83 protein-coding genes, 2 tRNA genes and 3 riboswitches (1 of these 88 running past the window's edge) are annotated in these 99,459 nt (G+C 52.4%); of the genes, 11 read left to right on the top strand and 74 right to left on the bottom strand.

The features are described 5' to 3' along the window. Window positions 1-323: 323 nt before the first annotated feature. From ACTQ3K_RS05670 to ACTQ3K_RS05580, 19 genes are all read right to left on the bottom strand, one after another. Complete coding sequence (locus ACTQ3K_RS05670) at window positions 324-956, bottom strand: PrsW family glutamic-type intramembrane protease (RefSeq protein ID WP_441566268.1); 633 nt, start codon at window positions 954-956, stop codon at window positions 324-326. Continuing rightward, on the bottom strand, window positions 953-1,585 hold the full coding sequence (locus ACTQ3K_RS05665; protein WP_441566267.1) for a histidine kinase: 633 nt from the start codon (window positions 1,583-1,585) through the stop codon (window positions 953-955). Before ACTQ3K_RS05665 ends, ACTQ3K_RS05670 begins: the two co-directional genes overlap by 4 nt. Further along, entirely contained in the window at window positions 1,563-1,931 is a 369-nt protein-coding gene (locus ACTQ3K_RS05660) for a DUF4179 domain-containing protein (protein WP_441566266.1), read from the bottom strand. The genes ACTQ3K_RS05665 and ACTQ3K_RS05660 overlap by 23 nt, the downstream gene beginning before the upstream one ends. After that, window positions 1,918-2,466, bottom strand: coding sequence for an RNA polymerase sigma factor (locus tag ACTQ3K_RS05655; protein WP_441566265.1), 549 nt, complete (start codon window positions 2,464-2,466; stop codon window positions 1,918-1,920). The genes ACTQ3K_RS05660 and ACTQ3K_RS05655 overlap by 14 nt, the downstream gene beginning before the upstream one ends. A gap of 56 nt (window positions 2,467-2,522) precedes the next feature. Beyond that, window positions 2,523-3,368, bottom strand: a complete 846-nt coding sequence (locus tag ACTQ3K_RS05650) for a riboflavin kinase (RefSeq protein ID WP_441566264.1) — start codon at window positions 3,366-3,368, stop codon at window positions 2,523-2,525. A gap of 79 nt (window positions 3,369-3,447) precedes the next feature. After that, complete coding sequence (locus tag ACTQ3K_RS05645) at window positions 3,448-4,797, bottom strand: D-alanyl-D-alanine carboxypeptidase family protein (protein WP_441566263.1); 1,350 nt, start codon at window positions 4,795-4,797, stop codon at window positions 3,448-3,450. Between the two features lie 53 nt (window positions 4,798-4,850). Further along, entirely contained in the window at window positions 4,851-5,870 is a 1,020-nt protein-coding gene (galE, locus tag ACTQ3K_RS05640; protein ID WP_441566262.1) for a UDP-glucose 4-epimerase GalE, read from the bottom strand. A 270-nt stretch (window positions 5,871-6,140) separates the two neighbouring features. Next, a riboswitch (cobalamin riboswitch) is annotated at window positions 6,141-6,325 on the bottom strand. 138 nt (window positions 6,326-6,463) lie between these two features. Further along, window positions 6,464-6,535: transfer RNA gene (locus tag ACTQ3K_RS05635), tRNA-Glu, on the bottom strand. A 32-nt stretch (window positions 6,536-6,567) separates the two neighbouring features. After that, a tRNA-Pro gene (locus ACTQ3K_RS05630) sits at window positions 6,568-6,641 on the bottom strand. Between the two features lie 127 nt (window positions 6,642-6,768). Continuing rightward, window positions 6,769-7,077, bottom strand: coding sequence for a metal-sensing transcriptional repressor (locus ACTQ3K_RS05625; protein ID WP_441566261.1), 309 nt, complete (start codon window positions 7,075-7,077; stop codon window positions 6,769-6,771). 17 nt (window positions 7,078-7,094) lie between these two features. Further along, window positions 7,095-11,507, bottom strand: a complete 4,413-nt coding sequence (locus tag ACTQ3K_RS05620) for a PolC-type DNA polymerase III (RefSeq protein WP_441566260.1) — start codon at window positions 11,505-11,507, stop codon at window positions 7,095-7,097. A 22-nt stretch (window positions 11,508-11,529) separates the two neighbouring features. Continuing rightward, entirely contained in the window at window positions 11,530-12,591 is a 1,062-nt protein-coding gene (gene ispG, locus ACTQ3K_RS05615; protein WP_441566259.1) for a flavodoxin-dependent (E)-4-hydroxy-3-methylbut-2-enyl-diphosphate synthase, read from the bottom strand. Between the two features lie 12 nt (window positions 12,592-12,603). Then, on the bottom strand, window positions 12,604-13,902 hold the full coding sequence (rseP, locus tag ACTQ3K_RS05610) for an RIP metalloprotease RseP (protein ID WP_441566258.1): 1,299 nt from the start codon (window positions 13,900-13,902) through the stop codon (window positions 12,604-12,606). A 5-nt stretch (window positions 13,903-13,907) separates the two neighbouring features. Then, a complete protein-coding gene (locus ACTQ3K_RS05605) occupies window positions 13,908-15,050 on the bottom strand; it encodes a 1-deoxy-D-xylulose-5-phosphate reductoisomerase (RefSeq protein WP_441566257.1) in 1,143 nt (380 codons plus the stop codon). A 26-nt stretch (window positions 15,051-15,076) separates the two neighbouring features. Further along, a complete protein-coding gene (locus ACTQ3K_RS05600) occupies window positions 15,077-15,925 on the bottom strand; it encodes a phosphatidate cytidylyltransferase (protein ID WP_441566256.1) in 849 nt (282 codons plus the stop codon). Next, window positions 15,918-16,640, bottom strand: a complete 723-nt coding sequence (locus ACTQ3K_RS05595; RefSeq protein ID WP_441566255.1) for an isoprenyl transferase — start codon at window positions 16,638-16,640, stop codon at window positions 15,918-15,920. Before ACTQ3K_RS05595 ends, ACTQ3K_RS05600 begins: the two co-directional genes overlap by 8 nt. 98 nt (window positions 16,641-16,738) lie before the next feature. Beyond that, window positions 16,739-17,293 carry a ribosome recycling factor gene (gene frr / locus ACTQ3K_RS05590; protein WP_441566254.1) on the bottom strand — a complete coding sequence of 185 codons (555 nt, stop codon included), beginning with the start codon at window positions 17,291-17,293 and terminating at the stop codon, window positions 16,739-16,741. Between the two features lie 16 nt (window positions 17,294-17,309). Further along, entirely contained in the window at window positions 17,310-18,017 is a 708-nt protein-coding gene (gene pyrH, locus ACTQ3K_RS05585; RefSeq protein WP_441566253.1) for a UMP kinase, read from the bottom strand. A 381-nt stretch (window positions 18,018-18,398) separates the two neighbouring features. Beyond that, window positions 18,399-19,835 (bottom strand): L-fucose/L-arabinose isomerase family protein, encoded by a 1,437-nt coding sequence (locus tag ACTQ3K_RS05580; protein WP_441566252.1) that lies wholly within the window; start codon window positions 19,833-19,835, stop codon window positions 18,399-18,401. 360 nt (window positions 19,836-20,195) lie between these two features. Between ACTQ3K_RS05580 and ACTQ3K_RS05575 the strand changes: the two genes are divergently transcribed. Continuing rightward, a complete protein-coding gene (locus ACTQ3K_RS05575) occupies window positions 20,196-20,756 on the top strand; it encodes a biotin transporter BioY (RefSeq protein ID WP_441566251.1) in 561 nt (186 codons plus the stop codon). Between the two features lie 132 nt (window positions 20,757-20,888). On the opposite strand, the gene ACTQ3K_RS05570 is transcribed toward ACTQ3K_RS05575, so the two are convergent. The 20 genes from ACTQ3K_RS05570 to ACTQ3K_RS05475 form a co-directional block, all read right to left on the bottom strand. Beyond that, window positions 20,889-21,896, bottom strand: coding sequence for an aldo/keto reductase (locus tag ACTQ3K_RS05570; RefSeq protein ID WP_441566250.1), 1,008 nt, complete (start codon window positions 21,894-21,896; stop codon window positions 20,889-20,891). 77 nt (window positions 21,897-21,973) lie between these two features. After that, window positions 21,974-22,762 (bottom strand): HAD family hydrolase, encoded by a 789-nt coding sequence (locus ACTQ3K_RS05565; RefSeq protein WP_441566249.1) that lies wholly within the window; start codon window positions 22,760-22,762, stop codon window positions 21,974-21,976. A 66-nt stretch (window positions 22,763-22,828) separates the two neighbouring features. Then, the gene (locus ACTQ3K_RS05560) at window positions 22,829-23,425 is read right to left on the bottom strand and encodes a Maf family protein (RefSeq protein WP_441566248.1); all 597 of its coding nucleotides are present in this window, start codon (window positions 23,423-23,425) and stop codon (window positions 22,829-22,831) included. 1 nt (window position 23,426) lies between these two features. Further along, a complete protein-coding gene (locus ACTQ3K_RS05555; RefSeq protein WP_441566247.1) occupies window positions 23,427-24,035 on the bottom strand; it encodes a TIGR04100 family radical SAM protein in 609 nt (202 codons plus the stop codon). A gap of 100 nt (window positions 24,036-24,135) precedes the next feature. Continuing rightward, complete coding sequence (locus ACTQ3K_RS05550) at window positions 24,136-24,972, bottom strand: pyridoxamine kinase (RefSeq protein ID WP_441566246.1); 837 nt, start codon at window positions 24,970-24,972, stop codon at window positions 24,136-24,138. 6 nt (window positions 24,973-24,978) lie between these two features. Beyond that, on the bottom strand, window positions 24,979-25,524 hold the full coding sequence (locus ACTQ3K_RS05545) for an ECF transporter S component (RefSeq protein ID WP_441566245.1): 546 nt from the start codon (window positions 25,522-25,524) through the stop codon (window positions 24,979-24,981). Between the two features lie 113 nt (window positions 25,525-25,637). Next, window positions 25,638-26,285, bottom strand: a complete 648-nt coding sequence (locus ACTQ3K_RS05540; protein WP_441566244.1) for a thiamine diphosphokinase — start codon at window positions 26,283-26,285, stop codon at window positions 25,638-25,640. Between the two features lie 60 nt (window positions 26,286-26,345). After that, a complete protein-coding gene (rpe, locus tag ACTQ3K_RS05535; protein WP_441566243.1) occupies window positions 26,346-27,008 on the bottom strand; it encodes a ribulose-phosphate 3-epimerase in 663 nt (220 codons plus the stop codon). Between the two features lie 13 nt (window positions 27,009-27,021). Then, window positions 27,022-27,903: a ribosome small subunit-dependent GTPase A gene (gene rsgA / locus ACTQ3K_RS05530; RefSeq protein ID WP_441566242.1), complete on the bottom strand. Its 882-nt coding sequence runs from the start codon at window positions 27,901-27,903 to the stop codon at window positions 27,022-27,024. Window position 27,904: 1 nt separating this feature from the next. After that, entirely contained in the window at window positions 27,905-30,094 is a 2,190-nt protein-coding gene (pknB, locus tag ACTQ3K_RS05525) for a Stk1 family PASTA domain-containing Ser/Thr kinase (RefSeq protein ID WP_441566241.1), read from the bottom strand. Continuing rightward, a complete protein-coding gene (locus ACTQ3K_RS05520; RefSeq protein WP_441566240.1) occupies window positions 30,088-30,834 on the bottom strand; it encodes a Stp1/IreP family PP2C-type Ser/Thr phosphatase in 747 nt (248 codons plus the stop codon). The genes pknB and ACTQ3K_RS05520 overlap by 7 nt, the downstream gene beginning before the upstream one ends. Window positions 30,835-30,851: 17 nt before the next feature. Continuing rightward, the gene (gene rlmN / locus ACTQ3K_RS05515; RefSeq protein WP_441566239.1) at window positions 30,852-31,952 is read right to left on the bottom strand and encodes a 23S rRNA (adenine(2503)-C(2))-methyltransferase RlmN; all 1,101 of its coding nucleotides are present in this window, start codon (window positions 31,950-31,952) and stop codon (window positions 30,852-30,854) included. Then, window positions 31,949-33,379 (bottom strand): 16S rRNA (cytosine(967)-C(5))-methyltransferase RsmB, encoded by a 1,431-nt coding sequence (gene rsmB, locus ACTQ3K_RS05510; RefSeq protein WP_441566238.1) that lies wholly within the window; start codon window positions 33,377-33,379, stop codon window positions 31,949-31,951. The genes rlmN and rsmB overlap by 4 nt, the downstream gene beginning before the upstream one ends. Then, window positions 33,372-34,091, bottom strand: a complete 720-nt coding sequence (locus ACTQ3K_RS05505; RefSeq protein ID WP_441566237.1) for a zinc metallopeptidase — start codon at window positions 34,089-34,091, stop codon at window positions 33,372-33,374. Before ACTQ3K_RS05505 ends, rsmB begins: the two co-directional genes overlap by 8 nt. Window positions 34,092-34,105: 14 nt before the next feature. Then, on the bottom strand, window positions 34,106-35,041 hold the full coding sequence (gene fmt, locus ACTQ3K_RS05500; protein WP_441566236.1) for a methionyl-tRNA formyltransferase: 936 nt from the start codon (window positions 35,039-35,041) through the stop codon (window positions 34,106-34,108). A gap of 131 nt (window positions 35,042-35,172) precedes the next feature. Further along, the gene (gene def, locus ACTQ3K_RS05495; protein WP_441566235.1) at window positions 35,173-35,637 is read right to left on the bottom strand and encodes a peptide deformylase; all 465 of its coding nucleotides are present in this window, start codon (window positions 35,635-35,637) and stop codon (window positions 35,173-35,175) included. 44 nt (window positions 35,638-35,681) lie between these two features. After that, a complete protein-coding gene (gene priA / locus ACTQ3K_RS05490) occupies window positions 35,682-37,883 on the bottom strand; it encodes a replication restart helicase PriA (protein ID WP_441566234.1) in 2,202 nt (733 codons plus the stop codon). Between the two features lie 77 nt (window positions 37,884-37,960). After that, window positions 37,961-39,331, bottom strand: a complete 1,371-nt coding sequence (locus ACTQ3K_RS05485) for a UDP-N-acetylmuramoyl-tripeptide--D-alanyl-D-alanine ligase (RefSeq protein WP_441566233.1) — start codon at window positions 39,329-39,331, stop codon at window positions 37,961-37,963. 49 nt (window positions 39,332-39,380) lie between these two features. Then, a complete protein-coding gene (locus tag ACTQ3K_RS05480; RefSeq protein ID WP_441566232.1) occupies window positions 39,381-40,877 on the bottom strand; it encodes a UDP-N-acetylmuramoyl-L-alanyl-D-glutamate--2,6-diaminopimelate ligase in 1,497 nt (498 codons plus the stop codon). 122 nt (window positions 40,878-40,999) lie between these two features. Beyond that, a complete protein-coding gene (locus tag ACTQ3K_RS05475) occupies window positions 41,000-44,170 on the bottom strand; it encodes a DNA translocase FtsK 4TM domain-containing protein (RefSeq protein ID WP_441566231.1) in 3,171 nt (1,056 codons plus the stop codon). A gap of 326 nt (window positions 44,171-44,496) precedes the next feature. Here ACTQ3K_RS05475 and ACTQ3K_RS05470 point away from each other — a divergent pair, with 326 nt between their 5' ends. Further along, complete coding sequence (locus ACTQ3K_RS05470) at window positions 44,497-46,266, top strand: Na/Pi cotransporter family protein (protein ID WP_441566230.1); 1,770 nt, start codon at window positions 44,497-44,499, stop codon at window positions 46,264-46,266. Between the two features lie 95 nt (window positions 46,267-46,361). Here the strand turns inward: ACTQ3K_RS05470 and ACTQ3K_RS05465 are convergent, their stop codons facing one another. The 5 genes from ACTQ3K_RS05465 to ACTQ3K_RS05445 all read right to left on the bottom strand — a co-directional run bounded on the left by ACTQ3K_RS05465 (window position 46,362) and on the right by ACTQ3K_RS05445 (window position 56,511). Then, complete coding sequence (locus tag ACTQ3K_RS05465; RefSeq protein ID WP_441566229.1) at window positions 46,362-47,153, bottom strand: ClpP family protease; 792 nt, start codon at window positions 47,151-47,153, stop codon at window positions 46,362-46,364. A gap of 148 nt (window positions 47,154-47,301) precedes the next feature. Then, window positions 47,302-48,288, bottom strand: coding sequence for a C39 family peptidase (locus tag ACTQ3K_RS05460; protein WP_441566228.1), 987 nt, complete (start codon window positions 48,286-48,288; stop codon window positions 47,302-47,304). A 191-nt stretch (window positions 48,289-48,479) separates the two neighbouring features. Beyond that, on the bottom strand, window positions 48,480-52,307 hold the full coding sequence (addA, locus tag ACTQ3K_RS05455; protein ID WP_441566227.1) for a helicase-exonuclease AddAB subunit AddA: 3,828 nt from the start codon (window positions 52,305-52,307) through the stop codon (window positions 48,480-48,482). Continuing rightward, window positions 52,267-55,695, bottom strand: a complete 3,429-nt coding sequence (locus tag ACTQ3K_RS05450) for a PD-(D/E)XK nuclease family protein (RefSeq protein WP_441566226.1) — start codon at window positions 55,693-55,695, stop codon at window positions 52,267-52,269. Before ACTQ3K_RS05450 ends, addA begins: the two co-directional genes overlap by 41 nt. A gap of 186 nt (window positions 55,696-55,881) precedes the next feature. Next, window positions 55,882-56,511 carry a GTP pyrophosphokinase gene (locus ACTQ3K_RS05445; RefSeq protein ID WP_441566275.1) on the bottom strand — a complete coding sequence of 210 codons (630 nt, stop codon included), beginning with the start codon at window positions 56,509-56,511 and terminating at the stop codon, window positions 55,882-55,884. A 212-nt stretch (window positions 56,512-56,723) separates the two neighbouring features. Between ACTQ3K_RS05445 and ACTQ3K_RS05440 the strand changes: the two genes are divergently transcribed. After that, on the top strand, window positions 56,724-57,161 hold the full coding sequence (locus ACTQ3K_RS05440) for a hypothetical protein (protein WP_441566225.1): 438 nt from the start codon (window positions 56,724-56,726) through the stop codon (window positions 57,159-57,161). A gap of 173 nt (window positions 57,162-57,334) precedes the next feature. Here ACTQ3K_RS05440 and ACTQ3K_RS05435 read toward each other — a convergent pair whose 3' ends face one another. Both ACTQ3K_RS05435 and ACTQ3K_RS05430 read right to left on the bottom strand, forming a co-directional pair. Beyond that, window positions 57,335-57,760, bottom strand: coding sequence for a GNAT family N-acetyltransferase (locus tag ACTQ3K_RS05435; RefSeq protein WP_441566224.1), 426 nt, complete (start codon window positions 57,758-57,760; stop codon window positions 57,335-57,337). Window positions 57,761-57,762: 2 nt separating this feature from the next. Beyond that, entirely contained in the window at window positions 57,763-58,650 is an 888-nt protein-coding gene (locus ACTQ3K_RS05430) for a fumarylacetoacetate hydrolase family protein (RefSeq protein WP_441566223.1), read from the bottom strand. 168 nt (window positions 58,651-58,818) lie between these two features. On the opposite strand from ACTQ3K_RS05430, the gene ACTQ3K_RS05425 reads away from it, so the two are divergent. Continuing rightward, window positions 58,819-59,298, top strand: a complete 480-nt coding sequence (locus ACTQ3K_RS05425; protein WP_441566222.1) for an S-ribosylhomocysteine lyase — start codon at window positions 58,819-58,821, stop codon at window positions 59,296-59,298. A 53-nt stretch (window positions 59,299-59,351) separates the two neighbouring features. On the opposite strand, the gene ACTQ3K_RS05420 is transcribed toward ACTQ3K_RS05425, so the two are convergent. The 5 genes from ACTQ3K_RS05420 to ACTQ3K_RS05400 form a co-directional block, all read right to left on the bottom strand. Next, entirely contained in the window at window positions 59,352-60,491 is a 1,140-nt protein-coding gene (locus ACTQ3K_RS05420) for a carbohydrate kinase family protein (RefSeq protein WP_441566221.1), read from the bottom strand. Between the two features lie 172 nt (window positions 60,492-60,663). Further along, complete coding sequence (locus ACTQ3K_RS05415; RefSeq protein ID WP_441566220.1) at window positions 60,664-61,365, bottom strand: TraX family protein; 702 nt, start codon at window positions 61,363-61,365, stop codon at window positions 60,664-60,666. Then, the gene (locus ACTQ3K_RS05410) at window positions 61,355-63,160 is read right to left on the bottom strand and encodes an alpha-amylase (protein ID WP_441566219.1); all 1,806 of its coding nucleotides are present in this window, start codon (window positions 63,158-63,160) and stop codon (window positions 61,355-61,357) included. The genes ACTQ3K_RS05415 and ACTQ3K_RS05410 overlap by 11 nt, the downstream gene beginning before the upstream one ends. Further along, window positions 63,141-65,033, bottom strand: a complete 1,893-nt coding sequence (locus tag ACTQ3K_RS05405) for an ABC-F family ATP-binding cassette domain-containing protein (protein WP_441566218.1) — start codon at window positions 65,031-65,033, stop codon at window positions 63,141-63,143. The genes ACTQ3K_RS05410 and ACTQ3K_RS05405 overlap by 20 nt, the downstream gene beginning before the upstream one ends. Next, window positions 65,030-65,788, bottom strand: coding sequence for an exodeoxyribonuclease III (locus ACTQ3K_RS05400; RefSeq protein WP_441566217.1), 759 nt, complete (start codon window positions 65,786-65,788; stop codon window positions 65,030-65,032). Before ACTQ3K_RS05400 ends, ACTQ3K_RS05405 begins: the two co-directional genes overlap by 4 nt. Before the next feature lie 258 nt (window positions 65,789-66,046). On the opposite strand from ACTQ3K_RS05400, the gene ACTQ3K_RS05395 reads away from it, so the two are divergent. Both ACTQ3K_RS05395 and ACTQ3K_RS05390 read left to right on the top strand, forming a co-directional pair. Next, complete coding sequence (locus ACTQ3K_RS05395; RefSeq protein ID WP_441566216.1) at window positions 66,047-67,180, top strand: CobW family GTP-binding protein; 1,134 nt, start codon at window positions 66,047-66,049, stop codon at window positions 67,178-67,180. After that, window positions 67,173-68,138: a TIGR03943 family putative permease subunit gene (locus tag ACTQ3K_RS05390; protein WP_441566215.1), complete on the top strand. Its 966-nt coding sequence runs from the start codon at window positions 67,173-67,175 to the stop codon at window positions 68,136-68,138. The genes ACTQ3K_RS05395 and ACTQ3K_RS05390 overlap by 8 nt, the downstream gene beginning before the upstream one ends. Before the next feature lie 94 nt (window positions 68,139-68,232). Here the strand turns inward: ACTQ3K_RS05390 and ACTQ3K_RS05385 are convergent, their stop codons facing one another. From ACTQ3K_RS05385 to ACTQ3K_RS05365, 5 genes are all read right to left on the bottom strand, one after another. Continuing rightward, window positions 68,233-69,000 carry an SDR family oxidoreductase gene (locus ACTQ3K_RS05385; RefSeq protein ID WP_441566214.1) on the bottom strand — a complete coding sequence of 256 codons (768 nt, stop codon included), beginning with the start codon at window positions 68,998-69,000 and terminating at the stop codon, window positions 68,233-68,235. A 71-nt stretch (window positions 69,001-69,071) separates the two neighbouring features. Next, on the bottom strand, window positions 69,072-70,130 hold the full coding sequence (locus tag ACTQ3K_RS05380; protein ID WP_441566213.1) for an NAD(P)-dependent alcohol dehydrogenase: 1,059 nt from the start codon (window positions 70,128-70,130) through the stop codon (window positions 69,072-69,074). A 123-nt stretch (window positions 70,131-70,253) separates the two neighbouring features. Further along, window positions 70,254-71,375, bottom strand: a complete 1,122-nt coding sequence (locus ACTQ3K_RS05375) for an ROK family transcriptional regulator (protein ID WP_441566212.1) — start codon at window positions 71,373-71,375, stop codon at window positions 70,254-70,256. Window positions 71,376-71,388: 13 nt separating this feature from the next. Further along, on the bottom strand, window positions 71,389-72,171 hold the full coding sequence (hisA, locus tag ACTQ3K_RS05370; RefSeq protein WP_441566211.1) for a phosphoribosylformimino-5-aminoimidazole carboxamide ribotide isomerase: 783 nt from the start codon (window positions 72,169-72,171) through the stop codon (window positions 71,389-71,391). Between the two features lie 136 nt (window positions 72,172-72,307). After that, window positions 72,308-73,138, bottom strand: coding sequence for an ECF transporter S component (locus ACTQ3K_RS05365; protein ID WP_441566210.1), 831 nt, complete (start codon window positions 73,136-73,138; stop codon window positions 72,308-72,310). Between the two features lie 178 nt (window positions 73,139-73,316). Next, window positions 73,317-73,435: riboswitch (FMN riboswitch) on the bottom strand. Between the two features lie 123 nt (window positions 73,436-73,558). On the opposite strand from ACTQ3K_RS05365, the gene ACTQ3K_RS05360 reads away from it, so the two are divergent. Further along, window positions 73,559-74,413 carry a hypothetical protein gene (locus ACTQ3K_RS05360; protein ID WP_441566209.1) on the top strand — a complete coding sequence of 285 codons (855 nt, stop codon included), beginning with the start codon at window positions 73,559-73,561 and terminating at the stop codon, window positions 74,411-74,413. Window positions 74,414-74,475: 62 nt separating this feature from the next. Here ACTQ3K_RS05360 and buk read toward each other — a convergent pair whose 3' ends face one another. The 3 genes from buk to gpr form a co-directional block, all read right to left on the bottom strand. Beyond that, entirely contained in the window at window positions 74,476-75,570 is a 1,095-nt protein-coding gene (buk, locus tag ACTQ3K_RS05355; protein WP_441566208.1) for a butyrate kinase, read from the bottom strand. Window positions 75,571-75,624: 54 nt separating this feature from the next. After that, entirely contained in the window at window positions 75,625-77,028 is a 1,404-nt protein-coding gene (locus tag ACTQ3K_RS05350; RefSeq protein ID WP_441566207.1) for an alanine/glycine:cation symporter family protein, read from the bottom strand. 366 nt (window positions 77,029-77,394) lie between these two features. Continuing rightward, window positions 77,395-78,414: a GPR endopeptidase gene (gene gpr, locus ACTQ3K_RS05345; RefSeq protein ID WP_441566205.1), complete on the bottom strand. Its 1,020-nt coding sequence runs from the start codon at window positions 78,412-78,414 to the stop codon at window positions 77,395-77,397. Window positions 78,415-78,598: 184 nt separating this feature from the next. Between gpr and rpsT the strand changes: the two genes are divergently transcribed. The 4 genes from rpsT to nhaC all read left to right on the top strand — a co-directional run bounded on the left by rpsT (window position 78,599) and on the right by nhaC (window position 84,552). Continuing rightward, window positions 78,599-78,862, top strand: a complete 264-nt coding sequence (gene rpsT, locus ACTQ3K_RS05340) for a 30S ribosomal protein S20 (protein WP_441566204.1) — start codon at window positions 78,599-78,601, stop codon at window positions 78,860-78,862. A gap of 186 nt (window positions 78,863-79,048) precedes the next feature. After that, window positions 79,049-79,201, top strand: a riboswitch (Lysine riboswitch). Window positions 79,202-79,353: 152 nt separating this feature from the next. After that, window positions 79,354-81,408: a hydantoinase/oxoprolinase family protein gene (locus ACTQ3K_RS05335; RefSeq protein ID WP_441566203.1), complete on the top strand. Its 2,055-nt coding sequence runs from the start codon at window positions 79,354-79,356 to the stop codon at window positions 81,406-81,408. Further along, on the top strand, window positions 81,401-83,083 hold the full coding sequence (locus ACTQ3K_RS05330) for a hydantoinase B/oxoprolinase family protein (RefSeq protein WP_441566202.1): 1,683 nt from the start codon (window positions 81,401-81,403) through the stop codon (window positions 83,081-83,083). The genes ACTQ3K_RS05335 and ACTQ3K_RS05330 overlap by 8 nt, the downstream gene beginning before the upstream one ends. Then, window positions 83,080-84,552 (top strand): Na+/H+ antiporter NhaC, encoded by a 1,473-nt coding sequence (nhaC, locus tag ACTQ3K_RS05325; protein ID WP_441566201.1) that lies wholly within the window; start codon window positions 83,080-83,082, stop codon window positions 84,550-84,552. The genes ACTQ3K_RS05330 and nhaC overlap by 4 nt, the downstream gene beginning before the upstream one ends. Window positions 84,553-84,722: 170 nt before the next feature. Here the strand turns inward: nhaC and holA are convergent, their stop codons facing one another. From holA to hxlA, 15 genes are all read right to left on the bottom strand, one after another. After that, window positions 84,723-85,703, bottom strand: a complete 981-nt coding sequence (gene holA, locus ACTQ3K_RS05320) for a DNA polymerase III subunit delta (RefSeq protein ID WP_441566200.1) — start codon at window positions 85,701-85,703, stop codon at window positions 84,723-84,725. After that, window positions 85,700-86,671, bottom strand: coding sequence for a carbohydrate kinase family protein (locus tag ACTQ3K_RS05315; RefSeq protein ID WP_441566199.1), 972 nt, complete (start codon window positions 86,669-86,671; stop codon window positions 85,700-85,702). The genes holA and ACTQ3K_RS05315 overlap by 4 nt, the downstream gene beginning before the upstream one ends. Before the next feature lie 66 nt (window positions 86,672-86,737). Continuing rightward, window positions 86,738-86,881 (bottom strand): hypothetical protein, encoded by a 144-nt coding sequence (locus ACTQ3K_RS05310; protein WP_441566198.1) that lies wholly within the window; start codon window positions 86,879-86,881, stop codon window positions 86,738-86,740. A gap of 41 nt (window positions 86,882-86,922) precedes the next feature. Further along, window positions 86,923-89,481, bottom strand: coding sequence for a ComEC/Rec2 family competence protein (locus ACTQ3K_RS05305; RefSeq protein ID WP_441566197.1), 2,559 nt, complete (start codon window positions 89,479-89,481; stop codon window positions 86,923-86,925). Between the two features lie 48 nt (window positions 89,482-89,529). Further along, the gene (locus tag ACTQ3K_RS05300; RefSeq protein ID WP_441566196.1) at window positions 89,530-90,498 is read right to left on the bottom strand and encodes a GerMN domain-containing protein; all 969 of its coding nucleotides are present in this window, start codon (window positions 90,496-90,498) and stop codon (window positions 89,530-89,532) included. Between the two features lie 14 nt (window positions 90,499-90,512). Then, window positions 90,513-91,982: an ATP-binding protein gene (locus tag ACTQ3K_RS05295; protein ID WP_441566195.1), complete on the bottom strand. Its 1,470-nt coding sequence runs from the start codon at window positions 91,980-91,982 to the stop codon at window positions 90,513-90,515. Further along, window positions 91,939-92,628 (bottom strand): response regulator, encoded by a 690-nt coding sequence (locus ACTQ3K_RS05290; protein ID WP_441566194.1) that lies wholly within the window; start codon window positions 92,626-92,628, stop codon window positions 91,939-91,941. Before ACTQ3K_RS05290 ends, ACTQ3K_RS05295 begins: the two co-directional genes overlap by 44 nt. A gap of 32 nt (window positions 92,629-92,660) precedes the next feature. Continuing rightward, on the bottom strand, window positions 92,661-93,299 hold the full coding sequence (locus ACTQ3K_RS05285) for a helix-hairpin-helix domain-containing protein (RefSeq protein WP_441566193.1): 639 nt from the start codon (window positions 93,297-93,299) through the stop codon (window positions 92,661-92,663). A 133-nt stretch (window positions 93,300-93,432) separates the two neighbouring features. Beyond that, complete coding sequence (locus tag ACTQ3K_RS05280) at window positions 93,433-93,861, bottom strand: DMT family transporter (protein ID WP_283229491.1); 429 nt, start codon at window positions 93,859-93,861, stop codon at window positions 93,433-93,435. Window positions 93,862-93,926: 65 nt separating this feature from the next. After that, the gene (locus ACTQ3K_RS05275) at window positions 93,927-95,156 is read right to left on the bottom strand and encodes a 6-phosphofructokinase (protein WP_441566192.1); all 1,230 of its coding nucleotides are present in this window, start codon (window positions 95,154-95,156) and stop codon (window positions 93,927-93,929) included. 124 nt (window positions 95,157-95,280) lie between these two features. After that, window positions 95,281-96,585, bottom strand: a complete 1,305-nt coding sequence (locus ACTQ3K_RS05270; RefSeq protein ID WP_441566191.1) for a class II D-tagatose-bisphosphate aldolase non-catalytic subunit — start codon at window positions 96,583-96,585, stop codon at window positions 95,281-95,283. After that, window positions 96,586-97,527 carry a PfkB family carbohydrate kinase gene (locus ACTQ3K_RS05265; protein WP_283229494.1) on the bottom strand — a complete coding sequence of 314 codons (942 nt, stop codon included), beginning with the start codon at window positions 97,525-97,527 and terminating at the stop codon, window positions 96,586-96,588. It abuts the gene before it with no gap. A gap of 10 nt (window positions 97,528-97,537) precedes the next feature. Next, a complete protein-coding gene (locus ACTQ3K_RS05260; protein WP_441566190.1) occupies window positions 97,538-98,404 on the bottom strand; it encodes a D-psicose 3-epimerase in 867 nt (288 codons plus the stop codon). 24 nt (window positions 98,405-98,428) lie between these two features. Then, complete coding sequence (hxlB, locus tag ACTQ3K_RS05255) at window positions 98,429-98,989, bottom strand: 6-phospho-3-hexuloisomerase (RefSeq protein WP_441566189.1); 561 nt, start codon at window positions 98,987-98,989, stop codon at window positions 98,429-98,431. Between the two features lie 16 nt (window positions 98,990-99,005). Beyond that, window positions 99,006-99,459 carry the 3' portion of a 3-hexulose-6-phosphate synthase gene (hxlA, locus tag ACTQ3K_RS05250; protein WP_441566188.1) on the bottom strand. 185 nt of this gene lie beyond the right edge of the window, so 454 of the gene's 639 nt are visible here — the last part of the coding sequence; the start codon falls outside the window, past its right edge; it ends in the stop codon at window positions 99,006-99,008.

Genomic DNA, 99,459 nt, shown 5'->3' with positions numbered 1-99,459 from the left:
AGCCTATAATGTATGCAATCTCTTTAAAGGTACGATGTTCTTTCAGTCCCTTCTGAATTTCATGCCTGTCATCCCAAGTTAAATGTGTCCCCTTTTTCCTTTCTTCTTTCGCCATAGGACCTCCTTCTGCAGGAGGATACCTATTCAGTATACCATTGCATGACTAACTTATGGTTTCTATACCCAAATCAGATTTTTAAAATTCATTCAACGTTTTTTTTCGTTTTTTCATTTTTTTCGTTTTTTGTTTCATAGAATGCACTTTCCCCTATGAAACAAAAAAATTAAGAGCCGCGCAAAAGCAGCTCTCAACGTTCCATCATTCAGTTGTATTCCTGTGTCAGATGGCGGGCAATCAGCTTTCCCGCTGTAAGAATCAGTACGGGCAGAAGATAGGCGATATACTGTGCCGCACCTCCGTAGGCAATCAGAAGATTAAAGGTCGCGTGAAAGGTGATCGCTGCCCCAAGCAGGCCGCAGGTTCCGGCAATCTTCAGCCACGTCCGCCGCCACACATACGCAAGACCTCCGCCGACAATGACTCCGCAGATCACATGCATCGCTCCTGTTCCTATTCCCCGGAAGAAAATAAAAGAAAAATGTCCGGCTCCGTTTTGAATCAGATAGCAGATGTTTTCGAAGGTGGCAAAGGAAAGGGCTGTGATTACGGCAGCGTTCTTGATCTGTTCTGTTTTCGGCTCAAATATCAAAAGGTAAAAGAGCAGCGGCAGAAGCTTCATGATCTCCTCTGCCACCGGGGCGATCTCCACAGTAGCAGCAAAGGTATCCGCTCCATAAAGCGCAGCGAGAAGCGTGTTGATGTAAGCAGAAAGAAGACACACCCCCATCCCTGCAATGCAGGACAAAAAAATCTTTCTCTGACGTGTTCCCATACACAGAGCAGCAATCAGCAGAGGGGATGCCATACAGATAAAAACATTTTCAATATAGGTCATGCCTGCACCGCCTTTCCTGTGACTGGCAGCAGGGCAAACAGACAGCCCGACAGCAGAAGATCAAACCAGCAATAAAAGCTGAAACCAGAGCCACCCGGCCAGAGGCAGCCGGAGGTCCAAAGGGCATATTCCACCGCAGCATAGCACAGCACTCCCATGTGGAAATATCGCATATTCCGCACGGTTCCCGTTTGTGTCCGCGCATAGGAAAGCCCCCGAATGGAATGATAGGAAACAACGATCATCATACTGCACCAGAGCAGATTGGAGAGAATATCTCCAAAGGTACAATAAAACACACACAGCAGAACACCGATCAGGACGGCGATCAGAGCTTTGCGGCACGCATGCCCCCTTTCCTCTGCGGAAGAAAGGGTATATTGCAGAAGATAAAGGAATATGACGCTGGCCAACCAGCCGAACTCCGACACATAAAAGACCTGCGGTGTTTTTGAAAATAAGAACAGATACAGCGTCCAGTACAGGGAGCCGAGGGCAAAACAGCCATAAAAACAGGTCAGCAGGAAATACGCCTGCGTCCGGCTTTTCAGATACCGGATACCGCTCAGGAAAAAACCCAACAGGGTAACCGCAAATTGTAACACGTTACTGATCAGTTCCATCTGCATGGTTTCCCTCCTGCTTATTCCTCTCTTCCTCGTTGTTCAACTGACGGATGCGAAAGCATACAATCGTCACGCATATGCCGAGAACAAAAGCAAGCAGTCCGATCACGATATACCCAATCGCGGCGTTTCCGCCTAAAATCGTTGCTGCCGTCTCAAAGCCGGAGGTAGTCCCAAGCTCGATCCGATCGACAATCCCGGGCATGAAAAGGGAAACTCCCACGATCACTGCAAGACACGCTGCCACGCTGGAAACCGCAGCAATCCGGCCTCTCCGCAGTCTTTTTTGACATTCTTTTTCCACAATACGCTGTTTTACTTCTTCTATCCGTTCCTCATGGCTCCGCATCGCTAATTCCCTCCCGTTCCAGCAGGCTGCGCAGACGCTCTTTCCCCCGGTAGACCATATTGGTGATCTGCTTCAGGCTTTTTCCCATAACCTCGGCAGCCTGCTGGTAGCTCATGCCCTCAAAATAAGTCAGATAAAGTGCCTCCCGATAATCCGGGTTTAACTCGTCCATGCAGAAATGCAAAATCTGATCCCGTTCCTTTGTCTGGACGACCTCATCCACCAGAGCTTGTCCGTCCGGCCCCTCAGTCAGATCGTCAAGACTGAAAAAGCGCTTCCATCTGCTTTTATGGCGCAGGGCCATATGCCTCGCTGCTTTATACAGATAGGGCTTAAATCCACCATCACGAATACGGGGCTTTTTCGTAAACAGATAGGAAAAAACTTCGATCATCAAATCCTCCGCTTCGTGAACGTCATGCAGATAACCGTCGATGTATAAGGTCAGCGGGTCACCGTATTTTTTCATCAATACCTCAAGCCCGGTTTCATCTCCGCACAGATATCGTCTGTAAGCTTCTTCATCGACAGCCATACCGTTCACTTCCCTTCCGTCACATCATCCCGCCACAGAGCGCCATTTTTCAGCGGTCATTCACAAATCCAGGATTCTCTTACCTGCTCCAGGTCTTTTTTTACCTGTTCCTTGACTGCTTTCAGATTTTTAAATTTATACACCGGCCGGATAAATCTCCAGACCTCCAGACAGAACTCCTCGCCGTAAATGTCCCGGTCAAAATCCAGCAGATAGGATTCCACCGTCACCACACCGGAATCATCCACCGACGGCCTCGTTCCGATATTGGTAAGACTCCGATAAGTGCCGCCTGCCACATGACTGATAGTCGCATAAACGCCGCTTTCCGGCTTTCGCTTCTTTAAGATCACACTCTGATTGGCGGTAGGCATTCCCACAGTACGCCCCAGAGCCTTCCCGTGGACTACCTCGCCCATGATAAGATACGGATGGCCGCAAAGCTGTCTGTACTTTTCGAACTCGGCATTTTTAAATGCCTGAAGGAGGCGTTTCGTAGTGATCGTGCCTTTTTCATCTTCTACGGTCTTCACAAGCTCCACCCGGATTCCAGACTCCTCTGCCGCCCGGCAGATTTCCTCCCGATGTTCATGCTCTTCGCCGATGACCAGAATCTCTGCTCCCAGCTTTTCTGACACAACCTCTTTTACAAAAGTCCCCGCCGGACAATCCGGCTCCGGCACCGAGATCATCTGATCAATCCCTTCCTGTGCGAAGAAATATGCTTTTTCCTCTTCTGTGGTCAATACCTTGTTCTCTGTCTCAAAGCTCACCGCCACAGAACAGCCGCCCAGAGCCTTCAGGCGGCGAAGCACCGCCTGATGACCGCGATGAACACCATCAAACCGCCCGAATGCCACACAGGCTCGCTCTATTTTCTCATATCGGTCCGTATGTTTCAATATCTAATCCTCTTTCTGTCTGATTCGAAGCCGACATAAGCGGATCTCCTGTCATTCTTCCGCTTTTTTGCCACTGATCCTACGCTGCTTCTGTATCCATCCTCCGAAGTGTCATTGCCCGGAACAGCCACAGGAGATAATCCCCGATCCCGGCCGCCTCGACAGATTCCGCCGCCTGGATCTCCACACTGCCGATGACGGTTTCTCCCATCCGGTATTCCAGTATTCCGACGGGATCTCCTTCCTTCACCGGTGCTTCAACCTGCTCCGGAAGCGTCAATACCTTTTCGATGTCTCCCGGCTGTTCTCCATTCATGCAAAGATAAGAAAACGGGGCTCCGTAACGGATATCCGCCTTCTGCTTTGTTCCGCCGCTCACCGGGATCCCGGACAGCACTTCCCGGATCTCATCCCGGTCCTGATACAGACTGCACGACGCAAATCCGTAATTCAAAAGCGCCGCTGCCTCCCGAAACCGTACCTTATAATCCGGTGCCGCCATGATCACTGCGATCAGCTCCATGCCATCCTGTCTGGCTGTCCCGGAAAAACAGTATTTCGCCAGGCTGGTGCTGCCGGTCTTCAGTCCGGTCACCGTAAAGGAATTTCCCATTTTCAGCAGCTTATTGGTATTGGACAGGCAGAATTCCTTTCTTCCCTGCTTCGTGTTATGAGTGATATTTTCCATCCAGATGGTACTGTATTTTTCAATCTGCGGATAGCGGACGATCAGTTCCCGGCTCATGAGCGCTACATCCCTTGCGCTGGTCAGATGGGACGCCGAATCCGTCAGCCCGCAGCAGTCCTCAAAGACGGTTTCTGTCATGCCAAGTGCCTTTGCCCGCATATTCATCTGCGTCACAAAGGCCTCCTCACTTCCGGCAATATGCTCTGCCATGGCGACCGCCGCATCGTTTCCGGAGGCGATCACAATGCACTTGATCAGCGTTTCCACCGTCTGAACCTCTCCCTCCTCCAGAAACACCTGGGAGCCGCCCATGGACTTTGCATGGGCACTGGTGGTCACTGGCTCCTCCAGGGTGATCGCTCCCGACTCCAGTGCGTCAAAGATCAGAATCAGCGTCATGATCTTCGTAATGCTGGCCGGCCGAAGGGCTTCTTCTGCATTTTTCTCATACAGGATCGTCCCGGTGGATGCCTCCATCAGAACCGCGGACTGCGCCGTGATCTCCGGTGCTCCCGCTGGACGGGTTCCATTCGATGGCTGTGCTGTTTCTGTCTGTTCCGGATCTGTCTGTTCTGAATCTGTCTGTTCCGGATCCGTCTCTCCAGACATCTGCTCTGCTTCACTTCCTGCCGCATGATTCCATTCTGCATATCGGCTTTGTGCCTTTCCCGGAACCACAGCCGTCATCAGCATGGAAAGAGACAGCAGGATTCCTGCTGTCTTCTTTATCAATCGTTTCATCCTACCAGTCCCCCGGAGGTTCTTGTTCCTATCCTATGCCTCCGGCCCCGGTTCTATCCCTGATAACCGTTTGGATTCTGCTTCTGCCACCGATACGTGTCGCGGCACATATCCTCCAGGCTCTTTTCTGCTTTCCATCCCAGGATCTTTTCTGCCTTGGAGGCATCTGCATAGCACTCTGCGATATCGCCGGCCCGGCGCTCCGTGATCTCATAAGGGATTTCAATCTGATTTACCCGTTCAAAGGTTTTCACAATATCTAACACGCTGTATCCGATTCCGGTCCCCAGATTGAACACCTCAACCCCCTTGTTTTTTCCGGCATAGGAAAGCGCTGACACATGTCCTTTCGCCAGATCGACCACATGGATATAATCGCGGACTCCGGTTCCGTCCGGTGTCGGATAATCATTTCCGAATACCCGAAGCTTTTTCAGCCGTCCCACGGCCACCTGGGAGATATAAGGCATTAAATTGTTGGGGATTCCGTTGGGATTTTCCCCGATTTTTCCGCTTTCATGAGCACCGATGGGATTGAAATACCGAAGAAGAACCACCGAAAGCTCCGGATCGGCATGAGCCGCATCCTTTAAGATCTGTTCAATAAACACCTTTGTCCAGCCATAAGGATTCGTACAGCTTCTTCCTGTGGGCATGTCCTCCGTCAGCGGAACCTGCTCCGGCGTACCATAAACCGTCGCCGAAGAACTGAATACAAACTGATGACAGCCATACTTCTTCATGACCTCCAGAAGCGTCAGGGTACTGTCCAGATTATTCCGATAGTATTCCAGCGGCTTCTCCACCGATTCTCCCACCGCCTTCAGTCCAGCAAAGTGGATCACTGCTTCAATGGAATGCTCCGAAAAAATCTTCTCCAGTGCTTCCCGGTCTGCCACATCCGCCTGATAAAACGACAGCCTCTTTCCGCAGATCTCTTCTGCCCGCTTCACAGCCTCTTTACAGCTGTTTGCCAGGTTATCTGCGATCACCACCTCATATCCGCTGTCTGCCACTTCAATGGCTGTATGCGTGCCGATATAACCGGCACCTCCTGTCAGTAATACTGCCATAGCCTTCCTCCTTATGAAATCCTGATAAAATTTAAATAGGGCGCACCATTGTGGTGCGCCCCAGTCCGTTCTTTGAATGTGCACACAGCCCGGAAGCACAGCGCACAGGCAGTCAGCCCGGCGAGTAGGAACGCTCTGCGCCCGAACTCATTCTCGGTAACGAAGTTGTGCATTCATTTGCATTGAGATCAAAACACATGTCTGCTTAACCCATAAGCTGACACCGAAAGGAAAATTTTTTCCCTGTTGGATGTGATGCTTTACACGGAAGCCCATCTCACGTATCAAGCAGGTTTCCTGACTTACAGTTCTCTGCGGCGCTTCTCCTTCTCGCATGATAGGGTTTGCAATGGAATATGAAGCACGCTCGCTGCTTACAGTGACCGGATCGCTCAGGACTTACACCTGATTCCCTTTTCCCCGCCTGTGCGGGCACTTGACACGGCAATTCGTTTTGCACAAAACAAGTATACCACAGCAGATCGTGATATGCAACACCAAAACGTTTTTTAACCGCTAAAGTTGCTGTCAAGCAAACGTTGGTATGTTCCTGTAAACAAAAAACCAGTAAATACAAGATTTACTGGTTTTCGTAGCCTGTAGGGGAATCGAACCCCTGTTTCCGCCGTGAGAGGGCGGCGTCTTAACCGCTTGACCAACAGGCCATATTCAATTAAACTGATAAAATGTAGTAGAGTCGAGGCGACAAGATTCGAACTTGCGGCCTCCGCGTCCCGAACACGGCGCTCTACCAAACTGAGCCACGCCTCGCTACGTCCATTATAATACCTCAAATTATTTCAATTGTCAATATTTTTTTTGCAATTTATTCAATTTTTTTGAGACGCTTTTTCAGGTAGGTTCGGGCGGCGGTTTTGCCGCCCGCTCAACGCCTGTTTTATTTCATCAGTTTCTGGATCGTGCGGCACAGCTCGTCCACGGACTCTTCCTTTCCGTCCCGGATATCCTCCACCACGCAGGTCTTGATATGACTGGAGAGAAGGGTCTTGCTGAACGCATTCAACGCGGAACTCACTGCCTGAACCTGAGTCAGGATATCCACGCAGTAGCGATCCTCCTCCACCATGGAGCGGATCCCGCGGATCTGCCCCTCCATCCGGTTCAGACGATGGATCAGATCCTTATATTCCTTTTCATCCCGATGCTTCATCTTGCCGCAGCTGCAGCAGTCTTTTTTGCATTCCATAGTGATTCTCCCTTTCTCTATCCGGTAAACTCCAGATCAAACAGCGACAGCTGATTGCTTCTGGGCAGATCCCCGAAGATTCCAAGCTCTGCCATGAGATCGATGGTTGTTTTCGGCACCTTCGTTTTCTGCCAGAAATCCTCCAGTGATAAAAACCGTTCGCCACGCTTCACCGCCTCCACCACGGCCTCCGCCGCTTTTCCGCCCAGTCCGTCAATGGAGCTTAAGGACGGCATGAGCTTTCCGTCAATGATCTGGAAACGGTCTGCCTTTGCCCGATAAATATCAAGGGGAAGAAACTCAAAGCCTCTGGCATACATTTCCTGAACAATCCGCATATCCCGAAGCGTTCCCTGCTCCTTCTGGGACAGGCTGTCTGACCTGTTTTTATAATCCTGAAGATGATACTCCAGCCGCTCTCTCCCCTGGCACATCAGCTCATAGGAAAAGCCGGACGCACGGATACTGAAAAATGCCGCATAATAGGCCAGCGGATAAAATACCTTACAGTAGGCGATCCGCCATGCCATCATCACATAAGCCGCCGCATGGGCCTTGGGGAACATGTACTTGATCTTTTTACAGGATTCAATATACCACTCCGGCACATTGGCCTCCCGCATGGCCTTTTCCCAGTCCGGCTTCAGGCCCTTGCCTTTCCGGACACCCTCCATGATCGTAAAGGAAAGACTCTTGTCCATGCCCATGCCGATGAGGTAGATCATAATGTCGTCTCGGGTACAGATGGCCGTCTGAATGGTCGCCTGCCCGCTTAAGATCAGATCCTGGGCGTTGCCCAGCCACACATCGGTGCCGTGAGCCAGTCCTGCGATCCGGACAAGATCGGAAAAGCAGGTAGGCTTGGCATCCAGAAGCATCTGCATGGCAAAATCTGTTCCAAACTCCGGGATCCCCAATGCTCCCAGCTTGCAGCCTCCGATATCCTCCGGCTCAATCTTCAGCGCCGACGTATTCTGGAACAGGCTCATAACCTCCTTGGAGTCCAGCGGAAACTCTCTTGCATTTAAACCGGTCAGATCCTCCAGCATACGGATCATGGTGGGATCATCGTGTCCGAGAATATCCAGCTTCAGGAGGTTATGGTCGATGGAATGATAATCAAAATGTGTCGTAATGATATCGGAGGTCATGTCGTTGGCCGGATGCTGCACCGGAGTAAAGGAATTGATCTCCTCTCCGTGAGGCATAACAACGATGCCGCCTGGGTGCTGGCCGGTTGTCCTTCGGACACCGACACAGCCCTGAACGATCCGGTTGATCTCCGCATTCCGCTTCCTCTGGCCGCGCTCTTCAAAATAATTCTTCACATAGCCGAACGCCGTCTTATCCGCCAGCGTACCGATGGTACCCGCCTTAAAGGTATGTCCCTTTCCGAAGATGACCTCCGTGTAGGCATGGGCCTTACTCTGATACTCACCGGAGAAATTCAGGTCAATATCGGGCTCCTTGTCACCCTTGAAGCCCAGGAAGGTCTCAAAGGGGATGTCAAAGCCATCCTTCTTTAATTTTTCCCCGCAGACCGGACAGATCTTGTCGGGCATATCACAGCCGGCTCCGCCGGCGAACTTTTTTACATCCTCCGAATCAAAATCGGAATAATGGCATTTTGTGCAGTAATAATGAGGCGGCAGTGGATTTACCTCTGTGATTCCCGACATGGTTGCCACAAAGGAGGATCCAACTGAGCCTCTGGAGCCCACCAGATAGCCATCCTCGTTGGACTTATGCACCAGCTTCTGGGCAATGATATACATTACGGCGAATCCGTTGGTGATGATGGAATGAAGCTCCTTTTCCAGCCGCTCCTCTACCACCCTGGGGATCGGCTCCCCGTAAATCGATTTTGCCCTGTCATAGCACATGGTACGAAGCTCCACATCAGAATTTTCAATAACCGGCGGACATTTGTCGGGCCGCACCGGTGCGATCCGTTCACACTGCTCCGCGATCATGTTGCTGTTGGTGACAACGATCTCATATGCCTTTTCCGGCGGCAGATAATCAAACTCTGCCAGCATCTCCTCCGTGGTCCGCAGATACAGCGGCGGCTGGAAATCGCAGTCGGAAAAGCCCTGGCCTGCCATAATGATCCGACGGTAGATCTCATCCTCCGGATTGAGAAAATGGACATCACAGGTAGCAACCACCGGCTTTCCCCACTGATCACCCAACGCAATAATCTTCCGGTTCAGATTCCGGAGATCCTCTTGATCCTTGATTCCGTGCTTGCCCTCCCGCAGCATGAACTCATTGTTGCCGATGGGCTGCACCTCCAGATAATCATAAAATTTTACCAGTCGCTCCAGCTCCTCATCGGGGGCGCCCTCCAGAACAGCCTGGAATAACTCTCCTGCCTCACAGGCCGAGCCGATGATCAGCCCCTCCCGATGCTTCATAAGCTCACTCTTGGGGATTCTCGGCCGTCTGGAAAAATACGTCAGATGGGACATGGAAATCAGCCGGTACAGATTGATCCGTCCCACCTCACTTTTCGCCAGAATGATCACATGATAGGTTGGCATTTTCCTTACCATATCCACCGACATGGCACCCAGCGCATTGACCTGTCCCAGCGTCATGACCTCCCGCTTTTCCAGCCGTTCGATAAAGGCCGTGAAAATATGAGCCGTTGCCTCCGCATCGTCCACCGCCCGGTGATGATTCTCCAGAGAAACATTCAGTGCCTTCGCCACGGTATCTAACTTAAACCGCTTTAACTCCGGCAGCAGGATTCTGGCCAGTGCCACCGTATCCACAATGGTGGGCTTAAAATCGATCCCAATCTGCTCGGCGTTGTACTCGATAAAGCTCATATCAAAGGACGCATTGTGGGCCACCATGACTGCAGCACCGCAAAAGTCCAGAAACCGGGGAAGCACCTCCTCCACCGGCGGCTCGTCCATGACCATGCCATCATTGATGCCGGTCAGTCTCTCGATCTCAAAGGGGATCGGTTCCCTGGGATTTACAAAGGCAGAAAACCGGTCAATGATCTCTCCGTTTTCCACCTTCACCGCACCGATCTCGATGATCTTGTTTTTCTTGGCGGAAAGGCCGGTGGTTTCGATATCAAACACCACATAGGTATCCCGCAGAGACTGATCCCCGGAACGGACAACGACCTCCTTTAAGTCATCCACCAGATAACCCTCCACACCGTAAATAACCTTAAAGGGATCGGTCTTGATGGTCTCAAAGGCATTTCCGGAAAAGGTATGGAACGCGTCCGGAAACGCCTGTACGCAGCCGTGATCGGTGATGGCAAGGGCCGGCATGCCCCATTCCTTTGCCCTCTTGATGATATCCTTCACATCAGAAACGCCGTCCATGTCGCTCATCTTCGTATGGCAGTGGAGCTCTACACGCTTCACCTCGCTGCTGTCCTGGCGGCGGGAGGTAAAATCCGCAGCCCTCCGGATTCCGTTTACGGAACCGATACTCAGTTCTCCGTCAAATTTATCAATGTTGGTAATCCCCTTGAGCTTTAAAAAGGCTCCCATTATCAGGAATTCCCTCACCTCATCCAGCATTTCCGGCTTGATAAACATTTTCACCGTGATGGTGTCCGTAAAATCGGTCAGGTCAAAGATCATAATGGTCTTTCCGCTGCGAAGCAATCGCTCCTCCAGGCGGATTACCTTTCCGACCACCACTACTTCGCCCATCTCTCCGATGATCTGGTTCATGGAGATCTCATCACCGTCATCAAAATCATAGCCGTATACCACATCATCATGATGGACCTTGACCTTTTTGCTGTAATGGCTCCGCTTCTTCGGTGCAGGCTTCGCTTCCTCTTCTTTCTCTTTTTTCGCCGGAGCTGCCGAGATTGCCGACCGGGCCGCCACCTGAGCCGCCTGCTTTCTGGTCTGTTCCTCGATCTCCGCCTCATGACGCCCGCTTTCCTCTTCCCGGAAGAAATAGCGGACTTCTACGCCGAAGCCGCACCGTTCATTGAAGATTTTCTCCAGAATCCGCTTTAATTCATCGATCCGGCTTCTCGTTACCAGATCCGGATCCACCATCAGTGACAGGATCTGCGGCTCCGGAAAACTCCAGTCCGCCCGGCGGAACATATTATATTCGATCAGACTGTAGGTTTTTAATTCCAGAAGGATGCTGTCCCGGTAGGATTCCATCAGCTTTTCCGGCGTATACTGGGCGGAAAGATGATAATTTTCCTGTACCCGTACCTCCGTCTGATAGCCGGGGAACACCTGCTTTTTGATGATCGCCTCCAGCATATAAATCGTCCGCTTGGGAATCAGATGCTCCGCGCTGATGAAAAACCGGATCTTGCTCCGGTCCTTTGTTGCTGTCACACGATCCACCGTCATAACATCCAGAAATCCCTGAAGCTCCTCCGAAACCTTTAATCCCGGAATCACTTCCGCAAACCGTTTACCCATGCTCCACCTTCTAATCCCAAAATCAGTTCTTCCAGTTGTCCAGTTCCTCTTTTAATGCCGCCAGAAGCTCTCTCTCCGGAATTTTTCGAATGATCTCGCCCTTTTTAATAAGGACACCCTCACCGATCCCTCCTGCAATTCCGAGGTCTGCTTCCTTTGCCTCACCCGGCCCGTTGACCACGCAGCCCATGACCGCCAGCTTCAGATTCAGGTTGTCATACCCGGCTGCCAGCGTTTCTACCTGATTTGCCAGACTGATCAGATCGATCCTGGTCCGTCCGCAGGTTGGACAGGATATCACCTCGATCCCGCCCTTTTGCAGTCCCAGTGTCCGAAGGATCAGCTTCGCCGATTTGATCTCCTCCACCGGATCTCCCGTCAAGGACACTCGGATCGTATCGCCGATGCCCTGATATAAAATGATTCCAAGCCCCAGAGCTGACTTGATATTTCCCGAATACAGTGTTCCCGCCTCGGTGATGCCTACATGAAGCGGATAAGGACATTTCTTTGCGATCAGCTCATGGGCTCTGGCACACATCAGTACATTGGAGGACTTGATGCTTACCACCAGGTTATCATAGCCCATATCTTCAATCATACGGACCTTATCCAGTGCACTCTCCACCAGTCCTTCCGCCGTCACTCCATGGTACTTTTCCACCAGCTCCTTTTCCAGGGAACCGGAATTTACACCGACGCGGATCGGGATCTGCCGCTCCTTTGCTGCGGACACCACTGCCTCCACCCGGTCTTTCCCTCCGATATTTCCCGGATTGATCCGGATCTTGTCAGCGCCGTTTTCAATGGCCGCAATAGCAAGCTTATAATTAAAATGGATATCTGCCACCAGCGGAATCGAGATCTGCTTTTTGATCTCCTTTACCGCCGAGGCCGCTTCCTCCGTAGGAACCGTACAGCGGATGATCTCACAGCCGGCTGCCTCCAGCCGGTGGATCTGCGATACGGTCGCCTCCACATCCTCGGTTTTTGTATTGGTCATGGACTGGATCAGAATGGGATGTCCCCCGCCGATGATCCGGTCCCCGATCCGTACTTCCTTTGTTTTTTCCCGAACTGTCATAACGCTCCTCCTTTAATGGATCAGCTTTGTAATATCATTGAACATGACAAAGACCATCAGCGCCAGCAGAAGAAAAATCCCAATGGTATGCACCATGGCTTCCTTTTCCCGCGGCACCGGTTTTCTCCGGACGATCTCGATCAGTATGAATACCAGCCGTCCGCCGTCCAGTGCCGGAAGAGGCAGGAGATTCAGAACGCCAAGGTTGACACTGAGCAGGATCCCGAAGTTCAGCAGGTTCAAAAAGACATACAGCACACCGTCCGGCCTGCTGGCTTCCACCACCTGCCCCACCATATTGACAATCCCGACCGGACCGGAAAGATCCTGAACCCCGGCTTTTCCGGTAAACAGCATCTTTAAGGAGGTAAAGGTGTAGCTCATCCAGTAACGCACCTCAGAAAAGCTGTAGCGCACAACGGCCAGCGCACCTGCATGTTTATCCCGGTAGGAATCCGCATCCATTCCCAGCGTATTGCCCTCATACTTCGCCGGTGTAACCGAAAGCTCAAAGGTCTCGCCGTTCCGCTCCAGAGTAAAGGAAACGGCCTTGCCGTCCTCCAGCGGATGCTCCTTCATGTAGGCCTGCAGCGCATTTCCGTCTGCTACTTTTGTTCCGTTCACCGCCGTGATCACATCTCCCACCTGAGCGCCCTGCTTTTCCATATCAAGGCCCTCCGTCAGCGCTGTGATGGACGCCGGTTCCTCCGATGCATAGTAGGAAAATCCGGTCATATAGGCTTCGTAGGACGGATCCAGACTTGTGGTATATGTCTCGCCATCCCGCTCATATTCGATTTCGACAGCGGAACCATCCATCGGATGATTCAGAAAATACAGCTGGATATCTCGGCCCAGGACGATCTTATGACCGTCGATGGACTTGATCACATCGCCCGCCTCGATCCCGGCCTTTTCGGCACCGTACCCTTCCGTCACGCCGTAAACCACCGGCTTATTGACTCCGGCAATGGAAAGCACCACCACCGAGCACAGAAATGCCAGGATAAAATTAAACAGCGGACCGCCAATCACCACGGCAAGCCTTGCATAGGGAGATTTGCTGTTAAAGGAATCCTCCCTGTCGCTTTCTTCATCCTCCCCGACCATCTGGCAGGATCCGCCGAAGGGAATGGCTTTCAGAGAATACCTGGTCCCGCCCTTTTCTCTGCTTATGATCCTCGGCCCCATACCCACAGAAAATTCAATGACCCCGATCCCGTTTTTCTTTGCCAGCAGAAAGTGTCCGAACTCATGGGACACCACGAGAATGCTGAATACAAGAAGTGCCAGTATGATATTTAAAATCATGAACATTACCACCTGTTCTTAATATACGAATACGTTTCCTGCTCGGTCCGGAGAATGGTCTCCAGATCCGGCGATTGTTCCGGTTTATGTGCCTCCATGGCAGCTGCGATGATCTCTGTAATTTCCGGATAACGGATCTTTCCGGCCAGGAATGCCGCCACAGCCCACTCGTTCGCCGCATTGAACACCGTCGGCAGTGTGCCGCCTGCTTTTCCCGCCTCATAGGCCAGGGAAAGTCCGGGGAAGTTTTCAAAATCCGGCTTTTCAAAGGTAATTTCCTTTAAATCCCAGAAATCCAGCCTTTTCCCGTTCATCACCCGGCGCTCCGGATACGTCAGGGCATACTGGATCGGCAGCTTCATGTCTGGTGTTCCAAGCTGGGCAATCACAGCTCCGTCCTCAAACTGCACCATGGAATGAATCACACTCTGCGGCTGTACCACCACCTGGACATCGTCCATCTCCACACCGAACAGCCATCTTGCCTCCATAACCTCCAGTCCTTTATTGACCATGGTTGAACAGTCAATGGTGATTTTATGTCCCATGCTCCAGTTGGGATGCTTTAAGGCATCCTCCAGTCGTACATGCTCCATCTCTGCCTTTGTTTTTCCCCGGAACGGACCGCCCGAGGCCGTCAATAAGATCTTGTCAATCTTATTTCCATGCTCCCCGTTTAAGGACTGAAAGATCGCACTGTGTTCACTGTCCACGGGAAGGATCTGAACCTGATGCTGTTTTGCCAGCGGCATGATCAGATGTCCGGCGGTCACCAGCGTTTCCTTATTGGCAAGGGCAATATCCTTTCCTGCCTCGATAGCCGCCACCGTAGGACGGATCCCGATCATTCCGACCACTGCCGTCACAACCACCTGCGCCGTTTCCTCCGTCGCCGCCTCCAGAAGTCCGTCCATACCGGAGCCGACACGAATCCCTGTATCTGCCAGACGGACTGCCAGTTCCCTGGCACGCTCCGGATTCCAGACACTTACAACGCGAGGCTTAAACTCCCTTGCCTGCTTCTCCAGCAGATCAATATTGCTTCCTGCTGCCAGTGCCGTGATCTTCATATCCCGATTGGCCCGCACCACCTCAAGGGTCTGAGTTCCGATGGAACCGGTGGAGCCGAGAACTGAAATTGTTTTCATCTTCTAGTATTCTCCCATTTGAAATTTTATTGCAGAAATCTTCCCAGCGCCGAAACGCCCTCCGTCAACAGTACGATGGTGTAATAAATTCCGGGGGCCACAAAGATTACACTGTCGAACCGGTCCAGGATTCCTCCGTGGCCGGGAATCAGCGTTCCATAATCCTTTACACCGTGATTCCGCTTGATGGCAGATGCTGCCAGATCACCGATCTGAGAGATTACCGCGCCGACCACACAGATAATGGCACAGTCCAGAACCGGATTGCCCAGCTCACCCGCCAGGCCTCCTTGAAATACCAGTCCGAAGATCAGGCCCAGGATCCCGGCACCCACAATGCCGCCGATTCCGCCTTCCACCGATTTTTTCGGACTCAGCTTCGGTGCCATCTTATGCTTTCCGATGAGCATGCCGACACAGTATGCACAGGTATCGCAGCCCCAGGAGCTTAAAAATACCAGCCATACCAGAAGCTTTCCGCCGCCCATGAGTCTTGTGCGGTAAATATAGGAGAGCATGACTGCCACATAGATCAGGCTGAAAAACGCCGTCATAACCTGCCCTGCCTCATACTTCGGAAAGGAAAATACATAAACCGCCATGAGGACAATGAGAAATGCCACGAAAAATATAACAGGAAGCGTATCCACAGTCGCATCCTTTGTCATCATCAGAAGCATATAATAGACCACAGCCGCCAGATAGGCTGCTGCCGCCAGCGGACTCTTTTCCGACTTTACGGTACGGTTCAGTTCAAACATTCCGATCAGGGAAATGATCCCCAGTGCTGCTGCCAATACATAGCCGCCGGTGTAAAGCAGGCCGAACGCGATGAGCACCAGAACAATCCCGCTGATAAGTCTCGTCTTAAACATGTTTCACTCCTCCAAATCTTCTGTCTCTGCTATTATATTTCTCAATGGCTTTTTCCAATTCCGCTTTGTTGAAATCCGGCCACAGCACATCGGTGAAATAGAATTCCGCGTAGGCCAGCTGCCACAGCAGGAAGTTGGAAAGCCGTTCCTCGCCGCTGGTGCGGATCAGAAGATCCGGATCGGGAATCTCCCTGGTATCAAGATAGCCGGAAATAGTCTCCTCGCTCACCTGATCGGGAGAAAGGATTCCTGTCTGGCAGTCTTTTAACATATGGCGCACTGCTCTGGTGATCTCATCACGGCTTCCGTAATTGACCGCAATGGTGAACGTCATCTGTGTATTATCCCTTGTCTCCTCCTCCAGGCGGTTGATCCCTTCGATAATATCGTTGTCAAACCGGCTGCGCTCGCCGATCATGCAAACCCGGACATTATTTGCCTTTGCCACCTTCAGAAGCCGCTTCATATAATAACGGAACAGCTGCATCAGCGTTCCCACTTCCTCTGCGGAACGCTTCCAGTTTTCTGTGGAAAACGCATATACGGTCAGATAGCGGATTCCCAGTTTTGCCGCATCCTCTACGGTCTGTTCCACAACCTTACAGCCCTCCCGGTGTCCCATGCTGCGGGGCAGGCCACGCTTCTTCGCCCATCTTCCGTTTCCGTCCAGAATGATCGCCACATGGGCCGGCACCTTTTTTTCGTTTTCTTCCATTCTTCCTCCTGTCTGTTCCGCGGTATTCCTATGAAAAGGATAAAGGAGGCAGGAACTGCTGTGCCTGCCCCCTGCTATTCAAAATTTCCGGTACTGCCTTAAACGGTAAGAATTTCCTTGCTCTTCACATCGATTTCCTTGTCCACCTTCTCGATGAACTTATCCGTCATCTTCTGGATCTTCTCCTCGTACTGCTTCTGCTCGTCCTCGGAGATTTCGCTGTTTTTCAGCAGCTTCTTAATGGAATCGTTTGCATCACGGCGCACGTTCCGGATCGCAACCTTGGCCTGGTCGCCCTTTTTCTTCACGTCCTTGGCCAGATCTTTTCTGCGCTCCTCGGTCATTTCCGGGAACACCAGACGGATCACGCTGCCATCGTTGCTGGGATTGATTCCAAGATCCGATGTCAGGATTGCCTTTTCAATCGCCTTGATCAGGCTCTTTTCCCAGGGCTGGATCACCAGCATTCTGGGCTCGGGAACCGATACGTTTGCTACCTGCTGGATCCCGCTGGGAACACCATAATAATCCACGGTGATCTGATCCAGTACATGCGGGTTCGCACGTCCGGCACGGATCGTATCGTATTCACTCTTCAGCACACTCACTGCCTTTTCCATCTTATCTTCAAAAACCGCTAATCTTTCATCCATGTCTGTTTTCCTCCTCTTATTCCACGGTCACCAGAGTTCCGGTGATTTTCCCGTTCAGGGCATTTTTGATACTGTCCTTCTCTCCCAGTCCGAAGACTGCCATCGGCATATGATTTTCCATACAGAGGATCGATGCCGTCAGATCCATCACCGCCAGCTTCTTTGCGATCACCTCATCAATGGAAACGGTATCATACTTTTTCGCATCCGGATTCTTTGCCGGATCGCTGTCATACACGCCGTCCACTGCCTTCGCAAGGAGGATCACATCGGCCTCCATTTCAATGGCGCGAAGAACGATTCCGGTATCGGTCGAGAAATACGGATGTCCCGTTCCGCCGGCAAAAAATACGATCTTTCCTTCCTTAAAGCACCGGTTTGCCTCATCCTTTGAGAACAGCTTCGTCATGGTTCCGCAGGCAAACGGCGTAAAGATCTCGGTATCCATGCCCTCCGAACGGAAGATTTCAGACACATAGATACAGTTCATGATCGTTGCAAGCATGCCGATCTGGTCTGCCTTGGGCCGGTCAATGGCATTGCTGGAACGTCCTCTCCAGAAATTTCCGCCGCCGATCACGATCCCGATCTGCACACCCGCATCGCTGGACGGCTTTACCTGCTTTGCCACTGCTTTGACCGTTGCCTCATCGAACCCCTTTCCGGCCGGCCCCGCCAGCGCCTCACCGCTGAGTTTTAAAAGTACACGTCTTGCTTTATCCATGGTTTTCCTCACTTTTATTTATCATAGACCGGAGAAGCCCCTCTCCGATAACAATTTGACTACAGTATAACACAGAGTATGGGCGGGAGACAAGGGGAAAAAGAGGTTTCGGCCGCGCAAAAAAGTGAGCGCTTCTCACTGCTCGCCCACTGCCCGCGCCAGCCAACCGGCACATATCGAAGTTGCCTCTGTCTGGTGCGGGCAGTGGGCTTGCTGCCGGAAGCTTTCTTTTCACGTCGGCCCGGCATATCGCTGCTGCGGGTGAATTACCTTCCGCCGCGGCACAGTATGAACAGCGGACGAACCGTCAGATTATAAAACAGACCCTCTCCAAAATAAGGAGCGGGCCTGTCTTTTTTAATATGCAATTACAGCGCAGCTTTATTCGCCCAGTACTTCTACATCGATGTTCATCATCTTGCAGATGGTCTTTAATTCATCAATGTGATCGCCGTATACGGCGTGTGCGTGATTGGCATCGAAGTTATCCAGGAATACATGGTAATCAAAATGAAGCTTTGCGAAGTTATGAGGCCATTCTTCGTTGGTCAGCTTTTCGCGTTCCTTGGGCATGGATACCAGATCTGCAGTAAACATTACCATACGATATTTCCGCTTTCCGTTCTCATCCATGGAGCGGCAGAGTCTTGCAATGGTGCAGAGGCCCGGAGCTGTCTGGCAGTTTACATGGCAGCCGCCGCCTGCATAAATATCCAGGCAGGGGAACAGCGTTACATTCTTCATGTTCTCATCGGGATCATCACTCTTTGCTGCATACCAGGTGGACTCGGAACCACAGTTACAGAATTCCAGAACCTGATTCTCCTCATCCCAGTGGCGGACATCCATGAAGACTACCGGATCATTCGTCAGAAGCTTTAAGATCTGCATGGTCAGCGCCGCATCGGAATCAGCCTCGCAGGCATAAACCACCGGCTCCTTGGGACCGTCCCAGTCATAGGGATCGTTCATGAAGGCCGCTGCGATACATTCGGTGCAGTAATGGCAGCTCATGTCATAATGACATTTCACGCCTACAAAATCAAAGCCGTTATCTTTCTGGATCTTCTTAATGGCTTCGTAATGACGGATCTGCGTTTTCAGCTTCTCCGGTGTCAGCTTGTTTCCGTCATATTTGATTTCCTTACATTTCTCGGTCAGCCAGTTAAAGCCCTTTTCTACCTGTGCCTCCGGCACTTCAGCTGCCAGACGGACGATCTCACTCTGGTCGCAGTGCTCAATATCCACTCCGAACTTGTCTTCCCAGTCCTGCATATCAACGGTTGCACTGTACATACCGAGGGAACGGCCGCCGATAAGACCATACTTCTGTCCGTTTAAGCTGGTCACCACATGGGCACATTTTGCGAAGGTGATGATCCGTCCAAGCACTTCAGGATCATTGAAATCGCCGTATGCACGGAAGTGTGCAATCCCCTGCTGATTCAGCGCACCGCCTGCTGCCAGCATGGCTACCATACCGGGCCAGTCCGGATTTAACTGTGCTGCAAGAAGGAAGGGACCCTGACCGTACTTTGCTGCCACTGCGGAAAAGTTCGGCCATGCAAATACGCCGTAGGAGAAAATGGTTCCGTCCACACCCTTTGCCTTTAACTTTTCTGCTTCTTCCTTTGCCGATGCCACTGAGGTCACCAGATTGTCTGCAACCACTACATCAACGCGTCCGTCCTTTTCCAGCGCAGCCTTAATCACATCAAGCTGATGCTGAACCACATCCTTGCTCTTCTCATGAACGACCGGATCTCCGTCCGACAGTCCCATGATTCCCAGTAACGGTTTCTTGCTCCATGCTGCCATAATTCTTACCTTCCTTTCTCCTTTTGCGCAGCCCCCGCCGCGTTTTGTTTCTGAAGTTTTTACTCCCTGATCCCCGCATTTCCATTTCAGATATTGTGCGGGGCAGTTTTCGGATTTGATACATGGCATTTCATATACGAAATCATTCATTTCATATATTGTAAGTTTACCATATTTTATTGAAAATTTCAACCGTTATCGTGCTTGGCAGTCCGTGCAAATAGTTCTCTGCAGGAAGCGTCTTCTCACTGTTAACCATTTTATTTTTATGGTTGACAATCCACCTCTCCCATTATATAATGACAACGTTTGATCGGCTCATTCCGGTCATAAAATCATACGAACTAAAAGGAGTTTTCCATGGAAAAGACAAGTACAAGATCACTCTCCGTTCTGCAGATGGCGCTGATCGGAGTTATGACTGCCATCACCTGTATTCTCGGACCGTTATCCATCCAGATCCCCGGTACACCGGTTCCGATCTCCTTTACCAATCTGGCTATTTACATCACCCTGTATGTACTCGGCATGAAGGCCGGAACCATCAGCTATCTGATCTATCTGCTTCTTGGCGTTGTCGGTCTTCCGATATTTTCCGGCTTCACCGGTGGTCCCGCCAAGCTGGCCGGCCCCACCGGCGGTTACCTGATCGGATTTATCTTTATGGCTCTGATCGCCGGCTTCTTCATTGACCGCTTCCCGAAAAAGTACTGGCTCCATGTGATCGGCATGGTTCTCGGAACCGCGGTCTGCTATCTGTTCGGAACCGTATGGCTCTGCTATCAGATGAAGATCGGATTTATTGCAGGCCTCTGGGCCGGCTGTATTCCTTATCTTCCCGGCGACGGCGCCAAGATCGTGATCTCTGTAATCCTCGGACCGGTTCTGCGGCACGCCGTCAATCAGGTCCGGAATCGATAACTGTGATCGTTCATTTTCTTAACATTGAATCATTTTCTGCAGAAACGCCCCCGGAGCGGCAATCAAAGCCGCTCCGGGGGCGTTTCATTCTGATTTCCGGGATAACCTCTTCGTTCTCCCTTTCACGAATTCCTATTCTCCGAAATCTGCTGCACTCACCTTCAGCTTTTCGCGGATCGGCAGATGGTACGGGCAGCGGGTTTCACATTTTCCACAGCCAATACATGCCGACGCCTTCACTTCCAACGTGCTGTACCGGTCTCTTGCCCATTTCTCCAGATCATACCGCTGTAAGTATCCGGCAAAGAGGAAAACGCTTGGGATCTGGATTCCCACGGTACAGGGTGCGCAGTAATTGCATCGACGGCAGAAATCCGTTCCCAGTTGCTCCCGCACCTGCTCGATCCCGGCAAGCTCTTCCCTGCTGAGCGGCTCCGGATTCTCGCAGGCCTTCTGATTTTCTTCCAGTTCCCGGATCTCCGCCATTCCGGGAATCACAACGGTCACATCCGGATTCGAACAGACATACCGGAGTGCCAGAGTACCGTTTTCAATGGCTCCGCCAGCCAGCGGCTTCATATCAATAAAGCCAATGTTCTTTTCTTTACATTTTTTTATCAGCTCTGCCCCCTGCTGCTCCACGATGTTATAGGGGAACATAATGGTCTCCACCCAGTCAAGCTCCAGTGCCCGTTCAAACACCGCCGTTGAATGGGCTGTAATGCCAAGATGGCCGATCTTTCCGGCCGTTTTCGCTTCCTGAAGTGCCTCCAGTGCACCGCCCTCTGCCAGCACCTGATCCAGCTGTTCCATGCTGGGGTTATGTACCTGATAAAGATCAATATGATCGGTCCGGAAATTTCGGAGACTGGTCTCGATATCCGCTGCCATTGCTTCTCTCGTCCGTGCCATGGACTTGGTTGCCAGAACAAACTGATCCCGGATTCCCTCCAGGCCATAGCCGATATACTGTTCACTGACCGTATATCCTCTGGCAGAATCAATATAATTGATTCCGCGGCGCACCATCTCCTGTAAAAGCATCCTCGTTCCCTCTTCATCGATCTTCTGGATCGGAATTCCTCCGAATCCCATTCTCGAAACCTTTAATCCCGTTTTTCCGAGTATTCTGTATTCCATGACTGTATTCCCTCCTCCCAGGTTTTTCTTGATGCTATGGTACTATTCCTTCTTTATGTTTTTCAGGGTAAACAAGCTTACAAAAGCTCCTCCAGTACCCTGCACACGCCCAGGCTTTCCCAGCCGCCGCACACACCGGCAGCCTCCCGTTTCACCTCAGGCAGCGCATTTTCCACCGCATAGCTGTATTGTGCCTCGCGGATCATTCCAATATCATTCTGCTGGTCGCCGAAGGCCATTGTTTCTTCTCTGGTGATTCCAAGCTGTTCCTGCAGCTTTTTCAGGGCTGTTCCCTTGTTGACTCCGGGCTTGTAAATATCCAGCCACATTTTTCCTGCGGTTGCGATGGAGACGGTTCCTTTCCATTTCTCGATGAGCTTCCGGAAGCTGGCCGCCGGCTGAAAATTCCGGTCGTAAACGCTTAATTTCACAAATTCACCGGGGGCTTTCGTCATATCGGGAACTACCGTGATATCCTCCTGATACCCTTCCCGCAGCCAGGTCAGCAGTTCCTTATCATCGATATCGCCGTACATCATATCTGCACCGGTAAAAAACGGCACAGCGTTCGGATATTCATGGAATTCAGCCGCCATCGTATTAAGAAGCTTCCGATCAAGAGTTTCGGAAAACAGCAGTTTTCCTCCATGCCCCACCTGAGTTCCATTGCAGGTAATGAAATGGATCTTTTCCTGCAGGGGACCAAACAGCCGTTTCGCGCTGATCATGGATCGTCCGGTGCAGGCCGCAAATACGATTCCGCTGTCGATGACACGCTCAATGGTTTCTGCCAGCTTGTCCGGCAGGGTATTGGAACCGTCCTTTACCAGGGTTCCGTCAATATCCGTTGCAATCAGTTTAATCATACATCCTCCAAACCTATCACATATTATCTCATCTTCTGTAACAAACTCTGATCAAACACTCCTGCTTCATCGTTCCATCAATGATCCGGCAAGTCTGTCCTTCCATGCTTTCAAATAGGAATACACTCTGGAAACCGGCAGTCCGACCACATTCTGATAATCTCCCTCGATCCCGGAGACATAGACGGCGAACCGTCCCTGGATTCCGTAGGAACCGGCCTTGTCCATAGGTTCACCGGTGGCGATATAGGTGCGGATCTCCTCATCGGTCATAGGCAGGACATGGACAGCAGTGCGCTCGGCAAACGTCACAGCTGCCTCCTCCTTTCCTTTCTCCATAAGAGTCACGCCGGTATAAACAGCATGGGCGCGCCCGGATAACTCCTTTAACGTCAAAAAGGCGTCCTTCTCGTCTTTTGGTTTTCCGAGGATACGCCCATCAATCGCCACTACCGTATCGGCTCCGAGGATCAGGTCACCCTCGTCTGCCAGAGGAAGCGCCGCTTCTGCTTTCTGATAAGATAATTCCTTTACTGCCTCCGCAGGGTCAGTAGTATGAATGATCTCCTCGCCGTTTCCGGGCTTCACCGAAAAAGGGTATCCCGTCAGGGCAAGGAGCTCCCTCCGCCTCGGTGAGGCGGAGGCCAGGATCAGCTCTGCCATATTAATCCTCCCAGGGGCGGATCCGATAGGTCACTCCCAGATCCTTACAGATCTTTGCACACTGCTCTTCCTCTTCCTTGGTAAGAGTCGTTGCCACCGTGGTCATCACCACATGGCATCCTTCCTCTTTACATGCCTTTGCAAAGGCCAGCATGGCTTCAAACGACTGGATTCCGAACTTGCTTCTGGTCAATTCCAGATACCGCTGCGGGTTCGGCGTATTCAGGCTGATGGATACTGTGTCGATCACACCCTTCAGCTTCTCCGCCACCGGCTTTCCGTAGATCAGATCTGCAAGACCGTTCGTGTTGACTCTGGTAGGCATTCCATACGTTTTCTTAACAAACTTCGCCACTTCCACCATGGCATCCAGCCGCATCATCGGTTCACCAAAACCGCAGAATACGACTTCTTTATACTTGCTCATATCTACATGGTCAAAGGCCTTGATGGCTTCCTCCACCGTAGGCTCCCGTTCCAGCCACAGCACATCGGAATTTTCCATATGGTCTCTCGTCTGGCGCAGGCAGAACGTACAGGCACAGGGACATTTGTTTGTCAGATTGACATACAGGTTTCCGTGAACCTCATAAAGAATTGTCATGCTCATGATTCATTCCTCCCAATCGTTTCTTTTTATCAGTCTTTCCTTCCGCTGCCATTCTGTTATTTCAGGATTGACAGCAGCCTTCCAACTCAGTTTCTGTCTTTTATCTTAATGTCGTCAACAGTTCCTCAAAGCAGACACCGTCTGTCCTGGGGATCTCCAGCTCCTCGGACCGCAAAATACACTGCTTCACAAAGTTACTTGCCTTCTTGACGGATACATCAAAGGGGACGCCATTGACGGCATCGGCCGCAATGATGGCTGCAAAAACATCGCCGGTGCCGGACCGCTCCGTTCCTACCTTATGGCTCCGGAGGACTCTCAGCTCTTTCCCTTTTTCGCAGACCAGGTTTGCCACAAAGTCTCCCTGGCGGATTCCGGTAACAACCACCTTCGCCGGACCGCGCTCCTGAAGCTTTTCTGCCATGGCAAGGATCTCTTTGATGGCCCAGTGCCCATCTTTATAGGGTGTGTCTGTTAAAATACAGGCTTCCGTCAGATTCGGAGTCAGGATATCGGCATACTCCACCAGCTGCTTCATTTCCTGACAGAGCTCACTGGTATAAGTCGCATACGGTTTTCCATAATCCCCCATAACCGGGTCAACGATCACGGTTGTTCGTTCCGTCCGGAAATCCCGGATAAAATTACGGACAATTCCGATCTGTTCCCTGGAACCAAGGAACCCGGAGGTAATTCCCTCAAACTCCAGTCCCAGCTTCTTCCACTGGGCGATGTACTCCGGCATCTTCTCGGTATAATCATCAAAAAAATATTCCGGAAAGCCCGTGTGATTGGAAAAAATCGAGGTGGGAACCGGACAGCACTGAATCTTCATTGCCGATATAATGGGCATAGCCACTGCGATCGAGCAGCGGCCAAACCCGGAAATATCATTGATAACAGCAATCTTTTTCTGATTGTTATGTGTCATTGCCATAAAGCATTACGCTCCAATCTTTTTTGTTGCACCGGACTTTTCAAGGGCAAGAGCAGCTGCATAAAATACAACAATGTTCAGAATACCCTTTAAAATCAGTCCCGGTGCGGAAGCCAGACCTGCGGCAAAGCTGCCTGACAGGATCGCTCCGCCGATCACATAACCCACAACCATTTCTGCAATTCCGACTACGGCTGCAATGGCAGTCCGTCCGGAAAGAACCTTTACTTCTCCGTCAGACCTGCGGCAGAGCTTTGCGATCAGAAAACCCTGAATCGATTTGATGATCAGAGTTGCAACTGCCCACTGGGGAAATCCGGTCAGAAGATCTGCCAGTGCCGAACCAACGCCGCCGGCAAATAAGCCGGTCTTCCAGCCAAACAGATAAGCCGCCAGTAAAATACAGCTGTCACCCAGATGGGCGTAACCAAGCGGTATCGGAATCTGGACCACCATGGTTGCCACGCAGACCAGTGCCGTTGCCAGTGCGGTCATGCAGATAAAAAGTGCGGTGTTTTTTTCGTTTGTGTGTGTCTTTGCTGTCTGTTCCATAACAAGTCTCCTTCTCTCGTTCCGTTTCATTTACAGGCTCTTCCTGTACTCTGCAACCACTATAACACAGTCTGGCTTGTTTGGAATATCCAGTTTTTCACAATTTCATAAGGTCAGTCTCTTGACTCGATGCAGATCATGATTCCTTTCTCCAGGCACATGACCGCCCGATCCTCCAGGAGCTCATTGCTGATACAGCGGGTATTTCCTGCCGGAACAGTCACATGATCCAGAGGATATTTAAATCCGGTCAAGGTCAGGCCCTCCACGGTTCCGTCAAAAGGCACAAATGAGATGTATTTCCCAAATGCTTCTTTCTTTTCAAACACCGTCTCCCGGTCAGTCAGGAAAATCCGGTTATACCGGTCGATCAGTTCACAGGGGATCTGCCTCTTCAGGGCATGGAACAGACTGTGGACATTTCCCAGTGCATGGTCAAACCGCTTTCCGAGAGCTCCCAGAACCACGATCCGCGTCACATCGGGAAGCTCCAGGGCATAAAGAACCGCAAGCTCCGTGTCAGTATAATCCTTTTCCGGCCTGTGAGTCTCAAAACGGATCCCCTGCTCCCGGTAAGGACGAAGCCGGTCGGCTTCGATCGTGTCAAAATCACCAACAATACAGTCCGGAGAAAGTCCCAGCTTTTCCATGGCGTCCAGCCCGCCGTCCACTGCCACCACATAAGGACTTTCATAGCTTTTTAAAAATCCGGCGGCAGACGCAATTTCTACGTCACCGCCGGTTATGATCAGAACATTCATCGTTCCCTTTCTGCGTCTGTTTTTCTGATTTTCATGGATCCTGCTCCCAGATCCGTCTTTTTAGTTCTCATACCTGGCAAACACATCCATAAACGCTTTCGTGTTGGCTGTCACATCGCCGGAGAATACCGCGGAACCGCCGACAAACACATTTGCGCCTGCCTCGATGACCTCTGCCACATTAGAGGCCTTGATCCCGCCGTCCACCTGAATATCAATGTCCAGTCCCCGTTCTTTCATCATGGCACGCAGATCGCTTACCTTCTTTAAGCAGTAGGGGATCAGCTTCTGTCCGCCGTAGCCCGGATTTACCGTCATCACCAGAACCATGTCCAGCTCATCCAGAACGTAGTCCAGCGCAGACAGCGGCGTTGCCGGATTGATTGCCACACCAGCCTTTACACCGGCTGCCTTGATCTGCTGGATCACACGGTCCAGATGGGTACATGCTTCAGCATGAACCGTGATAATATCAGCACCAATCTTCGCAAATGTCTCAATATAGCGGCCGGGATCCTCGATCATCAGATGCACGTCAAATACCTTGTCGGTGCACTTCCGGATCGTCTCGATTACCGGCATTCCAAAAGAAATCTGAGGAACGAACATACCGTCCATCACGTCCAGATGAATGTATTCTGCACCCGCATCGGCAGTTTCCTTGATCTGTTCACCCAGTCTTGTGAAATCCGCCGCCAGGATCGAGGGAGATAAAATTAACATAGATTGTCCTCCATTAATATTTTTTTCTTGCCTTTAGCTCTTCATATAACAGCGTGTAATTCCGATACCGTTCACTGCTGATCTCACCGGTTTCCAGTGCTTTCTTTACGGCGCAGTCCGGCTCTTTCACATGAACACAGCCCTGAAACCGGCACTGTCCTTCCCGCTGTTCCATCTCCGGATAATAAAACCGAAGCTCCGAAGCCTCGATCCCTTCAATAGACAGGGAGCTGAATCCCGGCGTGTCCAGAAGAAAGGTATCGGTTCCCACCCAGAATACCTCCGTATGTCTGGTGGTATGGCGGCCTCGCTTGATCTTTTCACTTACTCTGCCGGTTTCCATTCCGGCATCCGGATTGATCCGGTTCATCATGGATGACTTTCCGACTCCGGAGGGGCCTGCCATGACCGTTGTTTTTCCCGACAGGATCCGCCGGATCTCTTCTATTCCGGCCTCGGTATAAGTACTGACCGCCCGCGCCGGATAGCCGGCCTGCCGGTACAGCTCTGCCAGGTGCTCTGCCTCTACGCCATCCAGATCCGCCTTGTTAAAACAGATCTCGCAGGGAATCCCCTGAATTCCCATGACCACCAGAAACCGGTCCAGCAGGTTCAGGTTCGGATCCGGTTCTCTGGCCGCAAATAAGACGAGGGCCTGATCCACGTTGGCAGATGCCGGCCGGATCAGGCTGTTTTTCCTGGGGAGTATCTCGACGATATTCCCCAGGCCCTCATTTTCATCTAATACCTCCAGGGTCACATTGTCCCCCACTAACGGCTTCACGCCCTGCTTCCGGAACAATCCCTTCGCTTTGCACTCGTATACCCTGCCGATTCCGTCATGGACATAGTAGAAGCCTGCGATTCCCTTTATAATCTTTCCTGTTTTCGCCATGTTACTGCGCCGGCTGGTCGGGAAGATTCTCCCCGCCTTCTGAAGACGGTGCCGTGGGCTCCGTCGGTGCCTCTGTCGGAGCCGTGGTCGGTGCCTCCGTTGCTCTCGGTCCACGGCTGATATAAATCTCCACCGTCGATCCCTTCGTCAGCTTCGTTCCGGCTGCCGGATAAACATCATCCACAAGACCTGCCGAGGTGCTGTTGCTGTAAACGCGGTCTGTCCGGTAGGAAAGTCCTGCGCTCTGGATCCGTGCAATGGCATCCGCCTCGCTCATTCCGGTAATATCGGGAACGGGAACCGTCTCATCTTTCTTGCCCTTGCTTACCACGAAATCCACGCTGGTCTTTTCTTCTACCGTCTGTCCTCTTCCGGGACTCTGGCTCATGACCTCGCCCTCATCGTACTCATCGCTGTAATCCTCCGTGATGCTGCCGACCGACAGGTTTGCGCTTGCCAGAAGCTGCTTTGCCGCCGATTCGCTCTTTCCGAGCAGGTTGGGAACATCAACCGTCTTTGTTTCCGGTCCCTTGGAAATAAACAGCTTCACATCCGAACCGATCTCCACCTCAGAACCGAGGGACGGACTTATTTTTGCCACCTTGCCCTCGTCCACCGTGTCACTGTAGATTTCATCAAATACCGGGTTCAGATCCGCTTCATGGAGCGCCTTGGTAGCCTGCTCCTTCGTCATGCCTACCAGGTTATCCGGTATCGTCGTCTTGGTGGTTCCCTTGCTTACCGTTACCTTGACGACCGTATGGCGTTTCACCATATCTCCCTCTTTGAACTCCTGTTCCATGATCTGGCCGTCCTCATAATCTTTGGACTCACTGTAGGAAAGCTTTAATTCCAGATCATACTGCTTTAACAGCTCCTCAGCCTCGGAAACCGTCTTGCCGAGAAGGCTCGGCATTGCCACTTCCGTTCCATCGGACTCTGCCATGGATTCCGTATTCTTTTTCCCGCTGCCGAAATCAAAGAATCCAAAGGTCTTTCCGAGAACAAACAGTGCCAGCAGAACAATAACCACTGCCACTACGATTCCCACAATGGTATAAACCTTATCTGATTTTTTATTTACCGGCTCATCGTCATCCTCATCGGGAAGATATTCGTCATCATCATAATCGAGCTGATAACGCTCCTCCTCATCGGGATCATCATACGAGCCGTCGTAACCGTCCTCATAGTCTCCGCGGTATCCATCCTCATAGCCATCTTCGCCGCCGGCCGCCTGTGCTTCCTCATAGCCTGCACCGGCCATGGCACCTGCTGCCGCTCCGTTTCGGATCTGGTTCACCTCATCCTCACTCATGACCCTGGTGGGACCGTTGCTGTTGATGGTATTCATGCGGACAAAGTCCTCATTGGGCGTCATCAGAGCCCGCTTCAGATCAGAAATCAGCTCCGTCACGGAACGATACCGCATTTCCGGACGTTTCTGGGTACATTTCAAAACGATTTTTTCCAGACTTACCGGAATCATGGGATTATACTTTCTCGGCGGCACCATCTCTCCCTGAATATGGAGAAGAGCCACAGAAACCGCAGAATCCCCCTCAAAGGGCACCCTTCCTGTCAGCATTTCATACATGGTAATACCAAGGGAATAAATATCGCTGCGCTCATCACAGTAGCCGCCTCTCGCCTGCTCCGGAGAGATATAATGGACAGAACCCATAGTATTCGAGGTAATGGTTTCACTGGTCGCCGCCTTGGCGATTCCAAAATCGGTGACCTTTACCTTCCCGTCTCTGGAGATAATGATATTCTGGGGCTTGATGTCCCGGTGGACAATATGCTGCTCATGAGCCGCTTCAATGCCCTGGGCCACCTGCATGGCGATCCCGATGGTCTCCCGGATCTCCAGCTTTCCTTTTTTGGCAATATACGTTTTCAGTGTAATGCCCTCCACCAGTTCCATGACGATATAGTGGAGATCGTCCGAATCACCGACATCAAACACATGAACGATATTGGGGTGGGAGAGACATGCCGCCGCATGGGCCTCGGTACGGAACTTGCTCACAAAGCTCTTATCCGCATTAAACTCCTGCTTCAACACCTTTACGGCCACATCGCGGTTCAGCCTGTGATCCTTTGCCCGATACACATCTGACATACCGCCGGAACCGATCCTTTCCAGGATCTCATACCGATCACCCAGAAACATTCCTATCTTTACCATTCTTTCACCTCATCTTGCGTCGGACGGAACAACACCACACCGATGTTGTCCTTTCCGCCGTTACTGTTTGCCTCATCGATCAGATCCTCACAGACACCTTTCAAATCCTCGCGTCCGCTTACGATCCCTGCTATTGCTTCATCTGAGACCATATTACTCAGTCCGTCTGAACACATTAAAACCGTATCACCGGCCTCCAGACTGACTTCAAAAAAATCGGCGCTTACGCCTCTTCTTGCCCCGATGGCACGGGTAATAATATTTTTCCGTTCCTCGTAGGCTGCGCTTCCGCGCTCCATCTCGCCGCGCTCCACCAGCTCCTCCACCAGGGAATGGTCTCTGGTGATCTGGCGGATCTCTTCCTCACCGATAATATAAAGACGGCTGTCACCCACATTTGCCACACATAAAACCGGCCCCATGACGCACGCCGCCACAAGTGTTGTTCCCATGCCGTAAAGCGCCGGGTCAGACGCTGCCTGATCGATCAGCCGGTCATTGACCGTCCGGATTCCATCGTTCAGGATCGATATGGGATTGTTTCCTTCTGCTTCTTCCACAAGAGACACCAGATTGTCTATCGTGAACCTGGAGGCAAAGTCACCGGCCTGGTGACCGCCCATACCGTCGGCAACTAAAAACAGGTTCGGCAGATTTCCCACCGGATAGGCGGAATAGTACACCGCATCCTGATTGATCTGCCGTTTCCTCCCTCGGTCGGTCATTGCGTAGGCTTTCATCGCCCTTCCTCCTTCTGTCATCTGCCAAAGCTGTCGGTATGATCTGCTTCTTTTTCCATATAACTTCTGCGCAGCTGGCCGCAGGATCCACTGATATCCCGGCCCATTTCCCTTCTAATTGTAGCATTGATCCCGCTTTTTTCAAGTATATTTTTAAATTCCAGGATCGTATTCTGCCCGGAACGGACGAAATTTCGTTCTTTAATGGGATTTACCGGAATCAGGTTCACATGACAGTTCCGGTGTCCCAAAAGCGCTGCCAGTGCCTTCGCCTCTTCCTTCGTATCATTGACTCCGCCCACCAGACTGTATTCAAAGCTTAACCGTCTGCCGGTTTTCTCAAAATAATAGTCACAGGCCGGAAGCACTTCCTTTAAGCTGTACTTGTTGGCAATCGGCATCAGCTCCCGCCGCTTTTCATCGTTTGTGGCATGGAGCGACAGCGCCAGTGTAATGGGAAGTCCCTCCTCTGCCAGGCGGCGGATCTGGTCCGGCAGCCCGCAGGTGGAGATCGTAATATTCCTTGCACTCAGATCAAAGCCCTTTTCATCCGTCACCAGCCGCACGAAGCGGACAAAATTTTCATAATTGTCCAGTGGCTCCCCGGAGCCCATGATCACCACATTGGAGATCCGCTTTCCGGTGATCTCCTGCATCCGGTAAACCTGCTCCAGCATCTCCGCCGCTGTCAGTCCCCGCACCATACCGTTCAGGGTTGAGGCACAGAAACGGCAGCCCATGCGGCAGCCTACCTGGGAGGAGATACAGACGCTGTTGCCGTGATGGTACTCCATCCAGACGCTCTCGATCACATTTCCGTCCGCCAGGCGGAACAGAAATTTTTTTGTGCTGTCAATCTTCGATTCCAGGATCTCTACCGGCTCCAGCACCGTAAGCACATAATCTTCGGAAAGGCGTTCCCGGAGCGCCCTGGAGAGATTCGTCATCTCCTCAAAGCTCTTCACCCGTTTTTCGTGGAGCCAGGAATAGACCTGCTTTGCCCGAAAGGGCTTTTCTCCCATCGCTGCAAAGCGCTCAGACAGCTCTGCAAGGCTCATGGATCTGATATCCTGCTTTGTCACAGATTCCCGGTTTTCGGATTGTAACTCCTGTTTCATACCTGGTCGTCCCCCTCCCTTTTTCTTATGAAGCTGGAAATAAAGAACCCATCGGTCCCATGCTCACCCGGAAGAAGCTGAAGCTGATTGCCGACAGAATTTCCGTCCTGATCTGAGGGAGCATTCCCGGATTCCGGCTCCATCACGAAACCATTCCGATTCACAGCTTCTGCTTTGAAAAACCGCTCCGGGATCCGTCCGGCAAGGGACTCCGGTTCAAAGGGATAATTCTTTGCAAACCATTCGGCATTTTCCCGGTTTTCCGACGGAAACAGCGTACAGGTGGAATATACCAGCCGTCCGCCTGGCTTTACATAGCGCCAGATGGTATCTAAAATTCTTCGCTGCAGCGCGGCCAGCTCCGTCTGTCCCTCCGGCGTAATATGGTACTTGATATCGCTTTTGCGTCCGATGATTCCCAGACCGGAGCAGGGAAGATCGGCTATCAGTATATCTGCCCAGCTTTCCTTTTCCGGATCAAATATCAGGGCATCCTGGGTTTTCGCGGTGATATTTTCAAACCGGCTCCGCCGGATATTGTCCCGGATCAGATCGGTTTTTTCATCAGAAAGATCTCTTGCTTCCACCAGGCCAGTTCCCTTTAACAGGTCAGCCGCATGGAGACTTTTCCCGCCCGGCGCGGCACAGACATCCAGCACATGATCCCCGGCCTTCGGCGATGCCGCCAGTCCTGCCAGGACCGAGCTTACATCCTGAACCTGAAAAAGACCTTCCGAAAAGGCCCTGATGTCCGAAAGGCTGTCATAACCGGACAGTCGATATACACCGGTGAGTCCTTCCACCGCTTCTGCATGAATCTTCTGGGAACGGAGGGAAGTTAAAATTGCTTCTTCCGAAGCACGGCTCAGGTTGAACCGTACCGTCAGAGGACGTCCGCTCATGCTTTCCCGAAGCATGGCTGCCGTCCGTGCTTCTCCATATTCTCCCCGCATTGCCTCCGTGATCCAGACCGGCATCGAACATACCACTCTTGCCCACTCGGTAAAGTTTTCCGATTCTTCCGGCGCTCTCCAGTCCGGAAGTTCTCTGGAAACGGTTCTGAGAACACCGTTTACAAACCCCTGTAAGGACGAAAAGCCCCTTCTTTTCGCCAGCCGGACAGCTTCGTTTACCGCCGCCCGGTCGGGGACACTGTCCATATATTTCATCTGATATACCGCCATGCGCAGCACGTTCCGGATCACCGGCTTCATCTTCTTCGTTTTTACTCTGGAATACGAATCAAGAATGGCATCCAGCTCATACCGGTGCTCCACACAGCCCTCCGTCAGCCTGGTGAGAAAGGCGCGGTCCCGCCGGTCCCAGTCTCCGTGCGCCTCCAGGGCATTCCGGAGAACCAGATGACAGAACTCGCCTTTTTCAATCTTTAACAGGCAGTCCAGGCAGACCGCCCGTACATCAGTCACGGCGGCTCCTGTTGCCGAACAGGATGATCAGTCGCAGAAGCTGGAGCATGGACGAAAGGGCGCCTGCCACATAGGTCAAGGCTGCCGCCGAAAGGACTTTCCTCGTCTTTGCCGCTTCATCGGCATATAAGATTCCCTGATCCTGTAAAAGCACCAGAGCCCGGTGGGACGCATTGAACTCCACAGGAAGGGTGATGAGCTGAAATAACACAGCCAGAGAGAAACAGAAGATCCCGGCGTTTACCAGAATGGAATAAGCACCACTTCTGGCACCGAAGATCAGTCCGGCGATGATGAGCACCATGCTGATCTGAGATCCGAAATTCGCCACCGGAACAAAGGCACTTCTGAGCCGAAGGGGCGCGTAGCCCACCTGATCCTGAATGGCATGGCCGCACTCATGGGCCGCAACGCCGACAGATGCCACGGAAGAGGAATCGTAAACCGATTCCGATAAGTTCAGGGTTTTGTTTCTGGGGTCGTAATGGTCGGTCAGATTTCCGGCAACGCGGCGGATCTGCACATCATAGATCCCCTGGCTGTCCAGCAGCCGTCTTGCCGCCTCAGCTCCGCTCATGCCTGTCCGGCTGTATTCTTTTGAATACCTGGAAAAGGTCGTCCGGACTCTCGCCGATGCGATCCCGCAGATCACAACGCCGATCAGGATCAAGATCCAGGTCGGGTCAATATAATAACCATAGTAATAAGGCATTGTTATCCTCTCCTTTACCCGAGTCGGTCGCCCTTCTTAAGCGGGCAGCCTCTCAAAAATGCTGCTGTCTCCATGCGCTTCTTGCCTTCCAGCTGAAGCTCCCGGATCAGCAGAAGCCCGTCTCCGGTCTGTACAGAAAAACTGTCCTTGGAAACGGAAACCACCGTTCCCGGCTCCGCCTTTGCTTCCGGTCCCTGTGGAAGCACCTGGGCCTTCCACAGCTTCACGGTCTTTGTTCCAAGACTTGTGTAGGCGCTGGGCCAGGGCGACATGCCGCGGATCAGCCGCTCGATGGAGGCTGCATCCTTCGTCCAGTCGATCTTTCCGAGGGTCTTTGTGATCATGCCCGCATAACAGGTCTCACCCTCCTGGGGGATCCGCGTTAAGGTTCCGGCCTCCAGTCCCCTTAAGGTCTCCAGGATCAGATCACCGCCTGCCTCGGCCAGCTTGTCATGAAGACTTCCTCCGGTCTCATCCGCTGCGATGGGTACCACGGTCTTTAAGAGCATGTCTCCGGTATCCAATCCTTCTTCCATATACATGGTAGTCACGCCGGTCTCCTTCTGTCCGTCCAGGATCACCTGCTGGATCGGAGCTGCGCCGCGGTACATGGGGAGCAGGGACGCATGGATATTGATGCAGCCGTACTTTGGAAGCTCCAGAACCTCTCTGGGAAGGATCTGTCCGAATGCGATCACCACGATCACCTCCGGATCAAGGGCTTTCAGTTTTGCCAGAAACTCCGGATCCTTCCGGATCTTTGCCGGCTGCCATACCGGAATATTGTGTGCCAGAGCCGCCTCCTTCACCGGCGTCATCTGAACTGCGCCTCCCCGTCCCTTTGGTTTATCCGGCTGGGTCACAACCGCTTCTACCGTATGTCCTCCACGGATCAGTGCCTCCAGTGCCGGCACAGAAAAATCCGGGGTTCCCATAAACACAAGTCTCATGGTCTTTCCTCCCTGTCAGTATACACATTTTTCCGGAAAAGTCTGTACTTTTCACAGTTTTTTAAGAAATTCTAATAAAGATTTCAGGTTAAGATTCCCGCTACATCCGGCCGCCCGCAGGATCTGCCGGTTTAAGCCTCTTCGTTATCCTCCAGCTCACCCTCGACCAGATCCACATACAGCTTTCCGTCCAGATGGTCACATTCATGGCAGATGGCTCTTGCCAGAAGCTCCGTTCCCTTTACCAGACGGGGCTTCATGTTCTCATCCATCGCCTTTACCGTCACTTCATTTGGTCTGGTAACGGTTCCGTGCTTTCCGGGCACGCTCAGACATCCCTCTGCGCCGGTCTGGCTTCCGCTGGTTTCGATGATCTCCGGATTAACCAGTACAATAGGACCCTCGCCGATATCAATGACCACGATCCGCTTTAAGATCCCCACCTGAGGAGCCGCCAGGCCGACGCCCTCCGCTTCATACATGGTCTCCAGCATATCATTGATCAGTTCCCGTGTACGGGGCGTCATCTCCTTGACCTCTTTTGCTTTTTTTGTCAGGACATCGTCGCCGATCTCCCGAATGATTCTCAGTGCCATAACAATGCTTCCTTTCTCTTCTCTTATATCTATCTGGTATCTCTCTATTCCATATCCATCTGGAACAGGAGCTGTCTGTCCCACACGGCTGTTTCAATCGTTCGTTTGATGTCCAGAAGCGGTTCCTCCTCCTGGCATTTCAGCGTGATCTGGAACCGATAGCTGTCCTTGAGCTTTGAAACGGCCGCCGGAGCCGGACCGATGATCTCCAGCTCCTCTTCCGCATGCTCCGCCAGCTTTCCGATTGCTTCCGCCGCGCTTCTGGCTGCTGCTTCGTTCTCTGCACTTACAAGGATCGAGAGCATGTGGCACAAAGGCGGATAATGAAGAAGCTGCCGGTAAAGGATCTCATGCCAGTAAAAGCCCTCATAATCCTGGCTGGCGGCCGCCTCGATGCTGTAATGATCGGGAGCATAGCTCTGGATCACCACCGTTCCGGGAAACCGGTCTCGCCCGGCCCGGCCAGCCGCCTGGGTTAACAGCTCGAAGGTCCGCTCTCCCGACTCGTAGCCACCGGCATAAAGGGAAAGATCCGCCGCCAGGATACCAACCAGCGTCACTCTGGGAAAATCGTGTCCTTTCACGATCATCTGGGTTCCCACTAAAATATCGGCTTTTCCGTCGGCAAAGGCTGACAGGATCGCATCATGACTCCCCTTCCTTGAGGTAGTATCCATGTCCATGCGCAGCACTCTCGCTTCAGGAAACCGCTCCGTTACCAGCTGCTCCACCTTCTGGGTTCCTGTCCCAAATCCGGCAATGTAGCGGGATCCGCAGGATGGACAGGCTTTGGGGATCGGCTCCGTATGTCCGCAGTAGTGACAATGAAGCTTTCCGTCCCGGTGAGCCTTCAGGCTCACATCGCAGTGCGGACATTTGATGGCCTCTCCGCAGGAGCGGCAGGATACAAACCCGGAATAGCCTCTCCTGTTTAAAAACAGCAGCACCTGTTCCTTTCTGGCTAAGGTCTCTTCGATCCGCTCGGTCAGCTTCCGGCTGAAAATACTCCGGTTCCCGGCCTTCAGTTCCTCTCTCAGATCCACCACCTCCACCGTAGGAAGGCTGCTGTTTTCCCTGGCTCTCGTCTTCATCTCAAACAGATGATAAATCCCGTTCTGAGCCTTATAATAGGTAGATGCCAGTGGTGTTGCCGACCCCAGCACCACCATACCGCCGGACAGCCGGCACCGTTCCACCGCCGTTTCCTCTGCCCGGTAACGGGGCGCCGTCTCGCTTTTATAGGCCGGTTCATGCTCCTCATCGATGATGACCAGTCCAAGATCCGGAAATGGCGTAAACAGCGCCGATCTCGGCCCGATCATAATATCCAGCTTTCCGGCCCGTGCCCTGGCGATCTGATCACTCTTCTCTCCCGCAGACATACGGGAATGGATCACCGAAACCCTGTCACCGAACTCCCGGTAAAACCGCATGACTGTCTGCCAGGTGAGAGCAATCTCCGGGATCAGCACGATGGACTGCTTTCCCTCCTCCTGCACATGACGGATCAGTTCCATATAGACCTCGGTTTTTCCGCTCCCTGTGACACCGTAAAGAAGGCTGGGACGCCGGTCTCCCTCCCAGACACGGATCAGCCCGTCCACGGCCGCCTGCTGCTCATCTGTCAGCCGGATCTTTTTCTGCTCCTTTTTCATGCCGCGAATGGGATTCCGATCCTGCACCTCTGTTTCAATATGACAGAGTCCCTGATCCAGAAACAGCTGAAAAGAAGCCTTCGTGACCCGCAGCTTCTGCAGCACCATCTCATAAGGCAGAACCCGGTCGCTCAACAAGGCCTCCAGAAACCGGACCCGTGCCTTCTGTTTTTTCTTTTTATAAAGCTCCAGTGCCTCTTCCACCGCTTCCGTATCCGCGGTCCGCACCAGATACCGCTTTTCCACCGGCTTCATCCGCTGTTTCATAGGCAGAACTGTTTTCAGGGCCTGGATCATGGTAGAGCCGTAATAGTCCTTTAACCATGCCGCCAGCCGTACAAGCTGGCCCTCGATCGGAAGATTCTCCTCCCAGACCGAATCAATCTCCTTGATTTTTTCCGGGTCAAACTCCGGTGTGTCGGAAAAGCCGATCACATAGCCGTCCCGCAGGGTATTTCCCTTTCCGAACGGCACCCGCACACATGTCCCCGCCATCAGGCTTTCCCGCAGTGCCTCCGGGATCCGATATTGAAATGTCCGGTCCACCGCCTTGTGGACAATGTCGATGATGACGTCTGCGTATTCTGCCATCTGTTCTCCCCCATGCTCCCCGCTGTTATGCAGCGTATTCCGCCGTTTCCGGCAGTATCTCTCCGCCCGGTTCCGATTTATGCCTCCCGCAGTGCAGTCACCAGTTCTCCCAGATGCATGCTGTTGGAGCCTTTGAATAATACCAGATCTCCGGTCTTAATTTCCGTTTTTAAATACTCCAGTGCCGTCTGGTTATCCTTAAAATACCGGATCTTGGTATGGCCGTCTCCCTGTTCGGAAAGACCTCTTCCGATTTCCCCGGCCCGTTCTCCGATGCAGACCAGTATCTCCGGTGCCTGATCTGCCAGGGCACTGCCCACCTCATAATGGAAGCGCAGGCTGTTTTCTCCCAGCTCCAGCATATCCGCCAGAACGGCGATTTTTCTTCCCGATGCTTCCATTTCATGAAGCACGCCAGCTGCGGCTTTCATGGAATCGGGGCTTGCATTGTAGGTATCATCAATGACCGTAAAATCCCGGATCTTCCCGATCTGCTGACGGTTTTTGAAGCCTCTGAAATGGGACAGGGCTTCTGCCGCCTCCGCCATGGGGATTTCCCAGACAGAGGCTGCCGCCAGAGCTGCCAGCGCATTCATCACCATATGCTTTCCCATGACGGGGAGCATGACACGAAGCCGCTCCTCTCCATGGACTGCCGTAAACTCCGTTCCGTCGGAGGTCACCTCCATCTCCTCCGCCCGAAACTCGTTCTGCTCACCAAAGCCGTAGAAGATCCGGTGGAATCCGCACTCCTCCACGGAGCCTAAAAAGGGATCGTCTCCGTTTAAGATCAGCGCACTGCCCGGCTTCATATGGGACGTGATCTGAAATTTTTCCTTGAAAATATTTTCCTGGCTTCCCAGCTGCTCGATATGAGCCACGCCAATGTTGGTCATAACAGCCGCCTGCGGCCTTGCAATAGAAGAAAGAACCTCCATCTCCCCGAAATCGCTCATACCCATTTCCAGAACGGCAAGCTGATCCTCTCCCGTCATCTCCGTCATGGTAACGGGAAGTCCGATATCACTGTTGAAATTCTTCGAGGTACGGAACACCCGGAATCTCGCGCCCAGTGCCGCAGCCACCATCTCTCTTGTGGTGGTTTTTCCCACGCTTCCGGTGACACCTACCACGGGGATTCCCATACGCTCTCCGTAGTCTCTTCCCACAGCCTGAAGGGCTTTCAGGGTGTCGTCCACCTGGATCCAGGCAGCTCCGGGAAGCGGCTCCGTTTTCCGGCTGGAAAACACCGCCGCCGCGCCGTTCTCAATGGCCTGTGCCAGGTAATCATGAGCATCAGAGTGCTCTCCGATCAAGGGCACAAAGAGATCGTTTCCTTTCATTTCTCTGGAATCAATGCTTACATGACGGATGAGCTGCTCCGGATCTCCGGATAACAGCCGTCCGCCTGATGCCCGCACCAGATCCTTTACTGCTGTCTGTTCCATATTTTCCTCTTTTCCGGCGCTCCCGGCGCCTGTTTATTCTGTAAACCGGTCATCTGTATAAGTTCACCGCCCGTTCCAGCTCTTCCCGGTCAGAAAAGTGGATCCGGACGCCCTTTGTTTCCTGATAGGTTTCGTGACCCTTTCCGATCACGGCGATGATATCACCGCATTTCCCATGGCGCACTGCATAGCCGATGGCTTCCCTCCGGTCTGCAATGACCTCATAACGGCCTGCTGTCCCGGAAAATCCCGCTTCCACCTCCGATAAGATCTCGGAAAGCGGTTCCTCTCTGGAATTATCCGAGGTTAAGATCGACAGATCCGCCCAGGTTCCTGCCGCCCGCCCCATACCGAAGCGCCGCAGCTTGGAACGGTTTCCTCCACAGCCGAACACACAGATGAGCCGACGCGGTTCATAGCTTCGCAGCGTTGAAAGCAGGCTCTCCATGCTGGCTTCGTTATGGGCATAATCCACGATGAGCCACAGATGGCTTATGCCCGGAACCAGCTCCATACGCCCCGGTACATGAACATTTCTCAGAGCTCCCGCCGCCGTCATCGGATTTATGCCAAGAGCTCCCGCCGCCGCAATCGCCGCCAGACTGTTTTGGATGTTATAGATCCCCGGAAGCGGCAGAGACACGCTTCCAAGCTCTTTTCCTTTTTTTAACAGACGATATTCGCATCCCAGCATATCCGCCGTCTTGTAATGCTCCGGCTTCACCGCCCGGTATTCGCCGGACTCCATCCCGTATTCCACCACCGGCCCAGCCGCATGGGTACGGATCTCTCCGGCATAAGGATCCTCCCGGTTGATGATCCCGATGCCGCACTGGGAAAACAGCCGGCTCTTCTGATGAACATAATCCCTGAAATCCTCATGCTCCCCCGGCCCGATGTGATCCGGCGACAGATTTGTGAAGATCCCGCAGGTAAAGAACAGTCCTGCTGTCCGCTCTGTCCGGACCGCCTGAGACGAGACCTCCATAACTACGTGCGTACAGCCAAGCTCCCGCATGCAGGCAAGAAGCCGCTGTAATTCATGGGCCTCCGGTGTCGTGTGTGACAGTTCCCACTTATGCTCCTTAAAAAAGGCTCCGTTGGTGCCGATCATGCCTGCCGCATAACCTGCCTTCTTTAAAATTTCCCACAGCATAAAGGCTGTAGTGGTCTTTCCCTTTGTGCCGGTCACAGCCACCGACACCATGCTGCGGAGCGGATAACCGTAAAATGCCGCCGCCAGCAGCGAAAACACCTTTCTGGTATTTTCAAACACCAGAAGCGGCGTAGTGATCTGCCCGCTCCGATGCTTCTCGATAAGCGTTTCCGTAACCGGACTGTTTGTTTCGAGAGCCAGGGCCGCCGCTCCGCGTGTGAGCGCCTCCCCGGCAAATCCATGACCATCCCGGTGAAACCCGTTCAGGCACACAAACAGATCGCCCGGCTTTACCTCCCTGGAATCACAGGTGATCCCCGTCAGTTCGGTCCCGGGATCTCCCAGGAGCCGCACATATCCCACATGGGAAAGCAGACTGCTGATCTTCATTCCCCGCTCCGCAAATGATTCTCCCTGTATTCTATGCAGGAACCTGAAAAGGGGGAAGACGTCTCTCTGCCTTTCCTTCATTTGATGCGCCATTTTTCGGAATCGATCCGATGAAACAGCCTTTATCGTCCGAGATATGCCTCAAATTCCTCCGGTGTCATCTGAATCTTTCTGGGCTTTGTTCCCTCCTCCGGGCCGACCACACCTGCCGCCGCAAGCTGATCCATGATCCGGGCCGCCCGGTTAAAGCCAACCTTAAAGGCCCGCTGGATCATGCCGATGGATGCCTTTTCCTTCTTGATCAGAAACCTGCCTGCATCCGCGAAATATTCGTCCTGCTCTTCACCGGTACCTCCCTCGCCTGCAGACGGAGAAGAAATCCTCGTCTCCATCTCCTGGCTGTACTGGGTATCGGTGTTGTCGGTTAAAAATTTCACCACAGCCGAAACCTCTTCATCGGAAACGAATGCCCCCTGGACACGCTCCGGCTTGGGGTAGCCTGACGGATAAAAAAGCATATCACCACGGCCAAGGAGCTTTTCGGCTCCGTTGATGTCGATAATGGTCCGGGAATCCACGCCCGATGACACGGCAAAGGCGATCCGGGACGGCACATTGGCCTTGATCAGTCCCGTGATGACATTGACTGAGGGACGCTGAGTCGCCAGAACCAGATGAAGCCCGGCGGCTCTCGCCATCTGAGCCAGACGGCAGATGGCACTTTCCACATCACCCGGTGCCACCATCATCAGATCGGACAGCTCGTCCACGATGATGACGATCTGGGGAAGGGGAACAAAATTCTCTCCGTCCTCCTCCCTCCGCCTTTCATTATAGCCCTTCAGATCACGGACGTTGTACTCCGCAAACTTTTTATACCGGTCGGTCATCTCCGCCACGGCCCAGTTCAGTGCTCCGGCCGCCTTCTTCGGATCCGTCACCACCGGGATCATCAGATGGGGGATTCCATTATATACACTTAACTCAACCACCTTGGGATCAACCATGAGAAGTTTCACCTCCGACGGATCTGCCTTATAAAGAATGCTCATGATCAGGGTATTGATGCAGACCGATTTTCCGGAGCCGGTTGCTCCGGCGATCAGCAGATGGGGCATTTTCGCCAGGTCGGTCACCACGGCCTTGCCGCTGATGTCGCGTCCTACAGCAAAGGCCAGCTTAGACGGGTGCTTCACAAAGGCATCGGATTCCAGCACATCGCGAAGGGACACCACCAGCTTTTCTTTATTGGGCACCTCAATGCCCACTGCCGATTTTCCGGGGATCGGCGCTTCGATCCGGATATCCGCCGCCGCAAGGCTCAGCTTGATATCGTCCTGCAGACCCACGATCTTGCTTACCTTCACGCCCTGCTCCGGTGTCAGCTCATATCGGGTCACAGACGGACCGCAGCTGATGTCATGGACCTTGACACCCACGCCGAAATTCCGGAGGGTCTGTTCCAGCTTAAGGGCAGTCTCCTTCAGTTCCTCGTCTCCGCTGCGCCGTCCGCCGCCTTCCCGCTTCAATAACCGCAGCGGTGGCTTCACATACGGTCTTGCCGGCTTTTCCGGCTTTGGCGGTGTTACCGGCTCCGCCGTTCCGTTTCCGCTTCGGGCGGCCGCAATCCCGGCTCCTGCACGGCTTCCGCCCGTTCCGGATTCCACACTCCGGCTTCCGTCCCTGTGCTGTCCGGGTTCTGCGCTTCGTTCTTCTGCCTCTCTGCGCTCTTTCGCCGCCTGCTGCCGCTTTGCGGTCAGCGGATCCAGCTCGGTGGGATCATTTTCCACCTCGATGATCTTTCCGGTGGCTGTCATCACCCGGCGGGTATCTCCCGAATTCTCATTCCTGGATTCCAACTCCGTTATAGAATCCGTCTGTGTTTTCACAGGTTTCTCTGTTTTCCAGGTATAATCCGTCTCGGGAGGATTATTCTCCGGGATCCGCCAGTTCTTCGGCACTTCCTCGGTCTTCTCCACCTGCTCCTGAACCGCACCCTGGATTCCGCGGATCCAGTCCGGCTCCGCTTCCGGCTCATTTTGGAACTCTTTCTCATGGGAAACCGGAATGTCCGCTTCAACCGGCGCCTCTGCATGATGTCCGGCCGTCTCCCAGGGAAGGGCTTCCTCCTCGGCATAGATCGTTTCCGAGGGATCCTCCTCCCGCCATACCTGCTCGGTCCGCTCATCTTCTCTTCGGATCCGGTACATGGGAACCGGCTCCTGATCCAGCTCCTCCAATTCCGATAAGGTACGGTCAACCTTCGCCGCCATTAACGGCTCCTGCTTTCCGTCACGCCGTCCGCCGTCTGCCGCAGATGCGATTTCTGTTCCGAATATGCCTGTTCCGGCCGCTTTCGTTTCCTCTTTCGTTTCCTCTTCCGCTTCTTCTATTTCGTTTTTTTCCGCTGCCCCGGTCATACCATGGATCCTGCCGGTAAATACCGGCGGTTCCTCGTTTGCCGCCTGGATTCCGCATTCCGCTGCTCTACTCTCTTCCTGAGCTTCCTCCGGAAGCTCAACATCCAGCGACACGCCCCGTACCTTCCGGTCTGCCCGCATGTCCCGGCGTTCCTCCGCCCGCGCCGCATGAAGCTCCTGCCGTCTCGCCAGATCCTCCTTTGCTGAGGCATAAACCTTCCGGCTTCCCCGGCGGATCGGATTCAGGATCGATCTCTGGGTCACAATGACAATACCAAGAGCCACCAGACCGAACAGCACCACATAGGAACCTGCCCGCCCTAAAAACGGATACAGCAGCATGAGGCACAGTCCTCCGAACATGCCTCCGTCCGCTTCGGTGAGTGCCTGCGTAAAATACCAGGCTGGCGAATTTCCTTTTTCAAAGGAGGTCAGAGCAATCAACGACAGCAGGCCGCAGAGCACTACCAAGCCAAGAAACGACACAGCCACGCGGATCACAGCCCGTCTGCTCCCGCCGTTGGAGATCAGAAAACAGACCGCCAGAAATAAACATACAGGGAACGCATAGCCTAGAAGCCCGAAGCATCCCCTCATGCCCTTATGAAGCAGTCTGCCGAAGGCTCCGCAGATTCCCAGATTGCTGCAGAATAAAAGAACGGAAACCGCCAGCGTGATCAGGATCACCAGCTCCTTTTTCAGAGCCGGCTCCAGGATTCCGGCTTCTTTTTTCCGCTTTGCCGCCGTTTTCTTCGTCCCGGTCCGTCCGGTCGTTTTCTTTTTCGCTGTCGTTTTTCCCGAAGAAGTCCGCCTTGAAGAAGCGCCTCCTGTCTGTTTTCCGGTTGTCTGTTTCTTTCTTTCGGCCTGTGCCACGGTCTTCCCTCCAACTGCTCATTTCCGTCTTCTGAATTTTGGTCATATAAATTTAGTATACCATTTTCAGGAAGGAGAAACAAGACCCAGAAAAGTGGGCGGAAATCGCCTTTCATTTCTTGATCTTATTCTTTAACCGCATTCTTCTCTGTTTTTCGTCTTTGCCGCTCCATAGAAAGAATTATCTCTATTTCCAATCTTTTCTGTTGACTGAACTTCTCATTTATAATAGTATAGAACCAGTGGCTTTACACAGGTTTTACAAAGGTTTTACGTTTTTTATGGAAAAATAAAAAACACTATACCCGAAAAGTGAGGAAAAGACATTGGATATTTTTGCGATTTTCAAGCTGCTTGGCGGTATCGGCTTATTCTTATATGGAATGAGCCTCCTTGGTGCTTCTCTGGAAAAGCTGGCCGGTGCCGGGCTGGAGCGGACACTGGAGCGTCTGACCAACAACCGGCTCAAGGGCCTGGCACTGGGAACGGTCGTGACCGGCGTGATCCAGAGCTCTGCGGCGACGACCGTTATGCTGGTCGGCTTCGTAAACGCCGGTATTATGAAATTTGCTCAGACTGTGCCCGTGATCATGGGTGCCAACATCGGTACGACCGTGACCGGCCAGATTCTCCGTCTCGGAGATCTCTCCGGTTCCCAGCTCATCTTTGAGCTGATCAAGCCCACGAGCTTTGCTCCCATCGTCATTGCCATCGGCTCTTTCATGATCCTGATCAGCAAGCGCCGGAAAACACGGGACGTGGCCAACCTGCTCATCGGCTTTGGTATCCTGTTCTTCGGCATGACCACCATGGAATCCGCTCTGTCCCCTTTAAAGGACTCCGCTGCATTCCAGGAAGTATTCTTCATGTTCAAAAACCCGCTCCTGGGCGTACTCCTCGGAGCCGTTGTGACCGCGATCCTTCAGAGTTCCTCCGCATCGGTCGGTATTCTCCAGGCCATCGCCTCCACGGGAACCGTTACCTTTTCCATGGCTGCCCCCATCATCATCGGACAGAACATCGGTAAATGCGTGACCGTCCTCATCGCCAGCATCGGCACCAACAAGAATGCGAAGCGTGTGGTTGTCTGTCATCTGATGATCAACCTGATCGGCGCTGCTTTATTCCTCATTGGTATTTATGGTTTCCAGAGCATTATCGGCTTCGACTTCTGGGACAAGGCCATGACCCGAGGCAACATTGCGGACTTCCATACCTTATTCAATATCGCAACCAGCCTGGTGCTCCTGCCCTTCTGCAACGGTCTGGTGGCTATCTCCAAGAAGCTCCTCAAGGACGATGCGCCCTCCAGGGCAGATTCCAGTCTGGCGCTTTTAGACGATATTTTCCTGGATCGACCCACGGTTGCTCTGGAGCAGTGCCGCAAGGTGATCCTGAGTATGGGTGAAACAATTCAGGAAAACTATGCCATGTCCATCAGCCTGCTTCACAACTTTGATGAAAAGACTTTTGAGAAGCTCAATGAAAACGAAAATTTCCTGGATAAATGCGAGACCGCCATGGGCGAATATCTGGTGCGGATCACTGCCAAAAATATCCGCCGGGAGGATCAGAGGGAGGTCGCTCAGCTGCTCCACTGCGTCGGCGACTTTGAGCGGATCGGCGATCACTGTGTCAATATCGCCGAGGTCGGCCAGTTCAATAAGGAACAGGGAATTTCCTTCTCCCCGAAGGGACTGGAAGAAATCAAGATGGTTTCTGATGCTGTCAAGCATGTCATCGACATTACTCTGGATGCATACAAAAACGAGGATCTCACCGCCGCATATCGGGTGGAGCCTCTGGAAGAGGTCATCGATCTTCTGAAGGAAGCACTGAAGTCGCACCATATTGACCGGCTCAGCAGTGGCGACTGCAGCGTGCAGGCAGGTATTTCCTTAACCGAATTTTTGACCAGCGCCGAGCGGATCTCGGATCACTGCTCCAACGTCGCGATCCATGTGATCGAAAAGCTTACCAGCACAAAGAACTTCGATTCCCATGAGTATCAGAAGCTGATCCACGGCGGACTCACCGAGGAATACAAGGCACTGTACCGCTACTATGAATCCAAATATTATGATCCGATCAAATAACGGTCATAACTGAACACAGCCGTAAAAACGGGAGGCTCCGACCATGGAACCTCCCGTTTTCCCTGTTATTTCTGCTGTCATCCTTTCCGCTTCTGTCATCCCTTCCGCTGCTTTCCTTCCCTGATCCGCTCCCTCAGTCTTGCAAGCGCCTGATCGATCCCGCCGATCCGGTCGATCAGCCCAAGCCTTACGGCATCCTCTCCCACCAGAAGAGTGCCCAGATCCTTTGTCAGATCCGCCGTGTTCATCATCAGTGCCTCGATCTTGTCCTGGGGGATCCGGCTGTGATCCGCCACGAAACCGGTGATCCGATCCTGGATCCGCTGAAAATAGTGGTAGGTCTGGGGTGCACCGATGGTCATGCCGGACATGCGGACCGGATGGATCAGCATGGTAGCCGTCGGCACAATAAAGGATTCGTCCGCAGAAACCGCCAGCGGAACACCAATCGAATGGCTGTCTCCGATGACCAGCGATACCGTAGGCTTGCTGAGAGATGCGATCATCTCTGCCAGCGCCAGTCCCGCGGAAACATCACCGCCCTGGGTATTGATGAGCAGAAGCACGCCCTCCACTTCGACGCTGTCCTCGATCCGGGCGAGTCTGGGCAGAAGATGCTCATACTTGGTGGTCTTGCAGCCGGAATTCAGATTTTCATGGCCTTCGATTTCTCCGATGATCGTTAACAGGCTGATGGTCTCCCGCTTTTCCGCTAACAGCACCTGCCCCTGCTCACCGTCCTCCTGAATTTCGCCTGCTGCCCTGTTTTCCTGCCCGTTCTGCCACTCCTCTGCAGCCCTGTTTTTCTGTCCGTTCTGCTGCTCCTCTGCAGCCCTCTTTTCCTGCCCGTTCTTCCATGCTCCCGCATCGCTCTGTTTCTTTCCCATATTTCACGATCCTCCATCTGCATTCGGTTACGGTTATGCTGTCCCATGAACCGGATTCTTTCTGCATTCGGTTATGCCGTCTCATGCACACATATCATGTCTCCGGCCGCATAACGCTCTGCGTTTAGTATGGAAGAAGTTCCTGGTTTTATTCGTAGGCCCAGATATTTTTAATCTGAGACTGGATCGTTTTGTAGCTCCAGGTCTGATCACTTCGGATCCGGCTGTTTGGATCGCGGATCTGAAGCTGATCGCCGTCATGACCGCAGATCACGATAAAATGACCGGTTTTCGTAAAATCGCCCGGTCTCATGCTGCAGATCAGCACCCTGCCGTCATCCAGTGCACGGAATATCTCGGTTTTGGAAAGATTGACCAGATTCCAGGAAAGTCCCAGCTTTTCCGCTCCCACGCTCATAAGATCCCAGCTTGTTCCCACATCCTCCAGATAATAGCCGTTTTCCATGGAAAACGCTGCCATTGCCGCCGGATCCATCGAGGTATCGCCGGTCAGTCCTACATAAACCATGGACAGACAGGTTGGGCCGCAGCCGGACATGGCAAGAAAATCGTCCCCGTATTCCCTGTATCCCCAGCGTCCGTCCCACTGAAGAAGCAGCGGGATCTCTCCCTTCCGAATTTCTCTGCTCAGGTCGATCTCCTGTTTTGTTCCGTGATACTCTGGATAAAGAAACACAAACTCTGCCGCCTCCGGATTGTCCTCCAGAAAGGTTCTGAGGCTTTCCGGATAGATCTCCGGGTTGGATTTCACATAAGCGCACATCCACTGGCTGGTTTTTCCGGCTGCCTCCGCTTCCAAAGCCGAAGTGCCCGATCCTGCGCCGGAGCTGTCTGTCCCGTTCTGGGACGTTACTTCCGTTTCTTCATTCATGGCACGGACCGCCCTGTTTCCGACGATCATACGGTTCCCCAATACGCCGTCCCCGGTCTCCGATGCCTTCGCCGCCGTCAGCCGTCCCGCAAAAAACGAACAGATACAAAGCAAACAGGCAGCGACAAAAAGAAGAATTCTTCGAATCCTCCTCTGTCTCTGCCTGCGGCGCCTTTTTTCTTCCATGCGTGCGACACTGTCATAACGGCGGTCGGCCGGTCTTCTCATAAGCTGTTCCTTCATAGGCGGCTCCTTATTGTAGGTCTCTCCGGTTTCTTTTCTTTGATCATACGCCCTGCTCCGGGCTTCCGAAAAACATAATTCCCCGAAACAGTTCTTCTTTTTCTAGTCTACCAGATAAACCTTGATGAACCCTGAATGAAAGATGAAGATTTTCCTAAATTCCGCCGAAACATGTCAACATTCTGCAACAATCAAACGGAAATTTCCTTTCCCAGCGAAAATGAATACAGATACCGCTGTTTCACCGGTTTTCCCGTGGCGGCATGAAGGGCACGTGCATAATATTCAAGCTGAACCTGATACCGACGGATCAGCTCGCCCTCCGGGTCCTCCAGCTCCTTGACCCGGTCAGTCTTGTAATCTACGATCACCAGCCCGTCCGGCTCCTCGAACCAGGCATCGATGATGCCCTGAATGAGCACCGTCTCCCCGGAAAGAGCTGTATCATTTTTTCCCAGATCCTCAGCCGGAATCCCCATGACAAACTGCTGCTCTTTTCTGAGCGTTCCGTTTCGCTCTCCCTCCGTCATTCGCCTGCCGATGGGCGTCTTTAAGAAGCGGCTGATTCGCCCCAGATTGATCTGCTCGGCTGTGTGCTCCGGCAGAAGTCCCTGCCGTTCCAGTGCTTCTACTGCTTCCCGGACCTCACTTGTACTGTTTCCGGCCGTAAAGGGCAGAAGCTCCAGAAGTCTATGGTATGCGGTTCCTCTGGCAGCTCCGGTTAGGCCTTCTGTCTCCTCCAAAAAACGCGGGACCAGGGCACCGGTTTCCTGCTCCGATTCCGGTATCAGCTCCGCATGGATCTCCTCCATGTGTTCCATTTTCAGCTCCGACACACTGAACTTCCGCGGCGCTCCCACTGCTGCCGCATGGGGATACTGCCAGGACAGCTGCTTTTTCCATTCTTTTTCTGCGGCTGTCTCCCGCCGTGATCCGTCTTTCTCTGCTTCATAAGTCTCCTGAGTTTCTGTCTCCGGAGTCCACTCCATCAGTCTCTTTTTAAACAGGAGGGTTTCCGTCTGATGTCCCAGCTCGTCATGAACCATCTCTTCGACCGAGGCGATCCGTACCGTCAGCGGCAGTGCTCCTTCCGCCAGACTGATTTTCACCGGAATTGTTTCCCCCAGATACCGACTGATCTCCTCATAGGCCCGGCTTCTCTGAAGTCCCATGATGAGCCATTCCAGGTACGCACCGGCGCTGCTCACTGCCTGGAACGGAAGAGCCTGCCTGCTCTCAAATAAAAGGCTCTTCCATTTTTTCAGCTTTGCCCCGAGCGCATGCTCCGTTCCCGTAATGATCAGCTTCTCCTCTGCCCGCGTCATGGCTACATAAAGAACCCGCAGCTCTTCTCCGAGACTATCCTGCCGGAGCTTCCGTTTCAGAACCTTTTTGGCTATGGTCTCAGCCCTCATTCTTGTACCCGGATCGATGTGATCCGCACCGATTCCAAGCTCCGGATGAAGCAGTACCGGTCCCTCGGAATCCTTCTGATTGAAGCCTTTCCCGGTCCCTGCCAGGATCACAATGGGATATTCCAGCCCCTTGCTTTTATGGATACTGGTAATCTGTACCGCGTCCTCGCCTTCGCCGGCCGGAGACGCTTCCCCGAAGTCCACCGAATACTTTCTGAGCTTGTCAATATAGCGGACAAACTGAAATACTCCGTGATAACTGGTTGCTTCATAATCAATGGCACGGCGGATCAGCATCTCCACATTGGCCGTCCGGATCTTTCCGCCTGGCATAGCTGCCAGAATCCGCCCATATCCGGTTGTTTCCAGAATATAACGCAGCAGCTGGTGAAGCCTCAGATACACCGCCCGTTCCCGAAAATCCCGGAGCATCCTTAAGAATCCGGCTGCCTTGTCCTGCAGCTCCGGATCTGACAGCTCTTTTCCGATATGGGTCTGTTCCTCTGATCCAGACCGATCTGAATTCCCGTTCTGCCTTTTCTCCGGCATATCCTCCCGTTTTTCCGCATAGTAACACAATGCTCCGTAAAGTCCGCGGCTGTCTGTCTCCGTAAGCTCCCGGTTAAACGCCGCCTTCATCTTTGCCAGCTCCTCCGGCGTAAACCCTCCGATCGGAGACATCAGCACCGCCGCCAGCGGGATATCCTGCATGGGATTATCCAGAATCTTCAGAAGATTTAAAAGGGTACGAACCTCCTTCGCGGAAAAATATCCGGTCTGTGTCTGAGCATAAGCCGGAATCCCCGCCGCCATAAACTGATCCACAAAGGTTTCTGCCCAGCCCTCCATAGTCCGAAGCAGCACCGCAATATCCCGGTAGGAGGCCGTCCGTGTGGCTCCCGTATCCTGGTCGGTAAGCAAAAGACCGGTTTCCGGATCTGTCAGCTCCCGGATTTTCCCGATGATCAGCTTTGCCTCCAGCTCCTTCCCGGTATAAGCCTCCAGCTCCGGATCCTCTTTCTTGGCCTTCCCGGTGTCAAAAAACAAAAGCTCCGTCCGGTAGTCCTGCTCTGCTTCCTGCTTCGGAAATTCCCGTCCGGGGATCAGCGAAGCCGCCTCGTCATAGGTGATCCCGCCAAGACTCTTTTCCATAAGCTGTCCGAAGAAGAAATTGGCGGTTCCCAGCACCTGCTCCCGGCTGCGGAAGTTCTGATGCAGATCAATTTTCTGATACAGGCTGTCCTCTTCCGTATAGGTCCCGTATTTTTCCATGAACAGCTCCGGTCTTGCCTGCCGGAACTTATAGATACTCTGCTTGACATCTCCCACCATGAACATATTGGGCTTCCCGTCCTCCATCCCGGAAATACTGGTGAGGATTTCCTCCTGAATCCGGTTGCTGTCCTGGTATTCATCGATCATGATCTCATAGAAGCCTTCCCGCAGCTCCTTTGCTGTTCCGGACGAATGATATCTGCCGTCCTCCCCCTTTACTGTGAGGATTTCCAGAGCTGCATGGGCCACATCCTGAAAGTCCATGAGATTCCGTTCTTCCTTTGCGGCCCGGTAAGACTCCCGGAACTTCTCCGCCAGTGTCAGTAGTTCTTCCATCGGCGCCGCACAGCCGGCAAGATCCGCCTCCATCTGTTCTTCTGTGCCGAGATCATATTCCGCCGCCAGTTTTCCCATGGACTCCTTCAGGCTCTTCCGGCATTCTGCCAGGAACTCCTTTTTTTCTGCTGAATAAAGAAGGTCCTTTTTCAGTCTCGGCTGACGCATAAAAGCTCCCTTTTCCCGGATTTCGGAGAGCGCCTCTCTCATCTCCTCATAAGTCCCTGCATGAAGCAGCCTCTTTGCATGCCGCGCATCCGACTCGAACATCTCTGCAAAGGGAGGGATTCCTTCCTCCAGGCTCATCTGGCTCATGGCTTCATACCGTCTTAAAAAGCTCTCTGCTTCTTCGTGAATCTCCTTCAGAAGAAACCCGGTCCAGAAACCGGTTCCGGAAGATGATAACTCCCGGCGCCATACAGAAAGCTGTTCGCCCGGATCCGGATACGCATCCGCAAAGTCGAACAGCCGAAGAATCAGGTCGCTGATTCCCTCATCTCCTTTTCCGGCTGCATACCGCTCCACAAAATCAAGAAATGCCGGGTTTTTTGCTTCATACTCGGCTTCCAGAAGTGCTTCCGCCGCATCTTCCCGTAAAAGCCGCAGTTCTCCCTGATCTCCGATCCGAAATTCCGGGTCAATGCCCGTAACCGGAAAGTAATTTCGTACCACATACAGACAAAAGCTGTCAATGGTCATGATCTTTGCACGGGGAAGCAGCGCCTCCTGGCGTCTCAGGTTCCGGTCCTTTGGCCGTTCCTCCAAAAGCTCTGAAAGCCTCCTTCCGATCCGTTCCCGCATCTGCCCCGCCGCGGCTCTGGTAAAGGTCACCACCAGAAGCCGGTCAATATCGACAGGCTTTTCCGGATCTGTGATCATGGCCATGATCCGCTCCACCAAAACCGCTGTCTTTCCGCTTCCTGCTGCCGCCGCCACCAGAAGGTTCCGGTTTCTAAGGCCGATGATCTGTTCCTGCTTCGGTGTCCACCTCATCGTTCTGCTCCTCCTTTGCTTCTGCCATCTCTGTCCAGATTTCCTCCGGATTTTTCCGTCTCATCCGGTGATACCGGTATCCTTCCTGCTTCCGGTCAAACCCGCAGGCTTCCTTAAACTCGCAGTACTGGCATCCGTTTCGCTCCTCCCGCTGATACGGTCTTGCCGAGATTTCGCCTGAAGCGATTGCTTTTCCGAAGGTTTTCATCTGCTCCCGCACAAACGCACGGAGCGTCTCAAACTGGGCTCCGGTCAGCTGATGCTTCTCATCAGGCATTCCGTTCCGGTAGGTTGCCGGAATCCACATGGACTCTCCCTCCAGGCTTCTTGCGTCCAGCCGGCGGGCCACAGTGGAAGCTCCGTTAAACACACCCTTCGGCCGCATCGCCCGAAGCACCATGCTGTCAGGGTCACCGCCTGCCTGCTCCCGGTCCAGAATCGGATCCTGGATCTGATAATAAAACATGGCCGCCGGAATGATTTCCTTATCCGGGTGCAGCTTCTGTTCCAGTTCCATGACTGCATCCAGATAAACCACCAGCTGCATCTGCAGACCGTAATAGACTCCTCCCAGGTCAAAATCCGTCCCGCCGGATTTATAATCCATGACCTTCACATACACATGCTCCTCATCTTCGCATACGTCCACCCGGTCGATCTTTCCGCGAAGCTGCATGCTTCCAAGCTCGTCCAGATCGATCCGCATGGCCCGGTTTTCTCCGGATGCGAAATTGAGTTCAAACGCCGCCGGCGTGAAAAATCCGGCACGAAGCTGCTCCCCCAGCGCCCAGAGCGTTTTTTCCGTGATCTGCTCCATACGCTTTTCCAGCCATTTATTCCGCGCCGAGCTTTTCAGGATATTGCTCCCCATATCCGCTGCAGCCCTCGTCATGGCATAGGAGGCAAGAAGCTTTCGGTCAGTTTCTCCCAGCTCCTCGATCGGCATCTCATGCTCCAGTGCTTCCCGGAATGCGATCTCCAGCGCCTTATGGAACACATTTCCCATATCCAGCGCCGCAAACTCAAATTCCCGCCGCTTGACCAGCTCCAGCCCGTAACTCAAAAACTGGGCGTACGCACAGGCCGCATACCGTTCCAGTCTGGTCACACTGCCCCTCAGCGGATCTCCGTAGAGAAGCCGTGCCGTCGTATCTGCGATCCGATCTCCTCGATATACGAAAAAGGCTCCCTCTGCCAGCCGGATCAGTTCCTTTCTGGTATCCGGATCTGCATACAGACAGGTGTACAGCTCTTCCCAGTCTTTCGGTGTTTTCCCGCGTTTCCAGTCCTCCATTCCTCCTGCCAGATACTGAAGCGCCTGCAGCTTTGTGAATACGGGCATCTCCTCCTGCCCCTGCTCCTCCGAAAGCAGCGGAAAGATCCGGTACAGCTGGGTCAGATACGGGGACGGGCTTCGTTTTTCTCCCATTTCATCTGCCGCCGCATAGGAGATCCACAGTTCCTCCGAGGGTTTTGTCACCGTATAATAGAAATAGAACCGGTCGATCCTGCCGCTTTCCCGTCCAGACGGTGCCAGCTTTGCATAGGGGGCCAGCTCCTCCCGGTCCCGCTCCGACAAAAGCCCGCCGCCTCCGCTGCTCTGAGGAATCGCCCCGTCATGGACTCCGATAAAAAACAATACGCGGATATCCTTCAGACGGCTACGCCGCACATCGCCCACCAGAACGCGGTCCATGGCCGCCGGGATCACACCGACCCGGATCTCCCGGCAGCCGGTTTCCAGAATTTCCTTATAGGTCCGTACCGGCAGCACCTGTTCTCCTAAAAGCCCCACGATCCGGTCAAACAGCTCCAGGATCTGTCCATAGGCCTGCTCATATTCCTTGGCATGGCTGTAGGAGCCCTCCTTTTGAAACTGCTCTGCATACGTTTTCAGACGTACCTCCACATTCTGAGATCCAAGGAATCGGTATAAGGCCTCCGTCATGTCCCGTACCGAGGCACCCTTCTTTTTTATGGCCGCCTTCAGCTCCGACAGCGGCCTCACAATTCTCTCCCGTGCCTCATTCAGCTCCTCCAGCCGCACATGCTCTCCGCCCCGGTACAGCTGCTCCCAGGGGCTGTTCCATCGCTTTTCCCCGCGGATTCCAAGGGCAAGCACATAGTTTTCCATTTCATAAAGGGTCTGCTCCGGGAGCATGGAAAATCCGCATTTCATATATCGGAACATAGGCTCATAAGCAAAATCCTTTTCCACGATCTCCAGTGCCGCCCGCAGAAGCTCCACCGCCGGATTCGTGAACAGACTCCGCTTATCGTCCATGAAGACTGGGATCTCCGCTTGCCGAAAGGCCTCCTCCAGAAGCGGCCGATACCCTTCCATATCTCCGCAGACCACGGCAATCTCCCGATAACGGAGATTCTTCTGCCGCACCCGTGCGGCGATCTGGGCCGCCAGCGCTTCTGCTTCCTTTCCGGGAGTGCTCATTCGGATCACGCGGATATGCTCCGGCTTTTCAGCATACTGCACTTCCGAATAGGAAAACAGCTGCTCCGAAAGAGCCTGCAGATCGTTTCTCTTACCAAACCTCGGAGAAACCTCCGGACTCAGGAGAAGGTCCTCCTCCCTCCCGGCGCCGGTTTCCTGTGCCAGCGTCTCCAGTCTGGTGATGGTTTCCGCACTCATGAAGTACAGACCGTCCTTTTCCCGCCCGGCCTGCGCCGCCTCATAAGGAAAGGTCAGTGCCGCCGTTACCCGGTCCGTGCATGTCAGAAGTTTCTCCAGTACCTCATACTGGGCCGGCGTAAAGCCGGTAAAGCCATCCAGCCATACCTCGCTGCCCCGGATTTGTTTTGAACGAGGCAGAACTCGACAGAGAAACGGAAGCAGCTCCTCGGCCGTGATCATGCCCTCGCCCATGGTCTCCCGGAATGCCTGGTATAAAACCTTCAGATCCTCCAGCTTCTGCTTTAGCAGAGGTCGTTTCCCCATCTGCTTTGCCAGTCCGGAAAGCTCTGCTTCCTCCAGACGGTATTGCCCAAGCTCAGAAATCATAGATTTCAGCTGATCAATGAATCCTGCCTTATCGAGCTGTTTTTTGAACACCGTCAGACTTTTTTCCGCCTGGGCACAGGCCCTCCGCAGCAGCAGACTCTTTCCCATATCGTCCAGAACCGTCACCGGCATACAGGAAAGCTCCTCAAAGACCCGGTATGCCAGCCGCTCAAAGCTCACAATGTCGATATTTAAAATACTGTGCCCCGGGTGGAGATCCGTCAGCGCTTTCTGGGTCTCCATGGTGAACTGCTCCGGAACAATCATGATAAAATGACGCTCCGGACAGGACAAAGCCTCCTGTACCAGAGCGTGATTCAGCGCGTATGATTTTCCGGAGCCGGCACTCCCTAAAATGAATCTTAAAGCCATAGATACCTCCTGATTTTTCCTCTCTGCGGGCGCAGACCTCAGACCAGACGCTTCGCGTCTTTCGCTGCTTTTTGCAGCTCGGTCTGAGGTTGTATGGGCGTCACGCCCATACTCGAATACGGAAATCTGTCGGCACAAGTTTTCACTTGGCCGGCTGATTTCCGTATTCTCCTGCGCCCGTGACTGTTAGGACAAGTCGTTGAAGGAACCGATCATTCGTTTGATTTCCTGCATTTCTTTATCGGTCTGGGAGATGGTCTGGGCGCAGGCCAGCAGACGGCGGCTGATCTCTTCGTGTCCTTCGATCTCCTCGATATTTTTTTTGTAGCGAAGCTGATGCTCCAGGCTTGCCCAGAAATCCATGGCCATGGTGCGGATCTGGATTTCAACCTTCATAGGCGTTTTTCCCTTCGAGAAAAATACCGGGATCTCCACGATCATATGATAGCTGCTATATCCGTTGGGCTTGGGATTCTTGATATAATCCTTAACCTTTAAAATCTTGATGTCATCCTGACTGGCCATCAGAGCCGCGATCATATAAATATCATCAATAAATGAACAGATAACCCGGACACCGGCCACATCATGAAGCCCGTTCAGAATATTATCCTCGGTCAGCTCCAGCCCGTATTTCTGAAGCTTCCGGTAAACGCTCATGGGCTTCTTGACTCTGGACTGGATCTTGGTGATGGGATTCCGCTTATAGCGAACGGAAAACTCATCGTCCAGAACCTCCAGCTTGGTCCGCACCTCACGGATCGCACACCGGAACATCATCATCAGATTGGAATAACCGTAAATCTTCCCCTGCATCTGCGTGAAGATCTTCTCCTCCTGCTCATTCAGCAGCAGCTCCTGCATGGTGCCCGGTTCTCCATCCTCCCGGTACTGATATTCTGTTTTTACTTTCTTTATGTTTGTCACCTGTTCCGAATATTCCTTCGTATCTTCCATTTCTGCCCCCGTATCACTCATAAACTTCTATGGTTCCTCATACGTTTTACAAAGCCTTTCAGGAGCCGCCTATGAGTTCCAAAACGAAAATCGTTGTCCTCCGTATGAAAGAACTGATCTATACCGGGATCTTTCTGGCTCTCGGTATCCTCTTGATCATTCTCCTCGTCTGCATGTTTGCGCCGAAAAACCGGACAGTTACCAAAAAGACGGCTTCCGCCCTCTACGAGCCCGGTGTTTATACCTCTGCCCTGGCACTGGGCGAACAGGCTGTCGATGTGGAGGTGACCGTGGACGAAAACACGATTCGTTCCGTCCGCCTGGTGAATCTGGAATCCTCCGTTGCCGCCATGTACCCGTTAATGACTCCCGTCATGGAATCCCTCGCTCCCCAGATTCTGGAAAACCAGAGTCTGTCCGGGCTTTCCTACGACGATAGCACCCGCTACACCGCCCAGATATTGACGGAAGCCGTCGGGCGGGCACTGGAGAAAGCAGAGATAAAATAAATCCGATTATCACGCACGGCACGCCGCAGACACGCCTTGCTCTGCTCGGCGTTTCGCTGCTTCGCAGCTTTCGTCTGCGGCTTACGGGGCGTTCCGCCCCTCTCCTCCGCTAAATCCAGCCCCTGTCAAATAAATTTGCCGGGACTGTCTTTACCGTCCGGTGCCGTGCTGAACTATTTTCGAATATATCTGATCATTCCCGGTCCCAAATTATCTGTGGGCCGGGCAATGAAGCCGTGAAGCTTATAAAATTCTTCCCGGCCCTTGGCACACATGAGATCCAGCATCATCTCGGTTCCTTCCCCGGTCAGTTCCTTCACTTTCTCGATAAGCCGTCCGATGAGCATATGGCCGACACCGAGATGCTGGGCGTTAGGATGAACGATGAGATCCTGAATATAACAGATTACCGCTCCGTCTCCCACCAGACGCCCCATCCCCACCGGTTGTCCGGCGATATACAGACCCAGGGTATAAAGGCTTCCGTCAAGGGCTGCCTGCGCCTGGTCTCTGGTCAGCTTTTTCCAGTTCACCGAGGCACGCAGCTTCAGATATGTATCCACATCAATCCTATTTTCCCGAAATTCCAGCTCATCCATTGTTATTCCACCACATTCTTAATCGAACCGATACCCTCGATGATACATTCCACTTCGTCTCCATGGTTTAAAAACTTCGGCGGCGTAAAGCCCATGCCCACACCGGCCGGCGTTCCTGTCGCGATAATGGTTCCTGCTTTTAACGTGATTCCCTGAGATAATTCCCGGATCACATGAGGGATTCCGAAGATCAGAAGCTCTGTATTGCTGTCCTGCCGCAGCTCTCCGTTGACCTTCGACTGAATGGCCAGCTTCGGCGGGAACGCGAACTCATCTGCCGTCACGATCCAGGGACCCATAGGAGTGAATCCGTCCAGGCTCTTTCCGAAATACCACTGCTTATGACGGGTCTGTACCTGTCTGGCGCTCACATCATTGATAATGGTATAACCGAGCACATACCGGGAAGCATCCTCCTCGGAGACATGCCTTGCGGTCTTTCCGAGAACTACTGCCAGCTCTGCTTCATAGTCCAGACGCTCTACCATGTCGAAATGCCCCTGAATCTTTCCGCCGGGTGCCACAGCCTCCCCGATCCGCTTGGAAAAATACACGGCATAGGGCCGCTCGCCTCCAAAGGCTTCCTCTTTATAGCGGGCCGACTCCTCGGCATGCGCCATGTAATTGATTCCCAGACAGATCATGTCCTGCTTGGGCTCCGGAATGGGCGCCAGCAGCGTAACCTCCGAAAAGGGAACGGCCTTTGCCGGATCGGCATACTCCAGTGCCGCTTTTAAAGCCGGAAGCCCGGTCATCTCCAGTCTGTCGATGAACTGATTCATATCTGCCGCTTCATAGCCGAGAGCCTCGGCGGAGAATACTGCCGTTCCGTCCGATGACAAAACGCCCGGCCTTATCTCTTCGTTGTATCTGTATGTTACAAGCTTCATTCTGATTCTCCTCTCTCCGATCGGCTCTTGCCCTTTTTCTTTTCATGGATTATACTGGATACCGTGAACCTTTTTCGGTTCATGCCCTGCTGGGAACGATCACGCACCTTCTGTGCCGGTTCGTCTCACAGTCTCACACTCTTATGAGAAAAGAAAGGAAGCCGTTTTATGGAAAAAATAGCCAGCTTTACTGTCAATCATTTAACCCTGCTGCCCGGCGTCTATGTCTCCCGGAAGGATCCCATCGGTGACAGCGTCATCACAACCTTTGACCTGCGCATGACCCGTCCCAATTATGAGCCGGTCATGAACACTGCGGAAATGCACACCATCGAGCACCTGGGCGCCACCTTCCTGCGGAACCATCCCGTTTACGGCCCCCGGACCATTTACTTCGGCCCCATGGGATGCCGCACCGGCTTTTATCTGCTGCTTGCCGGTGACTATGACTCCGCCGATATCATACCTCTTATGAAAGAAATGTTCACCTTTATCCGGGATTTCAGCAGCGAGGTTCCCGGGGCAAGAGCCCGCGACTGCGGAAACTATCTGGACATGAACCTGCCCATGGCCAACTACCTGGCAGACCGCTATTTAACCGAGGTTCTGGAAAACATCGATGGATCCAGACTGGTTTATCCGGAATAACATGATGTGATTTTTTCTGATACCGGATTACTCCGCACTTCGTGACTCTAGTATCACACGTTCTGCTTTTCCCAGCCGCTGTCAATCTTCCTGATCAGCTCATCAAAGCTCTTCAGACCGCTTAAAGCATCATAAGCTGCTACGCAGGACGCACCGGTTCCGGTGGCAAGCTGAAGGCATCTCTCTCTGCCGTATCCAAGCGTCACCGCATATAAGAATGCCGCAATCGTCGTATCGCCTGCCCCGGTTCCGGAAAGCACCTGATCCGGTACATAGCTCTTCTCAAAGGATCTTGCTCCTGCCCAGTCCTCCGGCTCCAGAACCAGCCCGCCGCCAATCTTTGCCAGACGGTCTGCGTCTCCTGCTGCCAGATATAAGCCCTTATATCCGCATTTCACCAGAACCACACCAGCTCCCCAGCCGATCAGTGTTTCCGCCAGAGGCCTTACATCACGCTCGATGTCCAGAAGCCCGATCATATCACCGTTTTCCGCTTCCGCATACATCTTTTCATATTTATCCCTGTCCAGATAAAACAGCAGTTCCTCGATACTGGGTTCAAAGAAGTCCACATTGGGACACATACGGCGGATAATATCCTTCCAGTCCTCTTTTCCGCTCTCACACTCCGGATCTACCGCACACATATCCACGGAGGTTGCGATTCCGGCCGCCTTTGCCTCCTCCAGCATGGCAATGCAGCCCGCTCCGCCGTTTAAGTATAACAGACGGCTCACCGGCGGATATCCGTAATGAAAGATCTGGTTTGTTTCATAAAGAGCCGGAGCCACGTCCTCCTTGCGGAAGGTATTTCCCGCACAGGGATCATGTAAAAACATCCGGTCAATTCCGGGCGGTGTCAGGGCAATGGAATAAGAAGTGGAGATCTCCGGATCCACGATCAGGTCTCCGGCTGCACCGTACTGATCATAAAACTTCACAATGATGTCACCCAGCACGTCCTTTCCCACCTTGCCGACGGTCCGCACCTTTGCTCCCAGCACCTTTAAGCCGAGCCCCGTATTGGTAACAGCTCCGCCGGGATGAATGTCCATGCCCTCCATGTGAACGACCTTTCCGGGCACAAACACCTCATCCACCGATTTTGCCTTCTTCTTGCTCTCAAACACCGGCGTAATATCCAGGGTCAGGGTTCCTGCCACGATAATGCCGTTTCTCTTCGTTGTTTCCATAAAATGCTCCTTCCACACCGGGTTCCGGTTTTTCACTCTCCCGCCGGCGATTTTCTTGTTATCGATAATTCTCAGATCTGATTCTGCCGTCTGTTTCACGGCTCTATTTTCGGCTGCGAACCTGTACGTTTGTACATTTCTGCTCCGTTCTTCCCATCAGGCATTGCTTCTGTCATCTCAGAAATGACAGGACTGCCAGGACAAGCAGGTGCAGGGGATAAAATACATAAAATGAATATTTCCAGACCAGCCCCGCCGTCTTTCCCTCCGGCGTCCATCCCTTGTTTCCATTATAAAACAGGATCGGCAGAAATGCCAGTACCCCGAATGGCTCCAAGCCACCCATGAGCACCATGACGATTCCTGTGCTGAGCAGCATGGGAACCGGACGGAACCGGAAAAAGTAAAACAGAAAAATGAGAAGCACGCCCTCTGCTCCGTAATCGCACCCGGTCAGATACCCCAGACACATCATGGATATCAGCGCCATGATGGCATAGATGGGCTGGACATTTCCCACAAACCGGTTATACAGATATAAAAGCAGCAGGCCGATGAACAAGGTCACGCCCACGTTCTGATAGCCGGGATAAAACCAGGTTCCGCAAAGGAACAGATCAAAGGGGATCTCCGAGATCAGAGCAAACGCCCCTATGCGGATCAGGTACTTTTTAATATCACCGGTGTGGAAAAAGCCCTCCACCAGAAGAAAACAGTACAGGGGAAAAGCGATCCGTCCGATGATCCGAAACCACTTCCAGATCTCCCAGTCTACATTACAGCGCCCCAGATAAATGCCAACATGATCAATGAGCATGGACACCATGGCGATCCATTTTAACGCCTGCGCGCTGAGTCCGAGCCTACCTCTCATCTGCTGCCTCCGTTTCACCGACTAAAATGACTGTGCTCCTCGGTGCCAGCGTGATCTGCTCCGGATCGGCAAGTGGTTCCATGCAGATCCCATTCTTTTCCTCCCTGGCCGTGTCCACCTCCAGACGCCACACACCTCCGGTATGAGGCAGGTCAAAGGTATGAGGCTCCCAGTGCATGTTGATCAGCAGATACACATCGGAATCGTCCCCGTATTTCCCGCAGTAGAGAAGCCCGGCCTGGCGGCTGTAGGTCTCATACTGAGGATACCAGGGGGATTCTCCGTGAACCGAAAAGTCCGGACAGCCCACGCCCCTGTAATCCGTTCCCCGAAGCACTCCGTTTTTCCGGATCATGACATGCTCCCGGCGGAATGCCAGCATAAACCGGGCAAAGGATAACAGATCCTCCTGGAACCGTCCCAGCTTCCAGTTCACCCAGCCCGTCGGGTTATCCTGGCAGTAGGCATTGTTATTTCCATCCTGAGAATTTCCCCTCTCATCTCCCGCCAGAAACAGCGGAACTCCCTGGGCCATGGTCAAGAAGACCCATGCATTGCGCAGCTGCCGCTTCCGGAGCTCCAGGATCCTTTTCTTTTTCACCGGTCCCTCTGCCCCGCAGTTCCAGCTGTAATTATAATCCGGACCGTCTTTTCCGTTTTCCCCGTTGGCTTCATTATGCTTCCGGTCATAGGACACCATATCATACATGGTAAACCCGTTGGTATTGGCCATAAAATTGACTTTTCCACCCCTCCGAAGCTCCGTGACAGCCTGCCCGAGACTGTTCTCGTCTCCCTTTAAGAACCGCCGCATATCATTCTGAAAGTCATCCTTATAAACCGCAAAGGTATTTTCCCGTCCTTTGGGCACCTCTCCCGCCGCACCGGAAAACAGCTTGATATCCGTCAGGGCCGGATCGGAAAGCACCGCCTGAAGGTCATAGGTGCCGGCCAGGTGAAGGCCGTCCACATGAAATTCATAAACCCAGTAATGCAGGCAGTCCAGCAGATACGGTGTCTTTGTTTCCGGTTCAAAATAAAGCTCCGCACAGACCTCCATGCCAGCCTCATGACAGTCATGAACAAACCTCCGAAACTGAAGATCTGCCGGCTCTGCATTCCTTCCATGAACGCAGAAGGCCGCCTTCGGTGCAAACCGGTCTGCCGGTCCGTAGCCCCAGTAATTTAATTTTCCCTCGGTCCTTCCGTATTCATAGGCCTGATGGGCTTTCACAGGCAAAGCCTCCCGAAACTCATAAGGCAGCTGCAGCTCGATCATGGTCACGCCAAGGCTCTTCAAATACGGAAGCTTTTCCAGAATTCCCGCAAAGGTCCCTTTTTTCTTCACACCGGAGGATACATGCTTTGTAAATCCCCGCACATGCAGACGGCAGATCACCGTATCCGCCATGGAAATTCCCGGCTTCTGATCTGCTTCCCAGGAAAAGCTGTCCGCCGGAAACCCATACCGTTTTTCTTCTCCCGGTTCTCCCCAGGTTTCCCGTCCGGCCGTGCGTACCGCATGATCATCCGCCATAAATACACCGTCCACTGACAGACGGTACTCGTACTTATCCGGATCAAATCCGGATAAATCCATATAGCGGATCTGCCCCAGCCGGTTGGCCTCCGGGAACGGAATCACCCGCTCCTCCTGCGCTTCTCCGGTCCGATACAGATGAAGGGCCGCGTTCCCCTCCTTTTCCGAAGAAAAAGCGATGTGTACGAACCCCCGCTCCCGTAATGTGCCCAGCGGAAAGGGCTTCGCCTGCTTCTCAATCTGAATCTCTGTCAAAACCGCCCTCCATTTCCCCGGCTGCGATCCGCTCTGCCAGATCCTCCAGATAAACCCACCGGTCCATTTTTTCTTCCAGTGCCTGCTCCAGTGCCTCTTTTTCTACGGTAAGCTTCCGGAGCGCACTGTAATCGGAAGCCGATGCTTCGATCTGGGCTTCCTTTTCCGCAATGTTATCCTCCAGGTCACGGATCTCGCTCTCGATGGACTCAAACTCTCTCTGCTCCTGGTAGGTAAATTTTAACTTTTTCGGTCCCTTTTTCCAGCTTTTTTTCGCCGTCTCTGTATCTCCCACCGGACCGACTGCTTTCGTTCCGCCAGGACTTCCGTTCGTACTGCCTCCGATTTTCTTTCCGTCATGTTCTCCGGCTTCTTCCGCAGCCGTACGCTTTTCCGCACAGGCCAGTTCATAGTCGGTATACCCGCCTTCATACTGGACAAGCCTGCCGTTTTCAAAGGCAAAGATCCTTCTTGCGATCCGGTCTAAAAAATACCGGTCATGGGACACGGTGATCACGATCCCCGGAAAGCTGTCCAGATAATCCTCCAGGATCATCAGCGTCCGGATATCCAGATCATTGGTGGGCTCATCCAGGATCAGCACATTGGGAGCTTCCATGAGTACCCGCAGGAGATACAGCCTCCGCCGCTCGCCGCCGGAAAGCCGGTCAATCGTGGTATACTGCATGGACGACGGAAATAAAAACCGTTCCAGCATCTGGGATGCGCTCACGCTTCCGTCTGCTGTCACCACATACTCTGCCGCATTCCGGATATAATCAATGACCCGCAGGCTCATGTCCATATACTCATTTTCCTGAGAAAAATATCCCAGCCGTACGGTCTGTCCGATGACGATCTCTCCGGCATCAGGCTGTTCTTCTCCCATGATCAGCTTCATCAGCGTAGACTTTCCGCAGCCGTTGTTTCCAACGATCCCGATCCGGTCATTCTTCAGAAAAATATAAGTAAAATTCTCAAACAGCGTCCGGTTTCCGTAGCCCTTGGACACGCCATGAAGCTCTACCGTCGTTTTTCCCAGACGGCTGGAAACGGAACTCATCTCCACCTGACCGTCCTGCACCGGAGCTTCCCGGTCCCGCAGTTCCTCATACCGCTTAATGTGCGCCTTCTGCTTGGTGGAACGCGCTCTGGCGCCCCTCTGGATCCAGGCGATCTCATTGCGCAGCATGCTCTGGCGCTTCCGCTCCGACGCCTGTGCAATGGAAAGCCGCTCCTCCTTCAACGCAAGGAAGCCCGAATAATTGGCATGATAGCTGTATAATTTGCCCTGATCCAGCTCCACGATCCGGTTGGAAACACTGTCCAGAAAATACCGGTCATGTGTCACCATGATCAGTGCGCCGCGGAACCGTTTCAGATAATCCTCCAGCCAGCCCGCCATAGCCGCATCCAGATGGTTTGTAGGCTCGTCCAGGATCAGAATATCCGCCGGGGCAAGCAGCACCGATGCCAGCGCCACACGCTTTCTCTGCCCGCCGGAAAGCTCTCCCACCGGCTGAGAGAAATCCGGGATCTCCAGGGTATTGAGCATGCTCTTTGCCTGGCTTTCGATATCCCACCGGTTCTGCTCCGTCACATTCCCGTCAAGGACTGCCTCCAGCACGGTCTGCTTTCCGTCAAACACCGGCGTCTGGGGCAGGAACCGGATCTGAAGCCCGTTTCCTCTTGTCACAGTTCCCTCGTCCGGCTCCTCCAGCCCCGCCGCGATCCGGAGAAGCGTACTTTTTCCCGTTCCGTTGATTCCGATGATTCCGACCTTCTCTCCCGTTCCGAGGGAAAACGCCGTGTGGTCGAACACCAGCCGCTCGGTATAGGATTTGGTCAGATTCTCCATAGTCAAAAGGTTCATAAGTCAATCTCCAGCTCTACCGGGCAATGGTCGGAGCCCATTACCTCCGTATGGATAGAAGCGCTTTTCAGCCTGTCCTTCAGGCACTCCGATACGCAGAAATAATCAATCCGCCACCCGGCGTTTTTCTCCCTGGCCTTAAACCGGTAGGACCACCAGGAATAAACTCCCTCCGTGTCCGGATAAAAATACCGGTAGGTGTCAATAAAACCGGCGTCCAGAAGCTCCGAAAACTTTGCCCGCTCCTCATCCGAGAAGCCGGCATTCTTCCGGTTTGTCTTCGGATTTTTCAGATCGATCTCCTGATGAGCCACATTTAAATCCCCGCAGAAGATCACCGGCTTTTCCATCTCCAGGCTCTTTAAATACGCACGGAACGCATCCTCCCAGGTCATGCGGTAAGGCAGCCTTGCCAGCTCGTTCTGGGAATTTGGCGTGTAGCAGGTCACCAGATAATACTCCGGATATTCCAGTGTTAACACCCGTCCCTCCGTATCATGCTCCGCGATCCCGATCCCTCTCCGGACCGAAAGCGGCTCCTCCTTCACAAACACCGCAGTCCCGGAATACCCCTTTTTTTCCGCATAATTCCAGTACTGGTGATACCCCGGAAGCTCCAGATCGATCTGTCCTTCCTGCAGCTTCGTCTCCTGCAGGCAGAACGCATCGGCGTCCGCTTCCTTAAAATATTCTAAAAATCCCTTGCCCACACAGGCCCGCAGCCCGTTGACATTCCAGGAAATCAGTTTTTTCATGACGTTTTTCTCCCGTCCGTTTTCCAATTTCGGGCAATCCGATTCCTGTCCCGATATCTTTTTATTATACCCTATCTGAGAAAGAGCGGCAACTGAAAGTTTCGGGAGAAATCCGGCCGGAAAATTCTCGAAACTTTCAGGATTTTCCCGGTTCTTTCATTTTCCCTCCCCTTGCAACTTTCCTCAATGCGTGTTAAAATATAAAATTGGAGTTTGTATATCTACTCCAAGCATCTTACAGAAAGGAACGTGTACTAAATGACAAAAATAGATATTTTTTCCGGCTTTCTTGGTGCCGGAAAGACCACTCTGATCAAAAAACTGATTGCCGAAGGCTACAAGGGTGAAAAGCTGGTCCTCATCGAGAACGAGTTCGGTGACATCTCTGTAGATGGCGGCTTCTTAAAGGATTCCGGCGTTGAAATCACCGAAATGAGCTCCGGTTGCATCTGCTGCTCTCTGGTGGGCGATTTCCGTGAATCTCTCCACAAGGTCATCGACCAGTTCCATCCGGACCGGATCCTCATCGAGCCCTCCGGTGTCGGAAAGCTGTCTGATGTGATCAAGGCTGTTCAGAACGTTGCCTCCGACGATGTGGTATTAAACGGCTTTACCACCGTTGTGGACGCCTCCAAGGCAAAAATGTATATGAAAAACTTCGGTGAGTTCTTCAATAACCAGATTGAAAATGCCGCCTGCATCATTCTTTCCAGAACCGACGGCATCAGCGAGGAAAAGCTGGATACCGCTCTGTCCATCATCAGGGAAAAGAATCCCGAAGCCGTTGTGATCACAACGCCCTGGGATAAGCTCTCCGGTGCTTCGATCCTGGAAGCCATCGGCCGGGAAACAACACTGAAAAAGACTCTGGCCGGCATGCTGAGCGAGGCTGAGGAAGAGGACGTATGCCCCGTATGCGGCGGCCATCACCATGACCACGACCATCATCATGACCATGACGAGCATGAGCATTGCTGCGATCATGACCACGATCACGATGAGCATGAGCACCACCATGATCACGACCATGATGACCACGATCACTGCTGCTGCGGTCATGACCATGATCATGAGGGACATCATCATCACCATCATCACGGCCATGACGCCGACGAGGTATTTACAAGCTGGGGCGAGGAAACTGCTCACAAGTTCACCGAGGAGGATCTCAACTCCATGCTCACTGCTCTGGAGGATTCCGAGAAGTACGGTATGATCCTCCGCTCCAAGGGCTTTGTTGCCGCCGCAGATGACGGTGACTGGATCTACTTTGACTATACCCCCGGCGAGATCAATATCCGCCGCGGCAGCGCAGACGTGACCGGACGGATCTGCGTCATCGGTTCCAAACTCCGGGAAAATGAATTAAAGGAGCTGTTCCGTCTTGGCTAAACGAAATGAACCTCAGGAGATTCCCGTATATCTGTTCACCGGCTTTCTGGAAAGCGGAAAGACCTCCTTTATTCAGGAAACGCTGGAGGATCCCCGCTTCAACGACGGCGAGCAGACACTTCTCCTCCTCTGCGAGGAAGGCGAAGTAGAATATGATTTCAGTAAATTTGCTTCCCAGAACGTGACCTGTGAGGTTCTCGAAGATGAGGAAGATTTGAACCCGGTCAACCTGGAAATGCTTCTTGCAAAATCCGGAGCAACCAGAGTGGTATGCGAGTACAACGGCATGTGGATGATCACCGATTTCTACGCTGCCATGCCGGAGAGCTGGGCGGTCTATCAGGAATACTGCTTTGCCGACGCCCGCACCATCATGGGCTACAATGCCAACATGCGCCAGCTCACGTTTGACAAGCTGCAGAGCTGCGAACTCATAGTCTTTAACCGGTTCGACAAGTCCATGGATCAGATGGAATTCCATAAAATGGTCCGGACGGCTTCCCGCCGTGCCCAGATCGTCTATGAGCATGCGGACGGCACCACCGAGTATGACGAGATCGAAGATCCCCTGCCCTTTGATATCAACGCTCCCATCATTGTCATCAACAATGAGGATTATGCTATCTGGTATCGGGACATGTCAGAGGATCTGAAAAAGTATGAGGGCAAGACCGTCATGTTCACGGGACGCGCCTTAACCCGCCGCACGGCCTCCAATTTCTTTATCATCGGCCGTCATGTCATGACCTGCTGCGCTGCTGATATGCAGTTCGCCGGTCTGGTCTGCTGCTGGGACAAGAACAAGATTGCTCAGTTAAAGAATGACCAGTGGGTAACCGTCACTGCCACCGTCAACCGCAAGTTCCATACCGCCTACGGCGGCCGCGGCCCGGTTCTTACCGCAAAAGATGTGGTCAACGCAAAAATGCCGGAACCTCAGGTAGCAACGTTCTATTAAAAGCCCTTTCGTTTCATAGGTTTTCTTTTACGCCAAAACCGCACCGGATCTCTCCGGTGCGGTTTTGTTTGGGTTGGGTATATTTGAAAAAGACTTAGAAGCAGGTATAAGCGCCGTCAACGATGATGTCGCTGCCGGTGGTGTAGCCGGAAGCATCGCTTGCCAGATACAGGATTGCGGGAACCAGCTCTTCGGGCTTGCCCATTCTGTGCATCGGCATTAACGGTGTCCATGCATCCTTTAACTCCTGGGGAGTATCAACGGACATGGGTGTTGCGATATATCCCGGGCTTAAGCTGTTTACGCGGATTCCGTAGGGAGCCCACTCCAGAGCCAGAGAACGTGTCATATGCATAACGCCTGCCTTGGAAGCATTGTAGGAGCACTGCCACTGAGGAATATTTGCGATGGTGCCGGACATGGAAGCCATGTTGATGATGCTTCCGTGGATGTTGTTGTCAACCATGATCTTTGCTACGGCACGGGCCATGATGTACTCACCGGTCAGGTTTACATCAATAACCTCTCTCCAGTCCTCAACGGTTGCTTCAAAGGTGCTCTGATGCTTGCAGATACCGGCATTGTTGAATACCACATCAATATGACCGGACTTCTTCATGATCTCAGCCAGAGCTGCGTCAACGTCAGCTTCCTTTGTTACGTCTGCACGTACAAAGTAGCATTTTCCGCCGGCTTCTTCGATCAGCTTAATGGTCTCATCTGCATTGCTTCTTGCGATGATGACAACCTCAGCACCTGCCTTGGCAAGGCCGATTGCTACGGTCTGACCGATTCCGCGGCCGCCGCCGGTTACGATAGCAACTTTTCCGGATAAACCGAATACTTCGTCTAAATAGCTCATAATATTCTCCTTTTTATAATGAAATGTTCTTCATGTACCCGTTTTTACAGGACGCTTTGCCGAATCAGGCTTTATTCTGCATCCTTGTTGATCCTGATCACGCCCTTAACGATGTCAGCCTTCTTTGTGATGCTGTCATCCATGGCCTGCTGCGCATCATCCAGATCATAGATATTGGTAACGATCCCCTTTAAGTTTACCTTTCCGGAAGCAACTGCTTCAATAGCCATCGGGTAAATATGACGATAACGGAATACCGTCTTGAAGGTCAGCTCCTTATCAAGCGCCAGGCTGATGGGCAGTGTCAGCTCACCGGTCTTGGAATAGCCGACTAACACGATGGTCGCACCCTTCTTTGTGCACTGGATTGCCTGTCTTGTGGTGATCTCGGTTCCCGCTGTCTCGATGACAAGATCAGCACCCTTGCCGCCGGTGAGACGCTTCACCTCTTCCACCATATCAACTTCCTTGCTGTTGATCACGCCGGTTGCACCAAGCTCCATGGCCTTTGCCAGACGCTTCTCCATGATATCAACCACATAAACCTTGGAAACGCCCATGGCCTTGCATGCCATCATGGAAACCAGACCGATACAGCCGGAACCGGTCACAACGGCAGTCATGCCTGCCTGTGCGCCGCCCTGTCTTGCTGCATGGAAGCCGACAGCCAGAGGCTCGATCAGCGCGCCCTCCATGGTGCTTACGTTATCGGGAAGCTTGAAGCACAGGTCTGCTTCATGAGCCACATACTCCTGGAATACACCGTCGACGGGCGGTGTTGCAAAGAATACTACATCGGGGCAGAGGTTGTACTTGCCCTGCTTGCAGAATTCACAATGTCCGCAGGTCTTTCCGGGCTCCAGAGCAACCCGGTCTCCCACCTTCAGATTGGTTACATTTTCACCGACTTCAACAACTACGCCTCCGGGCTCATGTCCCAGTACAAAAGGCGGTTTTACCACATAGTCACCGATGGCTCCGGTCTCGTAGTAATGGATATCGGAACCGCAGATGCCAACATAGTCCAGCTTTACCAGAACCTCATCTGCCTTGGGTGTCGGGATATCCCGCTCTGTAAATCCCATCTTCCCGATTCCTTCCATGACTGCTACTTTCATCTTGCCTTCCATGGCCTGTCCTCCTTTACTTCTATCAAAAGTCTACACAAAACTTTTATAAAGTCCTTTATTTAAGTGTCTATATTATCCCACCGACCGGAATAATTGTCAAGTGTTTTGTGTTTTTTTCTTTCTCTAACGGATCTGTTCAAAATACTCTTCCACAAAACGGATCCCGGCCCCGATGGCTGCCGCCTCATGCTTGTAGCGGCCGGTACGCACATAGCCGGTCTGGCTCTGGAAAATCCGGTATGCCGCCATTTTCATCTCCAGCTCTTCCATATAATCCTCCATATAGCCGCCCACATAGCCGCCCAGGATCACATCACAGTCAAAAGCCATCCGCAGGTTGGTGATGGCAATGGCCAGATACTCCAGGTATTCCTCCCACGCCTTTACAAAGTCCTCTTTTTTCTCCAGAAGCCCACGGAAAAACGCATCCAGATCATCTCCCGCCTGTTCCGCCAGTACCTTGGCTGCACAGTAGGAATCCATACAGCCCTTTTTTCCGCAGTAGCAGGGGCGTCCGCCCGGAACCAGCGTCATGTGCCCGAACTCAGCACTTCGGTAGTTGCTGCCCAGATAGATCCCTCCGTTCAGATAGATGGCTCCTCCTACGCTGTTGCTCAGGGACAGATACACCGTATCCGGACCCGTTCCGCGAAGCTCCGCATAGGCGGCTGCATTGGCATCGTTGCGGAAGCTGGTCTTAAAGGGAATGTATTCCGCAATCTTTGTCAGATCAAACTCTCCCAGCTTTAATACATGAGACTGAAGGATCCTCTGATGTTCCTCGTCCACGATTCCCGGAATAGAAATCCCCACACCCAGGATCTTTTCCCTGCTGATCTGGCAGCGCTTTAAAAACAGCTCCAGCAGGCTCCCCAGGTTCTGATAATACGCAGCCTTATCCTCAAAGGCACAGCGGATCCGCTTTTTCTGCCGCACAGTACCGGCTGCGTCCAGAAGGACAAAGCTCACATGATTTCTTGTGATGTCCAGTCCCAGCGCGAACCTCGCCCTTGATTCAATCGACAGGACCTTTGCCTTTCTGCCTCCGGTGGATTCATATTCCCCGGATTCGGTGACGATCCCCTCTTCGATCAGCTCCCGTACCCGCTGAAGCACCGTCGGCATGGAAAAGCCCAGCGCCGATGCCAGCTCCTGCTTGGAAGCTGTTCCATGATGATAGATGTATTTTGCGATGCGGATCTTATTAAGGCGCTTCATCTCTGCATTGCTTGCCTTCTGTTCCATGCTTCCAACCCCTTTATTCTGTCTGCCCTGTGAAGTCCAGTACCTTTCGGTATGCCATCGGCCCGCCGAACAGATCCAGTGCACTTCCGATGGTCACATCCACATGATTCCGCCCCAGTATCCTTACCAGCTCCAGATCAGAAAATCCACTGACGCCGCCCGCGTATGTCACCGGGATCTCTGTAAATCCGCCAAGTACCTCCAGCAGCTCTCTGTCTACACCGGAGGCCTTTCCTTCCACATCCACCGCATGGATCAGAAACTCGCTGCAGCTCCCCGAAAGCTGCTTTAAAACTGCTTCATTCACCGGAAGCTCCGTATACTTCTGCCACCGGTCTGTGACGATCCGGTACTGCCCGTCCTTTTTCCGACAGCTCAGATCCAGAACCAGCCGCTCTTTTCCCACGGCATGGATCATCTTTTCCAGATTTTTTTCCTGAAGCCTTCCGTCTTTAAAAACATAGGAGGTCACGATCACCTGAGATGCTCCCATATCCAGAAATGCTTCTGCATTCTCCGCATTGACCCCTCCGCCCAGCTGAAGTCCGCCGGGATAGGCGGAAAGAGCCAGCGCTGCCTGCGCCTTCGTTGCCTCATAATAGTCCGATCCCGCCGGATTCAGCAGAATCACATGACCACCCCGAAGCCCGTCCCTTTTATAAAACTCCGCATAAAAGGCAGCATCCTGCTCCGCCACAAAGTTCTCCTTTGCCGCACTGCCTGCGTCACGGAGACTTCCGCCCACGATCTGTTTTACTTTTCCGTTATGAATGTCGATGCACGGTCTGAATCGCATGATTTTGCTCCTTGAACTATTTTTATTTCTATAAAAGAAAACCCGGGTCAGAAACATGATTTCATGTTTCCGGCCCGGGTTCCAGTTATCCGTATTTCCGTCATATTATGATCGGGATTTTTCATCCGCCGATCCGTTAAATCTCATTTCCGGAAGTGTTCCGCTGCCCGGCTCTCTGTCCGGAATCCTCGGCCGCCTTCATTATAACACGGATCCGCTTATAAATCAAAATGGTTATGAAGGATACCACAAATCCTTTTAACAGATTAAACGGCAGCACGGCCAGCAGCACAAAGCTCCAGATCCCGGTGATCGCCGGGTTCACAGCAGTTCCCATGCCGATCAGGCCCGCAAGGCTGTCACTGGAGAACAGGTGCAGTACATTCATCAGGATCACTGCCACTGCAAGGATTGCGATCTCCACCAGCACCCCCATCAGAATCGGATGGGCGCCTTTTTCCTTTCCATAGAAGAAAAAGATCGGAAAAGCGACTGCCACGGTAAACAGACCCATAACCAGGAAGCCATGCCATGCCCCCTCAAAGGCCTGGGCATAGGTCGGCAGCAGGACGTAGGCATTTAAGAAGCAGCCGACCGCCGCCATGGTCAGTGTTCCCACCAGCAGTCCGAGGATCGCACCTTTCTTGGTCCGGTTCTTCATGTAGATCAGAGACGCCGGGATCACCAGTGCACAGCCGATCAGCAGGTTTGCCCAGTCGCCGACACCCATGGTGGTCGATCCTTTTAAGAGCAGCTTCAATACGATCTTCAATGCTTCAATGATAAATCCGGCCGCCGGTCCCATGGAAAATGCTCCCACAAGCACCGGGATCTCGCTGAAATCCAGCTCATAAAACGGCGGTGCAAACCAGAGCGGGAACTCCAGATACATAAGGACTGCGGCAACTGCGGACAGCACCGCGATGGTCACCAGATTTTTTACACTGAGCAGCTTTGTTTGTTTCATGTTTTCCTCCTGACTGTTCTTCCTGTTTGTTTCCCTTTTTCAAAGGAACGCCAGAGGATTGTATGCGGCAAACGCTTTTCTTTCATACTAAAAGCCCCGGTATACGTTTTCGTATCCGGGGCTGATTTCCGTTTTTCCAGGCGGTTTTATTTCTCTCTATACGCCTGTGTGCACTGCATACTTTCTTCTCTCATCCAGACTATACTGTCGGTTCCGGAATCACACCGGATCGGCTGCTTTTCGCAGTTCGCGGACTGTACCGCCGGTGGGGAATTACGCCCCGCCCCGAAGAACAATTATTTTATTTTTACGTGGACTAGTATAACACCGATCACCGGATCGTGCAACACCTTTTCTCCTCTTTTTCATATAGTAAACTGAGGCGGCTTCTGCCGTCCATCGAATCTGGGAGGTATTTTTATGGCAACTTTTTACAATCAGGCCACGCTTTCATACAACGGAACCAGTACTGCATCCAACATCACCGCCGGTGAGATCATGGACGCTCTGTCGGTTACCAAAACCGCCCTGTCCACGATCTACCGCCCCGGCGACTCCACCACCTATGTGATCAGCATCGTCAATACCAGCGCAGCCGCCTTTTCCGGACTGACGCTGTCCGACGATCTCGGTGCGTATGCGTTTGGCGGGCAGACCTTAACGCCCCTCACTTACCGGGAGGGAACGCTTCGTTATTACTCCGGCGGCATTCTTCAGCCAACCCCTGTCATCACCGCCGGTCCGCCACTGACCGTCACCGGCCTTACCATTCCCGCCGGAGGCAATGCGATCCTGGTCTATGAAGCAGAAGCCAACCAATCTGCACCGCTTGATCCGGAGGGCACGATCACCAATACCGCAACGGTATCCGGTGAATCCCTGGGCACTCCGATCCAGGCATCCGAGACCATTGCCGTCTCCACCACACCGGTTCTTTCCATCACGAAATCCCTGCAGCCGGCGACAGTGACGGAAAACAGTCAGATCACCTATACCTTTATCATCGAAAATACCGGAAATACCGAAGCCGGTGCCGGGGATCTTGTTTCCGTCACCGACACCTTTACGCCTATCCTGAAATCCATTGCAGTCCAGTACAACGGAGTTTCCTGGACTTCTCCCGAGGACTATCTTTATGATACGGAAACCGGTTTGTTCTCCACTGTTCCCGGCCGGATCACCGTTCCGGCGGCTTCCGCCAAGGCAGATCCCGAAACCGGGCGATGGACGGTGACACCTGGAATCAGTGTGGTAAAAGTGAGCGGGCGGATCTAACAGATAAACGGCGATGCGGGCATGTTTTCAAACTGCCGCACCGCCGTTTAGGCGTCAGTGATTCAGAAGCCTTCCCACACGGGCTTTCCGGGATAGATTTTTGCCTCTTCCTCTCCGCGAAGCACCCGCAGGGCTCCCGCTGCCATGGCTTCCTGCTCAAACTCTCCGGGATAGGAGGTCACGGGAGCGATCCAGCCGCAGCTTTCCTTTATGGTTGCTTCTACTTCGGGAAAGCGCAGCAGACCGCCGGTTAAAAGAATACCGTCCACCTTTCCCCGGAGAACGGCTGCCATGGAGCCGATGTATTTTGTAACCTGGTAGATCATGGCCTTCCAGACGCGGACCGCTTTTTCATCCCCCTGCTCCACCATGGCATGAACCGTATCGGAGTTGGAGGTTCCGAAATAGCTGCTGAGACCGCCCTCCTGGCTACAGAGCCGTTTCATCTCCTCCGGCGTTTTATCCCAGAAGGAACGGATAAGATCTGTCACGGCCATGGAGCCCATTCTGGTCGGTGTAAACGGCCCCTCGCCGCCTCCGGCATCGTTTCCGTCGATCATTCTGCCCTTTTCATGGGCAGTGATCGAGATTCCTCCATCGATGTGGCAGACAATAAAATTACAGTCCTCATAACGCTTTCCCATGGTCTTTGCATGGCGTCTCGCTGTGGCTTTCAGATTCAGCGCATGGGACACGGCACGGCGGTAAACACCATCCACACCGGTGATCCGCGCCAGATCACAGAGCTCATCCACAATGGGCGGATCCATCATGATCATGATCCCGCCGTACTTCTTATGGAGTGCATCCGCCATCTGAACGCCCAGCATGGACGAATGATACAGACCGCCCTTTGCCGCCCTGGTATCCGCGATCAGGCGGTCATCAATCTGATAAATCCCGCCGGGAACTGCATAACAGCCGCCGCCCCGTCCGACAATGGCATCAATTCCATGAAGATCAATGTTTCCATCCTCGATGAATTTATGAACCACCTCCATACGGTAATCAAGCTGATCATTGATCGTCGGAAACCTGCTTAATACCGATGAATCATGGAACACATCCTCTGTAAACACACAGGTATCATTTTCAAACATCGAAAGCTTTGTTGAGGTTGAACCTGGATTGATCACCAGGATTCTGTAATTTTTCATATCCATTTCCTTTCCGTTGTCCTTCAAAATTCTTCCGTTATGATTCTGAATCCTTTATTTCCAGAAATCTGTTTCCTGCTTCAGATTTATATTCTTTACATAAAATACCGGATTTTTTCCGGTCCTTCTCTGTTTCTCAAAATCCGTCAGTGCCCGTTTGACTGTTCCGGATAAAAGCAGGAGCACCGGAATGTTGATAAGCGCCATGACGCCCATGAGCACATCGGAAATGTTCCATAACAGATCCATTTCCATGCCTGCACCAATAAATACCACCGCCGCGCAGACCAGCCGAAAGCCGTTCATAAACCGCTTACTCGGGACTTTCTTATGAATATAGGCCAGCAGATTGTCACAGTAAAAGCAGTTGCCAAGCAAGGTCGTAAAGGCGAACATGATCATGGACACCGTCAGAAAGATCGGCCCGAAGCTTCCCAGGGATTCCTGAAGCGCCGCCTGGATCCAGGGCGCCCCCTGGAGCTCTGCTGTCGGTTCGATGCCGGAGGACAGCCCCATCATGGCCGTTGCCGTACATAATAACAGCGTATCAATAAACACCGAGATCATCTGAACCAGCCCCTGTTTGATGGGATGGCTCACACTGGCCGATGCCGATGCATTGGGCGCCGAACCGATCCCGGCTTCGTTGGAATACAGGCCGCGGCGGATTCCCTGCATCATGGCAGAGCCTGCAAAGCCGCCGAAAATGGCCCTGAAATCAAAGGCTTCCTCAAAGATCCGCCGAAATACCGTCGGAATATAGGACGCATTGATCCCGATGACCACAAAAGACACAAGAATATAGGCAATGCCCATAAACGGCACCATGGTCGAAGTCACCTTTACGATCCTGGAACCGCCGCCCAGCAGGCACCAGCCCGCCAGAACCGCCAGGATCCCGCCGATGATCCAGGGCGTCACTGCCGGATCATAAAACAAAAATCCGGAAAACGTGGACTGGAGATTGTAGGATGCCAGCATATTAAAACCGAAGGCATAGGTGGCGATCATGGAGATACAGAACAGGATCGCCAGCGGCCGGCTGTGAAGCGCCGCCTCGATATAATAGGCCGGGCCGCCGTAACAGCTTCCGTCCGCTCCCCGCTTTTTATAGATCTGCGCCAGCGTGCTTTCTGTCATCGCCGATGCACTGCCGATGATGGCAATGATCCACATCCAGAACACAGAGCCGAATCCGCCGATACAGATGGCAGATGAAACACCGATGATATTGCCCGTCCCCACCCGGGATGCCGTGGAGACCATCAGTGCCTGGAACGAGGACATCTTCTTTTTATCCTCAGGCTTTTCCATGATGGCACGGCAGGCTTCGCCGAACAGGCGGATCTGCGGCAGCTTCGTCCGGATCGTAAAATAAAGCCCAGCTCCGATCAGTAATATGATCAGAAGCCGGTTATACAAAAAAGAATTGATGGCATTGATGGCCGTTTGAATCATAAGCTTCCTCCGTTTTTCTGTATACGAGGTTCAAATGGTCATGATGCTCCGTCCTGATCCGGCGGAGCCTTCTTCCCGGTTTCAGGCTCTGCTTCCGCCTGCTGCCTCCGCTCCCGTCCGTCCCCTGTCATGGGCTGTTTCTTCTGTTTCATCCGTTTTTCTTTGATGTTCATTGATCTTTCTGCGCTCCCGCCTGCTTTTCCCTGTCATACTGCTACTGCTCATCGCGTTTTTACATTATTGCACAACACTATAAGGGACATAGCCCGCGTTTTTCGCTGCCTCCTGTCCCTGAACACTTCTCATTACATTATAGAGAAAACCATGAAAATTACAAGAACTTTCTTTGTTTCTACCTCTGATCTTTTAGCTCTGAAATGCCAGATTGATTCCTTCTGCGATCAGAAAGCTCAGATTTTTAATCTGCTCGTCAATATTTCCCGGCGTCACATACATGGGACCCAGCCGCGGCTCGATCAGCTCCCGCACCATCTGATAGCGTTCTTCCATCGTCATGTCCTCCACCGCCTCAGCCTGATTTCCGGAACCGGCGGCGCGCAGAAGCTCTGCCAGGGCATCCACCGTATCATAAACGATGGCGGCGGCAGCCACAACCGTCGGAACCCCGATGGCAATGACCGGACAGCCAAGGCTTTCTTCGGTCAGGCTGTGGCGGTGATTTCCGACACCGGAGCCCGGGCGGATCCCCGTATTGCTCAGCTGAATTGTGTTGGCAAGACGGCTGACGCTTCTGGCTGCCAGAGCATCAATAACTACCACCGCCTCCGGCTTCGTCTCAGACACAATGCCGCGGACAATCTCGGCCGTTTCCATGCCAGTCTGCGCCATGACTCCGGGAACAATTCCGCTCAGTCCCCGTTCCTGTTCCGCCTCTGCTTCCTGATGCGCTTCCTGATATGCTTCCTGATGCGCTCCTTCTTTCCGGTCTGTTTCCAGCTTCTGTCGTGTGTCTTTCACACACTCTATCTTACGTCCGAGATGTCTGGTGATCCGGATCTGCTCCAGGGTACGGGGCCCCAGCGAGTCCGAAGTCACCTCATGATTTCCCAGCCCCACAACCAGAACGGAGCCGGGGGCTCCTGCTGAGTGCAGCAGTTCCTTTATATAGGAAGAAAGTTCTTCCGACAATGCCCGCTGCCTCCCCGGACTCTGTCTGGCCATTGCTTCCGTTTCCAGTGTGATATAAATTCCCCGGGGTTTTCCAATCGCCCGCGCCCCAATACTATTCAGTACCTCTACTCTGGTGACACGAACACCGGACTCTCTGTGAACCTCCTCTGCCACCGAAACCCCCGGAATCCCCGTTTTCCCCTCCGTTACCGATTCCCTGGCCTCCAGCGCCAGGTCTGTATGCACCTGCTGCATGCTCCCGCTCCTCCTTTTTTGCTGTCCTTCCGTTCTATTTTCCCTTGATTTTTCCCATTTTATGTATTGACATCGGCGTCTTTTTCCTATAAAATGAGATAGTATGTTTACATTGAACTGTCCGTGTCCGGCTTTAATGCAAACCAGATAAAAGATGATTTAATTAAGTTGGAGGTGTACTGAATTGGCAAATATCAAATCCGCAAAGAAAAGAGTTCTCGTAGCTCAGACAAAGGCTGAAAGAAATAAGGCGATCCGCTCTAAGGTTAAGACCATGATCAAGAAGGTTGACGCTGCTATCGCTGCCGGTGACAAGGCTGCTGCACAGGCGAGCTTATTAGTAGCAATCAGCGAGATCGACAAGGCTGCTTCCAAGGGTGTGTACCATAAGAATACCGCTTCCCGTAAGGTTGCCCGTCTTACCAAGGCTGTAAACGCTATCGCTTAGTTTTTAAGCATAAACCAAATAAAGGACTTCACAGAATCCCTGTCGGAATGGTGTGCCGGCAGGGATTTTTTTATAGGAAAATTCGTCCTATGAAATAAAAAACGCTCCGCGGCAATCGATCCTTTTCCATTTTATATATAAATTGGTTTGACTTTCATGTATCAACACGCTATAATAGGCTTTGTTGGTATATATGGAGGTCGCGGAAATCAAGAGTACCGGTTTCACCGGGAAAGGGAAATCCGCCGAAAGCGTTTTTATGATCGCTTGGGCTTGTATCGAACAGGTACAAGACTGTTTCCGGAGTCTGCCAAGCTCCGGAAGAGCGCTGTATTTACTGAAAGGCAGGAAGCACAGGGGGGAATCCTTAACCGTTTCCTACAAGCTCAGACAATATGGGAATCAAATTAAAACGATATTTCGCCATGCGTGATCCAGCGCATGGCTTTTTATATGCCATAAAATCATCACATGTGAGAGGAGAATCAAGCGTGAAAAAGATACGAATCGGTGTCGATGTGGGCGGAACCAACACTGATATCTGCGCCATCGATGAAGCAACCGGCGAGCTGATGGTCTATAAGCTCCCGTCTTCCTTAAAGGATCAGTCTCAGGCCGTTGTGGGCGGGGTAAAAAAGATCGTGGAAAAATACGGTCTTGATTATAACGAGGTGGATCGTTTTATCCACGGAACAACGGTTGCCACCAACGCGATCCTGGAAACCAGAGGTGCCAGAACCGCCCTTATCACTACAAAGGGCTTCCGTGATCTTCTGGAGATTGGACGGCAGAAGCGTCCCGATCTGTATGACCTGCAGATGGACAAGGCTCCTGTCCTCGTTCCCCGAAATCTCCGATACGAGCTTTCGGAGCGTATGAACTACAGAGGCGAGATCCTGGAGGAATTAAAGGACGAAGAAATCTTAATGCTCATCGAAGAGCTGAAGAAGAGCCATGCAGAGGCTGTGGCTGTTCTGTTCTTAAACGCTTACTTAAATCCGGAAAACGAAGCGCGGGTCAAGGAGCTCATTGAAACACACCTTCCCGGCATTTATATTTCCACCTCCAGCGAGATCTCCAACCAGTTCCGTGAGTTTGAACGGCTCTGCGGCACGGTTCTGAATTCCTTCGTCGGTCCCGAGGTGAAAAAATATCTGGACAACCTCCAGAATACCCTGAAGCAGATCGGAATCAAAAAGGTCTATATCAATCACTCCAACGGCGGGCTTATGTCGATCAACGAGGCAGCCACCTATCCCATTAAGACCGGTCTTTCCGGCCCTGCGGCAGGTGTTATCGGCGTACAGTACCTGATGAACCTGATTGATGTAAAAAATGTCATCACCATCGATGTCGGTGGCACCAGCACTGACATCAGCATGATCGTGGACGGCAACATCGAAAGCTCCAAGGATAAGAACATCAGCGGCTATCCCGTGCGGATTCCTTCTATTGATATTTCCACCATCGGTGCAGGCGGCGGCAGCATCGCCTGGGTAGATAATGGCGGAATCCTGAAGGTTGGTCCCCAGAGCGCCGGTGCAGAGCCCGGACCGGCCTGCTATGCAAGAGGCGGCACCGAGGCTGCCATCACCGATGCCCGCGTGGTGCTTGGTCATCTGAACAACAAAGAGCTGTTAAACGGACAGCTTCCCATCGACTCCAGCCTGTCCTTTAAGGCTGTGGAGAAGCTTTCCGAAAAGATCGGCATGAATGTGGAGGAGACCGCCCGCGGCATCATCACCGTCGGTAACTCCAATATCGTAAAGGAAATCAAAAATGTAACGGTAGAAAAGGGCTATAATCCTTCCGATTTCGCTCTGGTGGCCTTCGGCGGCGCCGGTCCGCTCCATGCGGCAGAGCTGATGGAAGAGCTGTCCATGCCCATGTCCATCATCCCCAAGACCCCCGGTCTTCTGGCTGCATACGGACTTTTGACTGAGGATATGCGCCGTGACTTTGTCCAGACCTCCGTTATGGATCTCGGACAGACTGATTTCTCGGTGATCACCACCATGTACGACCGTCTGGAACATGACGCCGATGTATGGTTCGACAAGGAGCAGATCCCCATGGACGAACGCGGACTGGAATATTATCTGGATATGCGCTACAAGGGTCAGAACTACGAGATCTCTGTTCCTTATGATAAGAGCATTCAGAATGTGGAGGCCCTCCGGGAGCGGTTCACCGAAACCTATCTCCGCCTCTACTCCTACACCTCCGCAGACGAGGTTCAGATCGTCAACTTTGGGCTTTCCGCCATCGGACGGATCAGCAAGCCCAGGATTGAGCGCGAGGATTATGTGGGCGAAGACTCCTCTTCCGCTATCATGGGCGAACGCATGGTACTTCTCGAAGACGGAAGCCGTGAAAACTATATGCTTTACGACCGGGAGAAGCTGCACTGCGGCAACGTGATCAACGGCCCGGCCATCGTAGAACAGATGGACTCCACCACCATTATCCTGAACAATCAGAAAGCAGTTGTGGACGAATACTTTAACATGATCATCACAAGATGCGGAGGTGAACACCATGAGTAAGATCAATTCCATTACCCTGGAGGTAATCAGCAACGGTCTTCTCTCCATCGCCGAGCAGATGGGTGTGATCCTCACAAAGACCGCATACAGCACCAACATCAAAGAGCGGAAGGATCTTTCTACCGGTATCTTCGATGCCGACGGACGACTTCTTTCCCTGGCACAGCATATTCCGATCCATTTCAGCTCCTTATTCGGCGCGGTATCGGAAACCTTAAAGCGCTGGGACAAATCCGAAATCTATGAGGGAGATGTTTACATCGCCAACGATCCCTATTACGGCGGCGGTTCCCATCTTCCGGACATTGCCCTGGTGCGTCCTGTATTCTATGAAGGAAAGCTCATCGCCTTCGTGGTCAACAACGGGCATCATGCAGACCGTTCCAGACGAGGACCGACTATCTTCGATGAGGGGCTTCGGATTCCCATTGTAAAGCTTTATGAAAAAGGAAAGCTCAACAAGGACATTTACGATCTGATCCTCTTAAACTTTCAGTTAAAGGAAGAACGGCGCGGCGATATTCAGGCTCAGCTCATCACCAACCAGTTCGGTGCCGACAAGGTCGTGGAGCTCTGCAAAAAGATCGGTCTGGAAACGTACCTGGAATTCTGCGAGGAATGGATCCGCTACGGCGAACGCAAAGCCCGGACGGCCATCAGGAACCTGCCCGATGGCACCTACCGTTTCGAGGATATTCTGGACGATGACGGCATGGGCAACGAGAATCTGGCCATCAAGCTGGCGCTTACCATCGACGGCGACCGGATCAGCTTCGACTTCAATGGCAGCCATCCCCAGGTGCCCGGTCCTTATAACTGTGTGCGGAGCGCCCTGCTGGCAACCGTCTACTATTCCGTAAAGTGCCTGCTGGACAAAACGATCCCCGCCAACTCCGGCTTCTTCGACAGCATCGAGGTCATCTGCGATCCCGGCTCCTTCATATGTGCCAGCGAGCCTGCGCCCTGCTTCGACCGTGAGACAACCACCCAGCGTCTTGCCGATGTGATCTTCGGTGCCTTCGCCCAGATCGATCCGGAGAATGTGATCGCTGCCGGCTGCGGTGCGGTTACCTTCTTCAGCATCGCCGGACAGGATACCCGCTCCGGAAAGCCTTACGTTTATGTGGAAACCATCGGCGGCGGAAACGGCGCCCGTTACAATAAGGACGGACTGGATGCCGTTCAGGTCCATATGACCAACTCCTCCAACCTGCCCATCGAATCTCTGGAAATGGAATATCCGCTTCTTGTAAAGGAATACGCTCTGGAGGAGGATTCCGGCGGTCCCGGCAAGTACCGCGGCGGTCTGGGGATCCGCAGAAGCATCTGCATTCTCCCGGAAAGCCAGGACACTGTTCTTGGTGCTGCCTCCACTGAGCGCAGCAAGACAAAGCCCTGGGGGCTCATGGGCGGTCTCGGCGGTGCAACCTCCTATCTGGACGTAATCCATGAGGGCGAAAAGATCAACTCCACCGACAAGGTCCGCAACGTTCCTCTGGAGCCAGGCGATGAAGTAACCCTGGTTTCTGCCGGAGGCGGCGGCTACGGCGCACCGGAAGCCCGCGAAACTGCAAAGGTTCTGAAGGACTATGACGAAGGCAAGATCAGTCTGGATACGATGAAATCCTGCTATCCGGCTGCTTATAAAGCATACAATAAGGAGGAAACAACATGAGTAATGAAAAAGAAACCAAAAAGGTCAGCTTTCCCGTTGCCATCGTGACTCTGGTGATCATGGTCGCTGTTATGGCATTTGGCTTCCTGATCTCCAAATGGATCTGGGGCAGCGCCCTCTCTACCGTAACCGTATTCATCATGGTTCTGCTTGCCATGGTCCTGGTTGCCATGTGCGCCGGCTTTAAGCTAAACACCATCCAGGAGGCACTGATCGCCGGCTGTCAGAAGGCCATTCTGGTCGTTCTGATCCTGCTGACCGTCGGCATGGTTGTCGGCACCTGGATCGTATCCGGCGTTATCCCCTCCATCATCTACTACGGACTGAAGATCCTTCATCCGTCCGTATTCCTGCTGGTAGGCTTCCTGATCTGCTGCATCGTTTCCTTCTTCACCGGAAGCTGCTACACCGCGGTTGCAACCCTCGGTGTTGCATTTATGGGAATCGGCTCCGGTCTTGGAATCGGGGCTGGCTTAACCGCCGGTATGGTTGTATCCGGAGCCATCTTCGGTGATAAGATGTCTCCCTTCTCCGATACCACCAACCTGGCTCCCGCAGCCGCAGAAACCGATATTTTCCTGCACATCAAGTCCATGCTGTACACCACGGTTCCTTCTCTTTTGATTGCCTGCGTGCTGTACTTCGTCCTTGGACTTGGCTACAGCTCCGCCAGCATTGATGTCGAAAACGTAAACTCCATCATGGACGGAATCACCTCCACCTTCCGCGTGAATCCGTTCCTTATGCTGATCCCGGTTTTAACCATCGTTCTGGTTATCAAGAAGGTTCCTGCATTCCTGGCACTGCTGGCCGGTGCAGTCATGGGCCTGATCGTTGCCTTCTTTGCACAGCCCCAGTTTGAGGCCGCTCAGATCTTAAATTCCATGGCAACCGGCTTCAAAGCCGAATTTGCCAACGATATGGTCGGAAGACTATTCAACCGTGGCGGCGTCTCCAGCATGATGACCACCGTTTCCCTGACTCTGTTCTGCCTGGCATTCGGCGAGCTGATCACCAGGATGGGCGTTCTTTCCGCCATTCTGGATAAGCTTGGAAACCTGGTGAAAAAGCCTGGTCCTCTGGTATTCACAACCCTGATCTCCTGCCTGCTGACTGTTATCCTGACTGCCAGTCAGTATGTGGCGATCCTGCTTCCCGGCGAGATCTTCCGTGATTCCTACAAGGAGGCCGATGTTGCTCCCTATGTTCTTTCCAGAACCCTGGAGGACGGCGGTACCATCTTCTCCTATCTGATTCCCTGGTCTGCAGCGGCAATCTATGTGTCCTCCACGCTTGGTGTGACTACACTGGATTACCTGCCCTATGCGTTCCTTCCGATCCTCTGCCCGATCTTCGCGATCATCTATGCTGCCACCGGCTTCGCTCTGTTTAAGACAAACGGCGCGCCCGTAAAAGGCAAAGGGCCCTGGTTCAGCAAGAAGGAAAAGCTGGAAGCACAGAAAAAGTAAAGAATCGTTTTTTGTTTCATAGGACACACTTTCCTGTGAAACAAAAAAATCCCCCCGTTTCCTTCCCCTGCCAGACTGCATCGGTTTCCGATCGGAGCCGATTGGCTGGTATGGGTGAAACGAGGGGATTTTTTATTTGTATTACTGTTTTCTGTCTTTCTTGTCTATTCTTATGTTCTCTTGGAAAACTCCATGATCACAAGCTCTGCCGCAAGCTGATCGTTCAGACGTCCGGTCTTGACCGCTTCTTCGCAGGAAACGCATTTTTCCACATACGACCGGAGTTTTTCTCCGGAAAAGGCTCTTGCCTGAGTCATGACCTTTCCGGCAACAAACGGCTGGAGCCCGACTTTTTTGGCTATTTCATCCTTACCCTTTCCGATGCTCATCAGCTCTTTTACACTTAACAGCTGATTAAACTGCCTTGCGATCAGAAACAGGATCCGCATGGGCGGTTCCTTCAGTGCCAGAAGATCATAATATTCGTCCAGCGCCGCCTTCTGCCTTCCTGCCGCAATGTTGGTGATCATGTCGAAGATCTTTCCGGTGATCTGAACGGAACAGACTGCCTCCACATCAGCCGGAACAATTCCCTCCCGCCCTTCTGTATAGGCAATCAGCTTATCCAGCTCATTTTTGATCAGCTCCATATCATCGCCCACTGAACTTAAAAGCAGCTCCATGGCACCCTTGGTGATCTTACGGTTCTCACGCTTCAGGATCTGAAAAATCCAGGTTTTCAGCAGGCTCTCCGGCTGCCGTGAAAGCTCTGCCACATAGCCCAGATCCTTCACCTTTTTATAAAGCTTATTGCGCTTGTCCACCTGCTCTTCCACAAACAAAAGCACCGTGCTTTCCGGCATGGTCGGCAGATAGGATGCCAAAGGCTCCGGATCCTTCTTGAAGAGTCCGCTGTTTTCCACAAGGATCAGCCGTTTTTCCGCAAAAAACGGCATGGTGTCCGCCAGGCTGATGATCTCTGTAAGATTTGTTTCCTTACCATAAAAGCTCTGGAAATTCATCGTATCATCGCCAAGGATCGCCTCTTTCAGGAGGTTTTTATAATTCCGCTTCAAAAAGGCCTCTTCCCCGTAAAGACAGTACACCGGGCAAAAGCTCCGCTCCTTGATATCCTGATTTAATCGTTTCATTTATTCCGATACTCTTCAAACTGAGCTGCAGTTGCATAGGAAGCAATGGCACCGTTCCCCTGGACGCTGTATTCGCAGTAACGGTTAGAAAACAGCAGATACTGCTCCAGCTGCTCTTTCGTCAGATCCTTTAAGGTATCCACGGTCACACCGTCTCTGGAAAGCTGATACAGGAACGAACCGATGAACGCATCTCCGGCTCCCGTGGTGTCAATTGCCTTCACCTTTCTGGAGGGTGCAGACGCTCCTGCAGTCTTTGTATAGGCCTCTGCGCCGTCAGAGCCCTTGGTATAAACCACAAGCTGAACATTTCCCTGGAACAGAATATCCTCTGCATCGCGGATCTCGGTCTTTCCGGTGATGAACTCCAGCTCCTCATCCGAGATCTTCAGCACATGGGCATAAGGAATAAATTCCAGAATTGCCTTCTTTAAGTCATCCAGATGACCCTTCCACAGGGGCAGGCGGATATTGGGATCAAAGCTGATCATATCCCCGCATTCCAGTGCATAGCTGATGGCCTTTCTGTGTGCCTCCTTCATCGGGAAATTCCCCAGACAGAGAGAACAGAAATGAAGCGCATACGCATCGGCAAACCATTCCTTCTGTACCACCTCAGCGTTCATGAGCATGTCCGCACTGGGCTTGCGATAGAAGGAGAATTCCCGGTTTCCGTCCTCCATCAGAGACACAAACGCCAAACAGGTATTCGCCTCCTCCGTACGAAGCACATGGCTTACATCGATCCCGTGTCCGATAAATTCATCTACGATCCGGTCACCAAACGCATCATCACCAAGCTGAGTTACCATAGCCGCCGGACCGCCGAGTTTAATATATGCACCGCAGACATTGGCAGGCGCACCGCCGACCACGCCCTTGAAATCCTTAACCTCTTTCAGTTCACAGCCGATCTGATGAGGTACAAAATCAATCAAAGCCTCTCCAATCGAAATTAATCGCTTCATAATATCCTCCTAAATCGTTATTCCACCCTGCAGGATTTATGCTTCTGCAGGACAGTCTTTCCTTTATTATATTTCATTTCCGGGTGTTCTTGCAACCACTTTTCTTTTCGCAAATACAGGAAAGCTATCGCTCGCTTTTCCTGTGTTTCTTTCATCCCGGTCATTGCCTGCTCCGGCGCCAGCGATATTCTCACAAGTTTTTAATTTCATAGGACGAACTTTCCTATGAAATAAAAATATACCTGATAATCTCACCGAAACCAGAACCTTACTGCCCCTGCTTCATCCGTCCTCCAGATCCGGCAGCCCGCCTGTTCCAGACGGTCCAGTGTTTCTTCTGCCGGATGTCCGTAGCGGTTCTTTCGTCCGCAGGAAATCACTGCATATTCCGGCGCGGACGCCTTTAAAAATTCCTCTGAGCTGGTTTTCCCCGAGCCGTGATGGGGCACCTTTAACAGTTCCAGGGATCGGCGGCAGACTGCCAGCTCCTCCGGGGGATTTTTGAGCAGCTCTGTAACCGCTGTTTCTCCGCTGCCCTCCAGATCTCCGGTAAACAGTACATCGGTATCCCGCCAGGACAGCCATAACACCATGGATCGTTCATTTTCTTCATTTTCGCTTTCTTCCGCTTTCTCCGGCCAGAGGCAGGTCATCTTCATTTCTCCGATCGTTAACTCATCTCCCTGCGCCAGCTCCAGGATCTCGGTTCCCTGTTCTCCGGCTTCCCTGCCAAGCTCCGACAGTCCTTTCCGGTTGTCCCAGCCGAACGGCAGCACCAGATATCGGATCCGTCTGTCTTCCAGAAGCTCCTTGATTCCACTTATATGATCACTGTCTCCATGGCTCACAAATACCAGATCCAGTCTTCCGACTGCCTGGCTGTCCAGAAACGGTCCCAGCGTATAGCTTCCGAGCTTTCCTTCATCACTGCTGCCGCCGTCGATCAGCATGGTTGTTCCGCCAGGTGTCCGGACAAAGCAGGAATCTCCCTGGCCGACATCCAGAAAGGAAACCTCCATGGCCCGTTTCGGTATATCAATCAGACAGACCGGCAGAGCGAACATGAGAATCCAAAACCATCTCCGTTCCGATTTTTTTCCGGCTTTTTTATCTCTCCTTCGTGCCTCTGTCCTTCGTGACTCTCTCCTTCGTACTTCTGTCCTCCGTGACTCTTTCCTTCGTGCTTCTTCCTGTGCTTCCCGGTTTTTCTTCCGGATCCACCGGTAAAAGAATATCAGCAGGAGCACATAACCGATCATCTGTCCCCGTCCCGGTTCTCCGGTACGCCAGATTGCCTCCGGAAGCTTTAAGCTTTGCTTCCCCAGCCACTGATACAGCTTCAGGATCTTTTCCGCTGGTAATGCACTTCCCCTTCCGATCCAGAAGCAGCCTTCCCCCAGTCTCCCGGAGAGCATTCCGGACACCGCACAGATCATACCCGCAACCGCCACAACGGAAAACAGCGGCAGAACCATTCCGTTTAAGAACAGGGCATAAACCGGAATCTGATAAAACGTATGCGCCTGAACCGGCCAGGTCACAAGCTGCAGCGACAGTCCCGGTAAGGTAAGATCCAATACCCGCTTCCGCAATTCCTTCCGCGTGCCTCTCCTGTTTTTTCCACCGCTGCCTCGATTCTCCCTCTCTTGTAACAGTTCCCGCTCCGCAAATGCTTTCATTTCCGGATATAAGACTCCCAGAGCCAGAATTGATGCACAGGAAAGCTGAAATCCGCCCTGGAAGATCAGAAACGGATTTTTCATGATCAAAATCAGCCCGGCAAGCCCCAGTGCCGACGGTACATCGTATTCCCGTCCCAGGGTCTGTCCGAGGACATAAACCGCCAGCATAAGAGCCGCCCGTGCGGCGCTGCTGCCCTCTCCGGTCAGGATCACATAACAGCCTGCCATTCCCATGCACGCCAGTGCAGATATTCCATAGGAAATCCCAAGCCTTTTCCGGAGCAGACGAAACAGGCCAAGCCCGGCCAGAGACACATGAAGTCCGCTGATGGCCAGCAAATGACCAATCCCACACTCCTCATACAAAGCCCGGAGCTCTGAATCCACCTCCCACTTTTCGCCCAAAACCATTCCCTTCAAAAGTCCGGCCGTTTCATGATCCCTGCATACGCGTTCAATTCCCCCGGACATCTGCCGACGCAGCTTCCGCATACCGCTTCGCAGCCCTGGAAGCCATCGAAGCAGCCCGGTTGTTCCACCGGAAGCCTCCAGAAGTCTGTCGGCCTGTGCCAGCCCGGAGATCCCCATGGCCTGGTAATAAGCCCTCCCGTCAAATTGTCCGGGATTTCGTTTCTCCTTCGGGAGCCGCAGCTCTGCCTTCAGAAAAATGGTCTTTCCTTCCTGCACCTGGGCAAAAAAATCCTCCGGAAGCACTTCCCTCTCCCACAAAACCAGAAGTCCGCCAGCCATCAATCTCTCCCCGGATTCCGATTTCCCCGTTTCCGAAATCCGGCAATCCCGCAGGATCAGGCGCACCTCCTCCTGCCGTTCTTCCATTCTGCAGACCGTTCCGGTCACTGCCGCAGTCTGCTTATCCCATCTTTCCGGAAGCACCTGAACGCTCCGCAGACTCTGTCCGTACCGCAAAAATCCCAAGACAAAAAAGCAGGGCAGAAGAAGCCATAATGACCGATTCTGCCCTGCCTGTTTTTCTTTTTCTCCAATATAGAACCACACTGCAAGCAGCAGACTGATGCCTGCCAGTCTTCCTGTGATCCCGCCGCTTTTCGCCAGCACCTCTCCAAATGCCGCAGACCCGAAATACCATAAAAGCGGTCTGTAAATCAAATTTCCTCCCTGTTCTGTTTTCCGCCGGACAGGCAATCTGCATCCAGCCTATCTGTCCGTTGTTTCCTTTTCCGTGTCGCTGCCGTTTCCCTTCACATAATCCAGCTTCCGCTCCAGCGGCTGCTCCAGGGAAATACTGTCCCGAAACTTTAAGGCGCTGGAACCGTCCACCGAGATCTGTACCTTGCTGATGTTGGGAAGCTCCGTCAGAGAATCGACAATGGCATAGACCGGAATATAATCGCTCACATTCAATGCCTCCTTCATAAAGGCCGAATCCAGATTCACATAGCAGATTCCCTTCCGCACAGCCACCTGCAAAACCTTCAAGGATGAGGGCAGTACCGGCGATACGCCGCTGTCTTCTCCCGGTCCCTTGATCAGCTGATCCACCACCAGGGATTCCGTGGAAATGCTGGTGCTGCAGACCACGCTTTTTGTGGTCTTCACAAGCGCCGTTCCCTCCTCATTGGCATAATATAAGATCAGCTCCACACGCTGCAGCTCCTCGGTGTCACTGCCGGTATTCTCTACAAACGAGGAGGCCGTCATCAGGTTGATGGCATTGTTCTCCGCATCCATCAGAGGCTGGTCGTTGACATAAAAGCCCACATATTCCACGCCGTCGATCTGCGTCAGAGTTTTTACCACCGCTGCCCGGCATAAAATTTCCTGCGCCGGCTCCATACCGTTGTACCCGGCGTTAAAATAGACAAAGAGCTGTCTGTCTGTCCCCAGCTGCGTCCGCAGCACACGAACCGCCTCCGGAATTGCCGAAGAAAGCTCCATGTTTTTCGGTGTCTCCTGCATTGCGCGAATCAGCTCATCTGCCAGTGCCTCCGGCCTGGTCTGGTCCGCAGTATAAACCTCGGCTCCAAGCTTTGTGCCGGACACATTGGTATAATAAAGAAAATATTCTCCCTCCGACAGATCCTCCTGCGTCGTTTCCTTTTTTCCGCAGGCCGAAAGCATCCCCATCAGGAGCAGGAGGAGCACCAGTCTGATATACCGTTTCATCTTGTTCCCTCCTGTCATGCAATATAGATCAGCGGGATCCGCACCGTAAAGGTCGTCCCCTCATTTTCCTTGCTGTAAAGCTTGATTGCACCGTGGTGGGACTGGACAATGCTTTTGGTGATCGCAAGTCCCAGTCCGGTGCCTCCGGCCTCCCGTGATCTGGCCTTGTCTACCCGGTAGAACCGCTCAAAAATATGACTTTGGTCATCCTCCGGAATTCCGATCCCGTTGTCCGATACCTTCACATAAAAGAATTTATGATCGGCATTGAGGCTCACCTTTACCCAGCCATCCCGGCTGTTGTACTTGATGGCATTCTCCACCAGATTCGTGACCGCCAGCGTAAACTTTGTCTTATCCAGCTCCGCCAGAACCGGCCGGAAGCTCTCTAAAACCAGCTCCACATTTTTCTGCTCCGCAATGGGACGCAGGCGCTTTAATGTGCTTTCCAGCAGGTCATTGACATTGATCTGGGTCACGTTTAACTCGGCCTCGGATTTATCCAGCTTCACCAGGGTTAACAGATCCTCAATGATCTGGCTCTCCCGGTCGATTTCCTCTGAAATGTCCGACATGAACTCCCGGTATAATTCCACCGGAACATCCTCCTGTCCGATCAGGGAATCAGCCAGAACGCGAATCGATGTGATCGGTGTTTTCAGTTCATGAGAAACATTGGAAACGAACTGCTGTCTGGATTCATCCAACTGGCGCAGTCTGCTTAATGTCTTATTATAGGCATCCGAAACAGCTTCTGTCTCTACATAGTCCCGTACCTGAATTTCCTCATCTAAGGAGCTTTCCGTCGCCTGATTTAAGGATGCCGTCAGCTTTTTAAACGGCCGCACCATCCAGGACGAAACTGCGGCCGATAAAATCACCACAATAACGAACTCCGCAATCTCCAGCAGCCGGATCCGCTCCTCCAGCTTTTTGGACAGATCATCCAGCGATCTGGTGGAGGACAGCAGCACCGATACTCCGGTCACTTTCTTTCCGTCCGCTCCATACACCGGCTGAGCAAAGGAAATATAGCGGCTTCCTTTTTTATATTCCACCGCCGAGATCCCGTTAAACCCCTGTAAGACCGACTCGGAAATATTGTACTTTCCCGCATCGATCTCATATGTATCCTTTATGATCTTAAAGCTCCGGTTTACCACCAGTGCCCGTCCGTCCTGAAGATTTGCCATCTGGACCAGCTCCGAATCGATGACCTCGTTCTGGGGATTATCCACATAACCGCTCTTGGACACCTGATTCACTACAATGTTCCACTGGGCCTGCACTCTGGCAATCCTCGACTGAAGCTCATTCGAAGCCGAAGAGATCAGAATGATCCGGTTCACAATGATCAGCGGAACAGTTCCGATAAGCACCAGAATCACAAACCAAAGAAGCCTCAGGCTTTTAAATTTCCGTTTCTTTTCCCGTTTTCCTTTATCCCTTGAAAAAATATCCAACGCCCCATTTCGTATATACATACTGCGGGTCACTGGAATTGGCTTCCACCTTCTCACGCAGCCGTCTCACATGCACATCAACCGTCCGAACATCGCCGGGATACTCATAACCCCAGACAATGCTTAAAAGCTTTTCCCGGCTGTAGACCTTTCCCGGATTGGTCAGCAGAAGCTCCAGAAGATCGAACTCCTTGGCGGTCAGATTCACTTCCCGGTCACCGATAAAGACTCTTCGGCTCTCCCGATCCATGGTCAGATCCTTGACCTTCAGAATATTGCGGTTTTCCTTTTCCCGGCTCTTTTTGGTATTCCGCCGGATAATGGCCTTGATCCGCGCCTTGACCTCCAGAATATTAAAGGGCTTCGTGATATAATCATCCGCGCCCATATCCAGACCCAGGATTTTATCCATATCGTCACCCTTGGCCGTCAGCATGATGATCGGCATATCGGAAAATTCACGGATCTGCTGGCAGACCTCAAATCCGTCATAGACCGGAAGCATCACATCAAGAAGCACTACATCGTACTCCTTCTGCTTTGCCAGCTCGACAGCCTCTCCTCCGTCATAGGCGCAGTCCACTTCCATGCCGTCCTGCTCCAGACTGAACCGCAGTCCTTTTACGATCAGCTTTTCATCATCAACCACCAAAATCTTATTCGCCATGTCTGCTCTCCCCTGCCCCGTTCCGGGCTTTCTCATTTGATCACAATCTGATCCTTCAGTTTTTCATACGCAGCCTGTTTGATCCCGGAAACATTCATGATCTCCTCCGGGCTCTGAAACGGCCCATGGCTTTCCCGATAAGCAAGAATTGCCGCCGCCCGGGCTTCGCCGATCCCGGGCAGGGTCATAAGCGCGGCCTGATCTGCATGGTTTAAATCCACTCTGGTATCCGCCTCGCCGGATACACCTGCGCTTCCCGCCTGTCCAAATCCATCTTCACCGTACTGTCCGCCATCCGGGATCTCCGAACGATACGGAACCACCAGCTTTTCTCCATCTGTCAGAACTCCTGCCAGATTCAGGTAATCCGCCGCCGCCTCTCCGGTCATTCCACCGGCCAGCTGTACCGCGTCCTCCGCCCGGCTTCCCGCCGAAAGCCGGTAAACTCCGGGATTTGCCACCGCACCACAGACATGAACAACAATCTGCGCTTCTGTCTGTGACGCAGCTTCGCTTTCTCCGCTCGTTTCTCCCGTCTCTGTCTTTTGTTCTTCCTGTCTGGCTGTCTCCTTCCCGGTCTCCAGCCGCACCTGTTCGCCGCAGGCCATCAGGCTCAGTCCGAGTGCCAGGCTCATCACGGTTATGATCACGTTGTTTCTGATTTTTTTCATAAGCTCCTCCTTCCGGCGGAGCCCACTCTCATATGCTCCTATTCTATCAGAAACCAGATTTTATGACAAGTGCCAGTCCGGGGCTTCCGTCCCTTTTCTTTCAGCGGAAATTGCATTCTGTAACAGAACACCGCTACCATTTACAAATCAGGATCCCTGCCACCGAAACAGCCAGTCCCAGAAGCCGCCTCCAGGAAAAGGGCTCTTTTTCCATGCCGAACAGGCCAAACAGCTCGATGACATAGGCCACCGCCACCTGAGCCACAACGATCAGCATGGCAGCTCTCGCCGGTCCCAGTCCCTCCATGGCGCGAATGACCGTAAAGGTAATAAATGCCCCCATCACACCGCCCAGCAGCATATACTTCGGCTCTGCCTGCCAGAACGCCAGGATCGGCTCCCTTCCGGTAAAAAACCAGGCCGCAATACAGGTTAAAAACGCCGTCAGCTGTACAAAGCCGGCCGCCACCCACACACTGCTTGCCTTTGTTACTGCCGTATTAAACACTCCCTGAATACTCATCAGTGCACCGGAAATCAGCGCCAGAATAATTCCAAGCATAAAAAATCCTCCGTTTTTACGGATAGTATACCCGAAAAACGGAGGTAGTATGCCAAAGGCTGTATTTATCTGTGCTGTGCCAGATCCAGGAACACCGGAAGTCCGTCTTTCATCTTAACCGGAGCTGTTCCCTGGATCAGTGGAAGGGCATATTTGATATATCCTTCTCCGATATTGGTTCCATTGTCAGTGATCCACTCTGCCGGGAAATTCTTTTCCTTATTGCACACTTCGTTGACGTCAGTGAGCTGATAGGTGATCTTATAGTCCTCACCGGGCTCACGAATAAACGCTACCATCATACCGCTCTTTCCCTTCAAAGCGGCCTCAGCGGCAATTGATCCGGCCATTGCCGCTTCTTCAATATCCGTAGCGGAAGCCAGCGTCGCACCAGCTCGCTGTGCAATTCCCAGTTCCAGTGCTCGGGTTCTTACACCAAGCTTCTCACCAATAACCTCAGAAAGGTATCTGCCGCTTCCAACCAGTGTTTTATGACCGAAGCTGTCAACCTTATCCGATGCGCCGGCATACTCACAAATAAAGGTTCCGTTTTTATCCGCAATACCCTCAGAAACGCATACGATCACATTGTTCGTCTTTCCCAGGCACTTCTTTACATCCTCCAGACATTTGTCCAGATCAAAAGCCACCTCCGGCAGATAGATCAACTGGGGGGCATCTCCTTCAAACTTCCTTGCCAGCACCGAGGAGGCAGCCAGCCAGCCGGCGTGGCGTCCCATAACCTCAACTACCGTTACACAGGGCGCAGCATAAACACCGGCATCCATAGCCGACTGTCGGATCACGGTTGCAACGTATTTTGCCGCACTGCCGTATCCGGGCGTATGATCCGTTACAATCAGGTCGTTATCAATGGTCTTGGGAACTCCCATGAAGATCATATCGCTTCCAACCTTCTCTCCGTAGCGGGACAGCTTGGAAACTGTATCCATCGAATCATTTCCTCCGATGTAGAAGAAGTATCCGATATTCATTTCCTCAAATTTCTTTAACAGCGTTGGATAAACCTCATCATTTAAATCCTCCGGCAGCTTAAATCGGCAGGACTTCAAATATGACGCAGGCGTTGTCTTGAGGATCTCCATCTCCTCCTTTGTCAGATCCGATAGAACGGTCGTTTTTCCGGCAAGAAAGCCTTCAATTCCATTGACCATACCATAAATCTTATCGATTTTCTCAGATCCCAGAAATCCCGTAACGACACCGTAAAGACTGGAATTGATCGCGGATGTGGGACCGCCGGACTGACCGACAATAACATTTTTCTTATTCATATGCATATCTCCTTTATCTACCCTTTATTTTTTATCATGGTTCACGCCATACTTCAAGATATATTTCATTTTTTTATACCATAAATCCCCTGATACCGGAGCTGATATCAGGGGGCTGTTCCTTTTATACGCCTTTATCTCTGTTCTGAACGGCAATCTTCATATTCTGATAATACCGTTCCATAACCGACTGGATCTTATCCTCTATCATAACTTCCGGTGAAGCCTCCAGCTTTCCTTTTCTGATCTTCTCATACTGCACCGGCAGATACTGGCTGATCAGATACAACGGAATCGGTTTTTTCCCCAGATTTTCGAGAAGCTGCCTTTTCGCTTCCAGAACCTCCGGGCGGGCGAAATAGTATCTTGCCCGGTCCGAATAGCTGTACCGACGCTTCAGCTTCAGTTCTCCTTCATTTCCATGGTAATAATGTTCCCAGTCAGCTGGATTCTGAACCATCGACTGCTCCAAAACCTCCATAAAATGGGAGGGAACAAGGCCCCAGGCCGGAGCCAGTTCCCGTTCTATGATAGAAAGTGAAAAAAGGGCTTCTCTGTGAGCAAAGGTAAGCTCGGGACCCACCTTTAAAATTCCCACTCCGTCGTTTACCATCTGCTGCAGACACTCGGGCGTCTGGTAATCGGAGGAATGACTTTCAAACACAAAAGGAGGGCGTGTTTTTAAAAGGTTGGCAAGCGGCCGGGCGGCCTCATCTTTAAAGTCATACACATGATCCTCCGAAAACTCCAGCCCGATCTGTGCCACAATGGCAAGAGTGTCCTCCCAGACCTGCGGAAGGCCGTGATCCAGAAAAGCATTCTGAAAGCAGGACAGAGTCTGATTCAGTGCCTCTGGCGTGGTGACCTGCATACTTTCCAGTTCCTCGGTTCCTCCCGGAACGGGAACTTCACTGCCGATCACATAAACCGGACGATAATTCCAGATTGTATCATTTTTTGTCTGTTCATAGGTCTCTTCCGAAATCTTTGCCAGTCTTGCTGCGCGTTCTGCGATCTGTCTGTCGCCGAACTGCCTCGGATCCTCTCCCAGAAGCGGCATCGTCGGATCCAGATGGATCTTTCGAAAACCGGCTGCCACATACTGGCGAACCAGCTCCTCCGACCGTGCCATTGCTTCCTGCTCTGGAAGATTTCTCCACACAAACGGTCCCAAATGGTCTCCGCTGAGGATCAGTTTTTCCCTCGGAAAGCCGATCTCATCCGCAAACCCGCAGACCATGGAAACGTAATCCTTCGGCTTCATTCCGGTATATCCGCCAAATTGGTTGACCTGATTTACCGTCGCCTCACAGATAAAATAGCTATTTTCCTTCTGCGCATATTTCATACAAGCCTTCAGAACAACGGGATCGGAGCCCGTTACCGAAAAACAGGCTGTTTTTGTCAGTTCTTTTAAGGGATTCTTCATTTACAACTCTCCCTTCTCGATCATAGCCTCAATGGTTTCCCGGGAAATCTTTCCTTCCATAGGCCCGAATGCAGCCGTATTCAGTGCTCCTGCCGCAGCCGCCATCTTCATGGTCTCTTCGATGGATTTTCCTTCCAGAAGTCCGCATAAAAAAGCTCCATCATAGCTGTCTCCGGCTCCGGTTGCGTCCACCGGATCCACCCGGTAGATACCCATGTCATAAGAAGCATCCTTTGTATATACGGTACATCCTCGCGATCCCTTCTTTAACGCCAAGATCTCCAGCGCCGGATTCTGAAATGCTTTTTTCACAGCTTCTTCAATGCTTTTTTCTTCTGTGATCAGAAGAAGTTCCTCTTCTCCTGGCAAAAATACGTTGGCATTCGCTGCCACTCTCTGTACCGTTTTAAATACCTCAGGATCATGAAGAAGCTCCTTACGGATATTGGGATCAAACGAAATCTTTCCGCCTTTCTTCATAACTCCGTCCATCACCTTCAGGATTTCTCCCGCAAACTGTTTTTCTGCCATCAGCGAGCATCCCATAATGTGAAAATATTTTACATCTCCAAGTTCTTCAATCTCAGGAGCCTTACACTGTACTGCCGCCGAGTTTCCCATATGGAAAATGTATTTTCTTGACCCGTCCTCAAAATAAGTCACAAACGCAGTCCCTGTGGACAACGTCTCACTTTCGTTTACAAACCGGCAGTCTACGCCATCCGCCTTCAGACGTTTCATAAGACAGGTTCCGAACCCATCCTTTCCGATCCCGCCGATTATACCGGCGCTGTGTCCAAGACGTGCCACCGTATCAATACAGATTGCCGGTGCTCCGCTTGGGTATGGACCACGGAAGGTTCCCGTTACATCCATATCAGTCCCAGACTCCGGACGCATGATCTCCACCAGCATTTCTCCCATGATCCATACTTCAGCCATACTGACCTCCTTACAGGAACTTCTTCCTCAAGAACTGAACTGCATCCTTCAGATACAGATCCATCTGTTTTTCATCGGCTCCATTGCTCAGATCTCTCCAAACCTTCACATCTGCACCGACCGAACCTCCCGTCAGCAGGAACGGCTCCATAACAACGGCACCATCATAATGGATATCCTTCAGCGCCTGCCCGATTCTGTCCCAGGGAATATCCCTTCCCATTCCGGGAAGCTTCCGGTTGGCTTCTCCTACATGAACATGGCCAAGCTTATCTCCCGCCTGATAGAAAGATGCCACAATATCATCCTCCTCGATATTGGCATGGAAGGTATCTATGAGCAGCTTGACGCTGTCGCTTCCCACATCCTCCAGATACTGAAGTCCTTCCGTACAGTCGTTGATCAGATAGGATTCAAAGCGATTCAGGATCTCCATACAGAGGGTAACTCCTTCGTCCTCAGCCACCTTGGCGATCTCCTTCATGCTTTCCACCGATCTTCCCCAGTTTCCGGGCTTATCCGTATCAGTAAAATCGCAGGGCCAGTAGGAATACATAGCCCCGATAAAGGTTTTTGCATCCAGGTACTTCATTCTGTGGATAATATTGCAGAGATAATCAATTCCGGCTCTCCGGATCTCCGGTACTCTGGATGCAATATCCTTATCCTTCGGCGGCCCAATGTTCAGGGTCAGTTCCATATCGTATTCCTTGGCTGCCGCCCGAATCTCTTCCAGCTCCCCAAGCTCCATTTCCAGTACATGGCCGGCTCCCATTTCCAGCACATCACAGCCCGCTTCCTTCATTTTCTTCAGCGTTTTCAGATAATCACATTTCCACTCAGTTCCCCAATAGGAATATAAACTTCCGAATTTCATCCTGCCGCCTCCTTTTCTTTTTCTTTACTCCAGATTTGCATGTCGCGAGAATGCACGGTCTGTAGGAATTCCAGCCTTCTCTCCCAGCGGGATCACCATGGCATCCCCCAGTACCAGCATACTCTGCTCAAACATACTTCCTCCCGGAAGGATCGGACGCTCCATATCCTGATACTCTACCTTATCGGTATACGCAGGGATCTCAACCAAAACATCGCTCATCTTTCCAAGGGTAGAATCCTTTTTGATCGTCATAACTGCAACGGTTCCGCCAATCTTCTTAGCCTTCTCCACTACATTTACCAGACCCTTTGTTTCGCCGGATCCAGAACCGGCGATCAGAAGATCCTCCTTTTCAAAGGCCGGTGTTGTGGTGTCCCCTACCACATAACTCTCGAACCCAAGATGCATAAGACGCATTGCCAGGCAGCGGAGCATCAGAAGAGATCTTCCTGCACCTGCTACATAAATCTTTTTTGCCTTACAGATGGCTTCCATCAGTACATCCACCTGTGCTTCATCGATTTTCTTTAATGTATTGGAAAGCTCCACTGCTGCCGCAGCTGCTGTTTCTGTCACCTTCATAAAATCCTCCTGTCGATTACTGATTGTTGTACTTGTCAAGGATCTCTCTCATCTGCTTTGCAACCTCTCCCATGTTTGGCTGATTGTAGATTCCGCCACCACTGATGATCACATCTGCCGGGCTCTGTACAGCGGCCTCAAAGGTTGACAACTTAATACCTCCGGCGATTGCCTTATGGCACTTTACCTGATCCAGCTTTCTCAGTTCTTCAATGGGATCTACGCCGGTTGCCTGGATATCATATCCCACATGGACACATACATAATCCGGTCCCATTGCCTCTACCTCTTTTCCTCTGGTTGGAATATCCTTTACAGAACACATATCCACCAGAACCTTTCCTTTATATTCCTTTGCCAGATCGATGGTTGCTTTGATCGTATGGTCATCTGCCGCTGCCAGAACCGATACCATGTCTGCACCTGCCTCGAAGCATACCTTGGGAACGATTCCTCCGCCATCCATAACC

Source organism: Candidatus Paralachnospira sp. LCP21S3_A2 (assembly GCF_052118925.1).
Taxonomy (GTDB): domain Bacteria; phylum Bacillota; class Clostridia; order Lachnospirales; family Lachnospiraceae; genus Lientehia.
The sequence above is the reverse complement of the archived record's forward strand: the minus strand, read 5'-3'. Positions and strand labels throughout refer to the sequence as shown.

Coding starts and splice junctions, on each gene's coding strand:
- ACTQ3K_RS05625 (WP_441566261.1), bottom strand. CDS start 7,077: ATGGAATGCAAAAAAGACTGCTGCAGCTGCGGCAAGATGAAGCATCGG.
- buk (WP_441566208.1), bottom strand. CDS start 75,570: ATGAAAAATTACAGAATCCTGGTGATCAATCCAGGTTCAACCTCAACA.
- priA (WP_441566234.1), bottom strand. CDS start 37,883: ATGGCAGAATACGCAGACGTCATCATCGACATTGTCCACAAGGCGGTG.
- ACTQ3K_RS05270 (WP_441566191.1), bottom strand. CDS start 96,585: ATGAAGAATCCCTTAAAAGAACTGACAAAAACAGCCTGTTTTTCGGTA.
- ACTQ3K_RS05260 (WP_441566190.1), bottom strand. CDS start 98,404: ATGAAATTCGGAAGTTTATATTCCTATTGGGGAACTGAGTGGAAATGT.
- ACTQ3K_RS05365 (WP_441566210.1), bottom strand. CDS start 73,138: ATGAAACAAACAAAGCTGCTCAGTGTAAAAAATCTGGTGACCATCGCG.
- ACTQ3K_RS05310 (WP_441566198.1), bottom strand. CDS start 86,881: ATGAAATTAAAAACTTGTGAGAATATCGCTGGCGCCGGAGCAGGCAAT.
- rseP (WP_441566258.1), bottom strand. CDS start 13,902: ATGATTTTAAATATCATACTGGCACTTCTTGTATTCAGCATTCTCGTG.
- ACTQ3K_RS05375 (WP_441566212.1), bottom strand. CDS start 71,375: ATGGAACAGAAGGCAAGCAATGCAGAGATGAAGCGCCTTAATAAGATC.
- ACTQ3K_RS05450 (WP_441566226.1), bottom strand. CDS start 55,695: ATGGCTTTAAGATTCATTTTAGGGAGTGCCGGCTCCGGAAAATCATAC.
- ACTQ3K_RS05485 (WP_441566233.1), bottom strand. CDS start 39,331: ATGGAACAGACAGCAGTAAAGGATCTGGTGCGGGCATCAGGCGGACGG.
- def (WP_441566235.1), bottom strand. CDS start 35,637: ATGGCACTGAGAATCATTCGGGAGATCGGCGACGATGTCCTGACAAAA.
- pknB (WP_441566241.1), bottom strand. CDS start 30,094: ATGGTAAAGATAGGAATGTTTCTGGGTGATCGGTATGAGATCCTGGAA.
- ACTQ3K_RS05430 (WP_441566223.1), bottom strand. CDS start 58,650: ATGAAGCTTGTAACATACAGATACAACGAAGAGATAAGGCCGGGCGTT.
- ACTQ3K_RS05360 (WP_441566209.1), top strand. CDS start 73,559: ATGGCAACTTTTTACAATCAGGCCACGCTTTCATACAACGGAACCAGT.
- ACTQ3K_RS05460 (WP_441566228.1), bottom strand. CDS start 48,288: ATGAAGGAACAGCTTATGAGAAGACCGGCCGACCGCCGTTATGACAGT.
- ACTQ3K_RS05285 (WP_441566193.1), bottom strand. CDS start 93,299: ATGAAAAAAATCAGAAACAACGTGATCATAACCGTGATGAGCCTGGCA.
- ACTQ3K_RS05350 (WP_441566207.1), bottom strand. CDS start 77,028: ATGATTCAAACGGCCATCAATGCCATCAATTCTTTTTTGTATAACCGG.
- ACTQ3K_RS05435 (WP_441566224.1), bottom strand. CDS start 57,760: ATGGATGAGCTGGAATTTCGGGAAAATAGGATTGATGTGGATACATAT.
- fmt (WP_441566236.1), bottom strand. CDS start 35,041: ATGAGACTTGTGTTTATGGGAACCCCGGATTTTTCTGTGCCGGCACTG.
- gpr (WP_441566205.1), bottom strand. CDS start 78,414: ATGCAGCAGGTGCATACAGACCTGGCGCTGGAGGCCAGGGAATCGGTA.
- rlmN (WP_441566239.1), bottom strand. CDS start 31,952: ATGAAACAGGAGTTACAATCCGAAAACCGGGAATCTGTGACAAAGCAG.
- rpe (WP_441566243.1), bottom strand. CDS start 27,008: ATGTTAATTTTATCTCCCTCGATCCTGGCGGCGGATTTCACAAGACTG.
- ACTQ3K_RS05300 (WP_441566196.1), bottom strand. CDS start 90,498: ATGAAACGGTATATCAGACTGGTGCTCCTCCTGCTCCTGATGGGGATG.
- holA (WP_441566200.1), bottom strand. CDS start 85,703: ATGAAACGATTAAATCAGGATATCAAGGAGCGGAGCTTTTGCCCGGTG.
- ACTQ3K_RS05445 (WP_441566275.1), bottom strand. CDS start 56,511: ATGCAGGGGAAGATTTACGGTTATTCCAATCTGATGATGATGTTCCGG.
- ispG (WP_441566259.1), bottom strand. CDS start 12,591: ATGACAGTTCGGGAAAAAACAAAGGAAGTACGGATCGGGGACCGGATC.
- ACTQ3K_RS05620 (WP_441566260.1), bottom strand. CDS start 11,507: ATGGGTAAACGGTTTGCGGAAGTGATTCCGGGATTAAAGGTTTCGGAG.
- hisA (WP_441566211.1), bottom strand. CDS start 72,171: ATGCGATTCAGACCGTGCATCGACATTCATAACGGAAAAGTAAAACAG.
- ACTQ3K_RS05645 (WP_441566263.1), bottom strand. CDS start 4,797: ATGAAACGATTGATAAAGAAGACAGCAGGAATCCTGCTGTCTCTTTCC.
- ACTQ3K_RS05600 (WP_441566256.1), bottom strand. CDS start 15,925: ATGTTTAAGACGAGACTTATCAGCGGGATTGTTCTGGTGCTCATCGCG.
- ACTQ3K_RS05405 (WP_441566218.1), bottom strand. CDS start 65,033: ATGAACCTTTTGACTATGGAGAATCTGACCAAATCCTATACCGAGCGG.
- ACTQ3K_RS05330 (WP_441566202.1), top strand. CDS start 81,401: ATGAGTAAGATCAATTCCATTACCCTGGAGGTAATCAGCAACGGTCTT.
- hxlB (WP_441566189.1), bottom strand. CDS start 98,989: ATGAAGGTGACAGAAACAGCAGCTGCGGCAGCAGTGGAGCTTTCCAAT.
- ACTQ3K_RS05545 (WP_441566245.1), bottom strand. CDS start 25,524: ATGGAACAGACAGCAAAGACACACACAAACGAAAAAAACACCGCACTT.
- ACTQ3K_RS05555 (WP_441566247.1), bottom strand. CDS start 24,035: ATGAGCATGACAATTCTTTATGAGGTTCACGGAAACCTGTATGTCAAT.
- pyrH (WP_441566253.1), bottom strand. CDS start 18,017: ATGGATAAAGCAAGACGTGTACTTTTAAAACTCAGCGGTGAGGCGCTG.
- ACTQ3K_RS05480 (WP_441566232.1), bottom strand. CDS start 40,877: ATGAAGATCAGCAGTCTGCTTTCCCATGTGGGATATGTGCGGCTCCTG.
- ACTQ3K_RS05280 (WP_283229491.1), bottom strand. CDS start 93,861: ATGCTTGGAATTATTCTGGCGCTGATTTCCGGTGCACTGATGAGTATT.
- ACTQ3K_RS05415 (WP_441566220.1), bottom strand. CDS start 61,365: ATGAGAGGTAGGCTCGGACTCAGCGCGCAGGCGTTAAAATGGATCGCC.
- frr (WP_441566254.1), bottom strand. CDS start 17,293: ATGGATGAAAGATTAGCGGTTTTTGAAGATAAGATGGAAAAGGCAGTG.
- ACTQ3K_RS05550 (WP_441566246.1), bottom strand. CDS start 24,972: ATGGCAATGACACATAACAATCAGAAAAAGATTGCTGTTATCAATGAT.
- ACTQ3K_RS05655 (WP_441566265.1), bottom strand. CDS start 2,466: ATGGCTGTCGATGAAGAAGCTTACAGACGATATCTGTGCGGAGATGAA.
- ACTQ3K_RS05560 (WP_441566248.1), bottom strand. CDS start 23,425: ATGGCAGAGCTGATCCTGGCCTCCGCCTCACCGAGGCGGAGGGAGCTC.
- galE (WP_441566262.1), bottom strand. CDS start 5,870: ATGGCAGTATTACTGACAGGAGGTGCCGGTTATATCGGCACGCATACA.
- addA (WP_441566227.1), bottom strand. CDS start 52,307: ATGAGGTGGACACCGAAGCAGGAACAGATCATCGGCCTTAGAAACCGG.
- ACTQ3K_RS05420 (WP_441566221.1), bottom strand. CDS start 60,491: ATGGAAACAACGAAGAGAAACGGCATTATCGTGGCAGGAACCCTGACC.
- ACTQ3K_RS05275 (WP_441566192.1), bottom strand. CDS start 95,156: ATGAATAAGAAAAATGTTATTGTCGGTCAGTCCGGCGGTCCCACATCC.
- ACTQ3K_RS05575 (WP_441566251.1), top strand. CDS start 20,196: ATGGAAAAGACAAGTACAAGATCACTCTCCGTTCTGCAGATGGCGCTG.
- ACTQ3K_RS05465 (WP_441566229.1), bottom strand. CDS start 47,153: ATGGGAAAGAAACAGAGCGATGCGGGAGCATGGAAGAACGGGCAGGAA.
- ACTQ3K_RS05565 (WP_441566249.1), bottom strand. CDS start 22,762: ATGATTAAACTGATTGCAACGGATATTGACGGAACCCTGGTAAAGGAC.
- ACTQ3K_RS05425 (WP_441566222.1), top strand. CDS start 58,819: ATGGAAAAAATAGCCAGCTTTACTGTCAATCATTTAACCCTGCTGCCC.
- ACTQ3K_RS05295 (WP_441566195.1), bottom strand. CDS start 91,982: ATGTATATACGAAATGGGGCGTTGGATATTTTTTCAAGGGATAAAGGA.
- ACTQ3K_RS05380 (WP_441566213.1), bottom strand. CDS start 70,130: ATGGAAGGCAAGATGAAAGTAGCAGTCATGGAAGGAATCGGGAAGATG.
- ACTQ3K_RS05580 (WP_441566252.1), bottom strand. CDS start 19,835: ATGGCAGCATGGAGCAAGAAACCGTTACTGGGAATCATGGGACTGTCG.
- rsgA (WP_441566242.1), bottom strand. CDS start 27,903: ATGGCGAAAACAGGAAAGATTATAAAGGGAATCGCAGGCTTCTACTAT.
- ACTQ3K_RS05440 (WP_441566225.1), top strand. CDS start 56,724: ATGAGTTCCAAAACGAAAATCGTTGTCCTCCGTATGAAAGAACTGATC.
- ACTQ3K_RS05660 (WP_441566266.1), bottom strand. CDS start 1,931: ATGCGGAGCCATGAGGAACGGATAGAAGAAGTAAAACAGCGTATTGTG.
- ACTQ3K_RS05540 (WP_441566244.1), bottom strand. CDS start 26,285: ATGAATGTTCTGATCATAACCGGCGGTGACGTAGAAATTGCGTCTGCC.
- ACTQ3K_RS05385 (WP_441566214.1), bottom strand. CDS start 69,000: ATGAGCTATTTAGACGAAGTATTCGGTTTATCCGGAAAAGTTGCTATC.
- nhaC (WP_441566201.1), top strand. CDS start 83,080: ATGAGTAATGAAAAAGAAACCAAAAAGGTCAGCTTTCCCGTTGCCATC.
- ACTQ3K_RS05290 (WP_441566194.1), bottom strand. CDS start 92,628: ATGGCGAATAAGATTTTGGTGGTTGATGATGAAAAGCTGATCGTAAAA.
- ACTQ3K_RS05665 (WP_441566267.1), bottom strand. CDS start 1,585: ATGCAGATGGAACTGATCAGTAACGTGTTACAATTTGCGGTTACCCTG.
- ACTQ3K_RS05670 (WP_441566268.1), bottom strand. CDS start 956: ATGACCTATATTGAAAATGTTTTTATCTGTATGGCATCCCCTCTGCTG.
- ACTQ3K_RS05570 (WP_441566250.1), bottom strand. CDS start 21,896: ATGGAATACAGAATACTCGGAAAAACGGGATTAAAGGTTTCGAGAATG.
- ACTQ3K_RS05605 (WP_441566257.1), bottom strand. CDS start 15,050: ATGAAAACAATTTCAGTTCTCGGCTCCACCGGTTCCATCGGAACTCAG.
- ACTQ3K_RS05400 (WP_441566217.1), bottom strand. CDS start 65,788: ATGAAAAAACTGATTTCCTGGAATGTCAACGGGCTGCGGGCCTGTGTG.
- ACTQ3K_RS05395 (WP_441566216.1), top strand. CDS start 66,047: ATGACAAAAATAGATATTTTTTCCGGCTTTCTTGGTGCCGGAAAGACC.
- ACTQ3K_RS05315 (WP_441566199.1), bottom strand. CDS start 86,671: ATGAAGCGATTAATTTCGATTGGAGAGGCTTTGATTGATTTTGTACCT.
- ACTQ3K_RS05265 (WP_283229494.1), bottom strand. CDS start 97,527: ATGGCTGAAGTATGGATCATGGGAGAAATGCTGGTGGAGATCATGCGT.
- ACTQ3K_RS05520 (WP_441566240.1), bottom strand. CDS start 30,834: ATGAAAGCCTACGCAATGACCGACCGAGGGAGGAAACGGCAGATCAAT.
- ACTQ3K_RS05505 (WP_441566237.1), bottom strand. CDS start 34,091: ATGCCTTATTACTATGGTTATTATATTGACCCGACCTGGATCTTGATC.
- ACTQ3K_RS05595 (WP_441566255.1), bottom strand. CDS start 16,640: ATGGAAGAAAACGAAAAAAAGGTGCCGGCCCATGTGGCGATCATTCTG.